At 29.1% G+C, this 115343-nt stretch carries 122 protein-coding genes (2 of these 122 running past the window's edge); 5 read left to right on the forward strand and 117 right to left on the reverse strand.

All coding sequences use genetic code 11. The annotated features are described in order from the left end of the window. The 5 genes from brnQ to garR all read right to left on the reverse strand — a co-directional run. Positions 1 to 378 carry the start of a branched-chain amino acid transport system II carrier protein gene (gene brnQ, locus ACI48P_RS03010; RefSeq protein ID WP_475213324.1) on the reverse strand. Its footprint begins 930 nt before the window's first position, so the window shows 378 of its 1308 coding nt (coding positions 1-378); its start codon is at positions 376 to 378; its stop codon lies off the left edge, out of view. 289 nt (positions 379 to 667) lie between these two features. Beyond that, positions 668 to 1561: a ribosome biogenesis GTPase YlqF gene (ylqF, locus tag ACI48P_RS03015; RefSeq protein ID WP_475214133.1), complete on the reverse strand. Its 894-nt coding sequence runs from the start codon at positions 1559 to 1561 to the stop codon at positions 668 to 670. Between the two features lie 270 nt (positions 1562 to 1831). Continuing rightward, the gene (locus ACI48P_RS03020) at positions 1832 to 3268 is read right to left on the reverse strand and encodes a four-carbon acid sugar kinase family protein (RefSeq protein WP_475213326.1); all 1437 of its coding nucleotides are present in this window, start codon (positions 3266 to 3268) and stop codon (positions 1832 to 1834) included. 26 nt (positions 3269 to 3294) lie between these two features. Beyond that, positions 3295 to 4677 carry a GntP family permease gene (locus ACI48P_RS03025; protein WP_475213328.1) on the reverse strand — a complete coding sequence of 461 codons (1383 nt, stop codon included), beginning with the start codon at positions 4675 to 4677 and terminating at the stop codon, positions 3295 to 3297. A gap of 23 nt (positions 4678 to 4700) precedes the next feature. Further along, positions 4701 to 5588 carry a 2-hydroxy-3-oxopropionate reductase gene (gene garR, locus ACI48P_RS03030; RefSeq protein WP_475213330.1) on the reverse strand — a complete coding sequence of 296 codons (888 nt, stop codon included), beginning with the start codon at positions 5586 to 5588 and terminating at the stop codon, positions 4701 to 4703. Between the two features lie 311 nt (positions 5589 to 5899). On the opposite strand from garR, the gene ACI48P_RS03035 reads away from it, so the two are divergent. Further along, positions 5900 to 6571 (forward strand): GntR family transcriptional regulator, encoded by a 672-nt coding sequence (locus tag ACI48P_RS03035; protein ID WP_475213332.1) that lies wholly within the window; start codon positions 5900 to 5902, stop codon positions 6569 to 6571. Positions 6572 to 6594: 23 nt separating this feature from the next. Here the strand turns inward: ACI48P_RS03035 and ACI48P_RS03040 are convergent, their stop codons facing one another. The 53 genes from ACI48P_RS03040 to ACI48P_RS03300 all read right to left on the reverse strand — a co-directional run bounded on the left by ACI48P_RS03040 (position 6595) and on the right by ACI48P_RS03300 (position 63408). Then, entirely contained in the window at positions 6595 to 7533 is a 939-nt protein-coding gene (locus ACI48P_RS03040; protein WP_475213334.1) for a DMT family transporter, read from the reverse strand. Between the two features lie 266 nt (positions 7534 to 7799). After that, a complete protein-coding gene (gene rplS / locus ACI48P_RS03045; protein ID WP_475213335.1) occupies positions 7800 to 8144 on the reverse strand; it encodes a 50S ribosomal protein L19 in 345 nt (114 codons plus the stop codon). Between the two features lie 105 nt (positions 8145 to 8249). Further along, entirely contained in the window at positions 8250 to 8942 is a 693-nt protein-coding gene (trmD, locus tag ACI48P_RS03050; protein ID WP_475213337.1) for a tRNA (guanosine(37)-N1)-methyltransferase TrmD, read from the reverse strand. An 8-nt stretch (positions 8943 to 8950) separates the two neighbouring features. Further along, positions 8951 to 9466 (reverse strand): ribosome maturation factor RimM, encoded by a 516-nt coding sequence (gene rimM / locus ACI48P_RS03055; RefSeq protein WP_475213339.1) that lies wholly within the window; start codon positions 9464 to 9466, stop codon positions 8951 to 8953. A gap of 81 nt (positions 9467 to 9547) precedes the next feature. Beyond that, positions 9548 to 9775: a KH domain-containing protein gene (locus ACI48P_RS03060; protein ID WP_475213341.1), complete on the reverse strand. Its 228-nt coding sequence runs from the start codon at positions 9773 to 9775 to the stop codon at positions 9548 to 9550. A gap of 73 nt (positions 9776 to 9848) precedes the next feature. Further along, the gene (rpsP, locus tag ACI48P_RS03065) at positions 9849 to 10121 is read right to left on the reverse strand and encodes a 30S ribosomal protein S16 (protein ID WP_475213343.1); all 273 of its coding nucleotides are present in this window, start codon (positions 10119 to 10121) and stop codon (positions 9849 to 9851) included. Between the two features lie 35 nt (positions 10122 to 10156). Further along, positions 10157 to 11509, reverse strand: coding sequence for a signal recognition particle protein (gene ffh, locus ACI48P_RS03070; protein WP_475213345.1), 1353 nt, complete (start codon positions 11507 to 11509; stop codon positions 10157 to 10159). Further along, positions 11506 to 11874, reverse strand: a complete 369-nt coding sequence (gene ylxM / locus ACI48P_RS03075; RefSeq protein ID WP_475213347.1) for a YlxM family DNA-binding protein — start codon at positions 11872 to 11874, stop codon at positions 11506 to 11508. Before ylxM ends, ffh begins: the two co-directional genes overlap by 4 nt. A gap of 102 nt (positions 11875 to 11976) precedes the next feature. After that, positions 11977 to 13332: a signal recognition particle-docking protein FtsY gene (ftsY, locus tag ACI48P_RS03080; RefSeq protein ID WP_475213349.1), complete on the reverse strand. Its 1356-nt coding sequence runs from the start codon at positions 13330 to 13332 to the stop codon at positions 11977 to 11979. 38 nt (positions 13333 to 13370) lie between these two features. Continuing rightward, positions 13371 to 16925 (reverse strand): chromosome segregation protein SMC, encoded by a 3555-nt coding sequence (smc, locus tag ACI48P_RS03085; RefSeq protein ID WP_475213351.1) that lies wholly within the window; start codon positions 16923 to 16925, stop codon positions 13371 to 13373. Between the two features lie 23 nt (positions 16926 to 16948). Further along, positions 16949 to 18019, reverse strand: a complete 1071-nt coding sequence (locus tag ACI48P_RS03090; protein ID WP_475213353.1) for an elongator complex protein 3 — start codon at positions 18017 to 18019, stop codon at positions 16949 to 16951. A gap of 11 nt (positions 18020 to 18030) precedes the next feature. Beyond that, the gene (gene rnc, locus ACI48P_RS03095; RefSeq protein ID WP_475213355.1) at positions 18031 to 18732 is read right to left on the reverse strand and encodes a ribonuclease III; all 702 of its coding nucleotides are present in this window, start codon (positions 18730 to 18732) and stop codon (positions 18031 to 18033) included. A 148-nt stretch (positions 18733 to 18880) separates the two neighbouring features. Continuing rightward, a complete protein-coding gene (locus ACI48P_RS03100) occupies positions 18881 to 19300 on the reverse strand; it encodes a CD1247 N-terminal domain-containing protein (RefSeq protein ID WP_475213357.1) in 420 nt (139 codons plus the stop codon). Between the two features lie 111 nt (positions 19301 to 19411). Beyond that, on the reverse strand, positions 19412 to 19969 hold the full coding sequence (efp, locus tag ACI48P_RS03105; RefSeq protein WP_475213359.1) for an elongation factor P: 558 nt from the start codon (positions 19967 to 19969) through the stop codon (positions 19412 to 19414). Between the two features lie 178 nt (positions 19970 to 20147). Further along, positions 20148 to 20654, reverse strand: a complete 507-nt coding sequence (locus ACI48P_RS03110) for a shikimate kinase (RefSeq protein ID WP_475213361.1) — start codon at positions 20652 to 20654, stop codon at positions 20148 to 20150. Next, positions 20651 to 21196, reverse strand: a complete 546-nt coding sequence (locus tag ACI48P_RS03115; protein ID WP_475213363.1) for a hypothetical protein — start codon at positions 21194 to 21196, stop codon at positions 20651 to 20653. The genes ACI48P_RS03110 and ACI48P_RS03115 overlap by 4 nt, the downstream gene beginning before the upstream one ends. Then, positions 21186 to 21611: a hypothetical protein gene (locus ACI48P_RS03120; RefSeq protein ID WP_475213364.1), complete on the reverse strand. Its 426-nt coding sequence runs from the start codon at positions 21609 to 21611 to the stop codon at positions 21186 to 21188. Before ACI48P_RS03120 ends, ACI48P_RS03115 begins: the two co-directional genes overlap by 11 nt. A gap of 17 nt (positions 21612 to 21628) precedes the next feature. Beyond that, a complete protein-coding gene (locus tag ACI48P_RS03125; RefSeq protein ID WP_475213366.1) occupies positions 21629 to 22246 on the reverse strand; it encodes a hypothetical protein in 618 nt (205 codons plus the stop codon). Beyond that, positions 22230 to 22589: a hypothetical protein gene (locus tag ACI48P_RS03130; protein ID WP_475213368.1), complete on the reverse strand. Its 360-nt coding sequence runs from the start codon at positions 22587 to 22589 to the stop codon at positions 22230 to 22232. The genes ACI48P_RS03125 and ACI48P_RS03130 overlap by 17 nt, the downstream gene beginning before the upstream one ends. Positions 22590 to 22604: 15 nt before the next feature. Next, positions 22605 to 23462, reverse strand: a complete 858-nt coding sequence (gene aroE / locus ACI48P_RS03135; RefSeq protein ID WP_475213371.1) for a shikimate dehydrogenase — start codon at positions 23460 to 23462, stop codon at positions 22605 to 22607. A 72-nt stretch (positions 23463 to 23534) separates the two neighbouring features. Continuing rightward, the gene (locus ACI48P_RS03140) at positions 23535 to 26009 is read right to left on the reverse strand and encodes a sensor histidine kinase (protein WP_475213373.1); all 2475 of its coding nucleotides are present in this window, start codon (positions 26007 to 26009) and stop codon (positions 23535 to 23537) included. A gap of 56 nt (positions 26010 to 26065) precedes the next feature. Continuing rightward, on the reverse strand, positions 26066 to 28468 hold the full coding sequence (locus ACI48P_RS03145) for a PAS domain-containing sensor histidine kinase (RefSeq protein ID WP_475213375.1): 2403 nt from the start codon (positions 28466 to 28468) through the stop codon (positions 26066 to 26068). Between the two features lie 179 nt (positions 28469 to 28647). Then, positions 28648 to 29298 (reverse strand): RNA polymerase sporulation sigma factor SigK, encoded by a 651-nt coding sequence (gene sigK / locus ACI48P_RS03150; RefSeq protein ID WP_475213378.1) that lies wholly within the window; start codon positions 29296 to 29298, stop codon positions 28648 to 28650. A gap of 75 nt (positions 29299 to 29373) precedes the next feature. Beyond that, positions 29374 to 31062: a peptidoglycan D,D-transpeptidase FtsI family protein gene (locus ACI48P_RS03155; RefSeq protein ID WP_475213380.1), complete on the reverse strand. Its 1689-nt coding sequence runs from the start codon at positions 31060 to 31062 to the stop codon at positions 29374 to 29376. 76 nt (positions 31063 to 31138) lie between these two features. Further along, on the reverse strand, positions 31139 to 31768 hold the full coding sequence (udk, locus tag ACI48P_RS03160; RefSeq protein WP_475213382.1) for a uridine kinase: 630 nt from the start codon (positions 31766 to 31768) through the stop codon (positions 31139 to 31141). 48 nt (positions 31769 to 31816) lie between these two features. Further along, positions 31817 to 32749, reverse strand: coding sequence for a peptidase U32 family protein (locus ACI48P_RS03165; protein WP_475213384.1), 933 nt, complete (start codon positions 32747 to 32749; stop codon positions 31817 to 31819). Between the two features lie 14 nt (positions 32750 to 32763). Continuing rightward, positions 32764 to 33411, reverse strand: coding sequence for an O-methyltransferase (locus ACI48P_RS03170; protein ID WP_475213385.1), 648 nt, complete (start codon positions 33409 to 33411; stop codon positions 32764 to 32766). Positions 33412 to 33509: 98 nt separating this feature from the next. Then, positions 33510 to 34559 carry an endolytic transglycosylase MltG gene (mltG, locus tag ACI48P_RS03175; protein WP_475213387.1) on the reverse strand — a complete coding sequence of 350 codons (1050 nt, stop codon included), beginning with the start codon at positions 34557 to 34559 and terminating at the stop codon, positions 33510 to 33512. Positions 34560 to 34762: 203 nt separating this feature from the next. Beyond that, positions 34763 to 36088: a pyrimidine-nucleoside phosphorylase gene (locus tag ACI48P_RS03180; RefSeq protein WP_475213389.1), complete on the reverse strand. Its 1326-nt coding sequence runs from the start codon at positions 36086 to 36088 to the stop codon at positions 34763 to 34765. 167 nt (positions 36089 to 36255) lie between these two features. Next, on the reverse strand, positions 36256 to 37068 hold the full coding sequence (locus ACI48P_RS03185; protein ID WP_475214136.1) for a purine-nucleoside phosphorylase: 813 nt from the start codon (positions 37066 to 37068) through the stop codon (positions 36256 to 36258). Between the two features lie 25 nt (positions 37069 to 37093). Continuing rightward, positions 37094 to 38266, reverse strand: a complete 1173-nt coding sequence (locus tag ACI48P_RS03190; protein WP_475213391.1) for a phosphopentomutase — start codon at positions 38264 to 38266, stop codon at positions 37094 to 37096. Positions 38267 to 38288: 22 nt separating this feature from the next. Further along, the gene (locus ACI48P_RS03195) at positions 38289 to 39164 is read right to left on the reverse strand and encodes a tyrosine-type recombinase/integrase (RefSeq protein ID WP_475213393.1); all 876 of its coding nucleotides are present in this window, start codon (positions 39162 to 39164) and stop codon (positions 38289 to 38291) included. Between the two features lie 12 nt (positions 39165 to 39176). Then, positions 39177 to 39782 (reverse strand): stage II sporulation protein M, encoded by a 606-nt coding sequence (locus tag ACI48P_RS03200; protein ID WP_475213394.1) that lies wholly within the window; start codon positions 39780 to 39782, stop codon positions 39177 to 39179. A 61-nt stretch (positions 39783 to 39843) separates the two neighbouring features. Further along, positions 39844 to 40374 carry an NUDIX hydrolase gene (locus tag ACI48P_RS03205; RefSeq protein ID WP_475213396.1) on the reverse strand — a complete coding sequence of 177 codons (531 nt, stop codon included), beginning with the start codon at positions 40372 to 40374 and terminating at the stop codon, positions 39844 to 39846. Continuing rightward, the gene (locus ACI48P_RS03210; RefSeq protein WP_475213398.1) at positions 40349 to 41443 is read right to left on the reverse strand and encodes a DUF3866 family protein; all 1095 of its coding nucleotides are present in this window, start codon (positions 41441 to 41443) and stop codon (positions 40349 to 40351) included. Before ACI48P_RS03210 ends, ACI48P_RS03205 begins: the two co-directional genes overlap by 26 nt. A gap of 5 nt (positions 41444 to 41448) precedes the next feature. Then, positions 41449 to 42273 carry a glycosyl transferase gene (locus ACI48P_RS03215; protein ID WP_475213400.1) on the reverse strand — a complete coding sequence of 275 codons (825 nt, stop codon included), beginning with the start codon at positions 42271 to 42273 and terminating at the stop codon, positions 41449 to 41451. Between the two features lie 6 nt (positions 42274 to 42279). Then, complete coding sequence (locus ACI48P_RS03220) at positions 42280 to 42972, reverse strand: glycosyltransferase family 2 protein (RefSeq protein ID WP_475213402.1); 693 nt, start codon at positions 42970 to 42972, stop codon at positions 42280 to 42282. A gap of 16 nt (positions 42973 to 42988) precedes the next feature. After that, complete coding sequence (locus ACI48P_RS03225) at positions 42989 to 43864, reverse strand: copper transporter (protein WP_475213404.1); 876 nt, start codon at positions 43862 to 43864, stop codon at positions 42989 to 42991. A 16-nt stretch (positions 43865 to 43880) separates the two neighbouring features. Then, positions 43881 to 45002 carry a putative cytokinetic ring protein SteA gene (gene steA / locus ACI48P_RS03230; protein WP_475213405.1) on the reverse strand — a complete coding sequence of 374 codons (1122 nt, stop codon included), beginning with the start codon at positions 45000 to 45002 and terminating at the stop codon, positions 43881 to 43883. A 156-nt stretch (positions 45003 to 45158) separates the two neighbouring features. After that, positions 45159 to 46454 carry a CCA tRNA nucleotidyltransferase gene (locus tag ACI48P_RS03235; protein WP_475213407.1) on the reverse strand — a complete coding sequence of 432 codons (1296 nt, stop codon included), beginning with the start codon at positions 46452 to 46454 and terminating at the stop codon, positions 45159 to 45161. A gap of 95 nt (positions 46455 to 46549) precedes the next feature. Then, positions 46550 to 47380, reverse strand: a complete 831-nt coding sequence (spo0A, locus tag ACI48P_RS03240) for a sporulation transcription factor Spo0A (RefSeq protein WP_475213409.1) — start codon at positions 47378 to 47380, stop codon at positions 46550 to 46552. A gap of 135 nt (positions 47381 to 47515) precedes the next feature. Further along, positions 47516 to 48535 carry a SpoIVB peptidase S55 domain-containing protein gene (locus tag ACI48P_RS03245; RefSeq protein ID WP_475213411.1) on the reverse strand — a complete coding sequence of 340 codons (1020 nt, stop codon included), beginning with the start codon at positions 48533 to 48535 and terminating at the stop codon, positions 47516 to 47518. Between the two features lie 187 nt (positions 48536 to 48722). Then, on the reverse strand, positions 48723 to 49667 hold the full coding sequence (locus tag ACI48P_RS03250; protein WP_475213413.1) for an alpha/beta fold hydrolase: 945 nt from the start codon (positions 49665 to 49667) through the stop codon (positions 48723 to 48725). 30 nt (positions 49668 to 49697) lie between these two features. Next, a complete protein-coding gene (locus tag ACI48P_RS03255; protein ID WP_475213415.1) occupies positions 49698 to 50738 on the reverse strand; it encodes an aldose epimerase family protein in 1041 nt (346 codons plus the stop codon). Positions 50739 to 50850: 112 nt separating this feature from the next. Beyond that, positions 50851 to 52380 carry a UDP-glucose--hexose-1-phosphate uridylyltransferase gene (gene galT / locus ACI48P_RS03260; RefSeq protein WP_475213417.1) on the reverse strand — a complete coding sequence of 510 codons (1530 nt, stop codon included), beginning with the start codon at positions 52378 to 52380 and terminating at the stop codon, positions 50851 to 50853. Positions 52381 to 52456: 76 nt separating this feature from the next. Beyond that, on the reverse strand, positions 52457 to 53443 hold the full coding sequence (gene galE, locus ACI48P_RS03265; protein WP_475213419.1) for a UDP-glucose 4-epimerase GalE: 987 nt from the start codon (positions 53441 to 53443) through the stop codon (positions 52457 to 52459). An 18-nt stretch (positions 53444 to 53461) separates the two neighbouring features. After that, on the reverse strand, positions 53462 to 54625 hold the full coding sequence (locus tag ACI48P_RS03270) for a galactokinase (protein ID WP_475213421.1): 1164 nt from the start codon (positions 54623 to 54625) through the stop codon (positions 53462 to 53464). Positions 54626 to 54884: 259 nt separating this feature from the next. Then, positions 54885 to 56237 (reverse strand): hypothetical protein, encoded by a 1353-nt coding sequence (locus tag ACI48P_RS03275; protein ID WP_475213423.1) that lies wholly within the window; start codon positions 56235 to 56237, stop codon positions 54885 to 54887. A 1-nt stretch (position 56238) separates the two neighbouring features. After that, positions 56239 to 56751 (reverse strand): sigma-70 family RNA polymerase sigma factor, encoded by a 513-nt coding sequence (locus tag ACI48P_RS03280; protein ID WP_475213425.1) that lies wholly within the window; start codon positions 56749 to 56751, stop codon positions 56239 to 56241. A gap of 212 nt (positions 56752 to 56963) precedes the next feature. Then, positions 56964 to 58919 carry a beta-galactosidase gene (locus tag ACI48P_RS03285; protein WP_475213427.1) on the reverse strand — a complete coding sequence of 652 codons (1956 nt, stop codon included), beginning with the start codon at positions 58917 to 58919 and terminating at the stop codon, positions 56964 to 56966. A 264-nt stretch (positions 58920 to 59183) separates the two neighbouring features. Then, positions 59184 to 60587, reverse strand: coding sequence for an alanine/glycine:cation symporter family protein (locus ACI48P_RS03290; RefSeq protein WP_475213429.1), 1404 nt, complete (start codon positions 60585 to 60587; stop codon positions 59184 to 59186). Between the two features lie 463 nt (positions 60588 to 61050). Continuing rightward, complete coding sequence (locus ACI48P_RS03295; RefSeq protein ID WP_475213431.1) at positions 61051 to 62085, reverse strand: LacI family DNA-binding transcriptional regulator; 1035 nt, start codon at positions 62083 to 62085, stop codon at positions 61051 to 61053. A 372-nt stretch (positions 62086 to 62457) separates the two neighbouring features. Then, positions 62458 to 63408, reverse strand: coding sequence for a BMP family ABC transporter substrate-binding protein (locus ACI48P_RS03300; protein WP_475213433.1), 951 nt, complete (start codon positions 63406 to 63408; stop codon positions 62458 to 62460). A gap of 154 nt (positions 63409 to 63562) precedes the next feature. Here ACI48P_RS03300 and ACI48P_RS03305 point away from each other — a divergent pair, with 154 nt between their 5' ends. After that, positions 63563 to 64069, forward strand: a complete 507-nt coding sequence (locus ACI48P_RS03305) for a hypothetical protein (protein ID WP_475213435.1) — start codon at positions 63563 to 63565, stop codon at positions 64067 to 64069. Positions 64070 to 64127: 58 nt separating this feature from the next. On the opposite strand, the gene ACI48P_RS03310 is transcribed toward ACI48P_RS03305, so the two are convergent. The 33 genes from ACI48P_RS03310 to ACI48P_RS03470 all read right to left on the reverse strand — a co-directional run bounded on the left by ACI48P_RS03310 (position 64128) and on the right by ACI48P_RS03470 (position 92955). Beyond that, positions 64128 to 64409, reverse strand: a complete 282-nt coding sequence (locus ACI48P_RS03310) for a putative quinol monooxygenase (RefSeq protein ID WP_475214139.1) — start codon at positions 64407 to 64409, stop codon at positions 64128 to 64130. A 129-nt stretch (positions 64410 to 64538) separates the two neighbouring features. Continuing rightward, a complete protein-coding gene (recN, locus tag ACI48P_RS03315) occupies positions 64539 to 66221 on the reverse strand; it encodes a DNA repair protein RecN (protein ID WP_475213437.1) in 1683 nt (560 codons plus the stop codon). A 160-nt stretch (positions 66222 to 66381) separates the two neighbouring features. Next, positions 66382 to 67191: a TlyA family RNA methyltransferase gene (locus ACI48P_RS03320; protein WP_475213439.1), complete on the reverse strand. Its 810-nt coding sequence runs from the start codon at positions 67189 to 67191 to the stop codon at positions 66382 to 66384. Positions 67192 to 67208: 17 nt separating this feature from the next. Then, a complete protein-coding gene (gene dxs / locus ACI48P_RS03325) occupies positions 67209 to 69065 on the reverse strand; it encodes a 1-deoxy-D-xylulose-5-phosphate synthase (protein WP_475213441.1) in 1857 nt (618 codons plus the stop codon). A gap of 253 nt (positions 69066 to 69318) precedes the next feature. Beyond that, positions 69319 to 69756: a divergent PAP2 family protein gene (locus ACI48P_RS03330; RefSeq protein WP_475213443.1), complete on the reverse strand. Its 438-nt coding sequence runs from the start codon at positions 69754 to 69756 to the stop codon at positions 69319 to 69321. A 9-nt stretch (positions 69757 to 69765) separates the two neighbouring features. Beyond that, complete coding sequence (locus tag ACI48P_RS03335) at positions 69766 to 70653, reverse strand: polyprenyl synthetase family protein (protein ID WP_475213445.1); 888 nt, start codon at positions 70651 to 70653, stop codon at positions 69766 to 69768. 2 nt (positions 70654 to 70655) lie between these two features. Next, positions 70656 to 70871 (reverse strand): exodeoxyribonuclease VII small subunit, encoded by a 216-nt coding sequence (xseB, locus tag ACI48P_RS03340; RefSeq protein WP_475213446.1) that lies wholly within the window; start codon positions 70869 to 70871, stop codon positions 70656 to 70658. A gap of 1 nt (position 70872) precedes the next feature. Further along, complete coding sequence (xseA, locus tag ACI48P_RS03345; RefSeq protein WP_475213448.1) at positions 70873 to 72078, reverse strand: exodeoxyribonuclease VII large subunit; 1206 nt, start codon at positions 72076 to 72078, stop codon at positions 70873 to 70875. 10 nt (positions 72079 to 72088) lie between these two features. After that, complete coding sequence (locus ACI48P_RS03350) at positions 72089 to 73072, reverse strand: Kae1-like domain-containing protein (protein ID WP_475213450.1); 984 nt, start codon at positions 73070 to 73072, stop codon at positions 72089 to 72091. Continuing rightward, positions 73053 to 73565: a transcription antitermination factor NusB gene (nusB, locus tag ACI48P_RS03355; RefSeq protein WP_475213452.1), complete on the reverse strand. Its 513-nt coding sequence runs from the start codon at positions 73563 to 73565 to the stop codon at positions 73053 to 73055. Before nusB ends, ACI48P_RS03350 begins: the two co-directional genes overlap by 20 nt. 169 nt (positions 73566 to 73734) lie before the next feature. Next, entirely contained in the window at positions 73735 to 74091 is a 357-nt protein-coding gene (locus tag ACI48P_RS03360) for an Asp23/Gls24 family envelope stress response protein (protein WP_475213454.1), read from the reverse strand. A gap of 177 nt (positions 74092 to 74268) precedes the next feature. After that, positions 74269 to 74934 carry a SpoIIIAH-like family protein gene (locus ACI48P_RS03365; protein ID WP_475213456.1) on the reverse strand — a complete coding sequence of 222 codons (666 nt, stop codon included), beginning with the start codon at positions 74932 to 74934 and terminating at the stop codon, positions 74269 to 74271. A 78-nt stretch (positions 74935 to 75012) separates the two neighbouring features. Then, entirely contained in the window at positions 75013 to 75558 is a 546-nt protein-coding gene (locus tag ACI48P_RS03370; RefSeq protein WP_475213458.1) for a stage III sporulation protein AG, read from the reverse strand. Between the two features lie 14 nt (positions 75559 to 75572). Beyond that, on the reverse strand, positions 75573 to 76163 hold the full coding sequence (locus ACI48P_RS03375) for a stage III sporulation protein AF (RefSeq protein ID WP_475213460.1): 591 nt from the start codon (positions 76161 to 76163) through the stop codon (positions 75573 to 75575). Between the two features lie 13 nt (positions 76164 to 76176). Next, entirely contained in the window at positions 76177 to 77355 is a 1179-nt protein-coding gene (locus tag ACI48P_RS03380; protein WP_475213462.1) for a stage III sporulation protein AE, read from the reverse strand. A gap of 14 nt (positions 77356 to 77369) precedes the next feature. Beyond that, the gene (gene spoIIIAD / locus ACI48P_RS03385) at positions 77370 to 77747 is read right to left on the reverse strand and encodes a stage III sporulation protein AD (RefSeq protein ID WP_475214141.1); all 378 of its coding nucleotides are present in this window, start codon (positions 77745 to 77747) and stop codon (positions 77370 to 77372) included. A 24-nt stretch (positions 77748 to 77771) separates the two neighbouring features. Next, positions 77772 to 77969 carry a stage III sporulation protein AC gene (gene spoIIIAC, locus ACI48P_RS03390; protein WP_475213464.1) on the reverse strand — a complete coding sequence of 66 codons (198 nt, stop codon included), beginning with the start codon at positions 77967 to 77969 and terminating at the stop codon, positions 77772 to 77774. 13 nt (positions 77970 to 77982) lie between these two features. Then, positions 77983 to 78489: a stage III sporulation protein AB gene (locus tag ACI48P_RS03395; RefSeq protein ID WP_475214143.1), complete on the reverse strand. Its 507-nt coding sequence runs from the start codon at positions 78487 to 78489 to the stop codon at positions 77983 to 77985. 4 nt (positions 78490 to 78493) lie between these two features. Further along, complete coding sequence (gene spoIIIAA, locus ACI48P_RS03400; protein ID WP_475213466.1) at positions 78494 to 79462, reverse strand: stage III sporulation protein AA; 969 nt, start codon at positions 79460 to 79462, stop codon at positions 78494 to 78496. A gap of 422 nt (positions 79463 to 79884) precedes the next feature. After that, positions 79885 to 80310: a GNAT family N-acetyltransferase gene (locus ACI48P_RS03405; protein WP_475213468.1), complete on the reverse strand. Its 426-nt coding sequence runs from the start codon at positions 80308 to 80310 to the stop codon at positions 79885 to 79887. Between the two features lie 22 nt (positions 80311 to 80332). Continuing rightward, entirely contained in the window at positions 80333 to 80830 is a 498-nt protein-coding gene (locus ACI48P_RS03410; RefSeq protein ID WP_475213469.1) for a 2'-5' RNA ligase family protein, read from the reverse strand. A 52-nt stretch (positions 80831 to 80882) separates the two neighbouring features. After that, positions 80883 to 81377 carry an N-acetyltransferase family protein gene (locus ACI48P_RS03415; RefSeq protein ID WP_475213471.1) on the reverse strand — a complete coding sequence of 165 codons (495 nt, stop codon included), beginning with the start codon at positions 81375 to 81377 and terminating at the stop codon, positions 80883 to 80885. A 378-nt stretch (positions 81378 to 81755) separates the two neighbouring features. Then, a complete protein-coding gene (locus ACI48P_RS03420; RefSeq protein WP_475213473.1) occupies positions 81756 to 82628 on the reverse strand; it encodes a hypothetical protein in 873 nt (290 codons plus the stop codon). A gap of 258 nt (positions 82629 to 82886) precedes the next feature. Further along, the gene (locus ACI48P_RS03425; protein ID WP_475214145.1) at positions 82887 to 84053 is read right to left on the reverse strand and encodes a sodium ion-translocating decarboxylase subunit beta; all 1167 of its coding nucleotides are present in this window, start codon (positions 84051 to 84053) and stop codon (positions 82887 to 82889) included. A 61-nt stretch (positions 84054 to 84114) separates the two neighbouring features. Next, on the reverse strand, positions 84115 to 84495 hold the full coding sequence (locus tag ACI48P_RS03430) for a biotin/lipoyl-containing protein (RefSeq protein ID WP_475213475.1): 381 nt from the start codon (positions 84493 to 84495) through the stop codon (positions 84115 to 84117). Positions 84496 to 84510: 15 nt separating this feature from the next. Then, on the reverse strand, positions 84511 to 84885 hold the full coding sequence (locus ACI48P_RS03435) for an OadG family protein (RefSeq protein ID WP_475213477.1): 375 nt from the start codon (positions 84883 to 84885) through the stop codon (positions 84511 to 84513). Positions 84886 to 84898: 13 nt separating this feature from the next. Next, entirely contained in the window at positions 84899 to 86446 is a 1548-nt protein-coding gene (mmdA, locus tag ACI48P_RS03440; RefSeq protein WP_475213479.1) for a methylmalonyl-CoA decarboxylase subunit alpha, read from the reverse strand. A gap of 17 nt (positions 86447 to 86463) precedes the next feature. Continuing rightward, positions 86464 to 86874, reverse strand: a complete 411-nt coding sequence (mce, locus tag ACI48P_RS03445) for a methylmalonyl-CoA epimerase (RefSeq protein ID WP_475213481.1) — start codon at positions 86872 to 86874, stop codon at positions 86464 to 86466. Positions 86875 to 86887: 13 nt separating this feature from the next. Beyond that, a complete protein-coding gene (gene meaB / locus ACI48P_RS03450; protein ID WP_475213483.1) occupies positions 86888 to 87823 on the reverse strand; it encodes a methylmalonyl Co-A mutase-associated GTPase MeaB in 936 nt (311 codons plus the stop codon). A gap of 4 nt (positions 87824 to 87827) precedes the next feature. Beyond that, positions 87828 to 88241, reverse strand: a complete 414-nt coding sequence (locus ACI48P_RS03455) for a cobalamin B12-binding domain-containing protein (protein ID WP_475213485.1) — start codon at positions 88239 to 88241, stop codon at positions 87828 to 87830. A gap of 46 nt (positions 88242 to 88287) precedes the next feature. Beyond that, the gene (locus ACI48P_RS03460) at positions 88288 to 89952 is read right to left on the reverse strand and encodes an acyl-CoA mutase large subunit family protein (protein WP_475213487.1); all 1665 of its coding nucleotides are present in this window, start codon (positions 89950 to 89952) and stop codon (positions 88288 to 88290) included. 45 nt (positions 89953 to 89997) lie between these two features. After that, a complete protein-coding gene (locus ACI48P_RS03465; RefSeq protein WP_475213489.1) occupies positions 89998 to 91506 on the reverse strand; it encodes an acetyl-CoA hydrolase/transferase family protein in 1509 nt (502 codons plus the stop codon). 60 nt (positions 91507 to 91566) lie between these two features. Beyond that, positions 91567 to 92955 (reverse strand): aspartate-alanine antiporter-like transporter, encoded by a 1389-nt coding sequence (locus ACI48P_RS03470; RefSeq protein WP_475213491.1) that lies wholly within the window; start codon positions 92953 to 92955, stop codon positions 91567 to 91569. A 335-nt stretch (positions 92956 to 93290) separates the two neighbouring features. On the opposite strand from ACI48P_RS03470, the gene ACI48P_RS03475 reads away from it, so the two are divergent. Next, positions 93291 to 94163: a LysR family transcriptional regulator gene (locus ACI48P_RS03475; RefSeq protein WP_475213493.1), complete on the forward strand. Its 873-nt coding sequence runs from the start codon at positions 93291 to 93293 to the stop codon at positions 94161 to 94163. A 79-nt stretch (positions 94164 to 94242) separates the two neighbouring features. Here the strand turns inward: ACI48P_RS03475 and ACI48P_RS03480 are convergent, their stop codons facing one another. The 17 genes from ACI48P_RS03480 to ACI48P_RS03560 all read right to left on the reverse strand — a co-directional run bounded on the left by ACI48P_RS03480 (position 94243) and on the right by ACI48P_RS03560 (position 108178). Next, positions 94243 to 94782: a 2-oxoacid:acceptor oxidoreductase family protein gene (locus tag ACI48P_RS03480; RefSeq protein WP_475213495.1), complete on the reverse strand. Its 540-nt coding sequence runs from the start codon at positions 94780 to 94782 to the stop codon at positions 94243 to 94245. Between the two features lie 17 nt (positions 94783 to 94799). Continuing rightward, positions 94800 to 95600, reverse strand: a complete 801-nt coding sequence (locus ACI48P_RS03485; RefSeq protein ID WP_475213496.1) for a 2-oxoacid:ferredoxin oxidoreductase subunit beta — start codon at positions 95598 to 95600, stop codon at positions 94800 to 94802. Next, complete coding sequence (locus tag ACI48P_RS03490) at positions 95590 to 96735, reverse strand: 2-oxoacid:acceptor oxidoreductase subunit alpha (protein WP_475213497.1); 1146 nt, start codon at positions 96733 to 96735, stop codon at positions 95590 to 95592. Before ACI48P_RS03490 ends, ACI48P_RS03485 begins: the two co-directional genes overlap by 11 nt. Positions 96736 to 96750: 15 nt before the next feature. Beyond that, positions 96751 to 96942 carry a 4Fe-4S dicluster domain-containing protein gene (locus ACI48P_RS03495; protein WP_475213498.1) on the reverse strand — a complete coding sequence of 64 codons (192 nt, stop codon included), beginning with the start codon at positions 96940 to 96942 and terminating at the stop codon, positions 96751 to 96753. Between the two features lie 714 nt (positions 96943 to 97656). Continuing rightward, a complete protein-coding gene (locus tag ACI48P_RS03500) occupies positions 97657 to 98580 on the reverse strand; it encodes a DMT family transporter (protein WP_475213500.1) in 924 nt (307 codons plus the stop codon). A gap of 14 nt (positions 98581 to 98594) precedes the next feature. Beyond that, on the reverse strand, positions 98595 to 99422 hold the full coding sequence (locus ACI48P_RS03505) for a hypothetical protein (protein WP_475213501.1): 828 nt from the start codon (positions 99420 to 99422) through the stop codon (positions 98595 to 98597). A gap of 106 nt (positions 99423 to 99528) precedes the next feature. Continuing rightward, positions 99529 to 99870 carry an inorganic diphosphatase gene (locus ACI48P_RS03510; RefSeq protein WP_475213502.1) on the reverse strand — a complete coding sequence of 114 codons (342 nt, stop codon included), beginning with the start codon at positions 99868 to 99870 and terminating at the stop codon, positions 99529 to 99531. Between the two features lie 98 nt (positions 99871 to 99968). Beyond that, positions 99969 to 100628, reverse strand: a complete 660-nt coding sequence (locus ACI48P_RS03515) for a hypothetical protein (protein WP_475213503.1) — start codon at positions 100626 to 100628, stop codon at positions 99969 to 99971. Positions 100629 to 100722: 94 nt separating this feature from the next. Continuing rightward, a complete protein-coding gene (locus tag ACI48P_RS03520; RefSeq protein ID WP_475213504.1) occupies positions 100723 to 101574 on the reverse strand; it encodes a cation diffusion facilitator family transporter in 852 nt (283 codons plus the stop codon). Between the two features lie 12 nt (positions 101575 to 101586). Next, positions 101587 to 101943, reverse strand: coding sequence for an ArsR/SmtB family transcription factor (locus ACI48P_RS03525; RefSeq protein WP_475213506.1), 357 nt, complete (start codon positions 101941 to 101943; stop codon positions 101587 to 101589). Between the two features lie 151 nt (positions 101944 to 102094). Beyond that, positions 102095 to 102307 (reverse strand): helix-turn-helix domain-containing protein, encoded by a 213-nt coding sequence (locus ACI48P_RS03530; RefSeq protein WP_475213508.1) that lies wholly within the window; start codon positions 102305 to 102307, stop codon positions 102095 to 102097. A 9-nt stretch (positions 102308 to 102316) separates the two neighbouring features. After that, positions 102317 to 102790, reverse strand: a complete 474-nt coding sequence (locus ACI48P_RS03535) for a DUF2975 domain-containing protein (protein ID WP_475213510.1) — start codon at positions 102788 to 102790, stop codon at positions 102317 to 102319. 67 nt (positions 102791 to 102857) lie between these two features. Next, positions 102858 to 103334, reverse strand: coding sequence for a DUF2975 domain-containing protein (locus ACI48P_RS03540; RefSeq protein WP_475213512.1), 477 nt, complete (start codon positions 103332 to 103334; stop codon positions 102858 to 102860). Between the two features lie 213 nt (positions 103335 to 103547). Then, positions 103548 to 104294, reverse strand: a complete 747-nt coding sequence (locus ACI48P_RS03545; protein WP_475213514.1) for a creatininase — start codon at positions 104292 to 104294, stop codon at positions 103548 to 103550. A 55-nt stretch (positions 104295 to 104349) separates the two neighbouring features. Next, complete coding sequence (locus tag ACI48P_RS03550; RefSeq protein ID WP_475213515.1) at positions 104350 to 105528, reverse strand: PucR family transcriptional regulator; 1179 nt, start codon at positions 105526 to 105528, stop codon at positions 104350 to 104352. Between the two features lie 75 nt (positions 105529 to 105603). Continuing rightward, positions 105604 to 106872: a cytosine deaminase gene (gene codA, locus ACI48P_RS03555; protein WP_475213517.1), complete on the reverse strand. Its 1269-nt coding sequence runs from the start codon at positions 106870 to 106872 to the stop codon at positions 105604 to 105606. A gap of 346 nt (positions 106873 to 107218) precedes the next feature. After that, positions 107219 to 108178, reverse strand: a complete 960-nt coding sequence (locus ACI48P_RS03560; protein ID WP_475213519.1) for a helix-turn-helix transcriptional regulator — start codon at positions 108176 to 108178, stop codon at positions 107219 to 107221. 277 nt (positions 108179 to 108455) lie between these two features. Between ACI48P_RS03560 and ACI48P_RS03565 the strand changes: the two genes are divergently transcribed. Both ACI48P_RS03565 and ACI48P_RS03570 read left to right on the forward strand, forming a co-directional pair. Continuing rightward, entirely contained in the window at positions 108456 to 108668 is a 213-nt protein-coding gene (locus ACI48P_RS03565) for a hypothetical protein (protein WP_475213520.1), read from the forward strand. Between the two features lie 70 nt (positions 108669 to 108738). Next, a complete protein-coding gene (locus tag ACI48P_RS03570) occupies positions 108739 to 109065 on the forward strand; it encodes a hypothetical protein (RefSeq protein WP_475213522.1) in 327 nt (108 codons plus the stop codon). 69 nt (positions 109066 to 109134) lie between these two features. Here the strand turns inward: ACI48P_RS03570 and ACI48P_RS03575 are convergent, their stop codons facing one another. The 9 genes from ACI48P_RS03575 to ACI48P_RS03615 form a co-directional block, all read right to left on the reverse strand. Continuing rightward, complete coding sequence (locus ACI48P_RS03575; RefSeq protein WP_475213524.1) at positions 109135 to 109689, reverse strand: DUF2812 domain-containing protein; 555 nt, start codon at positions 109687 to 109689, stop codon at positions 109135 to 109137. After that, positions 109682 to 110035 carry a PadR family transcriptional regulator gene (locus ACI48P_RS03580; protein ID WP_475213525.1) on the reverse strand — a complete coding sequence of 118 codons (354 nt, stop codon included), beginning with the start codon at positions 110033 to 110035 and terminating at the stop codon, positions 109682 to 109684. Before ACI48P_RS03580 ends, ACI48P_RS03575 begins: the two co-directional genes overlap by 8 nt. Before the next feature lie 169 nt (positions 110036 to 110204). Next, positions 110205 to 110819, reverse strand: a complete 615-nt coding sequence (locus ACI48P_RS03585; protein ID WP_475213526.1) for a sugar O-acetyltransferase — start codon at positions 110817 to 110819, stop codon at positions 110205 to 110207. Between the two features lie 27 nt (positions 110820 to 110846). Next, positions 110847 to 111524, reverse strand: a complete 678-nt coding sequence (locus ACI48P_RS03590; protein ID WP_475213528.1) for a Dph6-related ATP pyrophosphatase — start codon at positions 111522 to 111524, stop codon at positions 110847 to 110849. 149 nt (positions 111525 to 111673) lie between these two features. Beyond that, positions 111674 to 112534, reverse strand: coding sequence for an alpha/beta fold hydrolase (locus ACI48P_RS03595; protein ID WP_475213529.1), 861 nt, complete (start codon positions 112532 to 112534; stop codon positions 111674 to 111676). A gap of 17 nt (positions 112535 to 112551) precedes the next feature. Continuing rightward, positions 112552 to 113040 (reverse strand): helix-turn-helix domain-containing protein, encoded by a 489-nt coding sequence (locus ACI48P_RS03600; RefSeq protein WP_475213531.1) that lies wholly within the window; start codon positions 113038 to 113040, stop codon positions 112552 to 112554. Positions 113041 to 113251: 211 nt separating this feature from the next. After that, complete coding sequence (locus ACI48P_RS03605) at positions 113252 to 114280, reverse strand: hypothetical protein (protein ID WP_475213533.1); 1029 nt, start codon at positions 114278 to 114280, stop codon at positions 113252 to 113254. A 58-nt stretch (positions 114281 to 114338) separates the two neighbouring features. Beyond that, positions 114339 to 114857: a hypothetical protein gene (locus ACI48P_RS03610; protein ID WP_475213534.1), complete on the reverse strand. Its 519-nt coding sequence runs from the start codon at positions 114855 to 114857 to the stop codon at positions 114339 to 114341. Between the two features lie 262 nt (positions 114858 to 115119). Next, positions 115120 to 115343, reverse strand: partial view of a class I SAM-dependent methyltransferase gene (locus ACI48P_RS03615; protein WP_475213536.1) — the final stretch only. 547 nt of this gene lie beyond the right edge of the window; 224 of the gene's 771 nt are visible here — the last part of the coding sequence; its start codon lies beyond the right edge, outside the window — the gene reads right to left on this strand; its stop codon occupies positions 115120 to 115122.

Below are 115343 nucleotides of genomic sequence, written 5' to 3' on the forward strand. Positions count from 1 at the left end.
GATTATAGAGAACAACACAGGACTGAATCCTGCAAATAATGGTTGTATACCCATTTCAAATGTAGTTGCTGCTGTTCTAGGTATAGCTAGTAGTGGTCCTAAACATATCATTATTGCGCATCCAAGCACTATTGCTAGTTTACTTCCTGCTCTATCAAATACTTTACTTACTTCTCCACCACACTTAGCTGCAGCTGCTATAGCTAATAATGCTAAACCAACATCTGCTAATACGAAGCCTCCGAATCCAGTTAACCAACTTGATCCAGATATAACTCCTAAATATGGCGGGAATATTAAGTTTCCTGCTCCAAAGAACATAGCAAACAGAGCAAAACCTACTACTACTACATCTTTGTTATTATTTTTCTTTACCATATTAAGTCCCCCTTAAATTCATGATAGAATTTAAATATTTTGAATTTATTATACATTCTTTATATTGCATGGTCAATAATTTTAACAATATACAAAATATTAAAAATCTTACCATTTTACTGAAAATTCTATACAAGATTTTTGTCGTATAAAGTCGTTTATTGTATTATACCCTATATTCTACATAGAATACTAAATTTTTAACAAATATATTCATGTAAAAATTGTAAAATAAAAAAACTTATCAATAAATTGATAAGTTTTTTTATGCAAGATTTCTTGCATTTTTCTATTTTATATCTTCTGGAACTTCTAAAGATATTTGTCCTATTTTACCATCCCTGAACTCATTTAGTACTGTAAATGCTATTCTAGTGTAATCAAGTTCTTTTCTTCCCGTGATGAATCCTCTCTTACGACCTATCATATCCATAGTCTCAAGTCCTGTTTCTCCAAGCTCTTCAAGCTTATATCTCGCTTGTAACTTTTCAGGCTCTATAACCATTAGCTTTTCTATTAATCTTAAAGCTAATGTTTCTACATCTAGTATTTCATCTTTTATTGCTCTACTAAATGCAAGGTTAAGTGCAACTTCTTGATCTTCAAACTTTGGCCAAAGTATACCAGGAGTATCTAATAACTCTAAGTTACCTTTAAGTCTTACCCATTGCTTACCTTTAGTAACCCCTGGTTTGTCTCCTGTAACAGCACTTTTTCTACCTGTTAATTTATTGATTATCGAAGACTTCCCAACGTTAGGAACTCCTACTATCATTATTCTTATAGGTCTTTCTTTTCTACCTTTTTCAACTAAGGCATCCATCTTATCTTTAGTTACGTTTCTACATTCTTCTATAAGCTTATTTAGACCAGTACCTTTCATAGTATCAACTGGTATAGCTTTTATTCCACGTTCTTTATAGTAGTTAATCCATCTGTTTAATTTAGCTTTATCTGCTAAGTCGCTTTTGTTTAATATAACTACTCTAGGCTTATTGCCAGCTAGATTGTCTATATCAGGGTTTTTACTACTAAATGGTATTCTTGCATCTAGTAATTCTACAACTACGTCTACAAGCTTTAAATTGTTTCTTACTAGATCCCTAGTCTTTTTCATATGACCAGGATACCAGTTTATATGTAAATTATCATCAACTAGATATTCATCATAGTTGCTTCTCATTTTATCGCCTCTTGCCATGTTTATCACTCCTTCTCGCTAAAATATATTTGTATATTTGCTTTTTAACTTATCCATTATACCACAATATTTGTTTCTTTCATAACAATTATGTATTTCTAGCGTTATATCTAATATTTTCATATATTTTGATTCTTATACTTAATATAATTACATTTTATTATATACTATATTAATTACTACTGTATTCTGCTTTAAGTATACAATATAAAAAATACCCTCATATTCTTTGTGTATGAGGGCATTTTTTTACTAAGCCATTAATACTTCTACTGCTTCACGAAGAGTTTCTACTTCTCCTACATTACCAGGGAATATTATATATGGCATACTATTAAATTTACTTTCTTCTCCAGTCATCCAAACAGGAATTCCAGGTTTTATTTGTCCCATAACAAGGGCTCTTTTTACTCTTAATGCTTTTGTTCCTACATCACTTGATGTTATTCCACCCTTTGCAATTATAAAATTAGGTCTTACGCTAAGCTTACCTATAATACTAGTTACAGCATCAGAGATTTCTACCGATATCATTAGTTGCTTATCTTTATCATCAGTATCTAATACTACTAATTCACGTTTAGTATATACCGCTACAGTCTTACCATTTGAAATTTTTTCTTCCGCTATTTTTATTACTCTCTCTACTTCTTCCTTTAATCCACCTTCCTTTAATACTAAATGTGGATTAAACTCTATAAATTCAATTGGATATTTACAATTTCTTAGCTCTTCTAACTGCATTGTTGTTTTATTTACATGAGAACCTACTATTATAATACCTCCATTTTTGTTATCTTCTGGTACTAACTCATCTTTTGTAAGAAGTTTTTTATCACTTACACCACCTATTATCTTAGTTAATGCAGCAGCACTACGAATCATAAATTCTTTATTACAATTTATTGCTCTTATTAAAGATATAACAAATACTTTAACATCAATATAGTCAACTGCATTTACTATTATTTTATTAAAATTATTAACACCTTTAAGTTGTTCTGTTATTTTATCTATATTCATATCTCTAAGGTCTTCTAATGATATATATACCATATCTTCTGCCTTAAAAGCTCCTTCAGTTTTTTCTTCACACCAATCCCCTATATGAGAAGACTTATAACCAAAGGACTTATCTTTTGCAAACTCAGTCATGCCTGCTGGAGTAAGATTATTTCCTTCTTTTACATAATGTATATTATCTATAGTGAATCTTCCGCCTTCTTTAAAGAACGGCATTATTATTTCTCCATCAAATTTTTTATTTGTTTTACTTTCTATCTGACTTTTTAGTACATCAGTTTCAAGAGGATAATGCCCTCTCATGGTAGAATCTCCTCTACTTATTACTATAAAATCTTTATTAGTTTTTTTAGATATTTCTACTATATTACTAGCTATCTCTTTATGAGCTACTGCTGTTTGAGGAACTGTAAATCCTCTGGAGTTTGTAAGTATAAAGAACATGCTATTGTCTTCATTAAATCCATTTTTTATACTTTCTTTTTTCCAATCTGTATAAACAGATATATTATGTACAGTTTGAACTCCAGTTGGGTCATCATCTAAGACTACTATTTTTCTATTTAAATTTTTAATTTCTTCTTCTAATAAGTTCTCTACAGCTATTTCATCTATATTTTTTATTTCTTTTAATTTATCTAAAGAAATTACGTTTACTTCTTTCATAAGTATGCCCTCCTAATTTGATAGCTTTATAAACCTGGTAATGGTATTATTCCATTTATAAAACTTAATAATAAGACCATTGCAAATGCAGTTAACCCTGCTATAGTACCTCCAGCTGTCCAAGACTTTAACGTATCATTTACTGATAAACCACTAAATCTTGAAAGTACCCAGAATCCCGAGTCATTTGGAAGTGAGAACCCTACACCGCCTGCACATATTGCTAACCCTACTAATATTGGCGACATCCCTGTTGCTAATATTGATGGTCCAAGTATTGATGATGTCGTAACCAATGCAACAGTTGTAGATCCTTGAGACATTCTAAGTAGTGAGCTTAATATAAATCCAAGTACTATTATAGATATATTCCATCCTGACATTGTTTCAACTAAGAAATTACCTATTCCACTTGCATTAATTACACTACCAAAAGCTCCACCAGCTCCAGTTATTAATATTATTAATCCTGCTTGACCAGCAGCTTCTACTACAATATCACCCATTGGCTTTTTAACATAATTTCTTAATAATAACATTGCTCCTAATATACCTAATAATATTGCTATATTTTTATCTCCTAAAAATTCAAAAATTGTATACATTGTTGTTCCTTCTGCTAATACCATTTTTAATATATTAGATATTAGTATTAAAAATATCGGGAATAGTAATGCTAACATTGAAACTCCAAAACCTGGACTTTCTGCAGCTATTGCAAGCTCTGACGAACCAGAAGTTCCACTAGAAGTATTTAAAGTATCTTCAGATAATTCTTCTCCTACATATGGAGCATCTTTTTCAAATCTCTTTCCATATAACCATCCTCCACAAAGTACTGCTGGAAATGCAACTATCATTGAGTATAATATGTAAAATCCTATATTTGCTCCAACATTACCTGCAACTGCTAATGGTCCTGGAGTAGGTATAACTAAAGCGTGACCAACGATTGTACCAACTCCTAATGCACAAACAAATACCATTAAAGACTTTTTAGTAACTTTTGCTACATATTTTATTATTGGCATCATTATTACAAAAGCCGCATCCATAAATACTGGTATAGAAATTAAGAAACCTGCTGTTGTAATTGCTAATGCACTATTTTTATGACCGGTTTTATTAAGCAATCCTTTTGCTATAGATTCTGTAGCTCTAGATTCAGATAATATATTTCCAAATATAATACCTAAACCTATTACTATACCTATACTTCCTAAAGTATTACCAAAACCTGATGATATTGTTGACGATATTTCATTCATAGGCATTTTTACTAAAAAGCCTGTTATTATTGATGTTCCAAGAAGTGCTAAAAATGGATTTACCTTGTACTTGATTATTGATAGTAATAATATTCCTATTGCTAGACCAAATGCTACTAAAAGACCATATCCTGTTATCATTTTTATACCCCCGAAAATTTATTTTAGTGTTTTTTTATTTCTACCCCTGCTAATTTTTCAAAGTATTGTGCTATACCGCCATGATCATCTTCTAAGTGACCGTGAACTTTTAATGTTTGCATTATTTCAAGAAGCTGGCTAGTCATCGGTAGTGGAACATCCATGTTGTGAGCTGTTGCCATTACATTTTTTATATCTTTTAAATTTATTGATATTTTTCCACCTGGTTTAAAATCCCTATTCATTATCATAGGCATCTTAGCATCTAATACAGTACTTCCTGCTAGTCCACCTCTTATTGCTTCATATACCTTCTGCGGGTCCGCTCCTGCTTTTGCCGCTAATACAAATCCTTCAGATACTGCAGCTATTGTTAAATTAACTATTATTTGATTTGTAAGCTTTGTAACACTTCCACTGCCACTTGGACCTATTAATAAAGCTGAACTTCCCATTATATCAAAATAAGGTAAAACCTTTTCATATACATCTTCTTCTCCACCTGCCATAAATGCAAGTGTTCCATCTATAGCTTTTGGCTCTCCACCACTTACAGGCGAGTCTATAAATCCTACACCTATTTCCTTAAGCTTATTTGCACAAGTAACTGACTCGGTAGGTGTAACAGAGCTCATGTCTACCACTACACTACCTTCTTTTAAATTCTTAGCTACTCCATTTTCTCCGAATAATACATCTTGTACTATTGAACCATTAGGAAGTATTGTAAATATTATCTCACATTCTTTACCTATTTCAACAGGTTCTATATATTTAGCTCCATCATTAATTAATTCATTTACTGCATCTTTATTAAGATCGTATACGTAGAGCTCACATCCTCCTTTGACTAAATTCTTAGCCATGGGTTTCCCCATAATTCCTAACCCTATAAATCCTACTCTTTTCATTTTTTCTCCCCCTCTATATAAAGTTTATTTGAAAACGTTTTTCTTGATTTAAATTGTACAGCATACCGGTATACCGGTCAATAAATTTACAGAAGTAGTTTTTTTAACATTTTAGTTTTTAAGATATTTTAAGAGTAAGTAATTAATAATACTATACTTTTATTTTTAAATTTTTTTAAAGATTTTTTTATTTGCTACTTTTAATATGCTACATATTCATTTTTTTTAACAATGTTGACCATCATCTAACTATGTTGTATTCTTAACAATATAAGGTTATAATTTTTTACTATTAAAAGGGGTTTTTATATATGAGTAATTCAAAAAGGCTACAAGAAACGGCCTACGACTATTTAAAAGAAATGATTCTATCTAACGAATTAGTAGATAATGAAATATATTCTGAAACTAAATTAGCTCAACAAATAGGAATATCTAGAACTCCTGTAAGGGATGCTCTTCAAAGACTAAGCCAAGATGGATTTATTGATATCTTACCAAGTAGAGGGTTTAGAATACATCAAATAACACCACAAGATGTTATAGAAATATTTCAAATAAGATCTTCTATAGAAGGATTTTGTACCTTTCTTCTTGCTAGTCAATATGACTGTGAAAAAGCTATAAATACGATTAATCAGCTAGAAGGGTTTTTAAAAAAACAAGAAAAAATAATTTTAGAAGGTGGGGATTTATCATTATTTTCACATTATGATAGTCTTTTCCATACAACTATAGTTGATTATGCTCAGAATACTGAGTTCAATAAATTATTTAATAACTATATGTATAGAATAAACAAGTTAACCATGGACTCTCTTTCTCATGAAGGAAGGCTAGATACAACTCTAAAAGAACATTATGATATATATAATTGTATAAAAAATGGTGACTTAGAAAATATTTATAAAGTTACGCTAAGGCATATGGATACACCTAAGGACATTAACCTTAAACATTTAGAGGATAATTATAATTTATAATAAAAGAAAAAGAAGCTAAATGGTTATTTAGCTTCTTTTTCTTTTATTTCTTCTTTAATATATTTTTCAGTTTCTTTTCTTCTTAATGAAACAACACATCCTATTATTACAACAAATGCTCCCAAACCTTGCATTAAACTTATCTTTTCATTTAAAGTAAAATATCCAACTATCGCTGTTGAAAGAGGAACTATTAATTGTATTATATTATAAACTACCACTCCTTGTTTTTGCATAATATAAAAAGCCATTAACATTCCTGTTAGCATGCCATACATTCCTGCTACGCTTAGCCCAATCATAAGTCCAGCAGATACATCTTTTAACTCTAAAATCCTATTTGTTTGAATTGCTATAATCATAAAAATAACACCTGATAATGTAGCAGTAGATGCACTAATTACAACTGAGTGTAATTTTTTTGATACATCTTTTACAACTAAGTTTTGAATTGATTGAATAAAAATACCTATAGCTAAAAATAGTGCACCTTTAAAAAAGTTAGTATCTTGGCCAGTGTTACCTCCATTTAAAACAAAAATCAATGATCCTATTATTGCAATAAAGCTACCTATATAAAATTTCTTTTGCTTTACTATACTTCGCTCATCTTTAAAGAAGATTGCCGCCATGGAAACTGCCAATGGCATGGCTAAAATAGTGAAAATACTTCCCGATAAAGCTGATGTATTTTTTAATCCATTTATGAAAAAGAACATATTCCCGCTCATAAGTATGGCTAATATAAATAACTTAAAAATTATTTTAGGCTCTTCAGCTATTTTTTTTACTTCATCTCTAAACTTAAAAATACAAACAATAATTAAAAGTATTCCCCCAGATAAAAACCTAACTGCGTTATTATTTATAGTATCAAAGTTCATACTCATAAAACGCATTATAGGAAATCCAAATCCCATAAGTGCTATGTAAGCTAAAGCAAACATTTTATTTTTCTTCATAAACATCCCCTTCTATTTCTGAAATTTTCTTTCACTTTACTTATAAATGATACCATAAGTATATAATCCCCTCAATAATTTTAGAATTTATTTTCATTTTATGTTTAATACTAACAAAAGTTATCTACTTAATTTTAAAAGAATATATTTCTGACCTTATTTCATAGAAATTATAATATATGTAATTCTACATTTGATAAAAGTATATTTTTGCATAAAAAAAGAACTGAGAAATCTCAGTTCTTTTTCTTTATAGTAAAGTTTAATTATCTAGCTTCTTTTATCTTAGCAGCTTTACCAACTCTACCTCTTAGGTAAGTTAACTTAGCTCTTCTTACTTTACCTTTTCTAGTTACTTCTATCTTGTCTATTCTTGGAGAATGAACTGGGAAAGTTCTTTCTACACCAACGTTGAAAGATATTTTTCTAACTGTGAAAGTTTCTTGTATTCCTCCACCTTGTCTCTTTAAAACAAAACCTTCGAATACTTGTATTCTTTCTCTCTTACCTTCAACTATCTTAACGTGTACCTTTACAGTGTCCCCAGGTCCAAAGTTAGGAACTTCGTTCTTTAATTGTTCTTGTCCTAATGCTCTTACTAATTCGTTCATTTTAAATCCTCCTAGTATCATAGACATTCATAATTACCTCCTACGTGTAAAAAGAGGAATGCCCGTTTATTTTTTCAACAGATTAAATTATACTATATATACTGCTTATTTACAAGCTTTTTTGTATAAATCCGGTCTTCTTTCTTTTGTTATTTTTACCGACTCACTATGTCTCCATTCCTCTATTTTCTTATGATTTCCAGACAATAAAACATCTGGAACTTCTAAGTCCATAAACTCTCTTGGTCTTGTATAGTGAGGATATTCTAACAAGTTATCTTTAAAAGATTCCTCTTCAAAAGACTCATTTTGACTAAGTACCCCAGGTATTAGTCTAGAAATCGAATCTATAAGGATAAGAGCTGGAAGCTCTCCTCCTGTTAAAACATAATCACCTATAGATATTTCATCTGTGACTATTAAATCTATAATTCTTTGATCTACACCTTCATAGTGTCCACATAAAAGAATTACATCTTCTTTAGTACTCATTTCAGTAGCTGTATTTTGACTATGTACTTTGCCCTTAGGAGTCAAATAAATCACCCTAGGGGCCTTTATATTAAAAGTATCAACTATATGTCTATATGTGTCGTATATTGGCTGAGGAGTCATTACCATTCCTGCCCCTCCACCAAAAGGATAGTCATCTACTTTTTTATGCTTATTATTAGAAAAATCTCTAATATTATATACATGTACTTCTATTATTTCTTTTTCCACAGCTCTTTTCATTATACTTTCGCTCATATAAGAATGAAAAATATCTGGGAAAAGCGTCATTATATGAAATCTCATTTTATCACCTAGTCTAACATACCTTTTATTGGGTCTATTATCATTTTTCTTTCTTTCATGTCTATAGTAGGAACAAACTTCATTATAGCAGGTATTAATATTTCTTTATCTTCTTTACCTTTGATGACGTAAACATCATTTGCTGCATATTGTAGTACTTCTTTTAAAGTTCCTACTTCTTCGCCATCTACAGTTAAAACGTCCATTCCTATCATATCAGCTATAAAGTATTCACCTTCTTCAAGGTCTCTACTCTCGTCTCTAGATACAAACATAAACTTATTTTTAAGTTTTTCTGCAGCTTCTACAGTATCTATATTTTTTATTTTCATTATTACCATGTTGCCTTTGTATCTAACTCTTTCAACATTATAAGTTGTTTCTAGGTCTTTACCTAAATAAAACTTTTCTAAATCGTCAAATCTATATATATCATCAGTATAAGAGTAAACTCTAACTTCACCTTTTAAACCTTGAGTATTAACTATTTGTCCAATTTTAAAATGAGTTAATTTATTTTCCATAGTGTCACCTTCTTTAAAAATTTACATTCAAATTCATATGTAGTATATACAAAAAGGATTAGGTATATACCTAATCCTCTCTTATACTATCTCTAGAGAAACTTTAACATTTTCTCTATTTGCAGCAGATCTTACGACAGTTCTTATAGCTTTAGCTATTCTGCCCTGCTTACCGATAACCTTACCCATGTCGTCTGAAGAAACTTTAAGCTTTAAGATTATTTCATCTTTTTCTTTTGTTTCTTCTACTATTACTTCGTCTGGATTATCAACAAGAGCTTTAGCTATGTCTAACACTAGCTCTCTCATATATCTCATCTCCTAGATAAACGTGTAAGGTCCACTAGATTAACTAGTGCACCTTACCTAATTTTTTATAAAATTACTTAGCTTGCTTAGAAGCTTCGAACTTTTCCATAACTCCGTTGTTAACTAATAAAGTCTTAACAGTATCAGTTGGTTGAGCACCATTTGATAACCACTTTACAGCTTTCTCATCGTTTATTTTAACTTGCTTTGGTTGAGAAACTGGATTGTAGTATCCTATTTCTTCTATGAACTTTCCATCTCTTGGAGATCTTGAATCAGCTACTACTATTCTGTAGAAAGGCTTCTTGTTTGATCCCATTCTCTTTAATCTTATTTTAACTGCCATTACAGTCACCTCCGAATAATTTTTGTCTATTTTATTTATTTAAAGAAAGGAAGTCCGGGAAACCCGCCCTTTTTCTTCATACTTTTTTGAGAACCCGTAAACATCTTCATCATCTTCTTCATCTCATTGAATTGTTTCAAAAGCCTGTTTACTTCTTGTACACTTGTACCGCTTCCTTTAGCTATTCTTTTCTTTCTAGAAGCATTTAAAATACTAGGGTTTCTTCTTTCTTCTATAGTCATTGATTGAACTATAGCTTTAGTTCTATTGATCTCTTTACCATTCATATCAACATCACCAAGTTGGTCTTTTATATTCCCCATACCTGGCATCATACCTAATATCTTGTCAAGAGGACCCATATTTTGAACTTGTTCCATTTGTTCTAAGAAGTCTTCTAAATCTAAATCTTGCTTCTTAATTTTTTGTTCTAAAGCTTTTGCTTTATCTAAATCTATATTTTCTTGAGCCTTTTCAATTAAGCTTAGGATATCTCCCATACCTAATATTCTAGACGCCATCCTATCTGGATGGAAAGGCTCTAAGTCATCTAGCTTTTCACCCATACCTATAAACTTTATAGGCTTTTGTGTTACAGCTCTTATTGAAAGCGCCGCCCCACCTCTAGTGTCACCATCAAGTTTAGTTAATACTACTCCATCAACTCCAAGTGCTTCATTGAAGCTTTCTGCTACGTTTACTGCATCTTGTCCTGTCATTGAGTCTACAACTAAAAGAATTTCATGCGGTCTAACTTCAGATTTAATAGATTTTAATTCATCCATTAATAATTCATCTATATGAAGTCTACCAGCTGTATCTATTATAACTAAGTCATTATTATACTTTATAGCATGACTTAATCCTGCTTTTGCTATATTTATTGGGCTTTCTTTATCACCCATATTAAACACCGGTATATCTAACTTTTCTCCAACAACTTGTAACTGCTTTATAGCCGCTGGTCTATAGACGTCACATGCTACTAGTAAAGGTCTCTTACCTTGTTTTTTAAAATATCCTCCAAGTTTACCAGATGTAGTTGTCTTACCTGCCCCTTGTAAACCTACCATCATTATTACTGTTGGTGGCTTAGGAGATATTACTACTTTACTTGCTACATCACCCATTAAACTTGTAAGTTCTTCATTTACTATTTTTATTACATGTTGAGCAGGAGTTAAACTTTCCATAACTTCTTGTCCAACACATCTTTCTTGAACCTTCTTAACAAAGTCTTTAACTACTTTAAAGTTAACGTCAGCTTCAAGAAGTGCAAGCTTGACTTCTCTCATTGCATCCTTAACATCTTTTTCAGTAAGTTTACCTTTAGACTTTAATTTTCCAAGGGCTCCTTGTAATTTATCTGATAATCCTTCAAATATCATTTTAACATCTCCCTGCATACATCTTCTATATTTTCTAGCTTAGGGATTAAATTAGCACAATCTCTATTTTGCAATAAATCTTGCTTAATGTCAACAATTTTATCTTGTAAAAATTTGACGAATTTTTCTTGTTCTTGAATCTTAGATACTAGGCCTAATTTTTCTTCATAGTCCCTTAATATCTTCTCTGAACGTTTCAAAGTATCATATACACCTTGTCTCGATACATTTAAATTTTCACTAATTTCACCTAAAGAATAATCTTCTTCATAATATAAAGAAACTATTTCTCTTTGCTTATCAGTTAATAATTCTTTGTATTGTTCAAATAACAACCCAATCTCAACCATTTTTTCTATATTCATCTCTTACACGTCCCAATGATATACTGTAAAGGTCATTTACTTTACACATTGTATTTTATATCATATATACAAGCTTGTCAACATTTTATTTTTGATTGCTAATTACTTCCCAAATAAAGCATCTGAAAATGCTTTTGCATCAAAATCTTGTAAATCGTCTACACTTTCTCCTACTCCAATTAGCTTAACCGGAACATCTACTTCACTCTTAACTGCAAGTACAACTCCACCTTTTGCTGTTCCATCAAGTTTAGTTAATACTATACCAGTTATATCTGCTACTTGCTTAAATGTTTTAGCTTGTGCAACTGCATTTTGTCCTGTTGTTGCATCAACTACAAGAAGTACTTCTCTTTTTGCTTCAGAAAATTCTCTATCAACTATCTTAAATACTTTTCCTAACTCATTCATTAGGTTAGCTTTATTGTGTAGTCTACCAGCTGTGTCACATATTAATACATCTACATTTCTTGCTTTTGCAGCTTTAACAGCGTCAAATATTACTGCTCCTGGATCTGCACCTTCTTGATGTTTAATTATGTCAACATTACTTCTCTTAGCCCATACCTCTAACTGTTCAATAGCTGCTGCTCTAAATGTATCGCCTGCTGCAACTAAAACTTTTTTACCTTCACCTTTATATCTATTAGCTAATTTTCCTATAGTAGTTGTTTTACCAACTCCATTTACACCAACCATAAGTATTATAGTTGGAGAATGAGAAACATCTAAATTAGAATTTTCGTTGTTAAGTATTTCTTCAACTATACTTTTTAACTCAACTCTAACATCCATAGGATCTGTTATACCCTTTTCTTTTATCTTATTTCTAAGTTTATCTATTATTTCCATTGTTGTATTTACACCAACATCTGCTGTTATTAATATTTCTTCTAGTTCTTCTAAAAGTTCTTCATCAACTTTAGTGTATGATTTTAAAACATCATCTATTTTGTCAGTTATACCTTGCTTAGCTTTAGTTAAACCTTGCTTTAATCTGTCAAATAAACTTACCTTTTTTTGAGGTTCTCCAACTTCTTCAGTTTCTTTTACTTCCTCATTATTAGTTTCTTCTATAGCTTCTTCAACTATTTCTTCTTGTACTTCTACTTCTTCTTCATTAGATTCATCTTCGTTAGATGCTTCCTCTTTATTTTCTTCTTCTATTATTTGTTCTATTTCTTCAGTTACTTCTTCAACTACATTTTGTATAGCTTCTTCAACATCTTCTTCTGTTACAGGTTCCTCTATAACTTCTTCAGGTTCTTCAACACTGTCTAATTTATTATTTTCAATAACTTCTTCAGTTATTTCTATTTCTTCTTTAACTTCTACTTCTTTTTCTTCAGACTCAGATTTTTCATTAGAATCCTCAACAATTTCATTTTCTACTACTTCATCATTAACAACTTGTTCTTCTTCTTTCTTCTTCCCGAATTTAAATAACTTCTTAAACACTCTGCTTCCTCCTACTTTTGTCTAAGTCTAAACTTTACTTATACTAAATCTGTTATTTGCTCTGCATCTTTTAATTGTAGACTTAACACCTTAGATATTGCCTTTTCTTGCATTGTTACTCCATAGATATAATCAGCCGCTTCCATAGTACCTCTTCTGTGAGTTACTGATATAAACTGAGTATCTTTAGCTAATTCTTTTAAGAATTCACCAAATCTAAATATGTTAGCGTCATCAAGTGGTGCTTCAATCTCATCTAATATACAGAACGGAGTTGGCTTAACTAATATTATTGAGAATAATATACTTATAGCTGTAAGTGCTTTTTCTCCTCCTGATAATAGATTTAAGTTTTTCATTTTCTTGCCTGGTGGTTGTGCTACTATTTCTATATCACTTTCTAGGACATTTTCTTTGTCCATAATAATAAGTTCTCCATATCCTCCACCAAACAATCTCTTATATACATACTTGAAGTTTTCATTTATTGCATTAAAGTTAACTTCAAATTCTGCCTTCATATTTTCTTCAAGGTCACCTATTAGCTTCTCTATTGCTTCTATAGATTCCTCTAAATCTTGTTTTTGTTCTCTATAGAAATCATATCTTTCTTTTACTTCTTCGTATTCTTTTATAGAATCTATATTTACATTACCTAAATTTCTTATTTCTCTTTTTAGGTTTTCTAAAAGCTTCTTATCTATAACTATATTTTCATCTTTTATTTCCATAGCTTGAAGAAGAGTTAATTCATATTTTTCAAATAGTTTATTTATATAGCTTTCATGAGTAGACTTTAATCTTTCTAATCTACTTTGAACCTTAAATAAACTTTCTTTTAACTCCATGAATTTTCTATCAGATGACTTAACTTCTTTATTTAAGTCTTCTAATCTATTTTTTAGTCCATCTTTAGCCGCTTTCTTATTATCTAAGTTTCTATTATTGTCAGCTAATTGCTTACCAAGATTTACTTTTTCATTTTGCTCTATCACTATTTCTTCTTCTAGCTTTTTAGCTTCTACTTCTTGAGCTTTTAAAGATTCTTCTATATTTTTAGATTTTACTATAAGCTCTTCATTTTCACTTATTATTCTTTCTATATCTTTTGCTAAACTTTCAAATATTTGTTTATGTTTAACTAAAGATAAATTTAACTCATCAAATTTATTTTTATCACTTTCATAAACATCATTGAAAGATTTAAGTTCATTAGATAAACTTTCTATCTTTTCTCTATTTTCATTGTGCTTCTTTTCTATTTCATCTATTTGAGCTTTAACTTCATTACTTCTTTCGTTTGTATAAGTTAAGTTAGAGCTTAATCCACCCTTTTCTTTTTCTAACTTATCAACATTTATTTGAAGGTTATTATTTTCTGATAATACTCTTTGTATATTAGAGTTTTGAACTATTATTTCCTTGTCTAAAACTTTAATATCATTTTCTGTAGTTTGTAATTTATTTCTGACAATACTTATTTCTTTGCTACATTCTTCTTTTTGACTTATTAAAGAAGTTATTTCTTCCTTAGTTTCCTTAATTTTTTCACTAAATTCATTTATAAGTCTTTTTCTAGATAATATATTAGTATTATTTCTTAAACTCCCTCCAGTTAAAGATCCTCCTGGATTTAATATTTCACCTTCTAAAGTAACTATCTTAAACTTGTGATTAGTTTCTTTTGCAAACTTTATTCCGTTATCTATATTATCTATAACAATAGTTCTTCCAAGTATACTTTCCATTATATTTCTATACTTTTCATCATAAGAAATTAAATCACTAGCTATACCTATAAATTTAGTATTTGCTCTTAAATTTCTTACATCTATTTTGTTAGACTTTATTACATTCATCGGTAGGAATGTAACTCTACCTAAGTTATTTTTCTTTAAGTAATTAATTGCATTCTTAGCACTATATTCATCTTTAGTTATGATGTTTTGCATATAGGCGCCTAAAGCCGCTTCTATCGACTTCTCATATTGTTCTGGAACAGTAACAACTTGACCTAATGCTCCATCTATTCCTTGAAGATTTTTATTTTTAAGGATTTCTTTTACACCTTTATTAAAACCTTCATAGTGGTTTTCCATGTCCATATAAATGTTAAGCTTAGAGTTATAATCATTTAAGCTATATTTATCGCTTTGGATATTATTATCTAAGTTATTATTGTTATCTATTAAAGATTTAAGGCTTTGCTGAAGATTCTTTTCCTCGTCCTTTAACAATTCTAACGTATATTCTTTTTCCTCGTATTCTTCTTTTAGCTTTTGTAAGTTATTTTCTTTTTCTTTAATAGCATTTTTTATTTCTTCTATTTCAGTATCAATGTTTTCTGTTCTAGAGTTTATGTTTTCTGTGTTAGCCATTAATGTAGATAACTTATTACTATATTCTTGCTTATTATTTAAAAGAGTTATAATTTCATCTTTTAAGTTTTCTATATTACTATTTAAATTTGATATAGTATTTTTTTTATCACTATTTTTGTTTTCTATTTCATTTACTTCAACTTCAAGGTTAGATATATTATTTTCTTCTTGTTGTTTTTTAGCTTTAAGCTCTTCTATATATAGCTTGTCGTTACTCAGTTTTTCTTTAATATCTGTTATTTCTGAGTGTTTTCTCTCAATATCATTTTTACAATTTTTGATTCTTTCATTTATAAGGCTTACTTGAGAATCTTTTTGAGATATAACAGATTTTATTGAGTTTATGTAGTCTATAGCCTTACTTATAGATTCATCCATTTCTTCTATTTCTTTATTAGTTTGTATAACGTCTTTTTCTATAGAAGTTTTTTGATTTTCTATTTCTACAGATTGTTCTTCTAAAAGATTGCTGTGCTTTTCAACTTCTTTTAGCTCATTTTCAATACTATCTATTTCTTTAATATAACTATTAACTTCTATAGTCTTAAGTTTTTCACTTACTTCTAAGTATTTAATAGCTTTTTGAGATTGATTGTATAAGGGTTTTAATTGATTTTCAATCTCCACATATATATCATTTATTCTCTCTAAATTTTCTTTAGTATTTTTAAGATTTCTTTCTGCTTCTGATTTTTTATATCTAAACTTTGATATACCACAAGCTTCATCGAATACCTTTCTTCTATTTACAGGATTGTGGCTTAGTATTTCATCTACCTTACCTTGTTCTATTATTGAATATCCATCTTTTCCTATACCTGTATCTAAAAGAATTTCTTTTATATCTTTTAGTCTACAACTTTTGTTGTTTAAGAAGAACTCACTTTCACCATTTCTATAAGCTCTTCTTTTTATAGTAACTTCACTATAATCTATATCTAATTGTTCATCACTATTGTCAATAGTAAGAGCAACTTCACAATAGTTCATTGGTTTTTTAGTATCTGTACCAGCAAATATTACGTCCTCAAGTTTATCTCCTCTAAGACTTTTTATACTTTGCTCCCCTAAAACCCATCTAACAGCATCTGATATATTACTTTTACCACTACCATTAGGACCAACTATTGCAGTTACACCTTCTTTGAACATTATATCTGTCTTTGTTGGGAAGGATTTAAATCCTTTCAGTTCTAATCTTTTTAAATACAATCTCTTCTCTCCCTTCAATGAAACTAAAGGTTGTAAATGTCATATAATTTCCTATAGATATCATTCATACTTGTAGATATAGTCTTATTGTTATCTAATACAATTTCTAACTCATCTACACTTATTGCTTCTTCTTGTGTCTTTAGAATTACACCTAATTCATTTTTCATATATAAACTATTGCTTTTCTTATTTCCAATTATTTTAGACACGTTCTTTTTATTGCATTTCACCATTAAATTACTTGTAACTTTATTTTCTACAACAATACTATTTAAATAGTCTTTAATCATTTCACCTTCTACTAAATCCCTAAAAGCTGGATGATAAGGTCCAGCAAGTACAGCCTTACCTATTTGTATATCATCCGTAGCCTGAAGACCTACCCTTATTACATTTATATTGTTAACATAAAATAAAGCTAAAAGCTTCTTAACTATTTGTATACTTTGTTCTAAAGTGAATGGTGCATAAGAATGCATGTTTAATAAATACTCTAGCCCTGTATCCTTTACTACTAAAGTTGGATATATTCTAACACAATCTGGTTTAAGTTTTATAAATTCACCGGCTGTATATAAACACTTTTCCTCACTGTCAGAAGGTAATCCTACCATCATTTGTAATCCTAACTTTATACCATAGTCTTTTATTAACTTAGAACTTTTTATTACTTCTTCTGCATGATGCCCTCTTATACTGTCTCTTAGTACATCTTCATCTAAAGATTGTACTCCAAGTTCTATAATGCTTACTTTATATTCCTTTAGCATAGTAAGTATTTCTTCATCTATACAGTCTGGTCTTGTTGACATTCTTATGTCTTGAACCAAACCTTTATCAACATACTCCTTAGCAACGCTAAGTAAACTTCTTTGTATATCTACATCTATAGCTGTAAAACTTCCACCGAAAAATGCTATTTCTACGCTAGCATCTTTATCTATAGTTGTTAAATATTCTTCTACAATATTTCTTACATCTTCTTGAGTAATATCTGTACTTACTCCTGTTATTTTCTTTTGGTTACAAAATATACAGTCGTGAGGACAACCTCTATGAGGAACAAATATAGGTATTATTCTTTTTTTCATTTTCATCATCCTTATTGTAATGTTTTTAATGCTAATTTAGCAGCAAGTTGCTCTGCTTCTTTTTTACTCTTACCTTCCCCAGTTCCCAGTACACTCTCATTTAATCCTACTTGCATAACAAATCTTTTGTTATGGTCTGGACCTTTTTCTTGAATTAACTTATACCAAATATTACTTTCACCTTTTCCTTGTAATACTTCTTGAAGATGAGTCTTGTAATCTCTAAATATATTTCCTTTTCTAGAGTTATCTATTATCTCTTCCATATATTTTAATATAAATATTCTTGAATTTTCTATACCACCGTCTAAGTAAATAGCCGCAATTACTGCTTCAAATGCATCTGCAAGTATAGATATTCTTTGTCTACCACCAGTTGCTTCTTCACCTTTACCCAGTAACATATACTCTCCTAAAGATATATCATTAGCAACCTCACTTAAAGATTCTTCACAAACAATATTTGCTCTTAATTTTGTAAGTTCTCCTTCTGGTAGGTCAGTCTCTTCTTTAAATAGATAGTCACTTACTACTATACTTAATACAGAGTCACCTAAAAATTCTAATCTCTCATTAAATTCAAATTTTTTATTTTCATTAGAGTATGAACTATGAGTTAAAGCTTCTAATATGTAATCTTTGTTTTCAAATTTGTATTCTATTATATCTTCAAATTTATTTATATTATCCAATATTTTCTTATTTATTTTCATAATACTACCTCCGAGTAAATCATCTCTAGATTATAGTGTACTATTTTTTGTAAACTATTGCAAAACTAAAATACTTTTTTCTTACTTATAGAAAAACCTATGAGACAATAAGCCCCATAGGTATATTAAAATTTAATATATTTTACTATTATTCGTGATCACAATCACAGTCAGTACATATGCAATCTTCGTCATCAGCTTCTATTATTATACCTTGGCAGTTAGGGCAAACAATATCAACTTCATCATCATATAATAAATCTTCGTCTATTTCTACTAGATCACCACAGCTTGGGCATTCCATTTCTATAAAACTTAACTCTTCATCGTCTTCTAAATCATCATCTTCGTATAAATCATCTTCTACGTCAGATAAATCTTCGTCGATAGACTCAACGTATTCTATTAAATCTGTTTGTTCTTCATCTAAGTCAACTATTGCATCTGCGAAGCTTTCTAAAGTTTCAACTATCTTATGTATTATCTTACCTTCTTTTGTTTCCTTGCTTATCTCTAATCCTTCTGCTAAACCTCTTAGGTACGCAACTTCTTCGTATAGATATTTCATGAATACCCCTCTCTTTCTTAACTTAAATTTTTTTAAACTTCTTTTATATATAAATTAAAAGCCCATATACCCTTATTATTAAGATATATAAGCTTTTATATACATAAATTATTAAACTCTTGATAAATATTCTCCAGTTCTAGTATCTATCTTTATTTTATCTCCTTGGTTGATAAATAAAGGTACTTGAACAACAGCACCAGTTTCAACTGTAGCAGCTTTAGTTACGTTACTTGCAGTATCTCCTTTTATTCCTGGCTCTGTTTCAACAACTTCTAATTCTGCGAAGTTTGGAGCTTCAACTTGGAAAGCTGAACCTTGGTAGAATCTTATTGTAGCTACTTCGTTTTCTTTTAAGAATTTTATAGCATCTTCAACTTGCTCGTAGTTTAAAGGTACTTGGTCGAATGTTTCTTCGTCCATGAAGTAGTATAATTCTCCATCGTTGTATAAGTATTGCATTTGTCTTGTATCTATGTGAGCTTTAGGGAATTTATCACTTGGGTTGAAAGCTTCTTCTCTTATAGCTCCTGTTTTTAAGTTTTTGTATTTAGTTCTTACGAATGCTGCACCTTTTCCTGGCTTAACATGTTGGAAATCAACTATTAAACATGGTTGTCCTTCCTTTTCAAAAGTTACACCTTTTCTAAAATCACTTGCTGATACCATATTTGGCCCTCCATCTAAAAATCTTATATTTTTGGTGATTAATAATATTATCACCGTTTCCTTTTTCAATTATATAACCTATTGCAATCTTGTCAAGTTACATTGGATATGTAATATTTTATAATAACTGTAAGTCAGTATAGACTACAAAGTTTTACCAATATAATAATATCACACATTATCTGATATAAACAAGTATTTGACTCACTACTTCGTCAATATTTTTATCATTTACGTCAATATTTATGTTGCTACATTCTTTATAATGGTCGTATCTTTCGTTTAGAAGTTCCATAATTTTATCTTCTAGGTTTATACTTCCTTTTAATAACGGTCTTTTTTCTATTTCATTAGACACATTTCTAATTATAGTTTTCACATTTGCATCTAAAAATACAACTATTTTTTGTTTTCTTAAAATTTTACAATTTTCTTCTCTAGTTACAATTCCGCCACCTGTTGAGATTATATAATTATCTTTTTTTGACATCTCTTCTAGTAGTTCTCTTTCTACTTTTCTAAAATACTCTTGTCCTTTTAAATTAAATATTTCTGTAATAGTACAACCTTCTCTTTTTTCAATTTCTTCATCCATGTCAATAAAGTTCATGTTAAGTGTTTTTGATAAAAGTTCTCCTACTACACTTTTACCAACGCCCATAAATCCTATAATGATTATATTCATTTATCTTCTCCCTTAAAATTTCTTATATATACCTTAAATTCTGTCTCATAAGTTTGATTATTTTTAGATAGTTTTAGTTTTATATTTGCAGATTTATTGCCATCACATATTCCTATATAAATATTGTCTATGTAACATCCTATTTCGTAGCCACCCTGTTCACTAAGTCCATTATTATTAAGATTATTAATAAACAACTTATTTGTATTAGTTTTTAAGCTTAATTCTTTATCTTTAATACCGCTACTAGAAGCCTCATCTTTATATTTACATTTTATTGATGATACATCTTTTAATATTGTATTATTATATGGCATATTCTGTCTAGTTTTTATACTTATAATTCCTTTTGAGCTCCCAATTAAATCCTCAACATGCTTACTTATTTCGCTTGCCTGTTGTTGAAGTTCTACTTTATCTTCAATATTATTTTTTATATTGATTGTTTGGTATAATAAAGAATTTAAAATTAATATTAAGGTAACTATAAAAGCTAAAGATATTATTCCCTCCAAAAGCAAATATCCTTTATTACTTTTCATATTTACCTTCTTTCAACAACACCCTTCCACTAACAGGAACAACTGTTATCTCTTTACTAATCTTTTTATTTTCTATCTTTATAGTTCCTCCATTTGGGTACGGAGCCCCATATCTATCAAATCTTATCATATTATTCATGTTATCTTTAATAACTGTATTTTTAGGGAGAAATACTGATTTAATTTGTTCTCCATTTTGTTTTATAATATATCCTTTTTTCCCGCTTGCTTCAACATAAGTTATATATGTACTACTGTCTTCAAGCATATTGCATCTTCTAACAAATCTTATATCTGTACACAATTGCTTTACAACTGAAGTTATAGTATATTTTTCAAGATTATCTTTAGGAAAGCAAAGAGTGGCTATTAATAACATAATAGCCATGGATATTAATAATTCAACTAAAGTCACATTCCATCTTCTTTCATTTAAATCTCCTCGTAATTATAAATTACTACTAATTCTTTTTCGTCGAATTGTTCATTGGGATCTTTCATAGTATCTATATTTTTATTTAAATTTTCATTATTATTAATAGAATCCGTATTATAAATGAATCCTTCTATTATTTGAGATTCATTTACATCTTCATCATTATCAAAATACTTATTCCATGGATTAAGTATTTTGACGCTAGCTATAACTCTATTTGTATAATTATCTTCTTTACAAATACTTTCTACTTTAAAGGTAACATTACCATCTATATCTCTACTTGCTTTACCTTTTAAATTTACTCGTATATTATCTAATCCAGATTTTGAAATATCACCAATTATTTCTCTAGTATTCCCCAGGAAATAGCTTTCAAAATCCTCTTCTTCGTCAAAGTTTTCTATTGCATACTTGACTTGGCTTAGTATATTACTTCTAGTTATCTCAATTCCAGATAAAGCTAATTCTTTCATTTTTATATGTTTGTATTGTAATTTTGTATAATTATTGTTGCTATAGATTATAGATATACAAGAAACACATACAGTGATTATAATAGAAAAAAATACTATGGTAGCTACAAGTATGGACCCTTTATTGTTTCGTAACATAACTACTCAATTCTATATTTGTATTTTTGTTTACTACTTTAACATCAACTTTGTAACATTCATATTGATTTCTTATTTTTTCTAATTTTGTATAAACTGTATAACTTTCTTCTTCAACATAATAACTACTATCGCTCAATCCTTCATCAGCATTTACCACAAAGTACTTTGTATCTTCTAACTTTTGCTTTGCAACATTTAAAGCTTTACTATAATCACTATTTTTATTTGTAATATTTAAACTTCCACACAAAGATGTATATATTAAAGATACTGCTATAAACATAATTGATAAACTTACAATACACTCTATGTAGGTAAAACCCTTTGATTTATTTTTCAAGGTATTTTCCTTTCACTATACTTTTATATAATCTTCATAAAGCTTTTTAATTTCTCTTTCGTCTTCACTAGTAGGCTTAATTCCCGTCCAAATATAAAAAGCTTCTAGTCCTTGATTTATTAACATATCAATTCCATAAACAACATTCAGTTCTTGATTTTTTGCCCATTTTATAAGTTTTGTATTATGTGGTTTATAAACTATATCACAAACTAATACATGTTTATTTAAGGCTAAATTTTCATCTATTGGACATTCTTCAGTTTCCATACCTATTGGTGTTGTGTTTATTAAAATATCTATATTGTCTAAATCATCTTGTTTTATTTTTTCTGTAGTGCAAGATATATTCGTATTAAAATTATTGGATACTGTATCTACTATTTCTTTTGCTTTTTCAATACTTCTATTTCTTATTTCTATTGAGTTAACATTATTCGAAGCTAGCTCAACGCTAATACTTCTACAAGCTCCTCCTGCACCTAAAATCATAATATTTTTATTTTCCAAATTAACATTCTGATTAAATATCGACTGTACAAAACCCATTCCATCTGTATTATATCCTTCTAAAATACCTCCTTTATTTTTAATAGTGTTTACCGCACCTATTATCTTAGAATTTTGATCAACATAATCTAATTCTTTCATTACCTCTACCTTATGTGGTATAGTAACATTCATACCCACTATACCTAATGATTTTATACCACTCATAGCTTCTTTTAAGTTCTTAGGCTTAACATCAAAACATATGTATATATTATTTTGATTGTATTTCTTAAATAAATAGTTATGCATAATAGGTGAGAAACTGTGTTTTACAGGATGTCCTAAAAGGCATATTGTTTTTGTTTTTGCATTTATACTCATGTTATTACCTCTTATCTAAGTACTCATATTATTTTTATTGTCATTAATATGGTAGATTATACCAATTTAATCTTAGAAATTACACATTCTAATATAATCAGCATACAAAGAATCACTATTTTGATCTTTACTTCTACTTCTGTAATCTGTAATACTTTCGTTAGTTTCAATATCTATAACTATATTTATATCATTTTTATTTTTTCTAATAATATTTATATTACCGTTATATAAATTGATAATTAACTCTGCAACAGTTACACCAATATCTAAATTCCTCTTTGCTTGATCATTTATGTATCTTTCATAATCATATCCACCTATATTTTTTATAGATATTATAGTTTTGTGATTTTTGCTATTTAAATCTACATTTATTATACTATTGTTCTTAGAATATCTTATAATAAGTGATAATAAAGTCAATACTATTTTTTCAATATCTATAGGATCCACATTAGCTATTCTTTCTTCTTCATCAGTATCAAAAACTATATTTATATTATTAATATCTATATATCTGTTAAAGTCACATACAACATCTTCAATAACATCAACAAGGTTGTAGTAATCCTTCTTGACATCATGGAAATCTGACTCCAACTTTGCCATATCCATTATATTATTAATTAAAGCCATTAGCATATAAAGATGTTTTTTTACTATTGCTGTAGCTTTAGCTAATTCACCCTCTGGATTTTTTTCTATCTCATCTTTATACAAAGCTTCCACAAGTTGATTTGATGAGTGTATTAAATTTAGAGGTGTTTTTAATTCATGAGACATGTTAATAAAAAACTCATCTTTTATTTTGTTAGCTCTTTTTCTCTCCTCTATTTCTCTTTCCATCATTTCTGTTTTTACTTGATCTGTAATATCTCTAACTATACCAATTAATTTTAGTCTATGATTAATATCAATAAGCATTGCTCCACTTTCTATATGAACTTCTTCTCCATAAATATTTTTCACTGCATTCCTTTTAAACTTAACAATATCATTAGAGTTTCCAGAAGTTATAATAGTGCTTTCATACATATTATCCAAGTCTGCTTCATGTATATTATCGCTACCTAACATTTCTAAGAATTTAGAATTTGTGTAAGTAATTTGTTTGTTATCATAGTTTGATATGTATATACCTTCTGGAATAATGTTTACCAGAGCTTCATATTTCTTTTTGTTATACTCTACATCTCTAAGAAGTTTCTTGTAGTCTGTTATATCTCTTACTACTATAAGATTTCTATTATCAACACCCTCTACAAAGCTTACTCTATCAATATTTAAACAAACCTCCACTCCATCGCTACTATAGTGAAGTTCTCCACTAGTTGAAGATTGTAAAATAATATTTTTTAAATCATCGTTGTAAAAATCTACATGTTCATTTTTTTCATTGTTGTATAAAATATCATTACTATTGGTTAATAAAATTGAGTATGGAATATTATCCACAATCTTTTTATACTTAACATCATTTTCTCTAATTTTAATTTCACTTTTCTTTTTATAAGTAATATCATCAATTACGCATATTACTCCTACTTTTTGACTTTGTATTATAAATGGAGCAAATGTACATATAAAATATCTGCCATCCTTACCTTGTAATTCACAGCTCATTTCATTTGATTTCTCACTACAATTTTTTATACAATCAATAAAATTTTCTTGGTTTTTTATGCTCTTATTTAAAAATGTATTTAGATTTATATTAAACTTACAGTCTTTATACTCTCTCCACATTTTTGAAAAACCATCATCTTCATTTAATATATATCCTTCATCATCTATTAATAAAACGCATCTGTTATTTTGGTCTAATATTAAATCTAAAATTTTATTTTTCTTTTCTAAATTATCGTATATGGTTTTACTAAACTTCTTATTTATAATTAACTTTTCATCGTGCATTTTTATTGTCATGTTGCTTCTTCTAAGCTTACTCGTTACTTCTATTTTTTGTTCATATAAATCTCTGACATTACTTTTAAAAATCTTAACAAATATATATATACTAGTTATTAAATTCATTATTGAGCCAAAAAGTATTAAAGCGATATTATTAGATATTACTAAGCTAAGTGATATATGAGCAAAATAAGCTATAATTAAAAAGTTATATTTACTTTTATTTTTAGATGCATATAAGTTAATTGAGAATAAGTATAGAGTAGTCATTATTATATAAACATTTATAATATTTGTGTATATACTTTCACCTCTTGTAAGTAAAACAAGCTCTACAAAGCATAACACATAGTTCGTACCTACTAACAACTTAATCTTATTACTAATTTTTTCTTTATTGTTTAACTGCATAATAAACAATATAGTAATTATTCCACAAATATGATTTGAGTTTATACCTCTTGAAATCTCACTGCTATAATATATATCAACAAAGCTGCTTATTAAAATTAATATCGTTAATAACATAGGTACAATATACTTCTTCCCCTTTGATGATTTGTAATTACCATATAGTACATATAAACTCATAAAAAAGATTGACGCACTCAATATATTTATATATTTATACATAACTATTCTCCTTTTACTGTAAATTAGTTCCTAATCATATCTAAATTCTAAATATTTTAGTTTAGGTTTAAATATATATCAGAAAATTCTATATCTATATTCTCTTTATCAATAAAATCATCATAAGAAGTAATATTTTGATGTATACCCTCATTTTCATTATCCCTTAGAATTACTTCAAAGCTACTTCCCACACCTATTTTGCTTTTTACGTTTATTTGACCTTGGTGTAAATCTACCAGCTTTTTAACTAGAGCTAGTCCTATTCCTGTACCCTCAGCCCCTCTAGATAAGGTTCTATCTACTTGCTCAAAATCTTCAAAGATAACTCCAATCTTATCTTGTGGAATGCCAACTCCGCTATCTTGTACAGAAATATGTACTTCATTATTAACCATATTTACTTCAACACTTATTCTTCCTCCTGTTTCTGTAAACTTAATAGAATTTGCTATAATATTTAGAAGTACTTTTTCTAATTTGACTTTATCAACAAACAATGTTTTGCTTTTTACATTACTTTTAAAATCTATTTTTAATCCTTTTTCATCAGTATAGCTTCTTGATAAATCCACTATATTATTTACTAACTTAATTATATTAACCTTGTTGTAATTCATCTTAAAACTGCCATTTTCTATTGATTCGATTTCTTCAATATTATTTAATATTCTAATAAGTCTATAGCAATTTTGTTTAACTAACCTAGTATAATTATTAATCTTTTCAGACTCATATTTGCCTTTATTAATATCCAATATGTTATTAGTATTAGATATTATATTTATAGGCTTTTTAATATCTTTAGTTACGCTAGCTAAGAATTCAGTCTTAAATTTATATTTAGCTTTTATTTCACTAAGCTTTTCTGCAACCTTTTCAACCTTAAGTGCATTTTCTAAATTTCTTACTACAACTAAGTAATTGCCATCTTCAATCATATCTATTATTGCTATAGATATATCACACTTTTCATTACCATTAATCGTGAACTTTTTAAACCTACCATATTCTTTCTTTTTAATATAATCAGTAACTATTTTATTTAAATTGTCAGCTCCAATATTTTTTAATAACTTTATCATAGCTTTATTTCTATAAGTGTAGTTATTAGTTTTTTTATCAATAATAACGATACCTTCAGGTAATGTTTGTAGTAACAATTTGTATGTTTTTTCACTTTGTTCAAGCTCCATCATTGCATGTTCTAAAGTTGTAATATCTATGGCTAAGCTTAAAAGCATTTGTTTTTCATTTAAAGTGATTTTAGTAGTTACAAACTCTATTATCTTTCCTTCCTCGGTTTCAATTTTTGTGGTAGTTTTGTCTTTCTTTCCGAGCTGAACTAAATTAATATTATTTAAAAAATCATTCTTAAACTTTTTACTTAATTTAATACTTAAATCATCTACTAACCATACTTTTTTTATACTTTCATCTAATGCAAATAAATCTATTGCTCTATGGTTAATATAACTTATAGTGTTATTGTTATGAATAATTACACCATCTGTTAAAATATCCATAAGGTTTCTATAACGCTCTTCACTTTCCTTAAGCTTATTTTGAATTAATGTACTTTGAGTAATATCATTTAAAATACAATATATTATGCCTTTCCCATTAATAATATCTGTAGAGCATATAAATCTATATATTTTATCATCATATGTACTTAAAGTGATTATATTATTACCTTCACTATTAATTTTCTTTATTAAATCTAATACTTCATCACTGTTTACAAATTTTCTTTTCATATATTTCTTAATGTCAAGTTCTGAAGTCTTTATACCATCATGCATTAGCATATCTTCAAAGCACTTATTACTGTATATATATTGTCTTTCATTATTTAGCACAAATACTGGGGTGTTCACTTCTTCTATTGATCTGCTAACTTTTTCATTTAACCTATTTATATCATCTTTATATTGACTTTGAAGGTCATATTCTAAAGCTATTTGCTGAGTTGCCTTTGAGATGTATTTATTATTTAATTTCAGTTTCTTTTTATTTGTATGTAATTCGCTATTATAGGTTTTCATTTTGTTAACAATTCCATAGTTTATTACAAAGCTATTAATTAAAACATTAATTATTATGCTAATTTCATATCCAACTTGCATCGACAATATTGCCATAGCATCTAAAACTACTATTATTGTATTTAATCTTTTTGAAAATATAATATGCTTACTAAATAATAAGAATAATGCTGGCTTAATTATATATACAAGACTGTATATATAAAGTTTCTGCATTTTAGATATATTTATATAATCATACTTAATAAAAACTAACCATAATACTATTTCTATTACATATATTAAGCTTATACTCAAAAAGGATAATTCTTTGCTTACCCTATACAAAGCTGCACATATAAAAGGTATGGAAATCATTAATACAAAATTTAAGATTTCTATTATTTCTATACTATTATATAAATTATTCATCTAGCCACCATCCTCTCTATAAATAATCCTTTTTTCTAACTATTTTTCATTAAAACTGTTGTTATCATGGTTATTATTAGATTTTATTACTATATATGTTATATTAGCACAGGTAAAAAGATTATTTTGTCAGTTTTTGATTAGAAATAGAAACATTTTCCAACAAAAAAGGCCTTACTTTAAGTAAGACCTTTTTCTGATTTTAATTCTTTTCTCAGTTTCTTAAGTGCTCTTTTTTCTATCCTAGAAACATAGGATCTGGATATTTCAAGTCTTTGTGCTATTTCTCTTTGTGTCTTATATCCATTAGGTGTTAATCCATATCTAAGCTTAACTATTTCTCTTTCTCTTTGAGTTAAGATTTTATCCAGTTGCTCGTAAAGTTTACTTATTTGTACATTTAGTTCTACTTTATCAAGAATATCATCAATATCACTTGCCAAAACATCAATTAGACTGATTTCATTACCCTCTTTATCCATTCCTATAGGGTCTTGAAGGGAAACTTGCACTCTATTTTTCTTATTTGTTCTTATGTTCATAAGTATTTCATTTTCAATACATTTTGAAGCATAAGTAGCAAGTCTCGTTCCTTTTTCGATGTTATAAGTGTCTATAGCTTTGATAAGTCCAATAGTTCCAATAGATATTAAATCATCTTGATCTTCATTAGAATTGTTATATTTCTTTGCGATATGCGCTACTAATCTCATGTTTCTTTCAATTAACACTTCTTTTGCATTTTCGTCGTTCTCTAATTTAAATTTGTTTAGATATTCTAGCTCTTCTTCAGGGGTTAATGGTTTTTCAAATGATTTCAAAATAGTCAAAAGGCCACCCCCTTATTTCACATGTCATTGTAAATTATATGAAGACTGCCTAGCTAAATTGACTATTTTGTATAATTATTTTTTATTTAATTTTTGGCATATCTCTTTAAATATTGGTACTGCTGACTTATTTGTTACAACTCCATCTTTAAAAGTTCCTTCGACTACAATAGTTATTGCATATTTAGGATTGTCTGCTGGATAATATCCAGTTATTAATCCATTGGTAACATCTTGTTTATTTATTTTTAATTGTGCTGTTCCAGTCTTTACTCCACATTCGCCTTCTAACTCACTTAAATCTTTTGCAGTTCCTTCTACAGCTACGTCTTTCATCATTTCTTTAACAATAGTAAGAGTATATGGTGAAATTATTTCCTCTTCCTTAGAGCTTTTAAATGTCTTAATAGTATTCATATTATTATCAACTACGCTATCATACATATACAGTGGAGTATAAGTACCATTATTAGCAATAATTTGAGTCATTTGATTTATTTGTAACGGCGTAAGTCCCAAATCCCCTTGTCCTATAGCAAGTAAATTTAAAGCAATATTTTCTGGTAATTCTCTATATGCTTCGTCTATTCCTATATCAACTTTTTCATCTAAATGAAGAGTTTTTGCAGCTTCCATTATTTTATCTTTACCTAGCTTAGAAGCTATATCATAAAATGCAGTATTACACGAATTTGATAAAGCTTGTTGTAATGTTTGAACTCCATGACCATCTATCTTATTACAGTTTAATTTTTCTTCACCATTACCTACTTGTGCGCTTCCAGTACAATTATAAGTATAATCTGAATCTATAACTTTATTTTCAAGTGCTGCGTATAACACAACCAATTTGAATGTCGATGCAGGTGAATAAATAGCCTTTGTTGCTCTATTAATAAATACACCGTCATCCGATACATTATCACTAAAATACTGTTCAATATTATTTTGATCGAAGTTTGGTCTAGAACTCATCGATAGTATTTCACCAGTATCTACATCTGATATTACTACAGCAGTAGGATTTTCCTCTTTATCAACTACATCTTCTACAATCTTTTGAATACCAGAGTCAATAGTAAGTTTAATATGTCTATCTTCTTCATTTTCATCAACTTCTTTTATACTTCCTTTTAGTACTTCTAAACCTTGCTTATTACCTGATGCTCCAGCCTTAAAAACTGAGATATACTCTTCATTGGAATTACTAAGTATATCATTCATACTCTTTTCTATTCCCATCTCTCCAGAGTTATCATCCTTTTTAAGATGCCCTATCGTATGAGAAAGTAATGAATCTTTTGAGTATCTTTCTGTCTTTTCTGTAACTATAATATCATTTTTCTGTAGTTTAAGTTTTTTATTTTCATCTATGTATTTTGTCTCTATTTCTATCATTGATGAACTTGTTTGTTCTTGAAACTCTTTATAAATCTCTATTTCAGTCATATCTGTTGCATCTTTTATAAGATTTAATATATTTGGATCATTGTTTAAAGCTTCCTTAGAAACTAATATAATTTGTTTCTTTTCAATATCCGTTAGAGGTTTATTGTTCCTATCATATATAACTCCTCTACCACTATTCTTACTGTATTTAACAGTATTTTGATTTTCTACCCTTGTTTGATATTCCTCACCCTTTAATACTTGTATATCCACTAATCTATATATTAGTATGGAGTACATTATAAAACAAAATGTAAATGCACTATAGGCTCTTCTTTTTGTTCTTTTATTTAATGGACCTTTATCTCTTGACATAAAATCACCCCTTAGATACTTGTCATTTTTGACAACTTCTAAGGGGTTAATACTATAATAAATAATTTATATAATTTTAGTCTAAGATAGTTCTTATTTTAGAAATAACTATATCTATAGCTACTTCATTTTGACCACCTTCAGGCATTATTATGTCAGCATACTTTTTATATGGCTCTATAAATTGGTCATGAGCAGGTTTTACAGTAGTTAAGTATTGTTCTATTACTGAATCTACAGTTCTACCTCTTTCTTTTATATCTCTTTGGATTCTTCTAAGGATTCTTATATCATCTTCAGTATCTACGTATATTTTTATATCAAGTTTATCTCTTAATTCTTCGTCTTCAAGTATCATTATACCTTCAACTATTATTATATCTCTAGGAGGTATAGATACAGTTTCATTATGCTTTCTTGTATGAAGTTCATAGTCATATATCGGCTTTTCTATTACTTTACCTTCACATAATTCTTCTATATGGTTTATAAGAAGCTTATTGTCAAACGCTAACGGGTGATCATAATTAGTTTTTAATCTGTCTTCAAAACTTAAATGAGTTTGATCCTTGTAGTAAGCATCTTGTTCTAATGTAGCTATATTTTCTTCTGGTATATTGTCTATTATAGCTTTACAAACTGTACTCTTCCCAGAACCAGTTCCTCCTGTTATTCCTATTATTAACGGTCTCTTCTTATTCTTCATCTGCTCTTTCTCTCCTTAGCATATTATTGCTTTGTTTATATTTAATTTTTAATTTTCCATTTCTCCTAGATAGAATCCTGTAGTATATTCTCTATGTGTTAGATTTTGTATTTCTTCCATCCACTTTGGGTCAACCTTGTAATCATCTGGATTTTTATAAAACTCATCTATAGCTTTTCTATACGTTCTAACTATAGTAGCTAAATAGCTATCACATTTCATTCTTCCTTCTATTCTTAAAGATGTTATACCTGACTTAACTATGTCTTCTATATTATTTATCATACATAAGTCTTTTGAGTTAAATAAGAATGTTCCACCCTTATCTTCATACACTGGATAATATTCACCAGGTCTTTTTTCTTCTGTTAAGCTATATTTCCATGATAAATCTTCAAAATCATATTGACTGTCAAATTTATTACCTGACATAAAGCTACTTATTAACGATCTTCCAGAATAAGATATAATCATTTCTCCTTGGACAAATGCTTCTATTTCCATATCTAGAGGAGTTTTGGCTCTTATTTGAGCCACTTCCACTAATGATAATTCTTTAGAAACATTAACTCTTTTTATCCCTTGATTATACCAAAAATTAGCTGTTAAGTAATTGGTAGTATTTGCCTGATCATTAAGATGTATTTCCATATTTGGAGTTACTCTTTTTATCGTGTCTAATACACCTGGATCACCTATTATTAAAGCATCCACATTACATTCTTCAAGTTCTAATAAATATTCATCTAAGCTTCTAAAATCTTCATTGTGAGGTATTAGATTTACATTTACGTATACTTTCTTTCCATTTTCGTGTGCAAATTTAACTCCTTCCATCATCTCTTCCTTAGAGAAAGACTTCATTGAAGATTTCATTCCAAAAGTTTCTCCACCTATATAAACTGCGTCCGCTCCATTTTCTATAGATACTTTTAATTTATTAAGATCACTAGCAGGTGCTAATAATTCTAATTGATGCATTTAAATCACCTCTTTTATTTTTCTTTATAGCTAAGAGCAACTCCATCTCCTATAGGTATTAAAGAAGTACTTAAATAATCACATGTACAAATATAATCTAAGTAGTTTCTCATTCTCTTAACTATAGTTTTCTTTCTTCTTATTACAAAGTCATCATGTGCTACCATACCTTTGTATAATATATTGTCAGATATTAGTAATCCATCTACCTTTAACTTGTCTATTACCATGTCATAGAATAGCTTGTATTGACCCTTAGCTGCATCTAAGAATATCATATCAAACTCTCCTTCAACACTTTTTAACATTTCTTCAGCATCGCCTTCTAATATTGTTATGTTATTTTCAAGACCAGCTTCCTTTATATTTTTCTTTGCTTGTTCTATCATCTTTTCATTTCTCTCTACAGTTATTATTTGTACATCTTTACCAACTGTTGAGGCAAAAAGAATTGATGAATATCCGATTGCACATCCAACTTCAAGAATTCTCATCGGCTTTTGAACTTTTAATAATACTTTTAAAAATTCTGCAACTTCTTTATGCACTATAGGGACATTATTTTCTGCTGCATAAACCTCAAGTTCTTTAAGTAGACCCTTTGTATCCTTTAATGTAGTTCTTATATAGTCTTCCACTAAATTATTTACTATATTACTCATAAATGTCACTCCTTGTAGACCTACAAAATTATAGGATTAGGCCTTAATATTTAAAGGCATAATCCATAATTTCAAGGCTCTAGATTATAATAAATCTCTTATTTATTTTCTTTGTTTAACTTATCTCTTTCTTCTTTATATTCTTTAACATATTTTAAATGTTGATCATAAGTTTCACTGTAATTATTTCCACCATTCATCTTAGCAACAAAGTAAAGATAATTAGTTTTATCTGGATTTAATGTTGCTTCTATAGATTTTATTCCCGGGCTTGCTATTGGTGTTGGTGGAAGTCCTTTGTTTTTGTAACTATTGTATGGTGAATCTATTTCTAAATCAGCATAAGTTACTATTTTTTTTCTTTCTTCAAAGATATATTGTATTGTTGCATCTGACTGAAGAGGCATACCAATTTCTAATCTGTTATAAAACACACTAGCTATTGTAGGTCTATCAACATCTAAAACAGCTTCTTTTTCTACTATAGAAGCTAAATTTACAATTTGCTGAAGAGTTCTACCAGATTCTTTAACTTTTGCTTTAATCTCATCAGTATACACACTATTAAAGCCAGCCAACATTATTGTTAATACTTCTTTTTCTGAAGCTTTTTCATCTATAAAGTAAGTTTCAGGATATAAGAATCCTTCTAAAGATGTTATATCATCTGCTTTTAAGAATTCAAACTTATCATAAAACTCACTAGGTTTATTTATTAAAGCTTCATAGTTTTCTTTAGTACCTATATTGTTTTTCACAAGTATATTAATAACTTCCTTATATGTTGAACCTTCTGGAATAGTTATTTTTACACCTACATGATGAATTTTTCCAGATACTAATAAATCAACTATTTCTCCATTTGAGTATGTTTGGTTAAGTAAATATGTACCAGCTTTTATTGATGGTGCTTTTTTACTTAACTTAACGTAAACTTTAAATATATCTTTATTTTTTATCAATTTGTTTTCATAAAGTATATTTGATATAGTACTTACGCCAGATCCACTTGGAATTTCTACTATTATATCTTCTTTATTGTTTTTATCATAAGGACCTATTTGATTTGCTACAAATATACCAGCCAAAACTAGTAATATTACAGCAGTTAATCCTACAATTTTCCATTTATTTTTTTTCAGATCCATAGGGTTATCTACTCCTTGTATATATTTATATCCTTTATATTATAAATCTAAGCATAAAAATTTTCAACAATATTGTCAAAATTCGCGGTTACTCATAGCTACAATAACTTTGTCTACTGCTTAAAATTCACCGAGGATTATGATTTCAGCGTAAAAAAGCCTAACGTTATTGTTTACACGTTAGGCCTTTATTAATCAGTTTTCTAGAATTTTTTCATTTCATCTTTAGTTACAACACCATATATTAACTTCTTAGGCTCTACTTTTTCTTCAACTATGTTATATGCACCCATGAATCTTTCTATAGCAGACTCTAACTTATCTTCTTTGTTAAGATGCATCTTAGCTAATACATCGCCTTCGCTTACATAGTCTCCTACTTTCTTTTCTAAAACTATACCCGCACTTAAGTCTAGTATATCTTCTTTAGTCTCTCTACCTGCTCCTAATATCATAGCTGCAACTCCAACTTCTTCAGCTTCTATTTTACTTATATATCCATTTTTTGGAGCTTTAATTTCTACAACTTTCGAAGCTTGAGGAAGTAATGAATAATCATCAACTATTCTCTTATCTCCACCTTGATTTTCAATGAATACTCTTAATTTATCAAGAGCTGCACCTGAAGATATGGCTTCTCTTATTTTTTCAATCCCCTCTTCAAATGTAGCACAAGTTTTAGCTAATACTAGCATATATGCTCCTAGAGTCTCACAAAGTAATACAAAGTCTTTTGGTCCATTTCCTTTTAACGTTTCTATAGCTTCTATTACTTCTAAAGAGTTACCTACCGCAAATCCTAGTGGCTCATCCATATCAGTAATCATACCTATAGTTTCTCTATTCATTCCATTACCTATATCAACCATTTCCTTTGCAAGTGCAAATGAATCATCTAAAGTCTTCATAAATGCTCCATCACCAGTTTTAACATCTAGTAATATTGCATTTGCCCCTGAAGCAAGTTTTTTACACATGATACTAGCAGCAATTAAAGATATATTATCCACTGTAGCTGTAACATCTCTTAAAGCATACATCTTTTTATCCGCAACTGCTATTGTTGCAGTTTGACCACATACTGCTATTTTATGTTCATTCACTGAATCAATAAATTTCTTAGCTTCCATTTCTATCGAGAAACCTGGTATGGCTTCTAGCTTATCTAATGTCCCCCCTGTATGTCCCAGGCCTCTCCCTGACATCTTTGCTACCGGAGCACCGCATGCCGCTACAAGAGGCGCTAGAGCTATTGTAGTTTTATCTCCTACTCCACCTGTACTGTGCTTATCAACTTTTATACCATCTATTTGTGATAAATCTATAACATCCCCAGAATGCATCATTGCTTCAGTAAGATATACAGTCTCTTGTTTGTTCATTTTATTTAAATATATAGCCATAAGTAATGCAGACGCTTGATAATCAGGTATCTCACCTTTAGAATATTTTTCAACAAAGAAATCTATTTCAGCTTTAGTTAACTCATGGTTATCTCTCTTCTTCTTTATAATATCGTACATTCTCATATGCACATTCTCCTATTCTTTTACCATTTTATTTAAATTTAATAAGGGGCATCCCAGCATGTTAGAATTTTGGAGTTAGGTCAAGATAAGAACCATAAATATATTTATAGCCTTACCTTTACCAACGAAAAAATTCGAACCTGAGATAACCCCATTTAATTTAATAGTTATATTTTCTTTACTACAGCTTTAACTAAACTCAAGAATTCAGCTTTTACTTTTTGAGTAGTTTCTATAACTTCTTCATGATCTAATGGTTGATCAAGTATTCCTGCTGCCATATTTGTTATGCAAGATATACCTATAACATCCATCTTAGAGTGAGAAGCAACTATTACTTCTGGTGCAGTAGACATACCAACTGCATCTGCTCCTAAAATTTGAGCCATCTTTACTTCTGATGGCGTTTCGTAAGTTGGACCACTGAAGAATGCGTAAACACCTTCTTTTATATCTATGTTTAATTCTTTTGCACACTCTTTTACTAAGTCAACGTATTTTGGAGTGTAAGCTTTTGACATATCTGGGAATCTAGGTCCAAATCTTTCATCATTAGCTCCTATTAATGGGCTATTACCACTTAAGTTTATATGGTCTCTTATTGCCATTAAATCTCCTGGCTTAAAGCTTGTATTACTTCCACCAGCAGCATTAGTAACAACTATCGTATCCACTCCTAAAGCTTTCATAACTCTTACTGGGAAAGTTATTTCTCTTTGAGAGTATCCTTCATAGTAGTGGAATCTACCTTGCATAGCCACAACTTCTTTTCCTTCTAAAGTTCCTATTACTAAGCAACCTGCATGTCCTTCTACAGTCGAAACTGGGAAGTTTGGTATATCATTATATTTTATTTTAACCGGATTTTCTATTTCATCAGCTAATACTCCTAGTCCTGAACCTAATATTAATCCTACCTTAGGTTTTACAGTACTTTTTGAGCTTATAAAAGCTGCACTTTCTTGTACTTTTTCAAACATGTTATCCATATCGTTGTCCTCCAATTTATTTCATTATGTCTTGTTTAAAGCTTGTTCCATGTTTTGGTAAAGAAACATTTAATAAATCATTTACTGTAGCTCCTATATCTGCAAAGCTATTTCTTATACCTAAATTGAAACCTTCTTTTATTTGCTTTCCATATACTAGTACTGGTATATACTCTCTAGTATGATCTGTACCTTCATAAGTTGGATCATTACCATGGTCAGCATTTATTATAAGGATATCTTCATCTCTCATATTTTCTATTATTTCAGGTAATCTAGTATCAAACTCTTCTAATGCTTCTTTATATCCTAAAGTATCTCTTCTATGACCGTATTTTGAGTCGAAATCAACTAAATTTGTGAAGATTAATCCATTATTATCTTGCTTCATATAATTTATAGTTTGGTCAACACCATCCATATTATCTTTAGTATGAATAGCTTCTGTTATACCTTGTCCATTAAATATATCTTCTATTTTTCCTACACCTATAACATCAAGGTTACTTTCCTTTATCATATCTAATACTGTAGGTTCAAATGGGTTTAATGAATAGTCTCTTCTGTTAGAAGTTCTAGAGAATTGACCTACACCGCTACCTACATAAGGTCTTGCTATTATTCTAGCAACAGCATTATCACCCATCATTATTTCTCTTGCAATTTCACACATTTTGTATAATTCATCAAGTGGTATTATTTCTTCATGAGCAGCTATTTGGAATACACTGTCTGCTGATGTATAAACTATTACATCTCCAGTTTTCATTTGGTGTTCACCATATTCATCAAGTATAGCTGTTCCTGATGCTGGTTTGTTACCAACTACTTTTCTACCTGTTCTTTTTTCAAATTCATCTATTATTTCTTTAGGAAATCCATTGGCAAATGTTTTGAATGGAGTTTCTACAAGTACTCCTGTCATCTCCCAATGTCCTGTCGTTGTATCTTTTCCTTGAGATACTTCAGCACATTTACCAAATGCACCTATAGGACTTTCTATACTATCTATAAAGTCTGCCTCATCTATATTTCCAATACCTAATTTTCTTAAGTTAGGTATTTTTATATCACCATGAGCCTTTACTATGTTACCTAATGTATTTACACCTTTGTCACCAAACTTTTCACTATCTGGTAATGCTCCTATCCCCACACTATCAATTATCATCCATATAACTCTGTTCATTTTAATGTCCTCCTGTGTTAGATTATTTTCTTGGGTGCTTTTCTATTATTTCTTTTCTCACATTTTTATCTATGTGATTTAAATACCCTTGTAAGCTTGATAAATTTGCATTTCCTAATATCTTACTAACAACAGCAATATTTGCTCCTTTTTTAAGAAGATGTATCGCAAATGAATGTCTAAGCATACTTGGATTTATATTTTTATTTATATTAGCAGATTTTGCGTATTTCTTAATTATTTTCCAAAGCCCTTGCCTTGTAAACCTTTGCCCTAGAGAGCTTACAAAAAGTGCATTTTCTCCTTTTAATATTAAGTCCGGTCTACCTTCCTTAATATATTTTTCTAAGTAAATTTTTGTTATTTCCGATAAAGGTATTACCCTTGGATTTTTTTCACTGTTACAATATAAGTAATCTAGGTCTAAATCCACATCTTCTAAATTCATATCTACAAGTTCAGATACTCTCATGCCTGTACCATATAAAACTTCAAAGATTGCCTTATCTCTTATCAACTTGGCGCTATCCATCTTAGAAAAGTTTAGAAGTGATTCTATTTCCTCTTCTGTTAGTATATCCAATTCGTGTTGTTTAATCTTTGGTTTTCTTATATGTTTTGCAGGATTATTATCATTTATATGATTCAAAAATAAATAATCATGAAAAGATTTTATAGAAGATATCATCCTAGATACTGTTGAAACTGAAACATTAGCCTTTTCAAGTTCAATAATATAACTAATGATATCATTTTCTACTACATCACTTAATTTTGTACCCTTAGATTCTAGGTAATCTGTATATTTTTTTATATCAATAAAATATGATGATATAGTATTTTGTGATAATTTTTTTTTATCTTTAATATAGTCTATGTATTCCTTTATGACCTCCATAGTAAAACTCCTTTATCTGACTAGGAACTTAATAATATTAATACCTACTGTATTTAATAACAATTGTAACGCTACTGTAATAGCACTTACAATTACCCCATTTAATAAATATCTCCTACCTAAGAATAGTATATTCTCTTTATTTGATTTTTTCAACGAAGAAATCATTTCCCTTATATAATTAAGAGAAATTATTATAAGTATTATTGCACCAGGGATTATTATAATGTTCTTAAGTAATATTATTAATATCATTTTAATGCTCTTAAATTTTAATGCTAATATACAGCTATTTATAGTATAGCCGATTGATAAACCTTTTAATATAAAAATTATAGCAACTGCAGGAACTGTTACAATCAATAAACTAAATATGGATATTAAAGCCATAAAGCCTACATCTGTTTTTAAGTTTGATATTATCGCATCTTTAGAAGCAACACTTGAACTATAATAATCTACAGCCGGACTAATATTGTTTAATATATCATTTTGACTGAAAGTCCATATCTTGTTTAAATATGCACCAATAGCTACACATATCACAAATGCTAGCCCAATAATTATTATTTGGTTGTTAATCTTTTCAACATTCTTTTTTCTATAAGTTTTTCTCAAATTTATAACCTCCCCTTGTCCCTTACAAAATATTATGTAAGATAAGGGGAGGTTATGCCTTTTATATTAAATCTTTTGTTAACAATAATCCTATAGATGTCTTACCATCTTCAATTTCATTTTTAAGGACCATATTATAAGCTTCTTCAAAATCTACAATATAAGGATCTAGATTTTCTCCAGATTCTAATTGACTTTCACCAGGTGTAAGCCCTGTAGCTAAATATATGTATATTTTTTCATTTGAAAATCCTGCAGAAGTATAAAACTTATGTATCAATTTAATATTTTCCGCAGTATATCCTGTTTCTTCTTTAAGTTCTCTAATTGCACAATCTCTAGGATTTTCTCCTATTTCTAGTTTACCAGCTGGAATCTCCCATATTATTTTTTCTATAGGTTTTCTAAATTGCTTAACTAATACTACTTTATTATCATCAGTTAATGCAACTATTCCAACTGCCCCACCATGTTCAACTATTTCTCTTTTTCTGTAGCCTTGTTGTGGAATTTCTACAGTGTCTACCTTTAAGCTAATTACCCTTCCAGTATAGACCCTATCGCTACTAATAGTTTTCTCTTCTACTACCATCACAAACCTCCACCAAGTAATATGCAGCTGCACTAGCCGCTTCAAAAAATTCTTTATCTTGTTCGAAATTTCTGCCCATGCTTCTAACTTTCAAACCAAAATAATCTAAATCTTCTTTTGCATTGTTGTTTTTAATATATACAATATTATGTTTATCTACAAGTTTATTATCTTTTAGTTGTTTGTCTATGATATTTAATTTTTCTTCTTCATATGTTGTTACTGGTATTGTTACATCTACATTTACTATATCCTTAAGTACTGTGATGCTGTGATGAGATATTCCATAATGTCTCTCTCTTTTATCAGCAAAACTTAGTCTTGGTATAGCTATTGGGTTACCAGAAAGCTTCTTGACAGCATCAAGTATTGGTCCTTGTTCTATCCCTGTGAAACCATATTTAGTTCCTGTTCCGGCAATACCAGGTCCCATACTTACAAATACTGCATCCGCTTTTAATATTTCCTTTGCTGTAATTAATGCAGTGTAAATGTTTATACACTCATAATCTCCTCCAAAGGCATTTCCTATTGTTATTGTATAATCTATAAGTCCTTTATTTTTTAAGGTATCTACATTTTTACTTAAGTATATAGGAAGCGCTGCTCCATCAGTCATTATATAGACTAACTTTTTATTTGGATTATTTCTTTTATATGATGCAACAAAAGGAGTTAACATACTATGTAGTGTTCCAACCACTACAGGCATATTTTCTAAGCTTTCAAAGTCATCAATTATTTTATGATATTTACTTTCATGATCTTCTACTGAATTAACTTTCACCTGGAATGGTGTATATCTTAATTTCATAATATGTCCACCAGGAGTTAAATCAGACTCTCTATTGTTTAAATTAGCTATAACAAAATGATATCCACCTGTTCCTAAGCTTAATTCTACGGCTGTAGTGTTTAATATTACTTCATCACCAATATTAACTTCTCCAACCATCTTAGTATAATTATATGCTCTTTGAATATCTCCATTAACTTCTACTCTTATATCATCTAATCCTTCACTTTGGTCAATTATCTCTACTACTCTTCCTACTCTTTTACTTATCATAAAGCTTACCTTCCTAATTTATCTATGTAGTTTAAGAATTTATTCTTTTCTATTATCTTAGTTAATGAGTATTTTTCAGTTATTAGATGTATTAATATTAAAAATGCTAACCATAATAATCTAACTTTTAATGAGTATCCAAGTACTACTAGAATACCTATTGATATTCCAAGTACGTTAGATCCTGTATCTCCCATCATAGCTTTTGCTTTTAAGTCGTGACTAAAATAAGCCAGTACATTTGGTACAATTAATAGTGGAAGTGCCTTTACATATCCTACTAAAGTTAGGAATAATGTAGTCACGATAAGTAAATAAGCTTTTATGGCTCTTCCTGGTCTTAAGTCTAATAAATTCATTAGATTCGTTGATAATGCTATTATTAATGTGTTTATTACTATGTCAATTACATTTTTAGAGATTGCTATAGATATAATTACACCTACAAAACCTCCAAATAGTGCTTTAAATCCTCCAGTTGTAAGGTCACCTTTAAGTAGACTTTTAAAGTGACCTTTAAGGCCACTAACATCTCTATTACCTATAATATCATCCAGTACTCCAGCAAAGAACATTGATATCATACCAAATATATATATGAATAAGTATAATAAGTTTTGTGCCTCATTAGTAAAGTATGCTAGTATTATTCCATTTATTATCATCATCGGTAAAAATACCATTCCCATACTTACCGGAATCATGTCTTTTTTGTAATTTGGTCTAATCACATTACTGTTTACTAGAAGGTTTTTAAAATATGGAATTATAGCATAAGTTCCAAAAAGCCCAACTAGTAGTAAAATAGTATACAGATAGAATTCCTTCACTAAATACTACCTCCATTCTTTCTTTTTCTGACCTAACACTTTTCTTATGTGGTAGTATTGCTTTCCTCTATGGATAAATCCTTTTAAATCTCTTCCAGTTTCACTGTGAGTCATATTTACTAAAACTTCTTTTATTGTATAACCATATTTTAGTATATCAATAGTCATACCAACTTCTACACCATATCCAAATGGAATTTCATCAAATTTTTCTAAAACTTCTTTTTTAAATATTCTTTGCCCTGATAATGTAGCATCAAGTTCTACACCTGTCATTTCGTGTACAGATTCTTTTGCTAGTCTTTTTACAAATCCTAAGCCACCTTTTTTCTTAGCAGGTGGGAACTTTGCAATAACAACATCCGCTTCATTATTTATTACCGGAGTTATTAGTTTCGCCACTTCACTTGAAGAACTTCCTAAGTCTCCATCTAAGAAGCCTATAATATCTGCATTTTTCATAGCAATATCTAAGCCATAGTTTAAGGCAAATCCTTTACCTTTATTTTTTTCTAATTTATATACTTTTATTTTATCACTTTCAACAACTTTTGCTATTTCTGTTGTTTTATCTTTAGATCCATCATCTACTACTATTATTTCATTTATAGTTTCTATGTTTTTGATGCTTTCTAATGTATCTTTTATTTTATTTTCTTCATTATAAGCCGGTATTATCACACTAACGTAAGGATTCATTTTAGTCTCTCCTTTATTATTTCTTGTATGGCATTAAACTATCAGCAGTTTCTAATCTTCCGTAGTTACCATATACTTTGATGTTTTCAAGTTCTAATACTAAAGATACTTTTCCAACGCCTTCATCAATATTATCTATTGTTGATATTTTCTCTTCTTTGAATAAATTAATGTATGAGAATTTAACATTTGTATGTTGTACACCAACTACATATTTATTATTTTCTTTTAACTTAGGAATTAATGTTTTATCAAGCTTTTGAATTACTTCTTCTCTATCCTTACTTTCACTTCCGCCTGTTACTACGACAGAGTCATACTTTGCATAATTATCACTTAGTGAGTTTATAGCAATTATTCCTGCATCTTGTAAGTCTATTATTTTATCTTTATTTCCTTCAGCACTTAGTGCTTCTACAATAAAGTTCATTAATTCTTCACTGCTTTTTATTTCAGCTCCTAGATTAGTTGATAACTCTTCATACTTAGCTTCATCTAATAAACTATCTTTTATTACTATATCAAATGCCACGCTTGCATTTGCTTTAGTTAAAGTTTCACTTATTTCACTATTATAGTTATTATTTTCATTTGTTGATATTATACCTACACTTCTTTCAGGTAAAACACCTACTATTATTTTATCAGTATTTTGATTTATAAATTCTATTGCCTCATCATATTCTTCTGTCAGTTTTCCTAAAGAATCTTCTAACTTATCATTAGTTTTCTTTAATTCTTCAAATCTTTTATCTAAATCACTTATTACAACAGCTTGTTGTTTACTAAGTTCTTGGTCATAGTTTAGGTTAAAACCTACTATTATACCTATTCCTAGAGCAATAAATATAGCACCTATAGTGACTATATAGTATTTCATATTTATATGCATGTTTCTCCTCCTATAATTACATCTGTAATAACAATCTAAACTTTAACTGCATTAGATGTACAAATTGTTGAACGCTTGGTGATAAGTATGCAAGTATTAATACTGGGAATAAAGCAGTCGCTATTAATGCCCATACATATTTTATCTTAAGCTTACTTCTATAAAGTAAGTTAACTCCTTTTGCGTCTATTAACTTTGAACCAATTTTTAATCTAACTAGGAATGTAGAAGCCATTCCTTTTCTTCCTTTTTCTAAGAAGTCTATCATATTTGAATGTGTTCCAAGGGCAACTATAAGCTCTGCTTTGTACTCATAGGCAATAAGCATAGCTATATCTTCACTAGTTCCTGGTGCTGGAAATACTATAGCATCTAATCCTAAATCTTGTACTCTTTTAAGACCTGGTGCTCTACCATCAGTATAAGCGTGAACTATTATTTCATTTGCTTTTTTAAGTGCTTCATCACTAACACTATCCATATCTCCAACTATTACATCTGGCGTATATCCAAACTCTAATAAGGCATCCGCTCCACCATCTACACCGACTAATATTGGTTTCATTTCTTCTATGTAAGATAAAATTGTACTTAAATCTTCTTTATAGTCTTGTCCTCTAACTACAATAAGTACATGCCTATTTTTATACTGTGTTTTAACATGAGGTATTTCGACCTCTCCCAATATAAATCCTTTTTCTTTTTTAGCATATTCTATTGTGTTATCTATAAATCTATCTAACTCAACTGCTAGATTTTCATAGGCCTTCTTTAATCTAGCTGATACTTCAATTTTATCTAATACATCACCTTGACCTATAAGTTGTCCGTCCCTGTATATCTTTCCATCTACAACTTCAATTGTTTGATTCTCTTTTAATTCATTAAATAATTCTTCTCCAACATTATCTATGATTAATATGTTTTTCTCAGTTAAAATTCCTGGACCTTTATTTGGGTACCTTCCACTTATAGAAGGTGCAGCATTTATTACTAGCTTTATCTTACCTTCTACCAATGAGTTAGCGGCAACTTCATCAATATCTATATGATTGATGACTGCTATTTCTCCACCTGTAAGTCTTTTACAAAGCCTTTTAGTTTTTCTATCGACCTTAATAGGGGCTTCGACTCTCATATTAAAAACCTCCGATATCTTTTTTAAAACAAATAACATTATAGCATTATTTGACAACAAAAGAAATAATTTAAGTTTCTTTTGCTTTTTGATTATTACTATTTTCTTACAATAACTTAATTAATCAACTTAAAAAAATTATATTTTCCACTAAACTTATAGTAAATTAATAAGCTTATCTTTATCATTTAGCTCTGGATTTCCTATTACTGCTTCTAATAAGTAATTAAGTTTTTCCCCTACTTCTTTTCCTTTATATCCCAATGTCGTAAGTATCTGCCCATTAATTTTTAAATCTTTAATAGTATAACATTCCTTATTATTTTCAATTTTTGATATTTCATTAATACAATTATCTATTAAGGCATTTTTTTCTTTTAAGTCACTATTATTGATTTTTACTCCTAAATAGTAATTATTATACATTTTTTTCAAATTTAATATTTTCTCTAGCTTTTCACTACCTAATTTACTTAATATATATTTAATTGCTACCTTATCAGATGGTATATCTTTATACATATATTCAACAAAAGTATTTGCATCATTTGATACTTTTTTAGGATATATTAAAGTATTTACAATGTTCTTAGACATAATATATTCAGTGTAGTATTTACTTTTATCTTTTTGATCTATATAATTAACTTCATTAAAACTTAAAATATACTCCAACATAGCTAATCTTTCTTCTATATTATGACTACATTTTTTTAATATAGTTAAGTTTTTCTCAATTTCATCTACACTATTATTTTTATAATTATACACACCAATACTTTGTAGTATATTGGTTTGTAACAATAGTGTTATTTTTATAGGATTGTTACTAAGTAATATTTTAGTAAACTCATCTGTTATTCTTTCCTTGCTTATATTTTTTATAATTTTAGCATTTTTATATATACTGTCTAATGTTTTATTTTCTATCTTAAATCCAAGTTTACTACTAAACCTTATCGCTCTTACAATTCTTAAACCATCTTCATTAAATCTTTCATCAGGGTTTCCAACAGTCTTTACAATTTTATTTTTAATATCTTTTATTCCTTCAAATCTATCTACTAATCCTATTTTATCATTATAAGCTATTGCATTTATAGTAAAATCTCTTCTCTTTAAATCATCTACTATATTAGATGTAAAATCTACAGTTTTAGGTCTTCTATTGTTTTCATATTCACCTTCAAGTCTATATGTAGTTATTTCGTAAACTTCTTTGTCTATTATAACTCCTACAGTACCGTGCTTTATTCCATTATCTATAATTTTAAAATTACTAAATATCCTTTTTATTTCCTCCGGTTTAGCATTTGTAGTTATATCATAGTCATGTGGTTTTACTCCTAATATGCTATCTCTTACACATCCTCCCACTATAAATGCTTCATAACCTTCATCGTATATTTCATCAATTATAAATTGTACTTGTTCGGGTAAATATATTCTCATGTAGTCATCTCCTTATTTTATTTGTGTCTAATATTACTATTATCACAAAAAATAAAGCCTTCTAGTCTATAGAAGGCTCTTTTTATTATATTGATTTATTTTACCATGCTGTGTTCTAATCTTAATTTATCAGCAATCATTGCTATAAACTCTGAGTTTGTTGGTTTCCCTTTAGTATTGTGAACTGTATATCCAAATAATTGGTTTATAGTATCAACTTTACCTCTGCTCCAAGCAACTTCTATAGCATGTCTTATAGCTCTTTCAACTCTACTCGGAGTAGTGTTGAACTTTTTAGCTATACTTGGATATAATTCTTTTGTTACAGCTCCCAATAGCTCAACATTTTCTATAACCATTTTTATAGCTTCTCTTAGATATAAGTATCCTTTTATATGCGCAGGAACACCTATTTCATGTATTATGTTAGTTATTTCTGTTTCTATATTACCAACATTTTTAACGAAGTCAGTTGTTCTAGTCATTTGTATATCTGCATGAGTTCTTGGCTTTTGTTCTATATGAGTTGGTCTATTTGATACTAACTCTCTTATTCTATTTATGAATATCACAAAATCAAAAGGTTTAACTATATAGTAGTCTGCTCCTAAGTTTATTGCACTTTGAGTTATTTTATCTTGACCAACTGCTGATAATACTATGATTTTTGGCATCTTCGGCAAATTCATAGCATTTAATTTTTCTATTACCCCTAAGCCATCTAAGTGAGGCATTATAACATCTAACACTAAAAGATCCGGTTGAGTCTTTTTAACTAAATCTAAAGCTTCTATTCCGTCTTTAGCTATCCCTAATATCTCTATGTCATTTTCATTCGATAAGTATTCCTTTAGCACCTGACAAAAATCTTTGTTATCATCCGCTAATACTATTTTAATTTTTTCGTTCACTAAAATTCCCCCCATAATAAAACATTTTCTTTAAAATATTTTTCTTTTATTTTTTTATATAGAAAAACTTATATTTTTTACTCTAATAGCTTATTCGACACTGTAAAATTATATTCCTTCATAAGTTTTAAAAATTTAATGTCATATTTTTTATTCTAACATTTCATCTATAAAAATACCATATCCTTTTTTAGGATTATTCTTGAAAACATGAGTAATTGCACCAATTATCTTATTATTTTGTATAATAGGGGCACCACTCATACCTTGAATTATTCCACCAGTATATTCAATCATTTTTTTATCCGTTACTTCTATTATCATGTTTTTACCGGTTTTTTCATCAGTTTTAATGTCCCTAATCATAATCTCATATGACTCTATATCACCCTTAGAGTCTTCAAATAATATCATAGCTTGCCCTAATTCTACTTCATTAGATTTTGCTACTTCAATTAATTGCACTTCTTCATATTTTTCACTGTCTAATTTTCCGCTAATTCCAAATTTAGAATTGTTTACAAAGCTTCCTATGGAATCGCTAGTTTTAAATTCTCCCTTTATTTTACCATGATTACTGTCACTTGCCTTAGTAATCCCAATATTTATAGGGTCGTATATATTTCCTTCTTTTATTTTAAGTAGTTCATTTGTGTCTACATCTGTAATAGCATGTCCAATTGCTTTAAATTGTTTTAAATTAGGGTCGTAAAAAGTTGCTGTTCCTATTCCTGATATTTTGTCTCTAACCCAAATTCCAAGCTTATATTGTCCATTTATCTCTTTTAATTTTATATTTTCTATTTTATACTCTCCATCTCTTTCAAAGGTCACCTTTATTTCATCGTTTTTTGTTTTTTCTAATATATTTGTAATATCTTCACTATTATTAATTTTAGTGTCATTTACCGCTGTTATATTGTCACCTATCTGAAGGCCTCCTATATACTCTACATTATCCTCTTCATAACCAACTATCAAAACACCATCAGTATTCGCCTTAACACCTATAATATTGCCTAAAGGGTATACATAGTTTTTTGAAGAACTTTCATTAAAAACTTCAACTGATGAATTTTTATTTTCATTTAATAGTATATTAATGCTTAATATAAAACAGAGTATTGCTACATAAAAATATAGTTTATTATTCTTTAACTTATCTTTCATTTTCGCTTCTCCCTAATTTAACTGAATTATGTATTTATAATTCCAATTAAAGATGGAAATTATGCACATATTTATTAAATAAAGGATATTATTTGCCAACATAATTAACCCCAAAACCTTTATTAATAATTGTTAGATTTCGGGGTATTTATATCTTATTATTTTTTACATTTATTATTAATGTAACTTAAATATTATCGCTAAGATTCAAATTACTTTTATAGAAATTAATTACTTCATTTATATACACATTAAATATTTCATCTCGCTCAAAATAAATCTCATGCTTAGCTTCTTTAAATATTCTAATTTTACAGTTTTTAGCACTTCTTACAAATTTATTTTGTCCTTCAGCCTTAACAAATGTATCCTTTCCCGACTGGAATAAAATAACTGGTATTTCAACCTTACTTGCATTTGCCTTCTTAACTATATTTTTTGTAGCCTTTAAACCTTCTTTTAGCCATCTAAATGATGCACCTGAAGTTTGAAGGCATTCATTTTTAAGTTGTTTATTGAAATAGGTATTATATCTTACTTCACTACTAGTTCCTGAGATCGTTAAGTTAGGTTTTGCATTAAATGGCCCATGACCTAATACATATTCATCTCCCTTCCCAAAAATACAAGCAAGGTTAGCTACTATATTAGATATTATTTTGGGATATTTACCAGTATCTATCTCTAACATAGGAGAATTTAGTATTGCTGCATCAAAATAACCATTATATTTTTCTAAAAACAAACTACCTATCGCTCCCCCCATAGAATGTGCAAATAAATTAAATTTATTATTATTCTTATTTAGTAATACTACTTTATCTAAAAAAGCTTTTAAATCCTCAACATAATAATCAAATTTTTCAACATTAATTTGTCCCTTATTTTTTCCAAGCTTCGTTGATTTTCCATGTCCTCTATGATCTAGGGCATATACCGAAAAATCATTTTCGTTAAATATTTTTATAAGTTCCTTATACTTTTCAACTGATTCACAAAATCCATGCGAAATTACTATAGCTGCTTTACCGTTATTTACTTCATATTTTCTATAATATATTTGAGCATTTTCTTTGCCTAGAAAATAACCATCTTCATAAGTTAAACTTTGTTTATCTTTTATATCTTCCATATTACACTTCTTTCCTTTTTTATTTAGTCTCTATTTTACTAAACCAAATTTGTATACTGTCTTTTGTAAATATTTATCTTCTTTATTTAAAATAGAATCCTCTATAAAGCACATATCTCTACCAATAGGTGGAGCCTGCGTCTCAAAACATATCCCAAAACGCCTTTGAGTCTTTTTATCATTATATAAAATCTCATCGTCAGGGAAGTTCATACTATATATTACCACACTCTTTTGATTTGTTGTTATAGTCATATTTCTTTTAGATATTTTATCTTCCATATATATACTTTTACTGTTATCTAATAAAAATGGGTGGTCATAACCACACCCTATTTTTATTTGTTCATGATTTGCATCTATTTCATCACCTATGCACTTTAAATATCTAAAGTCAAAAGGAGTATTTTCCACGTCTAAAGTTTTACCAGTTGGAATACAAGTATCATCTATCTCCGCTAAATAACTACTATCTAGCTTCATGTATTGCTCAGTCACAGGTCTTTTTAAATTTCCACTTAAGTTAAAATAGCTATGATTAGTCATATTTACTAATGTTGTTTTATCACTTTTAGCTTCATAAGTTTCTTCTATTATATATTCTTTATAAATTTTAAAAGTAACTACTACATCTAAGTTACCCGGGTAGTTTTCTTCTCCATCATAGCACTTTGAAGATAAAATCAACTCTATATTATCATTATTTTCTAATACTTCTACATCCCAAATTTTACTACTTAAACCTACATTTCCACCATGACCTTGATGAACACCATAATTATTATTTAAATTGTATTCAAACCCATCTATTATTACTTTACCTTCACATATTCTACCTGAAGTTCTCCCTATTATAGCTCCAAAGTATGACGGATTATTATAATAACTTTCTATATTTTTGTAACCTGCTACTATATTTTCTAATTTATTATCTTTATCTGGAGTTATTATTTTTGTTATAATTCCACCCAAATTAAGAATTTCCACTTCAAACCCATTAAAAGCTCTGACATTATGTAAAACTATTTCTTGACCTTCTATACTTCCCACCACAATTTTAGTATATTTCATATTATCCCTCTTCCTTAAATTTCATATAAAAATCACTTGTATCTAAATTTTCCCGCTTACTCATCAAGAGTAGCGGGAATAATATCTGTAATAAAATACAAGTCTATATATTTTATAAAGTTTCTATATAATTTTTAATATTGTCCATATATCTGTTCATTGCAGATTTACCTTCGTCATCCCACTTAAATACTCCACAATGTTCTAATACTTTTGCAAATATATTTCCAACTTCTATTTCTAATATTTCATCTATATTACTTTCATTCAAATCAGCGTACTTTCCTTTTAAAACATTAAACCAATCTAAGTGAACCTTTAGATTTTCATCTTCTTTTACTAAATTCACTTTATTTTCATCTAATAAACATTCTTTTATTTGAGCTAATTCGTCTTTAAGTCTCGATGGTAAAACTGCAAGACCTAATACTTCTATAAGCCCTATATTTTCTTTCTTTATGTGATGAAGTTCTTTATGTGGATGGAATATTCCATCTGGATGTTCATCATTAGTTCTATTATTTCTTAATACTAAATCTAGCTCAAATTTTTCTCCTCTTCTTCTAGCTATAGGAGTTATTGTGTTGTGAGGAGTTTCATCTGTAAATGCATGTACACCTACTAAACTATCTGAGTACCCTCTCCAATGAACTAAAATTTTATCAGCTAATTCACTTATTTTAGCTCTGTCATCTCCATTTAATCTAACAACAGTTAAAGGCCATTTCACTATAGATAATTTAATATTCTCATATCCTTTTATTTCAAAGTTAAATACATCTTCAGCTCTTTCCATAGCAAACTCGTATCTTCCACCTTGGTAATGGTCATGAGTAAGTATCGATCCTCCAACAATTGGTAAGTCAGCATTCGATCCTATAAAGTAATGAGGAAATCTTTCCACAAACTCTAAGTTTCTATCAAAAGTATTTTTATTTATAACCATAGGAACATGTTCACTTGAGAATATTATACAATGCTCATTATAGTATGAATATGGAGAGTACTGAAGATTCCATTCTTCATTATTAAGTTCAAATGGTACTATTCTTAAGTTTTGTCTAGCTGGATGATTTACTCTTCCTGCATATCCAACATTTTCTTTACAAAGTAGACACAGTGGATAAGACGCAGACTTCATATTTCTTGCAGCTGCTATCGCTTTAGGATCCTTTTCTGGCTTTGATAAGTTTATTGTTATATCTATTTCACCATACTCAGTTTCTGCCTTCCAAGTAATATTTTGTGCTATCCTACTACTTCTTACATAGTCACATGATTTACTTAAATCATATAAATAATCAGTTGCACTAATTTTATCTTCTTTATATTTGCTTCTAAACTCCCTTATTACCTCAGATGGTCTAGGCATAAGCAAGTTCATTATTTTTGTATCCAATAAATCTCTATAAACAGGAGTATTATATTCTAGCATTCCCATTTCATATGCATAATTTAATAAATTATCTAATATAGAAGTAGGATTTTCTAAATCCTCATTTTCAACCTCATCAACTATATATTCATCTAATTTAAATAATTCAATAAGGGAATTTCTTATATAAGTAATATCCTCTACCTTAAATAATTTCTTCTTTAACCCGTAATTAACTAACCTTTCAAACTCTCTATATATACTCATCTATTATGTCTCCTCCATTAATAATTAAGGTTGGTGCAAAAAATCCGATACTTACGAATTTTTTGCTCCAACCTTTTTATTTTTCAAATCCGTTCGGGTGACCTTGGTGCCAATTCCAAGCTGAAGATATCATAGCTTCAACATTTTCAAACTGAGGTTCCCATCCTAACTCTCTTCTTGCCTTATCTGAAGCTGCAACAAGTTTAGCCGGATCCCCTGCTCTTCTCTCACAAATTTTAGCTGGTATTGAATGCCCCGTAACTTTTCTTGCTGCATCAATCATTTCTTTTACTGTAAATCCATTTCCACTTCCTAAATTGTATATATTACTATCTGAACCTTCTCTTAGCTTGTGAACTGCTAGTATATGAGCATCTGCTAAATCTATAACATGTATATAATCTCTTATACAAGTTCCATCATGAGTATCATAGTCATCACCAAATATTGATATAAATTCTCTTTTACCTAATGGTACCTGTAGAATTAATGGTATTAAGTGTGTTTCAGGGTTATGATCTTCACCTATTTTTCCGCTTTCATGAGCTCCTGCTACATTAAAATATCTTAAAGATATATACTTAACTCCATGTGCAATATCTGCCCACTTCATCATTTTTTCCATCGCCAACTTAGTTTCGCCATAAGCATTAGTTGGATCTGTTGGATCACTTTCTAGTATCGGTATATTTTTAGGTTCTCCATAAGTAGCTGCGGTTGAAGAGAATACTATTTTCTTAACATCATACTTTATCATAATCTTTAAAAGCACTTCTGTTCCATGTACATTATTGTTGTAATATTTTAATGGGTTAGTCATACTTTCTCCAACTAAGGAATTAGCTGCAAAGTGTATAACTTCATCTATTTTATTTTCTGCAAATACTTTATCTAATTCTACTTCACTTCTTATATCTACATTATAAAACTTCGCCTTAGGATGAATCGCATCTTTATGACCTGTTTCTAAGCTGTCTACTATTATAACTTCTTCACCTTTATCTATAAGTTGTCTTACTGCATGACTTCCTATATATCCTGCACCACCACAAACTAAAATCATAATATTATCCTCCTAAAATTATATTTCTCTTGTTCCATCCCCTATGTTTGCAACATAAAAATCTGCATCATATCCAATTATTTCCCTATATCCATTTCCTACAGTATTTATAAAGTCGTCTCCCATGCTTTTTTTAACTATAGATACTGTACATCCACCAAAACCTGCTCCAGTCATCCTTGCACCTATCGTACCTTCATGTTTCCATGCTAATTCAACTAGTATATCTAACTCTTCTCCTGTAACTTCATAATCATCTCTAAGTGATATATGAGAGTCATTCATAAGTTTTCCAAAAGTTTTTATATCATTATTTTCTAAAGCTTTTACTGCCTTTAATGTTCTTTGATTTTCGTAAACCGCATGTTTTGCTCTCTTTACTCTTAACTCATCTTTTATTAAGTGTTTGTTGTTTTCAAATTCTTCTTCAGTAAGTTCACCTAAAGAATTTATTTTCAATTCTGTTTGAAGCTCTTTTAGTGAAGTTTCACATTCAGTTCTTCTTTCATTATATTTAGAATCTGCAAGGCCTCTTCTCTTATTAGTGTTAGCTATTATTATTACCTCGTCTTTCAAATCTACTTTGCTGTATGAGTAGTTTAAATTGTTGCAATCTAATAATATTGCACTATCTTCTTTGCCCATTCCTATAGCAAATTGATCCATTATTCCACAGTTAACACCTACAAACTTATTTTCAGCTTCTTGGCAGTATTTTACTAAATCAACTCTATCTATATTAAAGTCAAATAAATCATTTGCCATGACAGCCATTAATAATTCTAAAGATGCAGATGAAGATAATCCTGCTCCATTTGGAATATTTCCAAATACCACCATATCAAATCCACACTCAACATTGTATCCATATTTTCTTAATACATCTATAACACCCTTTGGATAATTAGCCCAATCATGTTTTTCATCGTGTATTAATTCATCTATATTAAAAGTTATTACTCCTAAATCTTTAAAGTTATCAGAGTACATTCTAACAGTTTTATCATTTCTTAAAGATATTGCTCCGTACGTCCCAAAGCTTAGTGCACATGGAAATACATTTCCACCATTATAATCTGTATGTTCCCCTATTAAGTTAACTCTTCCAGGTGAAAAGAAAACTCTTAAGTTATCATTTTTTCCGTAAATCTCAGTAAATATTTTTACTATATTACTTTTCATTTTTTACCTCCCCATGTAACTCTTATTATCATAATATTATATTAACATAGAAGAAACTACGTCGCAATAACGTTTTCTTTATTTTAGTAAAAAAAATATATTTTTACTTATTTTTTTACTTGCCCCACTGCAATGTTGCTATTTTTTTACTACAATATTAATTTAATATTTATCTTAACTATACAAACAGTAAAATTTTATCCCATAATAAAAGCCACACTACATTTTAACCCTGTAGTATAGCTTATAATATCTTTTATTATTCTATTGATATATTCCATGAACCATTTATTTTATACTCTCGCCCTAGTACTTTTATATACAATTTATCGGCTTGCGGATACGGAAGCTTAAACGTCCATAGTATTCCATCTTCTGTCAATCCACCACTAAGACCTCCTTCAAACCAACCTTCAGCTTCTGTTGAAATACTTTCTCCAGCCGGTACTACAACACAGTTTGTTATTTGTATTTTTTCTTTATCATTATTTAAAAATTGAAGTTCAATGTTATACATTTCATCTTCTCTTAGCACACTTATTATTTTTACATTTTTATTACTATCTTTTACAATATCATTTTTAACTTCTAACTCTATTTCTTTATTAATTTCTACTTCTTCATTATTTGGTGGTATTGGTAACTCAACAATTTGACTACTATTTTCATCTTTATATAGAAAAGTTGTTATTTCAGGTATATTAATAGAAAAAGGTCTTTGTAGTCCCCCTATATCAAATGTAAATTTATTTTCTATACCATCTACATTTTGAACAATATTGCCATTTACAACTTTACTATTTGAATCCCTTAAAGTTATAAGCCCTTCTTTTTCTCTTTCTAAGTTTGATGAAGTAGGATATGGAAACTTTCCAAAGTGAGCATACATATCATATTCATCCAAATCACTTAATAGTGTTACATCCAATCTATTCCCTTCTTCCTCTACGACAGCTGTAACACTAATATTTTTATTTGTTGACGTTGGGCCTAGTTGACTATTCTCTTTTATAGTTTTAGCTTCTATTAACTTACAATTAAATTCTACCATTTCTTTATTATCTAAAACAATTTTAAACACTAAGTTATCATTACTGTATTTTTTATTATATTTGAAAAAATAAGTACCACTCCAAGAAACATTAGCTCCTGAATATTGAGTTTTACTGACACTCGATGAGTCACTTTTTATTTTTTTATTATTAATAGTAATCATTCCTTGTTCCTCTGGCAATTTACCATTACCTTCTACGCTTACCATAATTGATTTCGCTTCTGTATCATAGTATATTTCTCTAACAGTTATTATTCTATTTCCTATTTTATTTGTGACAGGCTTCTCTAAACAGTAAATTATACTATCTGTAGTTATAGTTGACCCTAAACTAGGTATATAAGTATAAATCACATCCTTTGTAGCTTTTACAGCTATAGGCATAACTAACAATAAAATACCTATAGACGCTACCATTACTATCTTTTTGGATTTTTTAGATCTATTATTTATAGTTTTTAAAGTTTCATCGATACCATTACTTATTTTTACTGGTACAACAATATCATCATTTTTATCTAATATATCTTTTATTTCTTTATCTAATTTATTATCCATACTACAACACCTCCTCATTAATATTAAGCATGTCTTTTAACTTATTTCTCGCTCTTGATAGCCTTGATTTTATCGTACCTTCAGGTATATTTAAACTTTCAGAAATATCTTTTACACTCATATCTTGGTAATAATATAAGATTACCAACACTTTTAAATCGCCCTCTAGATTTTCCACACTATCCTTTATTTCTAGCTTCTGTAAATCATCATTATCATCATCTACTTGAAATGTGATCACTATTTCTATCTTCTTATTTTTCTGAAGCAATGCATTACATTGATTTATAAGTATCTTTATTAGCCAAGTTTTAAAATACTCGTCATTTTTAAGTTTACGTATATTAATATAAGCCTTAAGTATAGTTTCTTGTATGCAGTCTAGTGCATCATCATCATTTTTAGTTATTGCAATTGCAACTCTATATAAGTCTTTCTCATAATTTTTTATTAAATTAGTAAAAGCTAAATCATTACCTTTTTTAGCTTTTTTTACAAGTTTTATGTTATCCATTTAACTCTCACCCCTCCTATCTATTCCTATTCTATTACATTAGATAGTTTTTCTACCAGATTTGGTTCTCTAAACTTTTTATTATTTATAATTTAAAATCAGATTCTCTACTAATACAGTATTTTTTGATAAATTATTAAATTTAAATTTTATATAAAAAAACATCGTGATGCACTTAAATGATCACGATGTTTTCACTATCATATATTTTATTAAATATTATCTACTATTAAAGCATCATAAGGCTTTAATACTAAGTTGTTTAGTTTTTGTGTTTTATCACTGTGGTTCATTACAAAGTATTTTGTCTCACCATCAACATATCTTTTTATTATTTCGACACCTTTTGGCGATTTTATAGTTTCTATATTTCTTTCCTCTAATATTCTATCTGCTAGCTTATCCATTATGTTCTCGTCTACTCCACAACCAATATAATAAACATTACCGTCTTTATAATTATTAACTGTTATGGCAGCTAATTCTTCAAAGAATTCATCTTCATAAGTAAATAAAGTTTTTGCTGAAATAGTTCTTAGTAAATCTCTAAATACTGTTCCTGTTCCACTTATACCTTTAAATTCTTCTACTCCATTTAATTTTATATTTTGATTTCCTTGGAAGGACTCTATCTCCTCAACATATCCTCCAACAAAATCAGTAAAGTTAGTAGGGTTAAATTCATTTAAAGTCAAGTTATTGTAATAATCTTTTACACTATTCCTAAAACTTAGTACTACAGTTTTTCCCGCTTTAACAAATTCTCTTATTCTATCTTGAACATCTTTCTTATAAACTATCATCACAGGAACTAATAATACTTCATACTCATCAAAAGTTGCATAAGATGGTATAACATCTATGTTTACATTATTTTCAAAAAATGGTCTATATACTCTAAATACTTCTTGTTTATAATCAAATAAGAAACTTTGTCTTTGTATTCTAAAAGATGCCATAGATTCATAATCATAAACCACTGCAACCTTAGCATCTACTTTCGACTCAACTAATTCTTTATTAGCTTTCATTTCATTAAAGAAACTTTGAACTTCATAGAATTTTCTTCTTTTAGTATTATCTTGATCTAATATTCCATAGCAGTATTGTTCCGCACCTTTAGTTGCTCCTCTATATCTAAAATACATAAGTGAGTTACATCCATGAGCCATACCTTGATATGACCACATTTTAGCTTGTTTTGGTCTTGGAAGATAACCTATTACATCATGCCCTTGAGCCCCCATTATAGCTTCTGTAATCCAGAAGTTTTGTTTTTTAGCACCTCTCATAAAGTCAAGACCACATGCTATCTCATGTGGAGGTATTGGATCAGACTGACCACCCCATACCGGATAATTATTGTAAGCTACTATATCTATATGCTTTGCGACCTTCGAAAAATCATAGCTCTTATCAAAGAATCCACCAGAAAAATCATGTAGCACTATTGATTCTTCACCTAATATTTCTTTTAATATATCTGCTTGTAGCTTTGCATATTTTTCTATACTTACCGATCTAAATCTTTCCCACTCCATTCTTAAACTTGGATTGTGAGTAGTTATAGTTTTTACAGGTACAGGTATTTCATCAAACTTGTTGTATGTTTGAGACCAGAATATTGTCCCCCAAGTTTCATTCAACTTATTTATATCATTATCATACTGTTCTTTTAAATATCTTATAAATGCTCTTTGGCAGTTTTCACAGTAACATATGTCACTCCCCTCATGACCAAACTCATTATCTATTTGCCATGCCACTATTTCTTTTTCATTTTTATAATGATTAGCTAATTCTCTTATTATTTTTATAGAATAAGATATATAGTTCTCACTGTTAAAACAATATTGTCTTCTTCCCCCAAAGGCTCTCTTTCTTCCATCTTCAAATTCAGATAGAACATCTGGATGTTTTTTTGCCAACCAAGCAGGCATTGTTGCTGTTGGTGTCCCAAATATAACTTTTAAGTTCTTTTCTTTAGCTTTTTCTATCACTCTGTCAAAGTAAGAGAAATTATAATCACCTTCTGCACTTTCCATCATATGCCAAGCAAATTCACCTATTCTTATTACGTTAGACCCAAGCTCTATTATATTGTCTAAGTCTACATCTATCATATTACTATCCCAATGTTCCGGATAATAATCTACACCTAAATACATTTCCACCCCCCCCTTGAATATTTATCCTTAATTAATAATATTAGATATCGTTTTCTTTGTAAATATATCTAGTAAATTTTAACTAACAAATTTTAATACTTTTTACTTAAAATTAACACATTAGTATCTTCGGGTATGTGAAATATACAACGGTTATAATACACTATAATTTACTTATATGTAAAAAAGAGTACACCCTCTAATAATATACAATCACTAAAGTATGTACTCTTTTCATTAAGTTATTAACATTTTAAAATTTCATTAAGCGGAATGCTTATTCTTCTTATGTTTAGAACTTATACCGCCATTTATATCTATATACTCATTATGCACAGATTTCACTACCTTAGTAAGTGCCAATAAAGCAACTAAGTTCGGAATAACCATAAGACCATTAAACATATCTGACATAGTCCATACTATAGAAACTTCACCTAATGTTCCTAATAACACACATAAACACACTAGAACACCATATGCTTTAACTGCTTTTGCACCAAATAAATATTTTATATTTGCTTCTCCAAAGAAGTACCATCCTATTATTGTTGAGAATGCGAAGAAGAACATACAGATTGCTATAAATATATCACCAAATTTACCAAATACTGATGAGAACCCTGCTTGAGTAAGAGCTGTACCAATAATAGATCCATCCGGAGTTACTGAACGAGTTGTTATTATAACTAGAGCTGTAAGATTTAATATTACAAAAGTATCTATAAATACCCCCATCATTGCAACAAAACCTTGTTCTGATGGATGATCAACCTTTGCCACTGCATGTGCATGAGGAGTAGAACCCATACCTGCTTCATTTGAGAACAGTCCACGAGCAACACCTTTGCTCATAGCTTTTTGTATAGTCGCCCCAACAACCCCACCTGCTATAGCTTGTGGTGCAAAAGCTCCAACAAATATTTCTTCAAATGCTAAAGGTATATTTCTAAAATTAACAAGTATTACTATTAAAGATCCTATGATATAGAATAATGCCATAACAGGAACAACTATTTCAGTAACTTTAGCTATTCTACTTATACCACCTGAAAATACCATATATGCTAATACTGCTAGTACAACTCCGATTATAAGAGGATTAATGCCAAATGCCGTATCAAATGCTGCTGCAATTGAGTTTGATTGAACTGCATTTCCCATAAATCCTAAAGCTAATATTATAAATACTGCAAAAGAAGCAGCAAGCATTTTACCAAACTTACCTTTAAAAGCAGCTTCTATATAATAAACAGGACCACCTGTCACTGTTTTATCATCACCTATTTTTTTGAATTTTTGAGCCATAGTCGCTTCAGCGTATATCGTCGCCATACCAAAGAAAGCGCTTACCCACATCCAAAATATTGCCCCTGGACCACCAACAGCAATCGCCGTTGCAGCTCCAGCCAAGTTACCAGTACCTACTTGTGCCGCTATAGCAGTTGCTAAAGATTGAAATTGCGACATACCTTCGTTACTAGCTTTTTCACTTTTCTTAAATAATCCACCAAAAGTCCTTCTAAAGCCTTCACCAAAGCCTCTTACCTGAATGAACTTCAATTGACACGTGTACCATACCCCAGTTCCTACTAATAGGAATAAAAGAATATTCTTGTCCCATAGAATGCCATTTACCGTTGACACAATCTTTGTTAATACTTCCATTATAAATACCCTCCATTTTGTATAAAATTTAAAGACCGGAAAATAAAACTATAACTTAAATATTGTGATAAATAAATTGTGAAAGAAAGATTAAGTTTTTTAATCTATCTAAATCTTAAGTGATAAAACTATGAGATGATATCTTAGATAGTGCAAAATTTATATGTATGATATAAATATTATACTTGCAATTATATTGTAGGACTTTTCACATTAATTGGCAACTTCTATGACCTCCATAGAAATTATCGATAATGCTAATTTTTACTAGAAAATCTATTTTTTTATAGTTTTTGATAAGGTTTGCTTATTTTTTAACGATTTTAATGGTTATTTTCCTAACTATACTTAAAAAAATAAATTTTTATATTTTTTAATTTTCCTATTTCAAATACACTTTTCATATATTAGGATTTTGTTATGTACAAAAATGGCTTCTGTAAAATACAGAAGCCATTTTTTATTATATATTATTGTTAAAAGAAATAGTACTTTCTCTTATTACAAGTTCACTTGGTATTATAACTTTCTTGCAATACCTTCTGCTCTTGTTAATCTTTTCTAAAACAAGATCTACTGATGCACTCGCTAAATGTTCAATATGAACTCTAACTGTTGTAAGAGGTGGTATTGTATACTGGGATGCTATTAAATCATTAAACCCTATTATACTAACATCCTCTGGTACTTTAATATTATTTTCGTATAGAGCCTTAAGTACTCCTGTTGCAATAGTATCAGTACCTACAAAGAAGGCTGATGGTATTTTTTTGTCACTCTCTATAAAATCTCTTATAGTCTCATAACCAGCCATTGTAGTCATTTCTTTCGTATCCAATACATTTTCTTTTTTATATAGGCCCTTATCCTTCATATAATCAGTATAGTACTTAAGTCTATTATCCATACTTTTTTCTTTAAAATCATCTAAGGTCTTATAACTTCCTATGTATCCTATTTCAGTATGACCTAATTCTAACAAGTAATCTAGAGCTTTGTAAGTTCCTAGTTTAAAGTTTATATTTACTGAGTCAAAATTCTGCTCATCTGGAGCTGAGTCTAAGAATACAATATTATCACTAACCTTATTTAACATAGAAACTTCTTTTTTACTAAATTTACCTATTGCAATTATTCCATTTATACCTTCATCACCAATAAACTTATATTCATCTTGTGACTTATAAACATTTACCACTTCTATTTCATTATCAAAACACTCTTTGTCTACTACACTTCTTAAAAGTAAGTAATATGGGTCTTGTAGTTGCTCGCTGTGATTATACATCTCAACAACACCTACTCTTAGTTTATTTATTTTAACTTTACTTACATTTTTTCTTTGCTTTAATGTTTTGTATTGCATCTCTTCTGCAATCTCAAATATCTTTATCTTTGTTTCATCAGACACACTTATAGTACTATCGTGATTTAATACTCTAGATACAGTTCCAACTGATACACCAACGCTGTTGGCAATTTCTTTTAGTGTTGCCACCTACTTACCTCCTTTTATAATGTATTACTTTACTTTGATAATCATATCCTCATATCATTGAAGGAGTAGTAAAACTTTCCTTAGGATTTAACTCAAATTCAAAGTCACGTTTGTTTATATAGTTATTTTACCCTATGAAACTCTTTATGTAAACCTTTGCAACCAACATCACAATGATCATAGTGTTTATAAAAGCTAAATCTTCATTATCTACTACTCACTATATACTACTGCAATATTTCTTTCTTAGTAACATGATATATCTGTATATCACAACAAAGACTTTATAATTTTTTTACTATGTTTTACTATATTTCCACTTTATTTTATACGTAAAAAATAGCCTAATATCTAGGCTATTCTTTTTACTTATTATTTTATTTTAGAATCTACAAATTCAATCACATCTTTAGGTATTAAATTTGTCTTTTCATATCCCACACCATTATTGCTTAAGTCAAATTTTACTATTTCTCCACCACTAAAGTTTTTATCAACTAAATCTTTAATTGTAAGTTCTACACCTACCCCAACATTCTTAAGAGCTGAGGTTAATATTGTATCTGGAGAAATATAATTTTGAGGCATATCAACAGCTACTACCAGTTTGTTATTTTCTTTTGCCACTTCATAAACTCCTGAGTTTACCCCTCCACCTGCTGTGAAAATTATCCCGATTCCATCCTTATACATTTGATTTGCTATAGCCTTACCTTTAGCTGCATCTGTAAAAGAGTTTGCATATTGTATTGTTAGTTTAGAATCCTTATTCACTTCTTTTAGGCCTTTCTCAAATCCTATAGCAAAATTAGTAACTGAAGGTATATCCATACCACCTATAAATCCAAATTTACTAGATTCACTTACTTTTCCTGCCACTAGACCAGTTAAATACCCTGATTCTTCTTCATTAAACATTATACATCTAAGATTTTCAGGTATATTATCAAAGCTAGCATCTACTATTGCAAAATTTTGTTCTGGATAGTTTTCTGCCGCTTCTTTTAGTGCATCTCCAAGTTTAAAACCTATACCAATTATTAAGTCCGCACCTTGATCAACTGCTGTTTCAACATTAACTTTATAATCACTTTCTTGTTTTGCTTCTAAATAATTTACTTCTATATTATATTTTTCCTTTGCTTTCATTGCGCCTTCATGAGCAGATTGGTTAAATGATTGATCATTTACTCCACCTTCATCTAAAACTAAAGTAACCTTCATTTTTTCTTTTACTGCTTCTTCTTTTTTAGTGCATCCTGATAACCCAATAAAATTTAAAGCTAGCAATCCACTTAAAAGTATGTATTTTATTTTTTTCATATTTCCTCCTTTGTCAACTTTTCCATGATGATATTATTTTTTTCAACTAGTAAGATTCTATACCAAATTAGTATAACAAAAAACTTATATACCTAAAAAGTGTTATTGTATAAGGCAATTAATGGTAGTATTATTGTAAATATAATATATAGGGGTGATAATAAGATGGAGGGTATTTAATAAATGGCTAATAGTCATAGGTATAATAATAGTAGCCATTATAATTTATTTTTATCCAAAATCATTTAAACAAACGTGTGAAAACGTACAAATTTTTGAGAATGGAAATAAGATTAATACTACTACAGTTAATGTAGATGGAAAAACCCATAGTGGCAGGTTTGTTTGGCAAAGACTGAAATTTAGCCAAGAGTTATACGGAACAGTAGCTATAGGTGATAAAATTTATAATATGTCTCCTATAGATTTGTATGAGTTCCCTGATGAAGATGGTAATTATACAGATTACGGAATATTTTATTCATTGTTGTCGATTGAACCAGAAGATATCATTAACGATAAGTTTCTTAGCCTATATGTAACTCACGACAAAAGTAAATTATATATTAACTCTTTATCTCCAAATTCATCTACTGAGTTTATTTATCCATTTAGCTCTGATGAAGACTATAAAGAAGTTAAAGACATAGTACAACCTTAAAATACTAAAGAGGGCTAATTGATCTTCTTTAGTATTTTAATATATTTTCTTATCATAATTAAACATACTTATAGAAATTCACATCTGATATTCCTTCTCTTAACTCCCTTAACTTCGGTGCAAATTTTTTAAAATGTTCTGTATTATTATGTATAGCTATCGCTTCTTCATCTTTCCAGACTTCTATAAAAGTTAATATTCTAGGATTATTTATATCTTCATATAAGTTATAAGATATACATCCTTCTTCTTTTTTACTTTCTATAGCTAATTTGTTTGTTTTTGCTTTATATTCATCTATTCTACCATCTTTTATTAACGCTTTTACTACTAAAGTTATAACACTCGCTCCCCCCTCTAATTAATATTTTTGTTATTTGCGATTAATTCTAACTTAATTATCTTTTACTTTCAACAAAGGTTTTTTTAAGTATTATTTTAATATATCTATCAATGCAAAAAAGAAGCCTTATTGGCTTCTTTTTGCTAATTCTATTATTTCAGTTGCGTGTTCCATTGTTTTTTCTGTTATATTACTTCCTGCTATTAACCTTGCTATCTCATCTACCATTTCACTGTCATCTAGCTTTTTAATAGTAGTAAAAGTTCTATCATTAGCAGTATTCTTTTCTATACAATAATGAGTATCCGCATTAGCTGCTATTTGAGGTAAATGAGTTATACATATTATCTGCTTTTTCTTAGCTATATTACTTAACTTTTCACCTACTATTTGTGCTGCTATACCACTTATACCAGTATCTATTTCATCGAAAACTAATGTATCTATTTGGTCTATATCAGCAAGTATAGTTTTGAATGCTAGCATAAATCTAGACATCTCTCCACCTGATGCTACTTTATATATAGGTTTTATATCTTCTCCTAAGTTGAAAGATATCATAAACTCTATATCATCTTTTCCATTTTGAGTATATGTACAGTCTTCAAAATTAACTTTAAAAACTACATTTTTCATGTTTAAGCTTTTTAACTCTATTAGTAAAACTTCTTCAAGTTTTAATGCAACTTCTTTTCTAGCGCTAGTTAAAGCTTCAGCTTTTATTGAAAGAACTTTTTCAAGCTTTAATATCTCTTTCTTTAGCTCTTCTACTCTTTCATCTCTATTTAATATTTCATCAAGTCTAGCTCTAGTTTTATCGTAGTAAGCTAAAATATCATCTATAGAATCTCCATATTTTCTTCTAAGGTTGTTTATTTCATCTACTCTAGTTTCTATTTGTTCTAGCTGGTATGGCTCAAAATCTATACTCTCTTTATAGTTTCTTATTTCTCTAGCTATATCTTGAAGCTCATACATTATTCTTTCTATATTTTCATTAAAATCAGAAAGGCTATTATCATACTGAGCAATACTTGATAACTCACTTGAAGCATTTCCTATTAAATCTACAGCATTAAAATTACCTTCATAAAGGTTTGCATAACTTTGATTTAAGTTACTATATATTTTTTCACTATTTCTATATACATCCCTTTGCTTAAGTAAATCTTCATACTCATCTTTACTTAAATTTGCTGATTCAATTTCATTTATTTGGAATCTTAATAAATCTATTTCTCTTTGGATTTGCATATCATCTTTATTTTCAGTTAAAGCGTTTAGTGCACTTTTAACTTTACTATATTCAAGATATGCTCCTTTATAATCATCTTTAAAACTTTGTAATTCATGTTCTCCAAATAAATCTAAAAACTCTAAGTGAGTCTCTTTATTAAATAAAGCTTGGTTTTGATGTTGTCCATGTATATCTATTAATGTAGATGATATTTCTCTTAATAAAGATAACTTAACCGTTCTACCATTAACTCTTGCAACACTTTTTCCATCTGCATACATAATCCTAGTAATAACTAATAAGTTATCTTCATCTAGTTCTATGTCGTTATCATTTAGTACTTTAGTTAAATGTGTACTTTCCGAAGAAAAAACAGCTTCAACTAATCCTTTTTCAGTTCCTTTTCTTAAAAAAGATCTGTCATACTTTTCCCCTAAGCAAAGTCCTAAAGCATCTATTATTATAGATTTACCAGAACCTGTTTCTCCTGTCAGTATGTTTAGATTGTTATCAATATTAAGCCTTAATTCTTCAACTAAAGCACAGTTTTTCATATACAGTTCAAGGATCAATTTTTAAATCCCCCTTTTAATATAAGAATTTTTTCTTTTTTATTTTATTAATTATTTTTGTATTTTTTAGTTATTTTTCTAAGAAGTCTTTTTGTTAGACTTTCTTTAACGCAGAATTACTCATGTACTAATATAGCACATGAGCAAAATAATTTCTATATTAAGCTAATTGATGAGAAGACTCAACAACCTCATTTATCTTCTTCGAGTGTGCTTCACTGTCAAATACAAAGCCTTCATTTCCATTTTTTAAGTGTATTAAATATTCTATATTTCCTTCTGGTCCTTTTATAGGTGAGAAATCTAATCCTAATATAGAGAATCCATTTTCTACAGCAAAATTAGATATAAAATCTATAACCTCTATATGAGTAGACTTTTCTCTAACTACACCTTTTTTACCAACTTTTTCTCTTCCAGCTTCAAATTGAGGCTTTATTAAAGCTACTATTTCTCCACCTGGTCTAACTAGTTCTTTAGCTTTTGGTAAAACTAATTTTAAAGATATGAAAGAAACATCTATTGATGCAAAATCTGCAAATTCCTTAGTTTGTTCTATAGTTACATGTCTTATATTTGTTCTTTCCATGCAAACTACTCTTTCATCTTGTCTTAATTTCCAAGCAAGTTGTCCATATCCAACATCTATAGAAAATACTTTAACAGCACCATTTTGAAGCATACAGTCAGTAAATCCACCTGTAGATGCACCTATATCCATACATATTTTATTTTGTAATGTTATATCAAAGTTTTTCATAGCCTTTTCAAGCTTTAATCCACCTCTACTAACATATGGTATCGGATTTCCTTTTACTTCTATCTTAGCATCGTCTTTAACGTCTACACCTGCTTTATCACATCTTTGATTGTCTACAAAAACAAGTCCAGCCATTATCGCTTTTTTCGCTCTCTCTCTACTATCAAAGTATCCTTGCTCTACTAATAATACATCTATTCTCTTCTTCATATTGTTACCTTTCCAGTCTATAAGCTCTTAATCTTTTCTGCTATACCATTTGGAGATAAACCTATATTTTCATATATATCATCTGCATTCCCATGAGGTATGAATTGTTCTGGAAGAGCTATGTTAGTTATTTTTACATTGTAATTATTATCTATTATAAATTTATTAATTCTAGTTCCAAACCCACCTGTTACAACATTATCCTCTATTGTAACTATGTTTTTGTTATCTTTTATTATTGTATGAAGTAAATTTTCATCTATAGGCTTTAAGAATCTAGCATTAACTATAGTTGGGTTTATATTATCTTTTAATAATATTTCTTTTGCTTTTATTGCATTTTTAACCATATTACCTATAGCTAGTATTACTACATCGCTACCTTCAGATATTACTTCATACTGGCCTACTTTAAATGAATCATAGTTAGCATTTTCTAAGTAGTAGCTATTTCCTCTAGGATATCTTATTGCTACTGGACCATTTATATCTAATGATAAATCCATCATCATTTCAAGTTCTTTGCTATCTTTAGGAGCCATAACGGTAATATTTGGAACATTGTTTAAGAAACTTAAATCAAACATACCGTGATGAGTTTCTCCGTCATTCCCAACTATCCCAGCTCTGTCTATTAAGAAAGTTACAGGCTTTTCAGTTATACATACATCATGTATAACTTGATCATATCCTCTTTGTAAGAAAGAAGAATATACCGCAAAATATGGCTTCATTCCATTTTTAGCAAGTCCTGCAGCAAAAGTAGTAGCATGTTGTTCTGCTATGCCAACATCATAGTATCTATTCGGATGAACTTTTTCAAATAGGTTTAGTCCTGTACCCGATGGCATTGCAGCAGTTATTGCAACAATCTTATCATTCTTATCTGCCATTTCAATAAGTTTTTCACCTACCAAAGCCGATATTGATTTAGTGCCAGATGTACCTACTCCAGTTTTTATATCAAACTTTGATACGCCATGATATTTTTCAGGGTGCTCTTCTGCATATTTATAACCCTTACCTTTTTTAGTTATTACGTGTAATAATATAGGTCCCTTCTTAGATTTTGCTCTTTTTAGGCTATCTATTAAACCTTTTGTGTCATGTCCATCTATAGGACCATAATATCTTATCCCTAATGACTCAAATAATCCGCTCTCTTGAGGCGTAAAAGGACTCATAATACTATCTTTAACTTTATTGGCTGTTTTAGATATAAAAGCTCCAGTCGCCGTTACACTCAATAGCTTTTCAACTTCATCTTTCATTTTGTCCATTGTAGAATTTCTAATATTACCTGATAAATGTAGAGCCATTCCACCAACATTCTTATCTATAGACATTTCATTGTCATTTAATATTATTATCATATCAGTATCTATGTAGCCTAAGTGATTTATAGCTTCTAATGCCATTCCTCCTGTTATAGATCCATCACCTATTACAGATACTACACTATAATCTTCATTTTTAATATCTCTAGCACATGCAATTCCAACTCCGGCAGAAATCGAAGTACTACTATGTCCTGTATCAAATATATCATGAGGACTTTCACATTCCTTAGGAAAGCCGCTAAGCCCGTTATATTGTCTTAAAGATACAAATTCATCTTTTCTTCCTGTAATTATTTTATGTACATAAGATTGATGTCCAACATCCCATATTATTTTATCAGTTGGGCTGTCAAAAACTTTATGTAATGCTAAAGTCAGTTCAACAACACCTAAATTAGAAGCCAAGTGTCCTCCAGTTTGCGAAACAGATCTTACTAAAAATTTACGTATGTCCTTAGCAAGTAAATCCAACTCATCAACAGTCATATTCTTGATATCTTTGGGAGAGTTCACTTTATTTAAATATTTGTACATATTATCCTCACCTACTATTTGATTAAATTTTGCCGTATTATATTTATATTAATATTACTTATTATATTTACCTTAAAAACTAAATATTACTCATATACTTGTAAATATTAACAATTTTACTATAAAAATAAATTATACTACATTAGCAAATTGAATATATCTTGTATTAATGCAAAAAAGTCTTCAATAAGAAGACGTTATGCTTATACCGCTCTTTCCTCTTTTGAGTAGTTGGAATAAGGGCAAAAGCCTCTTATCCCATTATTATTGCTACTAAGATTCCTAGTATTGCGCCACTATATACTTCTAAAGGAGTATGCCCTATTAGCTCCTTTAATCTTGTATGTTCTATATGTTTTGTATGATGAAAATCATCAATCATCTGATTTATGATTGCTGCCTGTTTACCTACCGCTCTTCTTACTCCTGCAGCATCATACATTATTATTAAAGCAAATACAGTTACTATAGCAAACTCTACAGAGTCAAATCCTCTTTCCATACCTACTAAAGTACCTAAGCTTGTCACAAAAGAACTGTGAGAACTTGGCATTCCTCCAGATGTGAATATTCTAGTTATCTCTATCCTTTTTTCTTTCCCTGTAAATATCTTAATAAATTGAGCTAAGAAACAAGCAAAAATACTTATTCCTAGGACCTTGTTGTCAAAAATTTGTGAAAAAAATTCCATTTTACCTCCTTAATATTCTCTAGAGATTATATACTCAGCCAGTCCTTCTAAGAAAGTTGTGTCACCACATAATCCGTTAATATTTTGTTTTGCTTCATCTATTAAATTATTAGCAATTTCTTTTGATTTTTCAAGACCTAATAAAGATGGGTAAGTCGACTTATTGTTCTCAATATCACTGCCAACATTTTTACCTAATTTAGCTTCATCTCCAACTATATCTAGTATATCATCTACAATTTGGAATGCTAGACCTATATTTTTTCCATATGTAGTTATCATTTTTAGTTTTTCTTCATCTGCTCCACCTACTATAGCTCCCGCTCTCATACATCCAACCATTATAGCTGCAGTTTTATTAAGGTGTATAAAGTCTAGCTTGTCTTTTTCTATTTTAATATTTTCACTTTCAACGTCTACTACTTGCCCACCTATCATTCCATAAATTCCCGATGTCTTGGCAATCTCATTTATAGCTTTTAAATATTTATTAGAGTCTTCTTTATTTATGGAATTTGAAAGCATAACTTCAAAAGCATAGTTTAAAAGAGAGTCTCCTGCAAGTATTGCCATAGCTTCGCCATATACTTTATGGTTAGTCGGTCTTCCTCTTCTTAGATCGTCATTGTCTAGTGCTGGTAAATCATCATGAATTAAAGAATATGTATGTATCATCTCTATCGCCATAGCAAAAGGTACTGCATTTTCTTCTAATCCCCCAACAGCTCTACATGCTTCTAATGTAAGTATTGGCCTAAGTCTTTTGCCTCCAGCACTTAGCGAATAGTTCATTGCTTCTATTACAGTTTTTTGGTAGCCTTCTTCCTTTGGCATATACTCTTTTAATAACTCTTCTATATAATTAGCTTTTTGTTTTAGTTCTTGTTTAAATTCCACAACTAATCCTCCCTAATATTTAAATCTTCTTCTATACCTAGCGAATTAAATTTACTTATTTGTAACTTCGCACCTTCTAAAAGCTTATTGCAATGTTTATAAAGGCTAATTCCTTCTTCATATAAACTTAAAGATTCATCTAAGCTAGCACTTTTAGATTCTAATTTATTTAGAATTTCTTCTAACTTTGTATAGGCTTCTTCATATGTTAAATTCATATTATACCTCTTTGACATTAATTTTTTCTACAGTACACTCTAAGTTACCATCTTTTAGAACTATTTCTAAATTATCGTTAACATCTATTTCTTTTACGCTGTTTATAACCTCATTATTTTTTTCTACTATACTGTATCCCCTGTCTAGTGTTGCTAGAGGACTAAGATTATGTAGCATAGCACCCATATTATGTAGCTTTTCAACTTCCAAATTAAGGTTATTTTCAACTTCAGAGGTTATTTTATCATATATCTTATCTAATTGTATAATCTTATCTTTTATAGTGTAGCTTCCAAGATAGTTGTTGATTTTATCAAAGATTGATTTTAATCTATATTCATCTATTTGTACTTGATTAATTAATGATTTACTAATTCTATTTTTTATATTATCCAATTTATAAATCATATCCTCAAGGGATGGTGTCGCTAATTCAGCAGCTGCTGATGGAGTAGGTGCTCTCATGTCAGCAACAAAGTCACATATTGTAAAATCCGTTTCGTGTCCTACTGCAGATATTATGGGTATATGCGATTCAAATACTGCTCTTGCAACTATTTCTTCGTTGAAAGACCAAAGTTCTTCTATAGAACCGCCTCCACGCCCTACTATAATAGTCTCCACATTGTTGTAATCGTTAAAAAATTTTATACCTTCACAAATATCATTTGCTGATTTTGTACCTTGTACTGCTACTGGATATAACTTTATATTAACTTTGGGATATCTTCTTTTTATTACATTTATAATATCTCTAATTACAGCTCCAGTTTCCGAAGTAACTACCCCTATTGATGTAGGCATTTTAGGAATTTGCTTTTTATATTTGTAATCAAATAAGCCCTCCTTGCCTAATTTTTCTTTTAATTTACTAAATTCAATATATAGATTTCCCATACCCTCTACTTCAAGTGAATTTATGTATAGTTGGTAAGATCCATCTCTCTCATATACAGAAATATATCCATTTGCAATGACTTTTACACCGTTATCTAAAGGAAGGCTTTTGTCAAAGTTACTTTTAAAGATTACACAGTTTAGTTTTGAGTTTTCATCTTTTAAAGACAAATACACATTTCCGCTACTATGTACTTTAAAGTTTGATATTTCACCTTTAACCTTTAGATTATATAAAATCGGGTCATTTACAATGATTCGTTTTATGTATGAATTTGCTTCACTTATTTCTAGGGCTCTAAGTTTCATATTTATACTCCTAGTTTGATTTTAAAAATCTTTCCAATCCTATTATAGCACACCCTACCCCATTATCTGTTGAAAATTGTGGATTTGTGAAGTATGCATCTATTGATTTTTTCTTTAATCTGTAAGTTAATTCTTTATTTATGTATTTACTTGCAGATACTCCACCAGCAAATACAACCTCATTTAGATTATAATTTTTGCAAATATAAGTAATACTTTTTTCAATATTTCTAACTACTGAATCTAAAACTGTCTTAGAAACATATTCCTTACTTTTACTATCTATTATTCTATTTACTTGATTTTCAAGTCCTGATAAGTTCATGTAACCATCTTTAACTGATGTTTTTAAGCCAGTCTCTATTTTTTCTTCACATTTTAGAGCATTTTGGTCTATATATTTACCTGATGGGAAAGGATAACCCATAGCTACACCAACTCTATCTATAAGTTGTCCAAAGCTTATATCCTTACTTCCTCCAACTATATCTATACTATATCCCAAGTTATTATTCGCCTTATCATCTTTACTTATTAAAAGTACCTCAGTAGTACCACCTGACATATGTATTGATAAAAATTTATCTTTGTTTTTTATTTCATTTGTAAATAAACTTGCTTCTATGTGATTTTCTTGATGAGTTGTTTCATAAACCGGACAACTTATCATACTTCCTAACATTTTAGAAAAATTATATCCTACTGTAAAAACTGGCATATACGAGTCTTCTACTGGTCGTGGTTTTTGAGATACACAGATTGCGCATACATTATAATTTTCCATAAGTTTATTTATTTTATCACTAATTTTTCCTAAGTTATTTACATGCTGAAAAACAGCTTCACTTTGTCTTAATCCTTTGCTATTTTCCTTGACTTCTAACATTATTTTTTCATTATATATTAAATCTCTATCTAAAGAGATAGCTGCTATAGAAGTCGTATAGCAGCTAGTATCTATTCCTAATATTATATTATTCATCTCCGATTTCATTAACAACACTTCCTAATATTCCGTTTATAAACTTAGGAGTCTTATCATCACAGTATACTTTCGCTATCTCTACAGCTTCATTTATAGATACTCTGCTTGGTATTTGCTTTATACATAATAATTCACATACAGATAATCTTAATACAGATAAATCTACCTTTGGCATTCTATCTACTGACCAGTTTTTAGCATACTTGTTTATTAATTCATCTATTTTATTGTGGTTTTCTTTTAAACCAACGCATACCGCTCTCATATAGTCCATATCTATCATATCTTCTAGTTCTAGATCTCCAAGAGTAAGCTCAGGGTTATTTGAATATTGTAGTCTTAACTCTTCGTATCTATTTCTTATATACTCTAAGTTATTTCCTAAGAATTCGTTTAACATACCTTCTAAGTTTTGTACATCTTCCTTCATTATATTAGCTTGATATAATAACTTCATCATGTACTCTCTGCTCGTTACTTTTTTTGCTTTATCGTTCTTCATTGTTTTACGGCCTCCTTCAGTTTTATTATGCGCCATTAAGCAATAATAATTCTATTTGCTTGTAATGCATAATATTTTAATAGAATAAACTCTATAGTGTTTTTCGCTCATTTTGTCTTTTCTTAATCTATTCATTAAAAAACCCCCTGATACTCTCAGAGGGTTTTTATTAACTTTTTTTAGTCTTAGCTTCTAATTCAACTTTTTCTTTCTTAAAGTTGATTCCTTGAACATGTATATTTACTTGAGAAACTTTTAATCCTGTCATTGTTTCAACAGTGTTCTTTACATTTTCTTGTACTTTTAAAGCTGTATCTTGAATTGATATACCGAAGTCTATCATTATCATTACGTCTAAGTTAACGTCCTCGTCTTCTATTTGTATTTTTACGCCATTATTTTTAAGTAGTTTATCTGTAAATGTACTTGTAGTCTCTACACCATCTACTTCTAAAGCTGCAAGTCCTGCTATTGTAGCAATTACATCATTAGATATTTTAACTTGTCCAAAATTGTTATTTTCCATGATAAATACTTACCTCCTATATAAGGAACTATTTTTATATACTAATAATAATACCAAATCACACTAAATATTGCAAGGAAATAACCTTAGTTATATTAATTAAAGCCTTATATTCAGTATATATAATAAAGTTTGCCCAATGTTTATCGGTTTTAAACAAAGGGCAAACTTTTTCTTTTAATTATTATTCATTAATTTAATATTTTCGTATTTAACTCCTGATTGCTCTGCTACTAAGTCAAATATTTTAGCTGCATCTGATTTTTCTAAGCTTTCTTCATTTACTACTACATTAACAGTTCCCTCACTTATATAAACTAATGCATTTTCAAAACCTTTTGTACTTAGTAAGTTTTCTATAGCAAGCTCTGTTTCTTGATCTTTTACTAATCTTAACTTCATGTCAGAAGCTTCTTTTCTAGTTTCTTCTGAAGTTGATGGATTGTTTATCATTTCATTTAAGCTTGTAGATAATTCATTTCTTTGTTTTTCTCTAGTCATCTTCATATCTAATATATATGTAGCCTTTTGCATATTCTTTTGATTAGTTAATTGTTCTTTTATTTCTTTACTAGTTTCTGTTACTTTTTCTTCTACTTCACTAGTTTTACTATCAACTAACGCTACTTCTTCATCTTTTTCTTCAGCATCTTCAGCACCTTCAGCTTCAACAGCTTCCTTGTCTTCATTCTTTTCTAATTGCGCTTGTTCGTAAGCTTTAAACTCATTTGATGTTTCTAATAATGATTTTTTACTTAATTGATAATTTACTACTCCTAATACTACTAACATTGCACTTAGTGATAATACTACAAATCCTCTACTCTTATAATTAAATTTCATTTTTATCCCCCCGGTTATATGTATTAATTTTTTTACTATCTCTTTTAAATCCTTACTCCTTACTTATTCATGTATTAATTATTTAGAATATATTTCTACTTGATGACCTGATACTTGTAGCGCTGTTTGCACTGCTTTATAAAGCTTTTCTTTAACAACGCCATCAGTTGCTCCGCTTGCAACTACTAACACACCTTTTACTTTAGCTTCAGAAGTTTTAACTACTACAGGACCTTCTGAAGTTGATGTTATCATTGTCTTATTTTCACTAGATGTTGTTGTTGTTCTTTCTCCACCTTGTGAGTCCTTCTCTTTTGTAGTTTCTGTTGTTGAGTTTGTATTATATGCCGGATGTATTTCTTCGCTAGATTCAAAAGTTACCATTACGTCGACCGTTCCAGCTCCTTCAATCTGAGATAATATTTTTACTAGTTTTTGCTCTAGTTCATTTTTATTGCTGTCTAATGTTACTACGTTTTCTTCATTACTTGCGATTGTTTCTTTTTCACTATCCTTTTCACTTGGTACTGAGGATAATGCAACTAGTGCTATTATGCACACAATTGCCAAAGATAATAGAGAGTATATCTTTTTCTTATCTTTTTCATTTAAGTTCTTAAACATTTACCCAACCCCTCTTAATCAATTTGTATTGTTTCAATTGAGATATCAAGTATTTTAACTAGGTCATCTTTAAGTTTATCTTTACTTAAATCTAATTCGTGCTCTTTTTTTCCTTGATCTTTATCTTTAAATACTTGTTTTGCATCTTCCTCTGAAGTGTTGTCCTTGTTAGATTGTATGTCCTCATTTTCATTATTATTACTACTTTTTTCTTTTATTTTTATATTATTAATATCTGATCCATTAAATTCTATATCTTCAAGCTCATACCCATATTCATTAAGCTTTAATTTTAATACTTCTTCAAGACCATCTTCATATCCCTTTACTAAGCCATTCTGACCTGTTAATCCGGCTAGATTATTAGCACTATCTACATATTTTTTTGTATAATCAGTCATGGATTTAAGAACCTTATCTTCTAGTGACATGTCTTTTGAAAAAATACTTATTACTGGAGAAATTACTATAAATACAAATATGAAGTTTAATACTAAATTTATATAAGGCTTTAATTTAGAGGCAGGTAAAATCATATCTACTATATTTACTATGAAGGCTGCCATTAAGATACTAACAATCCATAGCTTTATACTCTCTATCATCCTAAACCTCCCTTTATCCTGCACCTACTACACTTATGGAAGTGAGTATTGCAACTGTTACGAAGAACATTATTGTTATGGCTATAATACATCCAAGCATTATTATCATAAGATTTGCTACATCATTTAAAAACGTTGACATACTATCTTCACCTATCGGCTCTACTGCTATTGCAGAAGCTTTATAAACTAATATTATTGATGCAATCTTTACTATAGGAAGAATACATATACCAACTATTAGTACAAGTCCTATTCCACCAAATACGCTTTTTATAAGCTGTGATGATGATAATAAAATGTCTACTGAGTCTGAAACAAATCCCCCTACTACAGGTATAAAGTTACCTAAAGCAAACCTTGCTGTTTTTACACCGAACTTATCAAAGCTAGTTACATATAAACCTTGCATTGATACAAGCCCTAAGTAGATTGTAAACATTCCTCCTATAACCACCATATTTATGTTTTTAATGAAGGATGCCATTTTTTTAAGTTTTATGCTTTTTGATAAGTTATTTATAACTAATATTGCAAAAGCTATTGTTATTGATACAAATAAGAAATCTTTAAAAATTACGTTAATGAAGGTTACTCCACCTATAAATATTGGACTAATCGCTGTTGATGTGATTGGAAAACCTACCAAAACTAAGAAGGTAATCATTATAGGAAATATAACTTGCATAATTCCTATGGTGTGATCTATGGTGCTGTTGCAAATTTGTAGAACATCTTTAAATCCTACAAGCGTAAGCGTGACCATTGTGATAAAAATTATGTAGTTTGTTATTTGACTTATCGATCCAGATGAAAAAGAGTTTTCTAAACTTTTTAGTATTGATGATAATAGTGCAAGTACTATTATCATTGTTGCTACTTTTAAACTTGATTTGAGTTCATCAAACAACAATACTTTTATTCCTTCTTTATCAAATAAATCTAATATTGTTTTTTCTCCACCTATTAAATCTTTAATAAAGCTTTTTATGTCTACATCAGCAATGGCTGACTCATCTTCTATGTATTTTTGAATATCATCTAAATTAACTTTTTCTAGTTGACTATCTATGTAACTATCAATACTTTTTTTAGTACTATCATAATCATCATTTCCATTAGCAAATCCTACACCAGTTATCCCCAATATTAAAGTGAAGATAATTAGCGCTCCCCCAAATATTTTTTTCATACGTATTCATTCTCCTATGGGATAATATTTATTATCATTTCTACTATTGATAAAAGAATAGGGAATGACATAGTCATTACTATTATTTTTCCTCCAAACTCTAGCTTAGAGGCTATGTTGCCTTCTCCACAATCTTTACAAAGTTGTATAGCAAATTCCATAAGATACGCTATACCAATCAGTTTTATAATTAAAGATATGTACATATTAGGAATATTTGCTTTTGCTGCTAAGTCTTGTATTCCTTCTATAATAAAGTTTAATTTAAATATAACCGATAGAAGTATTATTACACCTGTGATAATTGCTATAAAACTTGCAATCTCTGGTCTATCTTTTTTAATTACTAAGCAGAGAGTTGTTGAAATTACGGCAATCCCTATTAATTGCATTACTTCCAAGATATCCCCTCCTCTTTAGTAAAGTTGAAACATTGTTCTCACTGCATTGAATAAAGTATTTATTTCAGTTAATACCATACCTAAAACTATTATTACTCCTGCCAAAGTAGTTAGTGTTGCCCAGTCTTTTCTATCAGTTTTTTCTAATATCATATTTAAAACTGATATTAATATACCTACTCCTGCAACTTTAAAAATAAGTGTTAAATCCATAGCATCCTCCCCCTTAAATTAAAATAATTCCTATGGCTAATCCAATAATTGTAGCTAATTTTCTGTAAACTATTCCCTTTTTATTTATATCTTCCTGCGTCTGTGAAGTCATTGCTTTAAGATTTTCAATAGATAAATCTATCATTCTTGCCTGCGATTCTACATCACTTTTTCCAAGCGTAAGTATAAGTTTTTTAAATTCCTCAACCTCCTTACTTTGCAAATAAGTTTCGCTAGTTAAGATATCGATGTTATCTTCAAGTATTTCATCTAACATTTTACTTTGATCCATCATTAAATCATTTTCCATTTTCTTAAAAAATCTAGCGAATGCGAACTCTGGTCTATCCCCTATTCTTTGAAATATTTCTTCTAGTGTATAAAGACCGAAAGACAAGTCCATCCTTATTATCTCTAATATTCTTATGAGGTCATGAAGCTGTTTATGCCTTTTTGTAAAAGCTTTATATATAAATTCACCTATTAGATAACTACATCCAACTAAAATTCCGATAACCATTATTTTAATTTGCAAAATACCATCTCTTTTCTTCTAAATCATATATTTTTTCTACTGTTCCTGGACCATGTTTGGCTGACAGTATAATTACTTTTTTAAATAATTCTTTATCTAATAGGCTACTTAGTTCTTTTCTATTTCTAATATCTTCTATCGAATCTCCATGTACTGTTGTTATAAGCCCTACACCACCGTTTAGTGCTGTATATAGTGCTTTTATTTCACTTTCACTACCTATTTCATCAGTTACTATGAGATTTGGGGACATGGATCTTAAAAGCATCATTATTCCTACATCCTTTGGGCATGTTTCAATAATATCAGTTCTTATTCCTACATCCATTTGAGGAATTCCCAAGTATGAGCCTGCTATTTCATTACGCTCATCAATTAAGGCAACTTTCATCCCCTTAAAACCATATTCTTCATTTCCATTGCTCAAGTTTCTAATTATATCTCTTATTAAAGTTGTTTTTCCACACTGAGGTGGTGAAATTATTAACGTGTTATTTACAGCGTTTTTTCCTTTTATAATGTGTGATAATACCTTTTCTGAGCATCCTTTTATTTGTCTAGATACTCTTATATTTAAAGATGAAATATGTTTTATATTTTTTACTTGTCCATCTTCTACTATGGCCTTACCTACTATACCTATTCTGTGCCCCCCTCTTAGGGTTATAAATCCTTTTTTGATATCATCCATAAATGTATGGATTGAGTATTTGCATATTATTTGAAAGGTCTGTTCAATATCTTCTTTTGTAACAATGTATGGATTGTCCATTTTTTGTTGCAAAGTTTTACTTCTCTCATCGTAGAAATAGTCTTTACTATTTGCATTTATGATAAGTGGTTTTTGTGATCTTAGTCTTATTTCTTCTATATTGATGTTTTTATCTGAGATACTCTTTATCTTTTCTCTTAGGTTACTTGACAATGCATTTACTATTTCATCACTAAGTTTATTCATATCTTGTCCTCCTCCTCTGTTTATATAATTCTATTAAGGACAAGTATAAAATATTACTAAAAAAATTTATGAGCTTAAGTTTTTAAATTGATTAAAGATTATGAGCTATTATAATCTTCTTGATATATAAAAATTCGCTTCGCTCATGTCATCAACGTCCATTCGGCAAGCTCCTGTCCCATTACTTTAAACGACTCCGTTCGTTGCTCAAAAGCTTTTTAAGCGACTACATCTACGATTATATTTTACTTAAGATTAGTGCATTGGTATCACTTGTTCACATGAGTTATTCACAGGCTTTGAACTATCATAAATTCCTTATACGTAAAAAAGAGCGCTAATTTAAGCGCTCTTCATAACTAATTAATATACTATTTTATTTCTTAATCATAATTTAATATTATTATTTTAATAATGCAAATTTACCCATTATAATCACATTTGTACCTAGTTATATTTTTGTATTTTTCACCTAAACTTTTAATTGAAAAGCCATGCTTTCTGTAAAAATCAACTGCATCATCATCAGTTTCAGCAGTTAAAATTTTGGGATCCAACTCGCTAATTACATAATCAACCAATTTACTTCCAATACCTTGTCTTTGATGATCTTTACTTACTGCAATGTTTAATATATTAAGGTTACCTATATTTTTCTTTTCAATAACTATTACTCCATATATTTTATCCTCTAAATAATATCCATAAGTTTCAATATTGGGGTTATTATAGTAATCTTCAGCTAGTGAATTAATCTTTTCTTTTCTTTGTTCATATAGACATTCTGAAATTATTGATAATACACCTGGTGATTTTAAACTACTTTTTATATCTTGTATCTCTTCCAAATCCCTCTCCTCCTTGTAATTGTTATCTTAATTTTTCTTCAATAATAAATCTGCTCGGATAAAATTCATATAAACTTATACTTTCAATGTATCCACTAAAATGAGTAAATTTATTCGCTAAAATTGGTATAGCTTTTTGTATATTCTCAGCTTCATCGGAAAGCATCGTAACATGAGGCACCCAATTAAATGAATCCGAGCAATTAATATTAAATTCTTTGCGCAAATCAAGTAATTCGTATGTTACAGAAGGCGATATGAAAATTACTTTCATACCAAATAATCCAATGTTATCAAATGAAACTGGTATTTTACATGTTTTTTTACTAATTTCTATGACTCTCTCTTTTACTTCTTGTTCTTTATCTATTTCATATGTACCTAACGTTATATGAGCAGGAAAATTAGGAGTTTGTGTACCTACGATTCCTTGTGAAAAAATAGAACTTTGCAATTCTTTTAATTTACGTTCAGTATCTTCATCAAATTGAGCCATAACATACAAAAATCTATTATTCATAAACCCTCCTTGTATATTTGTTTACATCAAACCATTAACTTATACATTACTTTTAGTATAGTTTCGCCATGTAAAACTCATCTACATATTTCCCATCTATAATCATAGCATTTTTCTTTATCCCTTCTACTATAAATCCATTTTTTTCATAAAGATGTTTTGCTATAACATTGGTACAAATAGCACTTAACTCTAGTCTTGTTATGCTATTTTCTTTTGCCCATTTATCTAATTCACAAAATAATTTACTGCCTATTCCCTTGTTTCTATATTTTTCTCTAATTCCAGTAACAATATATGCACTATGGTTTATCCTCCTCGGTATGCCTCTTTGAGCCGAAAGAAATCCTACTATATTATTAGAGTCAAATGCTACTAAAACCAAATTACCACCATTTGTAGCTTTATCAATTATGCCTTTTACTATATTAATATCAGCCGGTCGTTCATCAGGTTCAAACATCATGTTTTTAGTTTCTTTATCTAAATTTAAAAGCATGTCTAGGTAGTTATTAGCATCTTCTTTTTTTATTTTTCTAATTTCCATAGCTTTCCTCCCTTAATAAGATATTAGCATATTTTTTGTGAAATTTATTAGTAAAGATGAATTTATCAACATAATTTTTCAATATATTAAAGTATTTTTGTTATTTAATTTCAAACTGTATATTATTAATATAGAATTACCCAAAATATATAATTAATAATCAATCATACCAAAGAAAAATATTATCATTATATAACCTCAGGAGAATTTGTTGAAACCAAATACACGGTAAAAATTTATAGTAATACTTGATGAATTTAAATAATCCATTTGTACGTTTATTACAAAATAAAAGATACCTGTCACTTTCAGGTATCTTATTTATTCATTTCAAGTTTTCTTAGTATTTATTTCAAAAGTTATATATTTTATTATCCATTAACTTATATGATTATGAAAATATGTTGATAAATCAATTTCTCTTTCATTTGTATCAATATTAAACGTAAATATGCTTGATGCTAAAAACAACAAGAAAAAAATATTAGAAACTATGCTAATAATATTTTTATTTTTAGGATATAGTTCAACAAAAGCTAGCACTAGCATTATTAACATAGAAATAAATGCATAGCTTTTAAATATTTTATCCTTTAATACTTCTTTTCCTTTAATTAAAAAATCATCAAAATAAATAGTATTTTCCTCATTTTCTTCCCCCATCATATAATGAGATCCCACTTCTATTTCTACCTCTTTATGGTCTCCTACATTGGTTAAACTGTACTCATATTTTCCGTATTTAATATAATCCTTGGAATCAATATTATATAATTTATCAAATGTATATAATGTAAAACCTACAAATATTATTACTCCTATACTTATACATAGCTTATTTCTAGCAAATACCACTTTCTTGTCTTCTGAATAATTTGTATTAATTACATATTTTTTATTTAGATAATTTTCATATGGTGCATATATTAATATTATTAATATCATTTCATTAAAAATTAATATAGATGCTGGATTAATAATAAGCGATATAATTCTAATTACTATATAAATATATATTAAATAAGCAAATATTATTTTACCTTTTTCAAATCTTTCTTTATCTCTAAATTTATAATACGAGTATTCTTCTATATTTTTTGTTGTAGCTAGATATTCATGTATAATATACATGAATATGCATAATAATGCTATACTCATCCCGCTTTCAATAAAAAAGTTAGCTATAAATCCAATTGCCAATGTTATATACATATATTTTTTAACATTTTTGTCTACCTTTATTTTACTCATAAATCCCCCTTTATTCTCTTCAGTTTTATTATATCATAGCTAAATCACTTACTAATATATTTCTATATAAAAACATTTTAAATATAAATTAAATATATGTATATAAAGTTTATTAATTATTGGTTTATTCTTTATAAAAAGTAAAACTAGCTTATATGAACATATATAAGCTAGTTTTGCTTTTTATTATTTAGTTTTTCAAATATACAATTTAGCTATTACCTCATTTTATAAAATTGCTAAAAATTGTTTCAATAATTATCCAAATAGACTAAGCAGTATACCTGCAGCTACAGCAGACCCTATAACTCCTGCAACGTTAGGTCCCATTGCATGCATAAGAATAAAATTCCCTGGATTCTCTGCTTGAGCTACCTTTTGAGAAACTCTAGCTGCCATTGGAACTGCAGACACTCCAGCAGATCCTATTAATGGATTTATTTTTTCTTTACATACTAAGTTCATAAGTTTTGCAAATATTACTCCTGCAGCTGTCCCCACTGCAAAAGCTACTATTCCTAATCCAAATATCATTAGAGTTTGAGTACTTAAGAATATTTCCGCTTCAGCTGATGCACCTACTGATATTCCTAAGAATATAGTTATTATATTTATTAGAGCATTTGAAGCAGTCTCCGATAGTCTATCTGTAACACCAGATTCTTTAAGTAAATTTCCAAACATTAACATTCCTATAAGTGTAGCTGCTGCAGGTAACAATAAAGACACTACAATCGTTACTACTATTGGGAATAGTATTTTAGCTTTCTTTGGAACTGTTTTTGTTTGCTTCATTACTATTTCTCTTTCTTCTTTAGTAGTTAACAATCTCATAATCGGAGGTTGTATAATTGGAACTAGTGCCATATAAGAGTATGCTGCTACTGCAATAGGTGCAAGTAGCTCTGGTGCTAGCCTAGTAGCCAAGTATATAGCTGTAGGTCCATCTGCACCACCTATTATCCCTATAGCTGAAGCTGCTTGAGCTCCAAAACCTAATACTAACGCTCCTAAAAATGTAGTAAATATACCAAATTGAGCTGCTGCCCCTAATAAAATACTTTTTGGATTCGCTATTAATGGACCAAAGTCCGTCATTGCTCCTACTCCTAAGAATACAAGTGGTGGGAATATACCTAGCTCATCTCCTTGAAATAAGTAGTGTAACAATCCACCTGGAGATTCTGTTGATATATGAGCACTCACACCGCCTTTAATAGCTTCTACTCCCTCAGGAGTTATTAGTTGAATATGTGAAACTGCATTATTCATTACTCCTGATAAAGGTAGGTTTGATAGTAGCATCCCAAATGCTATTGGCACTAATAATAGTGGTTCAAATTCTTTTGAAATAGCTAAATATAGTAATAAACAAGCTATCAATATCATTACAGTTTGTTGCCAAGTAATATTGACAATCCCCATTGTCTGAATAAAATCTAATATAACCTCTCCCACGGGTTTGTTCCCCCTTCTATGTGTATTTCTACTTTAGTATCACTAATGTATCTCCTGAACTTACAGCTGCACCTTTAGATGTTTTTATGTCTGCAACTACTCCATCATTAGGAGCCATAATTTCATTTTCCATTTTCATTGCTTCAAGTATTACAAGAACATCACCTTTTTTTACTTTTTGTCCCGAATTTACTTTAACATCAATTATCGTTCCTGGCATAGGTGCTACTACGCTACCACCACCAGCTTGTACTTGAGGCTTTACTACTTTACTTTCATTAGATGTTGTCCTTGGAGCTACTGGTCGCTCTACTTGAGGTATAGAAGCTGGTCGTGAATTCATACCTAATTCTTCTACTTCAACCTCATACGCAACCCCATTAACTGTTATACTATATTTTTTAATCATTTTATCCCTCCTGTATTATATATCCATGTAAGATACGTTCTCCCAGTTACTTTGAGTGTTATTACTTCTTTTAATCCTTTTAACAATAATATTTTTAGAACTAGTTGCCATTATGCTTGCCGTAATCACAGATACCAACTCTATATCATTTATTGCTGTAACATCTTCGTCTAAAGCCTGAACCGATACTTTTTCTTCTTTATTTTCTTTTGAAGGCTCACTGACTGAAACAGCATTTATTATATTAATTAATACTGAGATTAAAACTAATATTGAAAATACTACTACCATCGCAAGAAGTGCAGTTGCACAACCTCCTAACAATTTTTCTCCTATAGACATACTAGTAATATCTGTTTTTAATACTTCTAGTAATTGACTTATACTCATATTCCTCACCTTCCTATAAAGGTATATTTCCGTGCTTTTTAAACAATCTAGTCTCTCTCTTTGTTGATAGCATATCAAATGCATCAGCTAATCTTATTCTAGTTAAAGATGGCTCGATTACATCATCTATATATCCTCTTTCTGCTGCTTTATATGGAGTTGCAAATTCATCCGTATATTCTTTTATTTTTTCTAATCTCATAGCATTCTTATCTTCTGCTTGAGATATTTCTTTCTTAAATATTATGTTTGCTGCACCTTGTGGTCCCATAACTGCAACTTCTGCAGTAGGCCAAGCAAGAACTACATCTGCTCCTAAGTCTTTTGAACACATTGCAAGATAAGATCCACCATAAGCTTTTCTTGTTATTAATGTTACTTTAGGAACAGTCGCTTCACTATAAGCATAAAGCATCTTAGCTCCATGTCTTATTATTCCTCCATATTCTTGAGAAGTTCCTGGTAAGAATCCTGGTACATCTACTAAACTTAATATTGGAATGTTATAACAATCGCATGTTCTTATAAATCTTGATGCTTTATCTGAAGCATTTATATCTAAGCTTCCAGCCATAACTTTTGGTTGATTAGCTATTATTCCTATACTCTCTCCATTGATTCTACCAAATCCAACTATCATATTTTTAGCAAAGAAAGGTTGAACTTCGTAGAAATCACCATTATCAATTATTTTATCTATTACATCCTTCATATCATAAGCTTTGTTAGAACCATCTGGAATTATTTCATCTAACTCGCTTATAGCCTCATTTACAGAGTCCTCACATTCGAATAATGGAGCTTTTTCTGTATTATTTGAAGGTAAAAAGCTTAATAACTTTCTTATTTGCTCTATACAATCCTCATCATTATTTGCTATAAAGTGAGCAACTCCTGAAGTTGTATTATGAGTAGAAGCACCACCTAAATCTTCAGCACTTATTTCTTCCCCAGTAACTGTTTTTATTACTTGAGGTCCAGTGATAAACATTTGGCTTGTTTTATCTACCATGTATATAAAATCTGTAAGAGCTGGCGAGTAAACTGCACCACCTGCACAAGGTCCCATTATAGCACTGATTTGAGGTATTACCCCTGATGCTATAGTGTTTTTATAGAAGATTTCTCCATATCCTGCAAGAGCATCAACACCTTCTTGTATTCTTGCACCTCCAGAATCATTAAGACCAACTACTGGAGCTCCCATTTTCATTGCTAAGTCCATCACTTTACCCATTTTCTTAGCATGCATCTCTCCTAAAGATCCACCAAGAACAGTAAAATCTTGTGCAAAAGCACATACTAGTCTTCCATCTACTTTTCCATAACCACATACTACACCTTCGCCTGGAGCTTCACTTTTCTCCATACCAAAGTTTGTGCATCTGTGTTTTACAAAAGCATCAACTTCTACAAATGTACTTTCGTCAAATAATAAATTTAATCTTTCTCTACAAGTAAGCTTACCAGATTTATGTTGCTTATCAATTCTAGCTTGCCCTCCTCCAAGTTCTATTTTTTCTCTTTTTTGTTTAAGCAATTTTAACTTTTCTATAGACATCTCATTTCCCCCAAGTCTTATTTTCTTTCACTTAGTTCTATAAGTATTCCATTTGTACTCTTTGGATGGCAGAATGCAATACTTGCGTTTCCTGCGCCATATCTAGGCTTTTCATCTATCATTTTATATCCTTTTGACTTTATTTCTTCTATTGCTTCTTCTATATTATCTACCCTTAGTGCGATATGTTGGATTCCTCCTCTACCGCCATTTTTTTCAATAAACTTCGCTATTGGTCCATCTTCACTTGTTGATTCTAATAATTCAAGTTCTGTATCACCTACTGGTAAAAAAGCTACCTTAACTTTTTGTTCTTCTACTACTTCTGTTCCTTGGCACTTAAACCCAAGTACTTCTTCATAAAATTTTAAAGCTTCTTCTAAATTTGGTACTGCTAACCCTATATGATCAACATTTTTTATATCCATCTACGCTCTCCTCCTATTTGGTTACACTAGAAAATATTATTTCTCCAATTGAATATGGATCACTTTCCCTTGTTATAGTTTTAGATAAAAGCAAATCTATTTCACCTTTTGATTCAGCTACTTTCACTAAATTTTCTATTTTTCTATGAACTATTTCTTTTACTTCTAATCTATTTCTTTCTAGCCTCTTACTGTTTATTTCATCTCTTTCAAATAAGAATTCTTTATGCTTTTGTATATTTTTAAGGGCAATATCAATCCCCTCTCCATTTTCAGATATAGCTAAGCTAACAAGAGGTCTAAAGTCCCAATCTTTTTTGAAATCAAGCATCATATCTATTTCTAAAGATGTTTTTTTAGCTCCATCTCTATCGGCTTTATTTACAACAAATATATCAGCTATTTCCATAACACCAGCCTTTATTGCTTGAATATCATCACCAAGCCCTGGTACCATTATCATCACAGTTGTGTCTGCTGTTTTTACTATATCTATTTCTGATTGACCTACACCTACTGTTTCTACAAATATATAGTCACATCCATAAGCATCTAAAACTTTTATTGCAGCTTGAGTTGCATTAGATAATCCACCTAAGCTACCTCTTGTTCCCATAGATCTAATAAATACATTTTTATCTATACTTAAGTCATTCATTCTTATTCTATCTCCAAGAATAGCCCCCTTTGTAAACGGGCTAGTTGGATCAATTGCAATAATTCCTATTTTTTTATTTTCCAATCTCAGACTTTTGGCTATTTTATCAGTAAAAGTAGACTTTCCAGCACCAGGAGGGCCTGTAATTCCAATAATATAGGCCTTCCCAGTATATTTAAAAATCTCTTTCATAATTTCTTCATATCCGTCTACTTCATTTTCTATCATAGTAATAAGCTTTGCACAGGCTCTTTTGTCTCCTGATATAATAGCCTCTACTAGTTTTTTCATAGAATCACACCAATCCATTTGCTTTTTTTTCTACATTCTCTCTTATATAATCTATTGTCACTGAAGTAGGGGTCCCTGGAGTAAATATTTCTGCTACCCCACATTCTTTTAAAAATGGAATATCTTCATCAGGGATTACTCCACCGCCTATTACCAAAATATCATCATATGCATTTTCTTCTTTTAGAAGTTCTACCACTTTAGGTAGCAAATAGTTATGCGCTCCTGATAAAATACTCATAGCAACTACATCTACATCTTCTTGTATTGCTGCTTGAACAATTTGCTCTGGAGTTTGTCTAAGGCCTGTATATATTACTTCCATACCTGCATCTCTAAGCGCCCTAGATATAACTTTTGCTCCTCTATCATGACCATCAAGCCCCGGCTTCGCAACTAATACTCTTATATGTTTCATTATTTCTCCCCCTTAACTATATGTTTACTAAATTTGAAATCAGGTTTTATATCATAACTGTTTGTTTGTATTCACCAAACTCTTCTCTCATAACACCGCAAACTTCTCCCAATGTTGCATATTCTCTTACCGCATCTAGAATATATGGCATGATATTTTTTTCAGACTTACAAGCTTCTCTAAGTGATTCTAATGCTATAGTTACTTTCTCATTATTTCTCTTCATTTTTAAATCTTCTATTTTTTCTTTTTGTCTCTCTCCAACCATAGGATCAACTCTTAATAGACCTTTTGGTGGTTCTTCTTCTATTTGGAATTTATTTACTCCTACTATAACTTTTTTATTACTTTCTATTTCTTTTTGATATTTATAAGCACTATCCATTATTTCTTGTTGGATGAATCCTTTTTCTATAGCAAGTGGAGCTCCACCAAGTTCTTCTATCTTATTAATCAACTCCATAGCTTCTTCTTCTATCTTATTAGTTAAACTTTCTATATAATAAGAACCTGCTAGTGGATCTATAGTATCTGCAACTCCACTTTCATATCCTACTATTTGTTGAGTTCTTAACGCAGTTCTAACAGAGCTTTCTGTTGGAAGAGCCAATGCTTCATCCTTAGAATTCGTATGTAGCGATTGTGTTCCTCCCAGAACAGCAGCTAGTGTTTGTATTGCAACCCTAACAATATTATTTTCTGTTTGTTGCGCTGTTAATGTACATCCAGCAGTTTGAGTGTGGAATTTAAGAGACCAAGATTTTGGACTTTCTGCCTTAAATTTTTCCTTCATTATTCTAGCCCATATTCTTCTAGCTGCTCTAAATTTTGCTACTTCTTCAAGTAAATTGTTATGTGCATTGAAGAAGAATGATAATCTTGGAGCAAAATCATCAACTTGAAGTCCACATTCTATTGCTGCCTTTACATAAGCAATTCCGTCTGCCAATGTGAATGCTACCTCTTGTACTGCATTTGCTCCCGCTTCTCTTATATGGTAACCTGATATACTTATTGTGTTCCACTTTGGTACATTCACAGAACAATAGTCAAATATATCAGTTATAAGTCTCATAGATGGTTTAACTGGGAATATATATGTTCCTCTTGCAATATATTCTTTCAAGATATCATTTTGTATAGTTCCTCTTAACTTATCAGCACTAACTCCTTGTTTTTCAGCTACAGCTATATACATAGCTAATAAAACAGATGCTGGTGCATTAATAGTCATTGAAGTAGAAACCTTATCTAGCGGTATTCCATCAAATAGTATTTCCATATCTGCTAATGAATCTATTGCAACTCCAACCTTACCAACTTCACCTTGTGCAACTGGGTCAGATGAATCATATCCCATTTGAGTTGGTAAATCGAAAGCTACTGATAATCCCATTGAACCTTGGTCTATAAGATATTTATATCTTTGGTTAGACTCTTCAGCCGTAGCAAAACCAGCGTACATTCTCATTGTCCAAAGTTTACCTCTATACATTGTAGGCTGTACACCTCTAGTAAATGGATATTGTCCTGGATATCCCAAGTCATTTTCATAATCAACTTCTACATCAAGTGGCGTATACAACCTCTTAATTTCTTCGTCTGAGTCAAACTTAAAACTAGACTGTCTTTCCGGGAATTTCTCTAAGCTTTTATTAACTTTACTTTCTTCCCATTTTTTAAATGAATCTTGGATGTTTTTGTTTTCCATCTTATTTCCCCCTTAGTCATCTATATCAATTAAAAAATTAAGCTACTAAATTTCTACTACTTCTTGTTCTTTCATCGTTCCAGTTAATAAGAATCTTTGATGCCAAGAAAGTGCATCATCTAATGCATGTGGAGTATGCTTAAATTTACCTTCTAAAGCCTTATTGAAATAATTGTATAATTCATCTCTATAATCTGGATGAGCACAATTCTCAATTATACATTTTGCTCTTTCCTGTGGTGATAATCCTCTTAAATCTGCTACACCTTGTTCTGTTACTATAACCATTACATCATGTTCTGTATGATCATGATGGCTTACCATAGGAACGATACTTGAGATATCTCCATTCTTAGCTATAGATTCTGTAGTGAATATTGTTAAATATCCATTTCTTGCAAAATCTCCAGATCCGCCTATTCCATTCATCATCCTACTTCCCATGATATTTGTTGAATTTACATTTCCATATATATCAACTTCTATTGCAGTATTTATAGCTATTACTCCTAGTCTTCTTGCTATTTCTGGGTTATTGCTTATTTCTTGTGGTCTAAGGACTAACTTATCTTTATACTTATGAAAGTTATTATAAAAATCATCTAGTCTTTCTGGTGATATTGTAAGTGATGTACCTGAAGCAAATTTTACTTTCCCAGATTCTATTAAATCTATAACTGAATCTTGTATAACTTCAGAGTAAACTGTTAAATCTTCAAAATCAGAGTTTTCAAGTCCTGCTAATATTGCATTAGCAACGCTTCCTACTCCAGATTGTAGTGGCAATAGATTTTTCGGAAGTCTACTTTCTGATACTTCATTCTCTAAGAATTTTATAAGATTTTTGGCCATCTTATTAGATATTTCATCAACTGGTGCTACTGTTCTAGTTTTATCTTTTATATCAGTGTAAACGATTGCCGCAATTTTATCTAAATCACATTTTATATATGGTGTACCTATTCTATCATCCACATTTGTAAGTGGTATAATTTCTCTATTCGGCGGATTTTGTAAGTTATAAATATCATGTATTCCTTCAAGCTCTATAGGTTGAGATGTGTTTATTTCAACAATTACTTTATCTGCTACATCTACAAATACATTTGAGTTACCTATAGATGTACTAGGAATTATATATCCGTCTTCTGTTATAGATACAGCCTCTATTAAAGCTATATCAATTTTTCCTAAGAAGCCATATTTAATCCACTGAGGAATGTGACTTAAATGCATATCAGCATATTTGACTTCTCCATTATTTATTGCATTTCGCATCATTGTCGTAGTTTGATATGGATACCTTCTTTTAACAACTTTACTTTCAACAAGTGATGCATCTAATTCTGGTCCTACTGATGCACCGGTGATTATAGTTAAACTTATTTCATCACCATCTTTTGCTCTATTTGCAATTTCAAGTGGAACAGCTTTTGGATATCCAGCTGGTGTAAATCCACTTGCCCCAACTATCATATTGTCTTCAAATAGCATAGCTGCTTGCTGAGGAGTCATAACTTTTTCTTTTAGCTTATTACATCTCAATCTCTCCATTAATTGAAAACCTCCATCTAGTTTTTCTGTTATAAGACTAATACTTTGACTCTTAATTTATTAAATTGGTAATTTATGCAGTACTATTGTAAATATAACCATACCTAATAGTGCAAATGGATACGTGGCTCCATACCCCGCAGCAGGATCATCGCTACCAGCTGCTTCTATTGCCGCACCTAGACCAGGTGTAGAAGTCATTCCCCCGCATATAGCTCCAGATAGCATTAACCAATTGATTTTTAATACATATCTACCTATTATGAATCCAAACATCATTCCTACTGTCCCTATTAGTAATGATACTATCGCTAAAAATGCTCCAGATCCGACAAGTGTGTCTATTGCTTTATATCCATACTTAAGACCTACTATTGCAAGGAAAAAAGTTAAAGACATATCTCTTATAACACCTAGTATTTTTCCATCCATTCTAAAACTTATCTTTCCTAATTTGCCTACATAACCTAATATTAAAGCACCTATCAATACTCCTCCTGTTGATCCTAGACTAAAGTATCCTATGTATGGAAGATATATTTCTATATTCCCAATAATGTATCCAAAGGTGCAAGCTATTGCAAAACCAAGCATATCAAATTTAGTTTCTTTAATTTCTTTTAAGTTAACTGACTTCTTTGCATCTTCCAACTCTTTTCTATATTCTAATCTTTCTTTTTCTACATCAATCTTAAATATAGCTGGGAAGAAATTTACTGCAATTATAACTATTAATACCCCAAAAGGATAACCAATTGCATGACCAGCCCCTATACTAGCTTCTGCATTAGTAATATATTGTTGTTTAATTTCTTCAGTCATTTCAAATGATTTTGCATCTTCTGGGCTAAATACTTCTATAGCCTCATCCCCTGTTGATGCCATATTAATAAACTTAACTTTCTCCTCTGGTGTCATATTTTCGTATTTATCTGCCTGTTCTTTAGCAAATCCTCTTGCAGTCTCTATTGCTGCAGCAAGTCCCGGTGAGCTAGTTAAAGCACCCGTGTACACTCCAGAAACTTCGTAAGGATTCTCTCCTCCTCCAAACCACGTTGCAACATATGTTGTTGCAGCACTTGTAAATGTTATCATTAGACCTAGTAATACAAATTTCATTCCATATTTTTTTATAACTATTCCCATATCTTTAGCAGCTAGCAATCCAACTGCTGCAACGAATAATATTAGGAATATGTCAAAGAATCCACTAGGTATAACATCAGAGTTTAACAAATTCTGTGCAGATTTATACATTTCGCTCCCCTCTGCAACACTAAGCGAGTATTTATATGCTATCCAACCGATGATAAGTCCTGTAAATAAAGCCCCCGAGTTACCAAAGCTAAACTTACCAAATTTTATTTTGCCAAATAGTAATCCCGTTATTATAGCTAACAACATCAGTATGTAAGGACTCAAAAAAACTAAAGCAAAATCAAATTTCATATTATTCCACCCCCTACTATTTTTATACAATTATCAAAATATTTTTTATATTTATTAATATTATAGGCTTGATAATATACTTTTGTATAATATATAATGGTATATATATTCATATATAAATTTATATCAATGTTTTAGTTAATAAATATAGATGTTATCCGTATCAATACAACATGGAATAATTTATACTATATATTTTTAAAACTAGTTATATTTAGTCAATTTATCTTTTCATAATGTTTTATCAAGTTTTTCTATTTAAATCGCATCAACCAAAATTAAACTTTAATGATACATAATTTAGTTACTACCATGATATAAGGGGGCATTATATAATGGAATTATTGCATTTGAAGTATTTTCTAACTGTTGCAAAAACAGAACATATTACTAAGGCTGCAAAAGAATTAAACATTGTACAGCCAGCACTTAGTAAAACTATTTCTTCTTTAGAAAAAGAAATTTGTGTTTCTTTATTTGATAGAAAAGGTAAGTATATAGAACTAAATGAAAACGGAAGGTTTTTTTATGAAAAAGTGAATCAATCTTTATCAATCTTAGAAAATAGCATTAAAGAGTTGCAAGAAAAAAATTCTGTACTTGAAAATGAAATCAAACTACTCGTTTTAGCCGCTTCGCCTTTAATCCCTGACATTTTATCTAAATTTAGAAGCTTATATCCTCAAATCACATTTGAACTTAGTCAAGACTTGGAAAGCCCTTCTAACTGTCGTAATTTTGACTTTTATATTTATTCTGCACCTAATATTAATGAGCTTGATAAAAATTCCATAAACTTATTAACAGAAGAGCTGTCTGTAGCTGTTCCTATCTCACATCCTCTAGCTAAAAAATCAAAAGTATCTTTACATGATTTATACCTAGAGAACTTTATAACGCTAGGTCAAGGGAATTTTAAAGAAGTAGTTTATTCTATATTAAAAAGTGGCAAATTTACTCCTAACATAGTATTTGAAAGTAATAATCCATTTACACTAAAAAATTTAATCTCCTCTGGACAAGGTATTAGTATTGTTCCTAGTATGTCTTGGAATTTTAAAGATGATCCTTATATTAAGTTACTAAGCTTTGATAATAATACCTATAAACGTAATGTTAACTTATCTTGGAATGAAGCTAAATATAAATCAAATCATATTCTATTGTTTAAAGAATTTATTATGGATTATTTTGAAAACATTCGTTAAATATCTAACACAAAATAAAAAAGGAGCTTATCGCTCCTTTTTTTATTTTCGCTATATTAAATATTATTATTTAAATTTACTAATGTTTCAAATACATAGCTCCAAGCTTTCTTCCTTCTTCAAAAGCTTCTATGTTTAAATCCTGTGTTCCTTTTGGTACACGGTTACTTACAGAATATTTTATGTGTTCTGCATCAATATATCTAAGTACAGAACTTATAACTCCTAAAGTAATAATATTAGCTGTCATAGGCTTTTTAATTACCTCTTTAGCAGTGTGTAATATTGGAACTTTATAAATATTTGGATTTTGATTGTCTTTTGTATCAATTGAAGAGTCTATTATAATTATGCTATTAGATTTCGCATCTTTTGAATATTCATCAAAAGATTTTTGAGTTAGAGATATTAGTATATCAGAATTTACTACCTTAGGAAAATTTATATGCCTATTACTTAGTATTACTTCTGATTTACTAGCTCCTCCTCTTGCTTCAGGACCATATGATTGAGACTGTATTGCGTTTAGATTTGATAAAATAGCTCCTTCTGCTAATATTATTCCTGCAAGTATAAGACCTTGCCCTCCAGAACCACTCAGTCTTATTTCTGTTTTCATATACATTCCCCTATCTTTTAAAATTTATCTATTATCTTTTGATACTCTTCTGTATATTCTGGTAGCTGTACATCTTTAAAAACACCTATAGCTATTTTATTCTGTTCTATACTGCTTCTTAAATCATTTGTCATTATGCTATGAGCTTTTATTTCTTTCATCAGTTCTACTGAAGAACCTTTTTTATTTTTTCTTCCGTAATATGTAGGACATACGCTTAATCCTTCTACAACTGAAAAACCTTTATGCATAATCGCTTTTTTAGTGTAGTCTATCATTTGTTTTGCATGGTATGCACTTGCTCTTGCTACAAATGTTGCACCTGCTGCTGCTGATAAGTCGCATATATCAAATGGCTTATCAATATTTCCAAAAGGAGCTGTAGTTGCCTTATCATTAGTAGGTGTTGTTGGTGAGTATTGCCCACCTGTCATACCATAAATGTTATTATTAAATACTATTGTAGTTATATCTATATTTCTTCTACAAGAATGTATTAGATGGTTACCACCTATAGCTGTTGCATCTCCATCTCCAGTTATTACTATAACATGAACATCTGGTTGTGCAAGCTTTATACCTGTAGCAAATGCAAGAGCTCTACCATGAGTAGTGTGAACTGTATTGTAATCAAAATATCCACTAGCTCTCGAAGAACAACCAATGCCTGATACTACACATATCTTATTCTTGTCTATATCTAATTCTTCTATTGCTCTAGCTATTGAGTGCATTAATATGCCATGACCGCATCCTGGACACCATATATGAGGTAATCTATTTGTTCTAAAGTTATTTTCAATAATCTTACTTGGCATAAACACACACCTCCTCAATAGCCTTTATTATTTCATCAGGTGAAATTATATCACCGTTATATTTATTTATTCCTGTAATCTTACAGTCATCTTTTACTATTCTTTCTACTTCTAATCTCATTTGACCCATATTCATCTCTGGTACAAATATATGATCTACTCTTTGGCTTAACTCCTTAAGAGCTTGTTCTGGGAAAGGCCATACAGTTTTTACTGCAAGTAATCCTACCTTCTCTCCCCTCTCTCTTAATTCATCAACTGCATCTTTAGAACATCTAGCCATACATCCAAAACTTACCATAAGTTTTTGGCAATCTTCTGTATGATAGTGTTCATATATTAATATATCATCTAAGTTATTTTCTATTTTATCATTTAATCTAGTAAGAAGCTTGTGTGCTTCTTTTGTGCTATTGCTTGGGAATCCTGTTTCATCATGAACAAGTCCAGTAACATGGAACTTATAACCATATCCTATTCCCTCCATTGGTGGAACTAAATCCTCCGTAACTTCATAAGCTCTATAATCTTCCTTACTTCTAGTAGCTCTTTTTCTATCTAGTACCTCTAAGTCTTCTAAACCTGTAAGCTCTACCTTTTCTCTCATATGTCCAATTACTTCATCTAAAAGAAGTATAACTGGTGTTCTATATTTTTCTGCTAAATTAAAAGCTTTAACAGTAAGTGTGTAAGCTTCTAATACTGACGTTGGTGATATCGCTATTATAGAGTGGTCACCATGAGTCCCCCATTTTGCCTGCATTAAATCTCCTTGTGCAGGACTTGTTGGTAGTCCAGTACTTGGACCACTTCTTTGAACGTTTACAATTACACATGGTGTTTCTGTAATACATGCGTATCCTATTGCTTCTTGTTTTAAAGAAAAACCAGGTCCACTAGTGGCAGTCATAGATTTCTTCCCTGCTATTGATGCACCTATTACTGCAGACATAGATGCTATTTCATCTTCCATTTGAATAAAAGTACCCTTAACTTTTGGTAACATTAATGATGATATTTCTGCTATTTCTGTAGATGGTGTTATTGGGTATCCTGCAAAAAATTTCATTCCTGCATGTATCGCTCCGTGCACGCAGGCTTCATTTCCTTGTAATAACTTTGCCTTAATCGCCATAATCTACACCTTTCATTATTTAATTTCTTCTACATGTATTGCGAAGTCTGGACATCTTAGTTCACACAATCCACAAAGAATACAGTTTGATTTATCCTTCATGAAAACGCCTTCCTCATCTAGTTCAAGCACCTTCTTAGGGCAGAACTCTACACATATTCCACAAGCTTTGCACCATGATTTATCTATAACCAATTCTTTTGCCAATAATCTCACCTTCTTTACCTAAGATATTGTATATGATTATATAATTTTTTTTATTACATATATAAATTTTACAATGCATGTCCATTTTCCTCCTTTATTTCTACATTTTATTTAGAAATTACTCCAAAAAAATAAGGAAGCCATAATTTTTAATCTTTTCGACAAAAATTATGGCTTCCTTATTGCAAAGGTTTTCATAGCTGAAATTCTCCTAAATATTAGTTTGTAGTTATTTTTTTGAAATTATTGTTCATGATATTTCATTCATGAAACATTAGCTGCATATATTGTTAATAATTTTTCATTAATTATTCAGCGTCATAATCTGGTGCGTAATCATAATCCATATCCTCTTCATAGTCAAAGTATACTAATTCTACTGATTCATTCATATTTATACCTCCTTAAAATTTTATTATTTCTTATTATATATAGTAATATATATTTTCATTTTTTGCAAGAGTTTTTTTTTATCTTTCATTTTTATTTTATTATATGCAGCTTTTTCGTTTATGATACTCGTTTATGAATTTTTGTTATTAAAAATTTCATAAATTATTTTGACTATTTCAAGGTAATATTTATTAGATTGCATAGTTTATAAAATATAAATTTTTTTCTCTATTTTTAAAAAAAAATATTTTTTTCTTATATAATTCATGACTCCAATAAAAATAGGATGACACTTTGCCATCCTATTTTTATATATTATTTTTAAGTAGTCTCATTGCTATTAACTATCTCTTTTTTTATTTCTTTATTTTTGCTAAATAAGTTAGTACATATTCCTGCTATAATAAGTAATCCTGCTATGATTTTTACTAATGATATAGATTCTCCTAAAATAAAGAATGCTAATATCATAGAAAATACCGGAACTAAATTTATATATAAAGACGTTTTTGTTGGTCCTATTTTCTTATTAGACATTTGTTGTATTAAATATCCAAATACTGATGGGAATATAGCCATATATACTACAGAAGTCCATCCATTTATACTTACATTAGGTAAATACACCCAGGGTTTTTCGTATATGACAAAAGGAATAAGTAATATTACGCAAGTCAAAAATGCATAACTTGTTATTTTAATTGGTGAATATGTCTCTAAAGCTTTTTTAGATAATATCCCATATATAGCCCAACAAAATACTGCTATTATCATTAATATATCTCCAGTATTAAATTTCAAGCTTAATAGTACCCCCATATCTCCACCTGTAGCTATTAACATTACTCCAAATAAAGATATTAGTATACCTATTATACTTTTGTATGTTATTTTCTCCTTTAAAAATATGCATGCAAGTATTGTTGTTACGATAGGATTTGTTGCTCCTATTAATGATGAGTTTGTTGCTGTTGTGTATTTTAAGCTTAGGAAGAAAAATACATGATATCCTATCATTCCTACTACACCTAAAATCACAAACATCTTAATATCTTTTTTAGTTATTTTCCAATCTTCTTCAACTTTTATCATTATCATAAATATAATTATTGTTGCTATTAAAAATCTAAAAAATACTAATGAAAACACAGGAAACTCAGCTATAGATAACTTCCCTGCAATAAATGCACCTGCCCAAAATACGGTAGCAAGTAACATCATATATTTTTCTAGTTTGTTTTTCATCCTCTTCCCCTTTACTACTTATTTATCTCCCCTAATCTATCCGTAATATCTACTATATCTACTACTCCATTATTATAAGTTACTTTCATTTTTACATAGTCAAACTTATTACCATAGTCTTTTTTGGGTACGTTAACTTCATAATAGCTATTCTCATAAGTGTCGCCATCTACATTATTTTCACTTATTTTATATTCACAAGTGTATAGTTTTTCTTTTCCTTTAAATCCTATTATCATATCAATGTCTTTTATAGTATTCTCTACCTGATAATCATAATAACTATATGCAGTTGCGGATAAGCTGATTTCTTCTTCACTCCATCCATAACTTACATCAGGTTCTCCAGGAATAAATTCACTTTTATCGATTATACCTATTTCACTACTTTCAGAATTTGTATTGCTTACAACAATTTTGTACTCATATTGATTACCATATGGTAAATCAAAATTTCCAACATAAGATAATTCACTAGATTTTTCTAGCTCTATTTCCCTCCAATTTTTTTCACTTTTATCTTTATACATAAATAATACTTTCGAATCATTGTCTACCTTAGAAAGCTCTGCCCTTGCATCTAGGTTATGTCCACCATCTATGTTTTTATTAAATGAAAAACTAACATCCTTTGTTAAGTGGCTCCTACCTATTTCTTCATATATAGTAGATTGTATATTTGAGTTTATTGAGTTCATTAGCTCAAGAACCTGTATCCTTACATCATCATTATCTTGATGTAAATCTACTAAATCTCTTTTAATTTGGATTAAGCTTATTGTCTGGTATAAAAAAAGAACTGCTATTACGGACAGGCCTATTATCTTTGTATACTTTTTCATACTCTAATCCCCCCTTTTTTTATTATATGACTACTATGTCACAAAACTCTCCCCCACAGAACAAACTATATTATATTTATTTTATCTTTTTCTATATGTTAAATTTCTACGAAATTATTACATACTCAAAGAATCTCTCTTGAAACTCTACTAAAGCTCTTATTGAATCTAAGCTATATTTATCTTTTTCTTTGCATACTACTAGCTTATCTTCAACATCATTTATTCTTTTTATTATTGCTACTACGCACCCCTTATATGTTTCTAATGGTTCAAATTCACCTATAATATAAACATCAATTTCTTCCCCATCACCAGAGATCGTATCCGGTATGTACCCATAGTTTAATGTATATATAAAGTCATGTTTAGGATGTTTACTTCCTAATGGTCTATCTATTTTTATTTTTACTTCTTGACCTAAATAGTTTTCTAATTTACTTTTCAATACTATACCTCCCAACATAATATTAAAAGCTTAAAATATTAGCCTTTAACCTAAGTATGAGCCTTTATATATCGTATCATATACCTAAATAAATAGAATTATTTTCCTCTTACTTTTTGTATTAGTTTTATATACTGTGCGTCTCCTACTCCATAGTTTTCAAATTTTACAAACAAATATTTTAACAATTCTTCACTACTTAATTCTTTATTTTCCTTTATGTATTTTATTATTTCATTGTCTTCTTTAACAAAGTCTAGATAAAGATTTAAACCCTGTTCTAATGTTTTTATTTTAGCTTCATTATTATTCAAATTATTTATCATTGTATCTATATATAATTGATAATATCCTTTTATATCTATATCAAAACTATCCAATAAGTCGAATTCATTATTAGTAAGATTATAAGTTATTAAACCTTCATAATTTTTATAGTCTAAATATGCTAATATAGTAAGCATGTTTATTTGACAAAACATATCTGCATCAAACCATAATACTATATGGTCAAAATCTAATTTTAATAATCTATAAAGTGTATCTATTATGAAGTCTTTATACTGCTCGAAAGCTACATTGTGCGTTTTTAGCCTATTTTCTATAAATTCTTTTGAAAAAGGTATTTTATCATAATGTCCTATACACATTGCTTCATTGAAAGGTACTATTTCACCATCATAGCTAATATTATTATTTATAAAATAATCATACATACATTGACCATTAAGTATATTTAAAGTTTTTTTATTTTTCACTATATTTCCCCTTATTCTATACATTATTATTTTCAAATAAAGATGAACCATCTTATCAGATAGCTCATCTTTAGATTTTAACATATTTTATCATTTATAGTACTTCAATTGTAGATTCTTTAATTCCTTCATTTTTAAGCATTTCTTTAACCTTACTTAATACATCACTTTTGTTAGATTTTTCTTGTGTTTTTATTGATGCTGTTACTACGTGCATTTCTCCATCCATAGTCCACATGTTTATTTTTTCAATTTTTTCTATCTCTTCAATTTCCATTATATGCTCTTTTATTTCTTCATAAAGATCTTCATCTGGTACTCTTTGCATCATTATCATAATAGATGTTCTTAAATTTAATATTATATTTCTTCCTATTACAAAACATATACCAAGGGAAAGAATAGGGTCTAATATATACAAATTAGTAAAGTATATTACTATACTTACTACTAATACAGCTATCCATCCTAATAAATCTTCCATTAGATGCATCATTACTGTTTTATCTAATATCTTTTTAGAGCCCTTCATTCTAAATACTGATGCTCCATTAATTGCTATACCTATAAATGCTAAAAGCAACATTCCCTCAGCTTTTACAACCTTTGGATCAGCTAAAGCTTGAATTGCTTCATTAAATACAAATATTGTCCCTACTGAAAGTACTATTATATTTATAAATGCACCTATAAGTGATAATCTTTTATATCCATAAGTGTATCTTTCATTTGCATCTTTTTTACCTATTTTTTCAAATATAAAAGATAATGCTAGTGCTATACTATCTCCAAAATCATGTACTGCATCTGATAATATTGCTGTACTTCCCGTTATAATACCACCAAATAGTTCTAATATTGAAAATCCAAAGTTTAGTAAAAATGCAATAGTTACGTTACTTACACTATCTTCATCTCCATGTGAATGACTATGATTATGTTTCATACTACCATCTCCTTATTTATGTTTAATATGCTCTAATGCCCTATTTACAATGTCTACAATATGTTCATCATCTAATGAATAATAAACATTTTTTCCTTCTTTTCTGCTTTTCACTTGTCTCTCATTTTTTAATTTTTTTAATTGATGACTTACCGCTGACTTAGTCATATTAAGGACAACTGCTAAATCACAAACACACAATTCTTCTTGAGCCAATGATGTTATTATTCTCATACGGGTGTTATCCCCTAACACTTTAAACAAATTAGATAACTGTGTTATTTCTTCATTTGGTAATGTATTTTCTTTTACTTTCTCTACTTTTTCTTTATCTATTGCAGTGCAATCGCACATATTATTTTTATCCATATTATCCTCCTTTTTAGTCGAATACTTATTCAACTGTTAAATTCATTATAGTTGAATAAACATTCAACTGTCAATGTAATTTTAAAATTTCTAAAAAAAAATAAAGATGCTTATAACAAAGTATCTTTATTTCTTAATGAATTTATACATTCTATTCTTCATCTTCAACATATTCTAAAATATCCCCGGGTTGACAATCTAGTATCTTACAAATTTCATTTAATGTTGAAAATCTAATTGCCTTAGCCTTATTATTTTTTAGTATTGATAAGTTAGCAGTAGTTATGTCTATTTTCTCCGATAAATCTTTTAATGATATTTTTCTTTTAGCCATCATTACATCTAAGTTAACTATTATAGACATCATTTTCACCTATATAGTTAAATCATTTTCAGTTTTTATTTTTATTGCTTTATCAAAAATTTCAGCCATTACAAAACACATTAAAGCTGATAAAAAACAAATTATCATTGGAACTGTTATTGCTCCATGTGATGTTGCTAGTATTTGTATATTCCCAACATTATTTCCACTATACCCCATAATACATTCAAAAATAGAATTATATATCAAGCAGTACCCCATGATTCTAAACCTTTTTACATTTTCAATTATGAAAGGTGTTGTTTCAGTAGTTTTAATAAGATTCAACAAATATTTAGCTACAATAGCATAATTTAATAAGTATATTAGGTTTAATATAACTCCAAATAATTTGATAAAACTAAATTCAGAAATGATTTGAGGAATCAATGATCCAAATCCAATTAATATAGTTATAGATAATAATACTAATGCAAAAAACAATATAAAACTTAAAATACCTTTAGAAAAACTATTCTTCATAAATTCACACTCCACTATAAGTTTTTAATAACTTTGACTCTAATTATAAGTTGGTGATATTCCTCAACTATATAGTAAGGTTATTTTCATCTTTTATCTTTATTGCTTCTTCAAAAGAGTCTGCAATTACAAAGCATAAAAGAGCTGCAACAAAGTATATAGCCATACCTGGAGTTATAAATACTCCTGGAGCTAAATCTAAAAATCTTAATCCATGCATTCCACTCATTATCATAGAAATATACTCTATTAATAAATTAAAAAGTAAAAGATATCCTATCTTCTTGAAGCGTTTTACATTTTCATTTACAAATATACTTATCTTTGAACTACTTACTATATCCCCCAAAGATACAATAATAAGTAAATACGAAACCCCTAAAGCATAAAAAGCTAATTGTGGAACTATATTTTTTAAATTACTAATATTATCAAGTACATATGGTATCCCCACAAAAAATCCCATTATTAGTATTAATCCCAGTGCAAAGAATAAAATTGGTAATGAAGTACTTAACATTCTTTTCGCTAAATTATTTGACATATTTAACACCCCTTTTTTATTTTATACTATAATGATAATACATTTAATATCGTTTATCAATATATAATTCTTGTTTTTTAATATATTATTATTGATTTTTAATGTTTTTATACATTTCAATATCCATAATCATTGCTCCAATTTTAATTAATGCTTAATCATAATAATGATTTATTAAAAAAACCGTATCACTAATTAGCGATACGGTATATATTAAAATTCTTTTTCTATTATTTTTACCATTCCATCTAAAGCTTCTTCTACTATTAAATCTCCCTTTTCTTTAGAACTAGTTCTTCCTATTGATAATAAACCAGACTGAGGTACTAAGTCTTTTGGTATTGGATAAACATGATAAGTTGGAACTTCCTCTATTTTTTCATCTATTAATCTATCCATATGTACAAGCTCAGGAGCAAATTTTAATATTAATGATGTTTCAGTAATAGCAGCATGCTCTAATGCCCATCCCGGGAACTCTATTTCATCAAAAACTTTATCAATCGTGCTTTGAGTTATTAAATCCCACCAGCTCATCATAAGTATTTTTGTTCCTTCTGGCATTGTTTTACTTACTAAATCTATTGCTTCAAGTAAAAATGCTTGATTTTCAAAGTGAGAGTTTAATAATACTATTTTCTTAACATTGTCTCTTATTAACTCTTCTATAATATCCTTTACTAAGTTTATTAATGTTGATCCATTTAAATCTATAGTTCCTGGGAATAAAGGTCCTCCTCCAGATGCAGGCTGAGACTTATACCCATAGTTGATTGATGGCATTACTATACCATTTACCTCGTCTGCTAAAAGACTAGCAAATCCTTCAGATATTATTGTGTCTGTATAAAGTGGTAAGTGTGGTCCATGTTGTTCTACTGAACCTATTGGTAATATTACTACATCTTTATCTTTTCTTTCATTAAATTCATACCAAGTCATGTTTTTCATTAAAGTCATTGTTATTCCTCCCCAATTTATTGATGAAATAATTATAAGCTAATTTATATACCTATTATTCATTATCTAAGCTTTTAAGATAATCATATATCATCAATGCATTCATTAGTTCATTTTTTAAATTTTGGTCTTCTAAATTATTATTTAATACATCTTTTATTTTATTTAACCTGTATATTAAGGTATTTCTATGTATATACATTTCTTTTGAAGTATTTATTAAATTGCAGTTATTTTTTAAATATAATCTTAAAGTTTTTAATAATTCTAAGCTTTTGTTACTCCCTATAATTGGACCTAATAACTCATCTGCATAACTTTTAAGTTTTTCGTAGTTATTCACTTCAAATAATACCTTATAAAAACCTAAATTTATATAATCTATTATTTTGGTATCCCAATCATTATATTTATAAAGGTTATAACTTTTACTACACTCTACATAGCTTTCACCTACACGATATATACTATCGTACATATTTCCCATACTTAAGGCTAAATCAATAAACTTTGATAATTGATGATTAATACATGCTAATACTTTCTTTTTCTTATCAAAATCTTCTTTTTTATCTAACTGTACAATACAAATAATATTATTATCTTGAATATCTAACATATTCATAATACAAGCTTTATCTAGCATACTTTTTAGTATGTTTAATATATACTCAATATTATAATTTTTTTCTATGAGGCTTTCTTTTAGTATAAAGTTAGCTACAAAAACATGTTTATCTAACTTCAAATTACTATACTTTATTAGATTATTTATTTTTTCTTTATCTAAATTTTGAGAATATAATAATTCTATGAAAAGCTCTTTTTCCTTATTTTGTTTGTAGTTTAATTCCATTATATAATTTGCTATTTCTTTTGTAACATCTATAAGTTTAATATCCCAGGGCATTTCGAATAAAGGTAATGATAATTCATCTGCCTTTTTAATTATGTGTTCATCTATTTTGCTAATATACTCGCTGTTAGTAAGTATAACTAATCCCGATATATCCTTTGATACACACTGATGAATTAAGTTTATTATTTTTTCACTACTTAATTCCATGTTCATTCCTGTTAAAAACATTAACTCTCCACCATTTATCCATTCAGAAAAATCTAATGTTTGGCATATATATGGCCAAGATATGTTTTTATATATTCCTTTATCTCCTGCTACTAGTTTAATATTTTTAAATATCTTAAGGTTTAATAAATCATTGCAACTTACCATATACTGCAAGTTCCTTTCCAAAAATAAAGTATTCTACACAATTATATCATATAAGAATAACTTTATTTCTGGTATTTATCCTAAGAATAAGCTACTAGTCTTTATTATTTCTGGCACTCTTTTAAATACTAATTTTCCATTTCTTACTGAATATAATACTGATACTCTATCGCATATTGCGTCAAATTCTGTACTTGCATTTAATACTATAAAGTTAGCTTTTTTACCAACTTCTATTCCGTAAGTATCACTTATATTTAAAGTTTTGGCTCCATTTACTGTTATTAAATCAAGAGCGTTATTTATTTCTTCAAAACTCATCATCTGACATATGTGAATACCTGCATCTAATATGTTCATTAAGTTTCCAGATCCTAGTGGATACCAAGGGTCTGACATAGAATCTTGAGCAAAACAAACATTTATTCCTTCTTCTACCATTTCTTTTACTCTAGTTACCCCACGACGTTTTGGGTAGCTATCAAATCTACCTTGAAGATGAATATTTTCAGTTGGACATGCTATAAAGTTTAGTTTAGACTCTTTTAACAGTTTAAAAAGCTTATATGTGTATGCATTATTGTATGAGTGCATTGCACAAGTATGACTTGCCGTTACTTTTTCACCTATTCCTTCTAAATAAGCATGTGCTGCTAATACTTCTAAAAATCTAGATTGTTCATCATCAGTTTCATCACAATGTACATCTACTAATTTGTTATATTTCATAGCAAGCTCTATAGTTTTCTTAACTGATTTTTCTCCAAATTCTCTTGTGTATTCAAAGTGAGGTATAGCTCCTACTACGTCTGCACCCATTTTTAGAGCTTCTTCTACTAGCTCTTCTCCACCTCTATATGCATACATTCCTTCTTGAGGGAATGCTATTATTTGCATATCTACTAAATCTCCCATTTCTTCTTTTAATTCTAACATTGCTTTTAAAGATGTTAATTTTGTATCAGTTACATCAACGTGAGTTCTTATATGTTGTATCCCACTTAAAATTTGTTTTTTTAATGCTATTTTTGCTCTACTCTTTACATCTTCTTTTGTTAAGCTTGATTTTGAGTCTGACCATCTTTGAATTCCTTCAAACAATGTTCCTGTTGAGTTTGCTGCCCCTGGCGTGTTGGCTGTGTAAACATAGTCTAAGTGAATATGTGGCTCAACATATGGAGGTATAGTTAGCTTTCCTTCTAAATCTATCACCTCCATACCTTCACATTTATATTTATCTTTTAAGTCTTGTGATATTTCTTTTATTAGTTCATTTTCTACTAAAATATCACATATGTTTTTATTCCCCTTTAGTTTTGCATTTATATATAGTATTTTTTTCATAACTCATCTCCTAGTATTAATATATACTCTTTACTAATACTAGCATGTAGCTTGAAACTAATCATTGTACCTAAGGTCTAATTATTTTATATAATTTTGTATTTTATTTGTATACTTCAAATTTATTATTACTATTTGTCTATTTTGATTTTTTTCTAATATATACCACATATATTAATTAGCTTTTAATTATAATTTTCTATCCATCTAGTTAATTTTTTTATTTTTTATCCTAATTTTAAATATACATATTATAAATAAAAAACCGTACCACATATTTGTGATACGATAACTTTACAGCTCAGTAAAAATATTTTTACTGAGCACTTAATCTTTAAATATATGTTCATATATATTTAAGAGATATATCATCTAACTCACTTTTTAGTTTTGTAATATTAAGCTTTGCTGCAATAGGTGAGAATATTTCTATAGTTTCTTTAGCTTTTTCTTTATATCTATCCGGCTCCATATATTTAATAGTTCTCATATTATGAAGTCTATCTGCTAATTTTATTAAAAGTACAGGATTGTCTATTGAAATATCTTCCTCACTAATATTATTAAAATCTGTAAATGCTTTTATTAAGTCTGCTACTTCATCAGAAAAATCTATTTTGACTTGCTCTAATGTATAAGACGTGTTTTGCCATATAATATCATGTAATAATCCTGCTATTATGCATTCCTTCTCTACTTCCATTTGAGATAATAATATTGAAACACTTAATGAGTGAGTTACATATTCTTCACCAGACTTTCTAAATTGACCTTTATGAGCTTTACATGCTAATTTATAAGCCTTTTCTATTGTTTCTAGTTCTTCCTTAGAAAATCTATTTTCTAGATTTTTTACTAATTCTTTATATAAAAGTTCTTTATCAATAAAATCAGGTGTTCCTTCCATAAATACATGGGCATTATTTAATTTATTATCCATAATTTCACCATCTCCATTTTCATTTTTAAAATAATCAATAATATTAATCGCATATATTAAATGCTCAGTTGGAGTAAATCCAAATTTATTCTTAAAGGCTTTTGAAAATCCACTATGAGTTTCATATCCATATTCTTCAGAAACATCAATAATTTTTCTACCTTTAAAGATTTCTTTAGATGCACATATAAGCTTTCTTTCTTTAACATAGTCCATTATTGATATTCCCATATTATCTTTGAAAATTCTAGAAAAATGAAATGCTGAGTACCCTACTTCCCTAGCTATAGTATCTAAACTTAATTCTTCTTTTATATTACTTTCTATATATTTAATACTCTTAAAAATAGCCTCCTCATACCTCAAGTTAATCTCCCCCTATTCTTATTGCTTGATAATTATATTATAGTTATTTTAAATTAAAATGACTGTTCCATATTTGCTATACTTATTTTATAATTGAAATACTATTTACAGGCGAATAATATCATATTCAGATTTTATTAAATATAAAGAGTACAATAGTACAGAAGAGCTTGAACACTACATATATATTATCCAAAACAAATCATATCAAATTTTAAAATTTACTACCTTAATTTTAAATAATCAAACAACGCACAACGAACTCAAGTACCATACTATGCTTGATGAAAAATTAATGTTTGAGCAGCTTACTAGTGAGATTGAAGTAGCTTTGAAAAATAATAGTTTTAATGTGGAGGTAAATAAGCTTGGATTAATAAATTTTAATACAAATCTAAATGTACAAGATATAGCTAGAATCTTTGATAACATTTATTCTAATATAATTAAAGATAAATCCAATACTAATATTGAAAGTAATGGTATATAAGTAAAAAACACGTATTAATTGAATATTATATAAATATAAGACAAATAAATGTATTTGGAGGTAATAAATTATGGCACTTTCACTTTTATTAATAATGTTTATAGTTATGGCAGTTGTTAGTGGATTAAGTATAGCTTTACTTTATTTAGTTAAGAATAATAAAGCTAAAAATATTATATTTTATTTTTTAGCAATATGGTCAATGCTAATTGCTTTTATAAATGCAACTAGCTTACCAAGTAACTATTTACTACAACAAATTATCGCTTGGTCATTCGGTTTCTTAGCAGTAATTGGAATTATAATTAATATTGTAAAAAAAGATAAAGTAAATTTAAGTTATCTATTTGTAACAGCCTCAGTATTATTAGGATTAGCAGATTTATTCTTCTTCTAATATCAAGCTGTATATAATTTTCAACTTATAAAAATAATCTCTACTATCAAGGTAGAGATTATTTTTATACTATAGTTTATTGTTAACTATCTTTTTATTCAATACCAAACCACATACTATGAAAGATACAGTTAATCCTACTGAAACACCACAAGTTGCATATGACATTATTTTTAATCCTTCAAGAATAACTTGTGTCTGAGCTGTATTTTCTAGAATATTTGCTATTAATCCTGCTACTACTGCCATTACTACAAAATAGATAGTACTTTTTCTTATTTGATCATATACTTTTTTATATTTTACACTTTTAGAATTTAAGTCTGTATAGATAGGTACTGTTCCTATTGGCGCCTTAAAAAAATGATACATTTCATATGAATGAACATGCTCCCAATTACTATCTTCAAACATCTGAAAATATGATTCTAAGTCATTTTTATCATCATTATAATCAGTGCAATAAATTATATCTTGTGGCTCTGATTTTTTAAGTATATATCCAAGATATTTAAATGAATCTAATATCCATCCTTCTTTAGCTAAATCATTTAGCTTTTTCATATTTTTTTCTTCTGTAAATGCAAGTCCCGCACAAGGAACATATTTTGTATTCTTACTCATTATTTTCTCCCCCTTCTATTCTTTCAAAAGCTTTTATTCCCTGAAGTGCCATTTTATATCTTCTGTCTTTTTCTTTTCGTATTACAAAATTCCCCTTCTCTGTAAGCTTATATATTTTTCTTCTACCTTCTTCTCCTGCCAGCTCTATATAATCTTGAGTTTGCATTTTCTTTAGCATTGTGTACATTGTGGCGGGACCTATAATAAGATCACCTTCTGTTAACTCCTCAATATATTTAGTAATTCCATAACCATGCATTGGAACTAATAAAGCTAATAAAATATAATACCCTGGCTCTGTTAACTGCTCTTCTTCTAATGAATTAATTCTGCTTATTTTAAACACCCCTCTCGCATGCTATATCTATTTGTAATGTATCCATTTGCGATATATCTATTTATAATATATTCAATTTTTAGATATTTGTAAACAAGTTTTTGAATAAAATAAAAAAGAAGGGTACTTAATTACTAAAAGTCCCCTCCATCATAAATTCAAAATTAATATTTTAATATTACTCAATATCTATTTTCATATTTTTATAATAATATTCTTTATCATTTTCATTTATTTCCCTTAATACCCTACATGGATTACCTACTGCAACAACATTAGCTGGAATATCCTTAGTAACTACACTTCCAGCACCAATTACTGTATTATCTCCAATTTTCACCCCAGGAATTATAATTGCACCTGCACCAATCCAAACATTATTACCTATATGCACAGGAAGATTAAACTGAGCTTGCTTTCTTCTTAGCTCTGCATCTACTGGATGAGTACCTGTAGCAACAACAACATTTGGTGCAAACATAACATTATCTCCAACAAATATTTCTCCATCGTCAACTAAAGTAAGATTAAAATTAGCATATACTCCTTTGCCAAAATGAACATTTTTACCGCCCCAATTTGCTCTAAGTGGAGGCTCTATATAGCAATCTTCCCCCATTTCAGCAAACATTTTTTTTAACATTTCACTTCTTTTTTCTTGTTCTGATGGACGAGTTTGGTTAAAATCATAAAGTAATTCTAAATGTTTTAACTGCTCTGCTACTAACTCCTCATTATTGCAAAAATATAACTTTTTGTTATAAATTCTTTCTATTATTTCTTTTAATTCCATAATATTTCCCCTCTTACTTTTATATTTCTATTCTAATTCTAAAGTTAAATATATATAGTCACCATCATATATAACATCCCCATCTTTAACTTTTATTTCTTCTTTAAAAAGTGGACCTGCTATAACTACAGTGTGAAACTCTCCAGCTTCTCCACAAGGATCTATCCCTCTTTTTTCTAGTTCTTTTATGTAATCATTAGTAAGTATCTTCCCAAGATCTTCTTCTTTCATTCCAAGCTTTGTGTTAACTGTTATAACCTTAGTTATAAATCCTAAATTAACAAATTCTTTAACTACATCCTTATGATCTCTCTTCCATAGAGGCATCCCTAAACCAATACCTACACTATTAGTAACTCTCTCGTGCCAACAATCTATCTCTGGAACATCAATATCACCTGTAACAAGAACTTCTGCTCCTAGCTTTTTTGTTTCTTTTAATATATCTACAAATATACCCTCATAATTCTCCCAATTTGTAGCTCCTGTAAAAAGAGGAATTCCAATTGCTTTGGCTTGTGCATCAAGTATATCTGTAAATAAACTATGCGCTCTTGATCTCTCTCCATCTTCCTCCATCATAACTATAATCCCTACAGGTGTGCCATATTGCATGGCTTTATATAAAGCTAAGGTACTGTCCTTCCCTCCACTATACGAGGCTATGAATTTTTTATTTTTAGCACCATCAACCCAGTTTTTCATACTAATCACTGCTCCTTATTTTAAAGTTCATATACTAATATGACTCTTGAGTAATTATACTGTATTTTTACTTATAAAAATAGCCTTAACCATATAACTCCAATGGCTAAGGCTATTTTTTATATTCACTTTTCATAGGCTTTCTAATCCTAACTTAAAAATTCTCTTATTTTATTTCCTTGATTAATAATAGAGTGACCTTCTTCATGAATAAAGTTTATATTAGCATGTCCTAATAAGTCTTCTAAACGCTTTGCCGTTTTATCAGAGTGTAGCATTACATCTTTTCCTCCTACAAATAGCGTAACTGGCATTATTAGCTTTTTTAGCTCATCATCTGGGAACATAGGAATAATTTCTCTTCTAAAGTTAAAATGTTTTGCAATTAACTTTTGATAATTTAACATTTCCTTAGGTATAGGTTTATCACCATTAATTTTAAAGTAAAGTTTATCTACTCCTTTTTCTCCTAATAACATGTAAAACAAAGATGTGAAAAGGAAAGACTTTTTCTGAGGTCCTATACCTGCTGGACAAAGTAATACCAGTTTTTCTACCTTTCGTGAATACTTTATAGAAAACTTTGTACCTAGCCATCCACCTAGAGAAATACCTACTATACTTGCTTTTTCTAATAATAAAGATTCAAAGACTTCATTTAACCAATTTGCTAAATCATCACCTTCAAATGGTATTTGAGCTTCTTCACTTTTGCCTGGTTCTCCAGGCATATCTATTGCATATACCCTATGATTTTTTGAATACTCTACCATCTCTTGTATCCACATAACTGAATTCATTCCACTACCATGAAGCAATATAAGCGGTGGTAATTCTTTTTTACCCTTAGCTATTATAAATGTTTTTCCATAGTTAGTATTAACTATAATTTCTTCATATTCAATATTACACTTTTTAACTAATGATTCATAATATTTAAGAACTTCTTTTTTTCCTTCATCTGACTTAAATGCAAGTCGTATCTTTTTATTATTACTGCTTGCTTTCATAATCTATCCTCATTTGTTTATATATCATAATTTTCTGTTAGTGTAGCTATAAAGTCCAACATTTCTTTTGTGAATTCAATATCTCCCCATAACATTACTTTTAAGTTCTGTTCATTTTGATAGTGCTTTATATTAATAGTTGAATTTTTCATTTTAGAATCCTTGCTATTCATTACTGCTAAAAGCATGTTTGATATTCTTCTATATTCATCAGAATCAACTTTATTAATGTCTACAACAGTAGATATACTTACCTTATTACTTCTATTCTTCATTTCTTCGTTTTTTGTAGAAAATTCAATTTTATCACTTTCGACTTCCTTTTTAGGGCTTATGTTAACACTATTATTTTCCATAAATATGCTTAAATCATGTCCTGATATTCTCCATTGCTTTCCAACCTTATTTGCTCTAAGTTTACCTTCAGTTATAAATTTTCTAATAGTTTTATGGTGCATGCCTATTATTTCTGCTATTTGATCAATTGTATAAAATTTTTCTTCCATTACAATCAGTCCTTTCTTCTTTTATTTATAAACTAATTATATTCAACTTATCATTCTTTGTCAATGCATTTTATTGTATTTTATTGATATTTATTGTATTTTATTAAACTTTAATGCACTTCATTTCATTTTAATCATGATGTTATTAACCTTATACGCAAAAAAGGTATGTATTAACCTTAAATCAATACATACCTAATTAATTTCTATATTATATTTCAAAATTTATTATTTCCATAGGAATTTTTTCATATTTTGAGAATAGTTCTATTTCAATTTCTCCATCAAAATCTTTTTCTACTGGACAAAGCATATCAACATATTTAGAATATCCATTTATGCCTTTATTTTCATCAGCAATCCAGAACATACCTGCACAGCTTGTACTATATACAGGTGCATTTTCAAGATGTTTTTTAGTGTAAAATCTCAGTTGGGTATTATCTTCTGTTTCATAGTATATAGAAACAATATCCATATTTTTAGGACATATATTATCTATTCCTTCCATCATATTTATTCTATATTCTTCCCTGTACTCTTCTTCAATATTATTAATATTTGCTTCGATTTTTTCTATAGTATCTTTATGTAAATCATATTTTATAATTTCTTCTAAATAGAAAGCATCTTCTATTCCATTATAATCTTTATATTGTATTTTAGTTCCTTTTTCAGCCTTTCCTATAGTTACTATTAAAGGTTTTTCTATAAGTACTTCTTTAGTGTCTTCTTCTATTTTTAAAGTTATATTAATTTTTTCATCATAACTAATTACTGGAAACTCTTCATCTTCACTTTGCTCATATATTCCAAATACAATATCTCTTATATCTATATCATTCCATTCTTCAGTTAATAAATCATTATCTATAAAATGTTTAATAATATTTATTTGATCTCCATAAGCATATTCTATTGTGGCACCTTGAGAACTCATAAAGTTAACTTCTTTATCTTGTATTTTCATTTGAGAAATATGTATATGCTTGTGTTGGCTACTTCGTTCAATTCTAATTCTTTCTTCTTCTCTATTTGTTAATACATCAATGTTACAATATTTATCGTTGTGTTCTTCGATTTTCTTTTCCACTGTCCACAGTTTATTACTACTATTATTATCTTTGATAAAACTTAAAATTAATACTTCATTACCTCTAATATTTACTTTTTTATTAATTACTATTTCTTCTATATTTTTTAGATATATATTTTCTTTATATTCCTTAAAAGTTGTCATAACATAATCTCCCCTTAAAATATGCTCTATTTAAAATTAATCAACATTTCCTATTCTATTAATATTTTGGTATATACTCCTTTAAGATATTAGTATTCCTTTCTGCACTCTCTATACTTTTAAAATATGAATCCAGACTTCTATATTCTTCTTCAACAGTTTTTACATCTACATATGTTTTTAACTGATTTAATGCAATTCTATAAGTATATGCAATTAATCCTACTGCTAATAGACCATTTCCTACCTCAGAATCATCTTTATATATATCATAATCTTGACTAATTTTTGATAGTAAATAATTTACTTCACCAATAACAAAATCCACATCTTTTTTAAATGCTTCTATCTTTTCAGGTGAATTTTCTTTTTTTGTATTTAATGCATTTTTGGCTAGAAGAGTAACATTCTTCTCAAAGCTTTCTAAATCCGAGTATACATATGTTGATAATGCTTTTTCTCCATCTTTATTTTGCATTATCACAGTATCCATATTAGAATATGCAAAACTTAAATTTCCAAAACTTAAGGTTATAATCATTGATAAAGTTAATAATAAAGCCATTATTTTTTTCATTGTTTCACTCCTTAACTCGTTATATAAAGAGTTTCTGCAATATTGTCAATATAATTCTAATTTCTTAAAAATTCATTTTATTCGATTTATCAGCTACTATAAAATATACATAGTCGCCTTTTTTACCTAGTGTAGAATTTTCCATTCTATCTATTTTTTCTTCTTATCCATACCCATCCACAAATATTTGATAAGTATGACCTTCTGTTGTATAGTTATCTATGTATGAATATAAAATTTATTTAAAAACAGGCTAATCAAACTATTGCTTTATTGCCTTTGTAGCAATAAAAGTATCTATATGTTTGTCTAATAAATCTCCACCAGAGTTGTCTTCATAAAAACCACCTATTAAAAATCCTACTTTTATCTGCCCACCAATTTGGCTTTGTAGAGAATGACCAAAATCTAACGTATCGTTATTGTTAATTCTCTCTTCTAGTTGATTTTTGGGTAACTGCTCTATATCAGAATAAGGTATCCTAT

The organism is Romboutsia sp. LXY-2 (assembly GCF_056171995.1).

What these genes read in the sequence shown, in the direction of transcription:
- ylqF (WP_475214133.1), bottom strand. Translation starts at nt 1,561, where the DNA reads ATGAGAAGCAACTATGATGAATATCTAGTTGATGATAATTTACATATA.
- ACI48P_RS03020 (WP_475213326.1), bottom strand. Translation starts at nt 3,268, where the DNA reads ATGAAAGAAGTAAACGTAATTTCTTTAGATAAATTAAAAGAAATAAAA.
- ACI48P_RS03025 (WP_475213328.1), bottom strand. Translation starts at nt 4,677, where the DNA reads ATGATAACAGGATATGGTCTTTTAGTAGCATTTGGTCTAGCAATAGGA.
- garR (WP_475213330.1), bottom strand. Translation starts at nt 5,588, where the DNA reads ATGAAAAGAGTAGGATTTATAGGGTTAGGAATTATGGGGAAACCCATG.
- ACI48P_RS03035 (WP_475213332.1), top strand. Translation starts at nt 5,900, where the DNA reads ATGAGTAATTCAAAAAGGCTACAAGAAACGGCCTACGACTATTTAAAA.
- ACI48P_RS03040 (WP_475213334.1), bottom strand. Translation starts at nt 7,533, where the DNA reads ATGAAGAAAAATAAAATGTTTGCTTTAGCTTACATAGCACTTATGGGA.
- rplS (WP_475213335.1), bottom strand. Translation starts at nt 8,144, where the DNA reads ATGAACGAATTAGTAAGAGCATTAGGACAAGAACAATTAAAGAACGAA.
- trmD (WP_475213337.1), bottom strand. Translation starts at nt 8,942, where the DNA reads ATGAGATTTCATATAATGACGCTTTTCCCAGATATTTTTCATTCTTAT.
- rimM (WP_475213339.1), bottom strand. Translation starts at nt 9,466, where the DNA reads ATGGAAAATAAATTAACTCATTTTAAAATTGGACAAATAGTTAATACT.
- ACI48P_RS03060 (WP_475213341.1), bottom strand. Translation starts at nt 9,775, where the DNA reads ATGAGAGAGCTAGTGTTAGACATAGCTAAAGCTCTTGTTGATAATCCA.
- rpsP (WP_475213343.1), bottom strand. Translation starts at nt 10,121, where the DNA reads ATGGCAGTTAAAATAAGATTAAAGAGAATGGGATCAAACAAGAAGCCT.
- ffh (WP_475213345.1), bottom strand. Translation starts at nt 11,509, where the DNA reads ATGATATTTGAAGGATTATCAGATAAATTACAAGGAGCCCTTGGAAAA.
- ylxM (WP_475213347.1), bottom strand. Translation starts at nt 11,874, where the DNA reads ATGAATATAGAAAAAATGGTTGAGATTGGGTTGTTATTTGAACAATAC.
- ACI48P_RS03090 (WP_475213353.1), bottom strand. Translation starts at nt 18,019, where the DNA reads ATGAAAAAAAGAATAATACCTATATTTGTTCCTCATAGAGGTTGTCCT.
- rnc (WP_475213355.1), bottom strand. Translation starts at nt 18,732, where the DNA reads ATGAAAATAAATAAGAAAATATTGGATAATATAAATAAATTTGAAGAT.
- ACI48P_RS03100 (WP_475213357.1), bottom strand. Translation starts at nt 19,300, where the DNA reads ATGAAATATCTATACGAAGAAGTTGCGTACCTAAGAGGTTTAGCAGAA.
- efp (WP_475213359.1), bottom strand. Translation starts at nt 19,969, where the DNA reads ATGGTATCAGCAAGTGATTTTAGAAAAGGTGTAACTTTTGAAAAGGAA.
- ACI48P_RS03110 (WP_475213361.1), bottom strand. Translation starts at nt 20,654, where the DNA reads ATGAATATAATCATTATAGGATTTATGGGCGTTGGTAAAAGTGTAGTA.
- ACI48P_RS03115 (WP_475213363.1), bottom strand. Translation starts at nt 21,196, where the DNA reads ATGAAAAGTAATAAAGGATATTTGCTTTTGGAGGGAATAATATCTTTA.
- ACI48P_RS03125 (WP_475213366.1), bottom strand. Translation starts at nt 22,246, where the DNA reads ATGTTACGAAACAATAAAGGGTCCATACTTGTAGCTACCATAGTATTT.
- aroE (WP_475213371.1), bottom strand. Translation starts at nt 23,462, where the DNA reads ATGAGTATAAATGCAAAAACAAAAACAATATGCCTTTTAGGACATCCT.
- ACI48P_RS03140 (WP_475213373.1), bottom strand. Translation starts at nt 26,009, where the DNA reads ATGTATAAATATATAAATATATTGAGTGCGTCAATCTTTTTTATGAGT.
- ACI48P_RS03145 (WP_475213375.1), bottom strand. Translation starts at nt 28,468, where the DNA reads ATGAATAATTTATATAATAGTATAGAAATAATAGAAATCTTAAATTTT.
- ACI48P_RS03155 (WP_475213380.1), bottom strand. Translation starts at nt 31,062, where the DNA reads ATGTCAAGAGATAAAGGTCCATTAAATAAAAGAACAAAAAGAAGAGCC.
- udk (WP_475213382.1), bottom strand. Translation starts at nt 31,768, where the DNA reads ATGAAGAATAAGAAGAGACCGTTAATAATAGGAATAACAGGAGGAACT.
- ACI48P_RS03165 (WP_475213384.1), bottom strand. Translation starts at nt 32,749, where the DNA reads ATGCATCAATTAGAATTATTAGCACCTGCTAGTGATCTTAATAAATTA.
- ACI48P_RS03170 (WP_475213385.1), bottom strand. Translation starts at nt 33,411, where the DNA reads ATGAGTAATATAGTAAATAATTTAGTGGAAGACTATATAAGAACTACA.
- mltG (WP_475213387.1), bottom strand. Translation starts at nt 34,559, where the DNA reads ATGGATCTGAAAAAAAATAAATGGAAAATTGTAGGATTAACTGCTGTA.
- ACI48P_RS03180 (WP_475213389.1), bottom strand. Translation starts at nt 36,088, where the DNA reads ATGAGAATGTACGATATTATAAAGAAGAAGAGAGATAACCATGAGTTA.
- ACI48P_RS03185 (WP_475214136.1), bottom strand. Translation starts at nt 37,068, where the DNA reads ATGTTTGAAAAAGTACAAGAAAGTGCAGCTTTTATAAGCTCAAAAAGT.
- ACI48P_RS03190 (WP_475213391.1), bottom strand. Translation starts at nt 38,266, where the DNA reads ATGAACAGAGTTATATGGATGATAATTGATAGTGTGGGGATAGGAGCA.
- ACI48P_RS03195 (WP_475213393.1), bottom strand. Translation starts at nt 39,164, where the DNA reads ATGGAGGTCATAAAGGAATACATAGACTATATTAAAGATAAAAAAAAA.
- ACI48P_RS03205 (WP_475213396.1), bottom strand. Translation starts at nt 40,374, where the DNA reads ATGGTAGTAGAAGAGAAAACTATTAGTAGCGATAGGGTCTATACTGGA.
- ACI48P_RS03210 (WP_475213398.1), bottom strand. Translation starts at nt 41,443, where the DNA reads ATGATAAGTAAAAGAGTAGGAAGAGTAGTAGAGATAATTGACCAAAGT.
- ACI48P_RS03220 (WP_475213402.1), bottom strand. Translation starts at nt 42,972, where the DNA reads ATGAATCCTTACGTTAGTGTGATAATACCGGCTTATAATGAAGAAAAT.
- ACI48P_RS03225 (WP_475213404.1), bottom strand. Translation starts at nt 43,864, where the DNA reads ATGCATATAAATATGAAATACTATATAGTCACTATAGGTGCTATATTT.
- steA (WP_475213405.1), bottom strand. Translation starts at nt 45,002, where the DNA reads ATGAGAGTCGAAGCCCCTATTAAGGTCGATAGAAAAACTAAAAGGCTT.
- ACI48P_RS03235 (WP_475213407.1), bottom strand. Translation starts at nt 46,454, where the DNA reads ATGAGAATATATTTACCCGAACAAGTACAATTTATAATTGATGAAATA.
- spo0A (WP_475213409.1), bottom strand. Translation starts at nt 47,380, where the DNA reads ATGGGGGGAATTTTAGTGAACGAAAAAATTAAAATAGTATTAGCGGAT.
- ACI48P_RS03245 (WP_475213411.1), bottom strand. Translation starts at nt 48,535, where the DNA reads ATGAAAGATAAGTTAAAGAATAATAAACTATATTTTTATGTAGCAATA.
- ACI48P_RS03250 (WP_475213413.1), bottom strand. Translation starts at nt 49,667, where the DNA reads ATGGAAGATATAAAAGATAAACAAAGTTTAACTTATGAAGATGGTTAT.
- ACI48P_RS03255 (WP_475213415.1), bottom strand. Translation starts at nt 50,738, where the DNA reads ATGAAATATACTAAAATTGTGGTGGGAAGTATAGAAGGTCAAGAAATA.
- galT (WP_475213417.1), bottom strand. Translation starts at nt 52,380, where the DNA reads ATGAGTATATATAGAGAGTTTGAAAGGTTAGTTAATTACGGGTTAAAG.
- galE (WP_475213419.1), bottom strand. Translation starts at nt 53,443, where the DNA reads ATGATTTTAGTTTGTGGTGGTGCAGGATATATAGGAAGTCATGCAGTA.
- ACI48P_RS03270 (WP_475213421.1), bottom strand. Translation starts at nt 54,625, where the DNA reads ATGAAAAGTAATATAGTAAAAATATTTACTGAGATTTACGGAAAAAAT.
- ACI48P_RS03275 (WP_475213423.1), bottom strand. Translation starts at nt 56,237, where the DNA reads ATGGATAATAAATTAGATAAAGAAATAAAAGATATATTAGATAAAAAT.
- ACI48P_RS03280 (WP_475213425.1), bottom strand. Translation starts at nt 56,751, where the DNA reads ATGGATAACATAAAACTTGTAAAAAAAGCTAAAAAAGGTAATGATTTA.
- ACI48P_RS03285 (WP_475213427.1), bottom strand. Translation starts at nt 58,919, where the DNA reads ATGTATTTAGGTGTAGATTATTATCCGGAACATTGGGATAGTAATATG.
- ACI48P_RS03290 (WP_475213429.1), bottom strand. Translation starts at nt 60,587, where the DNA reads ATGGAAGTATTAACAAAGATTGTGTCAACGGTAAATGGCATTCTATGG.
- ACI48P_RS03300 (WP_475213433.1), bottom strand. Translation starts at nt 63,408, where the DNA reads ATGAAAAAAATAAAATACATACTTTTAAGTGGATTGCTAGCTTTAAAT.
- ACI48P_RS03320 (WP_475213439.1), bottom strand. Translation starts at nt 67,191, where the DNA reads ATGAAGAAGAGAATAGATGTATTATTAGTAGAGCAAGGATACTTTGAT.
- dxs (WP_475213441.1), bottom strand. Translation starts at nt 69,065, where the DNA reads ATGTACAAATATTTAAATAAAGTGAACTCTCCCAAAGATATCAAGAAT.
- ACI48P_RS03330 (WP_475213443.1), bottom strand. Translation starts at nt 69,756, where the DNA reads ATGGAATTTTTTTCACAAATTTTTGACAACAAGGTCCTAGGAATAAGT.
- xseB (WP_475213446.1), bottom strand. Translation starts at nt 70,871, where the DNA reads ATGAATTTAACATATGAAGAAGCCTATACAAAGTTAGAAGAAATTCTA.
- xseA (WP_475213448.1), bottom strand. Translation starts at nt 72,078, where the DNA reads ATGAAACTTAGAGCCCTAGAAATAAGTGAAGCAAATTCATACATAAAA.
- ACI48P_RS03350 (WP_475213450.1), bottom strand. Translation starts at nt 73,072, where the DNA reads ATGAAATCGGAGATGAATAATATAATATTAGGAATAGATACTAGCTGC.
- nusB (WP_475213452.1), bottom strand. Translation starts at nt 73,565, where the DNA reads ATGAAGAACGATAAAGCAAAAAAAGTAACGAGCAGAGAGTACATGATG.
- ACI48P_RS03360 (WP_475213454.1), bottom strand. Translation starts at nt 74,091, where the DNA reads ATGGAAAATAACAATTTTGGACAAGTTAAAATATCTAATGATGTAATT.
- ACI48P_RS03365 (WP_475213456.1), bottom strand. Translation starts at nt 74,934, where the DNA reads ATGAAATTTAATTATAAGAGTAGAGGATTTGTAGTATTATCACTAAGT.
- ACI48P_RS03370 (WP_475213458.1), bottom strand. Translation starts at nt 75,558, where the DNA reads ATGTTTAAGAACTTAAATGAAAAAGATAAGAAAAAGATATACTCTCTA.
- ACI48P_RS03375 (WP_475213460.1), bottom strand. Translation starts at nt 76,163, where the DNA reads ATGATAGAGAGTATAAAGCTATGGATTGTTAGTATCTTAATGGCAGCC.
- ACI48P_RS03380 (WP_475213462.1), bottom strand. Translation starts at nt 77,355, where the DNA reads ATGAAAAAAATATTTGGGGGAGCGCTAATTATCTTCACTTTAATATTG.
- spoIIIAD (WP_475214141.1), bottom strand. Translation starts at nt 77,747, where the DNA reads ATGCAATTAATAGGGATTGCCGTAATTTCAACAACTCTCTGCTTAGTA.
- spoIIIAC (WP_475213464.1), bottom strand. Translation starts at nt 77,969, where the DNA reads ATGGATTTAACACTTATTTTTAAAGTTGCAGGAGTAGGTATATTAATA.
- ACI48P_RS03395 (WP_475214143.1), bottom strand. Translation starts at nt 78,489, where the DNA reads ATGGTTATCGGAATTTTAGTTGGATGTAGTTATCTAATAGGTGAATTT.
- spoIIIAA (WP_475213466.1), bottom strand. Translation starts at nt 79,462, where the DNA reads ATGAATAAACTTAGTGATGAAATAGTAAATGCATTGTCAAGTAACCTA.
- ACI48P_RS03410 (WP_475213469.1), bottom strand. Translation starts at nt 80,830, where the DNA reads ATGAATAATAGATTTTTGTATGTTATGGCTCAATTTGATGAAGATACT.
- ACI48P_RS03415 (WP_475213471.1), bottom strand. Translation starts at nt 81,377, where the DNA reads ATGGAAATTAGAAAAATAAAAAAAGAAGATGCTAATAACTACCTAGAC.
- ACI48P_RS03420 (WP_475213473.1), bottom strand. Translation starts at nt 82,628, where the DNA reads ATGAGTAAAATAAAGGTAGACAAAAATGTTAAAAAATATATGTATATA.
- ACI48P_RS03425 (WP_475214145.1), bottom strand. Translation starts at nt 84,053, where the DNA reads ATGGGGATTGTCAATATTACTTGGCAACAAACTGTAATGATATTGATA.
- ACI48P_RS03430 (WP_475213475.1), bottom strand. Translation starts at nt 84,495, where the DNA reads ATGATTAAAAAATATAGTATAACAGTTAATGGGGTTGCGTATGAGGTT.
- ACI48P_RS03435 (WP_475213477.1), bottom strand. Translation starts at nt 84,885, where the DNA reads ATGAGTATAAGTCAATTACTAGAAGTATTAAAAACAGATATTACTAGT.
- mmdA (WP_475213479.1), bottom strand. Translation starts at nt 86,446, where the DNA reads ATGTCTATAGAAAAGTTAAAATTGCTTAAACAAAAAAGAGAAAAAATA.
- mce (WP_475213481.1), bottom strand. Translation starts at nt 86,874, where the DNA reads ATGGATATAAAAAATGTTGATCATATAGGGTTAGCAGTACCAAATTTA.
- meaB (WP_475213483.1), bottom strand. Translation starts at nt 87,823, where the DNA reads ATGAAAAAACTAGTAGAGGCTATTATATCAGGAGACAAAAGAGCCTGT.
- ACI48P_RS03455 (WP_475213485.1), bottom strand. Translation starts at nt 88,241, where the DNA reads ATGAAACATATAAGAGTATTAGTTGCGAAGCCGGGGCTTGATGGTCAT.
- ACI48P_RS03460 (WP_475213487.1), bottom strand. Translation starts at nt 89,952, where the DNA reads ATGGAAAACAAAAACATCCAAGATTCATTTAAAAAATGGGAAGAAAGT.
- ACI48P_RS03465 (WP_475213489.1), bottom strand. Translation starts at nt 91,506, where the DNA reads ATGGAGAGATTGAGATGTAATAAGCTAAAAGAAAAAGTTATGACTCCT.
- ACI48P_RS03470 (WP_475213491.1), bottom strand. Translation starts at nt 92,955, where the DNA reads ATGAAATTTGATTTTGCTTTAGTTTTTTTGAGTCCTTACATACTGATG.
- ACI48P_RS03475 (WP_475213493.1), top strand. Translation starts at nt 93,291, where the DNA reads ATGGAATTATTGCATTTGAAGTATTTTCTAACTGTTGCAAAAACAGAA.
- ACI48P_RS03480 (WP_475213495.1), bottom strand. Translation starts at nt 94,782, where the DNA reads ATGAAAACAGAAATAAGACTGAGTGGTTCTGGAGGGCAAGGTCTTATA.
- ACI48P_RS03485 (WP_475213496.1), bottom strand. Translation starts at nt 95,600, where the DNA reads ATGCCAAGTAAGATTATTGAAAATAACTTTAGAACAAATAGATTACCT.
- ACI48P_RS03490 (WP_475213497.1), bottom strand. Translation starts at nt 96,735, where the DNA reads ATGGCGATTAAGGCAAAGTTATTACAAGGAAATGAAGCCTGCGTGCAC.
- ACI48P_RS03500 (WP_475213500.1), bottom strand. Translation starts at nt 98,580, where the DNA reads ATGAAAAACAAACTAGAAAAATATATGATGTTACTTGCTACCGTATTT.
- ACI48P_RS03505 (WP_475213501.1), bottom strand. Translation starts at nt 99,422, where the DNA reads ATGAAAAAGTATACAAAGATAATAGGCCTGTCCGTAATAGCAGTTCTT.
- ACI48P_RS03520 (WP_475213504.1), bottom strand. Translation starts at nt 101,574, where the DNA reads ATGAAACATAATCATAGTCATTCACATGGAGATGAAGATAGTGTAAGT.
- ACI48P_RS03525 (WP_475213506.1), bottom strand. Translation starts at nt 101,943, where the DNA reads ATGGATAAAAATAATATGTGCGATTGCACTGCAATAGATAAAGAAAAA.
- ACI48P_RS03530 (WP_475213508.1), bottom strand. Translation starts at nt 102,307, where the DNA reads ATGTCTATAATAGTTAACTTAGATGTAATGATGGCTAAAAGAAAAATA.
- ACI48P_RS03535 (WP_475213510.1), bottom strand. Translation starts at nt 102,790, where the DNA reads ATGAAGAATAGTTTTTCTAAAGGTATTTTAAGTTTTATATTGTTTTTT.
- ACI48P_RS03540 (WP_475213512.1), bottom strand. Translation starts at nt 103,334, where the DNA reads ATGTCAAATAATTTAGCGAAAAGAATGTTAAGTACTTCATTACCAATT.
- ACI48P_RS03545 (WP_475213514.1), bottom strand. Translation starts at nt 104,294, where the DNA reads ATGACTTTAATGAAAAACATGACTTGGTATGAATTTAATGAAAGAAAA.
- ACI48P_RS03550 (WP_475213515.1), bottom strand. Translation starts at nt 105,528, where the DNA reads ATGGTAAGTTGCAATGATTTATTAAACCTTAAGATATTTAAAAATATT.
- codA (WP_475213517.1), bottom strand. Translation starts at nt 106,872, where the DNA reads ATGAAAAAAATACTATATATAAATGCAAAACTAAAGGGGAATAAAAAC.
- ACI48P_RS03565 (WP_475213520.1), top strand. Translation starts at nt 108,456, where the DNA reads ATGCTTGATGAAAAATTAATGTTTGAGCAGCTTACTAGTGAGATTGAA.
- ACI48P_RS03570 (WP_475213522.1), top strand. Translation starts at nt 108,739, where the DNA reads ATGGCACTTTCACTTTTATTAATAATGTTTATAGTTATGGCAGTTGTT.
- ACI48P_RS03575 (WP_475213524.1), bottom strand. Translation starts at nt 109,689, where the DNA reads ATGAGTAAGAATACAAAATATGTTCCTTGTGCGGGACTTGCATTTACA.
- ACI48P_RS03585 (WP_475213526.1), bottom strand. Translation starts at nt 110,819, where the DNA reads ATGGAATTAAAAGAAATAATAGAAAGAATTTATAACAAAAAGTTATAT.
- ACI48P_RS03590 (WP_475213528.1), bottom strand. Translation starts at nt 111,524, where the DNA reads ATGAAAAACTGGGTTGATGGTGCTAAAAATAAAAAATTCATAGCCTCG.
- ACI48P_RS03595 (WP_475213529.1), bottom strand. Translation starts at nt 112,534, where the DNA reads ATGAAAGCAAGCAGTAATAATAAAAAGATACGACTTGCATTTAAGTCA.
- ACI48P_RS03600 (WP_475213531.1), bottom strand. Translation starts at nt 113,040, where the DNA reads ATGGAAGAAAAATTTTATACAATTGATCAAATAGCAGAAATAATAGGC.
- ACI48P_RS03605 (WP_475213533.1), bottom strand. Translation starts at nt 114,280, where the DNA reads ATGACAACTTTTAAGGAATATAAAGAAAATATATATCTAAAAAATATA.
- ACI48P_RS03610 (WP_475213534.1), bottom strand. Translation starts at nt 114,857, where the DNA reads ATGAAAAAAATAATGGCTTTATTATTAACTTTATCAATGATTATAACC.